The sequence below is a fragment of the Streptomyces sp. TOM-9 genome, assembly GCF_056858595.1.
In genome coordinates this window covers 7,007,531-7,122,873 of sequence record NZ_JBXEQB010000001.1, presented here as the reverse complement: position 1 = coordinate 7,122,873, position 115,343 = coordinate 7,007,531, and the positions used below count along the sequence as shown (strand labels likewise).

Annotated in this window: 98 protein-coding genes (2 of these 98 running past the window's edge); 54 read left to right on the top strand and 44 right to left on the bottom strand. The window is 73.5% G+C overall.

Features of this window, described 5'->3' with window-relative positions; translation table 11 throughout:
* The 8 genes from AC1VWI_RS33030 to AC1VWI_RS32995 all read left to right on the top strand — a co-directional run.
* Positions 1 to 175 carry the 3' end of a phosphoadenylyl-sulfate reductase gene (locus AC1VWI_RS33030; protein WP_499514659.1) on the top strand. It extends 533 nt beyond the left edge of the window, so only the last 175 of its 708 coding nucleotides appear in the window; the start codon falls outside the window, past its left edge; the stop codon is at positions 173 to 175.
* 32 nt (positions 176 to 207) lie between these two features.
* On the top strand, positions 208 to 753 hold the full coding sequence (gene cysC / locus AC1VWI_RS33025; RefSeq protein WP_499514658.1) for an adenylyl-sulfate kinase: 546 nt from the start codon (positions 208 to 210) through the stop codon (positions 751 to 753).
* Entirely contained in the window at positions 750 to 1,685 is a 936-nt protein-coding gene (gene cysD, locus AC1VWI_RS33020; RefSeq protein WP_499514657.1) for a sulfate adenylyltransferase subunit CysD, read from the top strand. The genes cysC and cysD overlap by 4 nt, the downstream gene beginning before the upstream one ends.
* 2 nt (positions 1,686 to 1,687) lie before the next feature.
* The gene (locus tag AC1VWI_RS33015) at positions 1,688 to 3,037 is read left to right on the top strand and encodes a sulfate adenylyltransferase subunit 1 (RefSeq protein WP_499514656.1); all 1,350 of its coding nucleotides are present in this window, start codon (positions 1,688 to 1,690) and stop codon (positions 3,035 to 3,037) included.
* 224 nt (positions 3,038 to 3,261) lie between these two features.
* Positions 3,262 to 4,389, top strand: coding sequence for an ABC transporter substrate-binding protein (locus AC1VWI_RS33010; RefSeq protein WP_499514655.1), 1,128 nt, complete (start codon positions 3,262 to 3,264; stop codon positions 4,387 to 4,389).
* Positions 4,390 to 4,441: 52 nt separating this feature from the next.
* Positions 4,442 to 5,236 (top strand): ABC transporter ATP-binding protein, encoded by a 795-nt coding sequence (locus AC1VWI_RS33005; RefSeq protein ID WP_499514654.1) that lies wholly within the window; start codon positions 4,442 to 4,444, stop codon positions 5,234 to 5,236.
* Positions 5,223 to 6,116 (top strand): ABC transporter permease, encoded by an 894-nt coding sequence (locus AC1VWI_RS33000; RefSeq protein ID WP_499514653.1) that lies wholly within the window; start codon positions 5,223 to 5,225, stop codon positions 6,114 to 6,116. The genes AC1VWI_RS33005 and AC1VWI_RS33000 overlap by 14 nt, the downstream gene beginning before the upstream one ends.
* 2 nt (positions 6,117 to 6,118) lie before the next feature.
* Complete coding sequence (locus AC1VWI_RS32995) at positions 6,119 to 6,874, top strand: sirohydrochlorin chelatase (RefSeq protein ID WP_499514652.1); 756 nt, start codon at positions 6,119 to 6,121, stop codon at positions 6,872 to 6,874.
* 9 nt (positions 6,875 to 6,883) lie between these two features.
* On the opposite strand, the gene AC1VWI_RS32990 is transcribed toward AC1VWI_RS32995, so the two are convergent.
* Positions 6,884 to 7,735: an LLM class flavin-dependent oxidoreductase gene (locus AC1VWI_RS32990; protein WP_499514651.1), complete on the bottom strand. Its 852-nt coding sequence runs from the start codon at positions 7,733 to 7,735 to the stop codon at positions 6,884 to 6,886.
* 181 nt (positions 7,736 to 7,916) lie between these two features.
* Positions 7,917 to 9,392 (bottom strand): glycosyltransferase family 39 protein, encoded by a 1,476-nt coding sequence (locus AC1VWI_RS32985; RefSeq protein ID WP_499514650.1) that lies wholly within the window; start codon positions 9,390 to 9,392, stop codon positions 7,917 to 7,919.
* Between the two features lie 111 nt (positions 9,393 to 9,503).
* Between AC1VWI_RS32985 and lepB the strand changes: the two genes are divergently transcribed.
* Positions 9,504 to 10,175: a signal peptidase I gene (lepB, locus tag AC1VWI_RS32980; protein WP_499514649.1), complete on the top strand. Its 672-nt coding sequence runs from the start codon at positions 9,504 to 9,506 to the stop codon at positions 10,173 to 10,175.
* Here the strand turns inward: lepB and AC1VWI_RS32975 are convergent.
* Positions 10,172 to 10,963: a class I SAM-dependent methyltransferase gene (locus AC1VWI_RS32975; RefSeq protein ID WP_499514648.1), complete on the bottom strand. Its 792-nt coding sequence runs from the start codon at positions 10,961 to 10,963 to the stop codon at positions 10,172 to 10,174. The genes lepB and AC1VWI_RS32975 overlap by 4 nt on opposite strands.
* A gap of 18 nt (positions 10,964 to 10,981) precedes the next feature.
* Positions 10,982 to 11,596: a winged helix-turn-helix transcriptional regulator gene (locus AC1VWI_RS32970; protein WP_499516973.1), complete on the bottom strand. Its 615-nt coding sequence runs from the start codon at positions 11,594 to 11,596 to the stop codon at positions 10,982 to 10,984.
* 104 nt (positions 11,597 to 11,700) lie between these two features.
* On the opposite strand from AC1VWI_RS32970, the gene AC1VWI_RS32965 reads away from it, so the two are divergent.
* Complete coding sequence (locus tag AC1VWI_RS32965; RefSeq protein ID WP_499514647.1) at positions 11,701 to 12,912, top strand: pyridoxal phosphate-dependent aminotransferase; 1,212 nt, start codon at positions 11,701 to 11,703, stop codon at positions 12,910 to 12,912.
* 426 nt (positions 12,913 to 13,338) lie between these two features.
* Complete coding sequence (locus AC1VWI_RS32960; RefSeq protein WP_499516972.1) at positions 13,339 to 15,561, top strand: MMPL family transporter; 2,223 nt, start codon at positions 13,339 to 13,341, stop codon at positions 15,559 to 15,561.
* Between the two features lie 78 nt (positions 15,562 to 15,639).
* On the opposite strand, the gene AC1VWI_RS32955 is transcribed toward AC1VWI_RS32960, so the two are convergent.
* The 8 genes from AC1VWI_RS32955 to AC1VWI_RS32920 form a co-directional block, all read right to left on the bottom strand.
* Entirely contained in the window at positions 15,640 to 16,188 is a 549-nt protein-coding gene (locus tag AC1VWI_RS32955; protein WP_499514646.1) for a hypothetical protein, read from the bottom strand.
* 334 nt (positions 16,189 to 16,522) lie between these two features.
* A complete protein-coding gene (locus AC1VWI_RS32950; protein WP_499514645.1) occupies positions 16,523 to 17,926 on the bottom strand; it encodes a carboxylesterase/lipase family protein in 1,404 nt (467 codons plus the stop codon).
* Between the two features lie 118 nt (positions 17,927 to 18,044).
* The gene (locus AC1VWI_RS32945; RefSeq protein WP_499514644.1) at positions 18,045 to 18,788 is read right to left on the bottom strand and encodes a VC0807 family protein; all 744 of its coding nucleotides are present in this window, start codon (positions 18,786 to 18,788) and stop codon (positions 18,045 to 18,047) included.
* Positions 18,789 to 18,928: 140 nt separating this feature from the next.
* On the bottom strand, positions 18,929 to 19,297 hold the full coding sequence (locus AC1VWI_RS32940) for a tetratricopeptide repeat protein (RefSeq protein ID WP_499514643.1): 369 nt from the start codon (positions 19,295 to 19,297) through the stop codon (positions 18,929 to 18,931).
* Positions 19,294 to 20,283, bottom strand: a complete 990-nt coding sequence (locus AC1VWI_RS32935; RefSeq protein ID WP_499514642.1) for a pirin family protein — start codon at positions 20,281 to 20,283, stop codon at positions 19,294 to 19,296. The genes AC1VWI_RS32940 and AC1VWI_RS32935 overlap by 4 nt, the downstream gene beginning before the upstream one ends.
* A gap of 130 nt (positions 20,284 to 20,413) precedes the next feature.
* Entirely contained in the window at positions 20,414 to 20,737 is a 324-nt protein-coding gene (locus AC1VWI_RS32930; protein ID WP_499514641.1) for a GNAT family N-acetyltransferase, read from the bottom strand.
* Between the two features lie 8 nt (positions 20,738 to 20,745).
* Positions 20,746 to 21,378: an FMN reductase gene (locus tag AC1VWI_RS32925; protein WP_499514640.1), complete on the bottom strand. Its 633-nt coding sequence runs from the start codon at positions 21,376 to 21,378 to the stop codon at positions 20,746 to 20,748.
* A complete protein-coding gene (locus AC1VWI_RS32920; RefSeq protein ID WP_499514639.1) occupies positions 21,375 to 22,487 on the bottom strand; it encodes an LLM class flavin-dependent oxidoreductase in 1,113 nt (370 codons plus the stop codon). Before AC1VWI_RS32920 ends, AC1VWI_RS32925 begins: the two co-directional genes overlap by 4 nt.
* 533 nt (positions 22,488 to 23,020) lie before the next feature.
* Here AC1VWI_RS32920 and AC1VWI_RS32915 point away from each other — a divergent pair.
* The 7 genes from AC1VWI_RS32915 (at position 23,021) to AC1VWI_RS32885 (ending at position 34,342) form a co-directional block, all read left to right on the top strand.
* Positions 23,021 to 24,256 (top strand): cytochrome P450, encoded by a 1,236-nt coding sequence (locus tag AC1VWI_RS32915; protein WP_499514638.1) that lies wholly within the window; start codon positions 23,021 to 23,023, stop codon positions 24,254 to 24,256.
* 16 nt (positions 24,257 to 24,272) lie between these two features.
* The gene (locus AC1VWI_RS32910) at positions 24,273 to 25,514 is read left to right on the top strand and encodes an aminotransferase class I/II-fold pyridoxal phosphate-dependent enzyme (RefSeq protein ID WP_499514637.1); all 1,242 of its coding nucleotides are present in this window, start codon (positions 24,273 to 24,275) and stop codon (positions 25,512 to 25,514) included.
* Positions 25,511 to 26,659, top strand: a complete 1,149-nt coding sequence (locus tag AC1VWI_RS32905; RefSeq protein WP_499514636.1) for a GNAT family N-acetyltransferase — start codon at positions 25,511 to 25,513, stop codon at positions 26,657 to 26,659. Before AC1VWI_RS32910 ends, AC1VWI_RS32905 begins: the two co-directional genes overlap by 4 nt.
* Positions 26,656 to 27,567 carry an NAD-dependent epimerase/dehydratase family protein gene (locus AC1VWI_RS32900; protein WP_499514635.1) on the top strand — a complete coding sequence of 304 codons (912 nt, stop codon included), beginning with the start codon at positions 26,656 to 26,658 and terminating at the stop codon, positions 27,565 to 27,567. The genes AC1VWI_RS32905 and AC1VWI_RS32900 overlap by 4 nt, the downstream gene beginning before the upstream one ends.
* A gap of 53 nt (positions 27,568 to 27,620) precedes the next feature.
* Positions 27,621 to 28,913, top strand: a complete 1,293-nt coding sequence (locus AC1VWI_RS32895) for a condensation domain-containing protein (RefSeq protein WP_499514634.1) — start codon at positions 27,621 to 27,623, stop codon at positions 28,911 to 28,913.
* 45 nt (positions 28,914 to 28,958) lie between these two features.
* Complete coding sequence (locus AC1VWI_RS32890) at positions 28,959 to 30,035, top strand: carboxylate-amine ligase (RefSeq protein ID WP_499514633.1); 1,077 nt, start codon at positions 28,959 to 28,961, stop codon at positions 30,033 to 30,035.
* 602 nt (positions 30,036 to 30,637) lie between these two features.
* On the top strand, positions 30,638 to 34,342 hold the full coding sequence (locus AC1VWI_RS32885; RefSeq protein WP_499514632.1) for a CHAT domain-containing protein: 3,705 nt from the start codon (positions 30,638 to 30,640) through the stop codon (positions 34,340 to 34,342).
* A 16-nt stretch (positions 34,343 to 34,358) separates the two neighbouring features.
* On the opposite strand, the gene AC1VWI_RS32880 is transcribed toward AC1VWI_RS32885, so the two are convergent.
* The 3 genes from AC1VWI_RS32880 to AC1VWI_RS32870 form a co-directional block, all read right to left on the bottom strand.
* On the bottom strand, positions 34,359 to 34,658 hold the full coding sequence (locus tag AC1VWI_RS32880) for a YciI family protein (protein WP_499514631.1): 300 nt from the start codon (positions 34,656 to 34,658) through the stop codon (positions 34,359 to 34,361).
* Positions 34,659 to 34,724: 66 nt separating this feature from the next.
* On the bottom strand, positions 34,725 to 35,624 hold the full coding sequence (locus AC1VWI_RS32875) for a hypothetical protein (RefSeq protein ID WP_499514630.1): 900 nt from the start codon (positions 35,622 to 35,624) through the stop codon (positions 34,725 to 34,727).
* 165 nt (positions 35,625 to 35,789) lie between these two features.
* Positions 35,790 to 36,146 (bottom strand): hypothetical protein, encoded by a 357-nt coding sequence (locus tag AC1VWI_RS32870; protein WP_499514629.1) that lies wholly within the window; start codon positions 36,144 to 36,146, stop codon positions 35,790 to 35,792.
* Positions 36,147 to 36,179: 33 nt separating this feature from the next.
* Here AC1VWI_RS32870 and AC1VWI_RS32865 point away from each other — a divergent pair, with 33 nt between their 5' ends.
* Both AC1VWI_RS32865 and AC1VWI_RS32860 read left to right on the top strand, forming a co-directional pair.
* Positions 36,180 to 37,040 (top strand): phosphotransferase enzyme family protein, encoded by an 861-nt coding sequence (locus tag AC1VWI_RS32865; RefSeq protein WP_499514628.1) that lies wholly within the window; start codon positions 36,180 to 36,182, stop codon positions 37,038 to 37,040.
* Between the two features lie 66 nt (positions 37,041 to 37,106).
* Positions 37,107 to 38,738, top strand: coding sequence for a PQQ-binding-like beta-propeller repeat protein (locus AC1VWI_RS32860; RefSeq protein WP_499514627.1), 1,632 nt, complete (start codon positions 37,107 to 37,109; stop codon positions 38,736 to 38,738).
* Here the strand turns inward: AC1VWI_RS32860 and AC1VWI_RS32855 are convergent.
* The 4 genes from AC1VWI_RS32855 to AC1VWI_RS32840 form a co-directional block, all read right to left on the bottom strand.
* Positions 38,719 to 39,432 carry a 3'-5' exonuclease gene (locus AC1VWI_RS32855; protein ID WP_499514626.1) on the bottom strand — a complete coding sequence of 238 codons (714 nt, stop codon included), beginning with the start codon at positions 39,430 to 39,432 and terminating at the stop codon, positions 38,719 to 38,721. The two genes, AC1VWI_RS32860 and AC1VWI_RS32855, sit on opposite strands and share 20 nt — an antisense overlap.
* 222 nt (positions 39,433 to 39,654) lie before the next feature.
* On the bottom strand, positions 39,655 to 40,902 hold the full coding sequence (locus AC1VWI_RS32850) for an SAV2148 family HEPN domain-containing protein (RefSeq protein ID WP_499514625.1): 1,248 nt from the start codon (positions 40,900 to 40,902) through the stop codon (positions 39,655 to 39,657).
* Between the two features lie 124 nt (positions 40,903 to 41,026).
* Positions 41,027 to 42,319, bottom strand: a complete 1,293-nt coding sequence (locus tag AC1VWI_RS32845; protein WP_499514624.1) for a copper amine oxidase — start codon at positions 42,317 to 42,319, stop codon at positions 41,027 to 41,029.
* Between the two features lie 19 nt (positions 42,320 to 42,338).
* On the bottom strand, positions 42,339 to 43,070 hold the full coding sequence (locus tag AC1VWI_RS32840; protein ID WP_499514623.1) for a Tat pathway signal sequence domain protein: 732 nt from the start codon (positions 43,068 to 43,070) through the stop codon (positions 42,339 to 42,341).
* Between the two features lie 343 nt (positions 43,071 to 43,413).
* Here AC1VWI_RS32840 and glgX point away from each other — a divergent pair, with 343 nt between their 5' ends.
* The 5 genes from glgX (at position 43,414) to AC1VWI_RS32815 (ending at position 49,969) form a co-directional block, all read left to right on the top strand.
* Complete coding sequence (gene glgX, locus AC1VWI_RS32835) at positions 43,414 to 45,534, top strand: glycogen debranching protein GlgX (RefSeq protein WP_499514622.1); 2,121 nt, start codon at positions 43,414 to 43,416, stop codon at positions 45,532 to 45,534.
* A 51-nt stretch (positions 45,535 to 45,585) separates the two neighbouring features.
* Positions 45,586 to 47,982, top strand: coding sequence for a malto-oligosyltrehalose synthase (gene treY / locus AC1VWI_RS32830; RefSeq protein ID WP_499514621.1), 2,397 nt, complete (start codon positions 45,586 to 45,588; stop codon positions 47,980 to 47,982).
* A 117-nt stretch (positions 47,983 to 48,099) separates the two neighbouring features.
* Complete coding sequence (locus AC1VWI_RS32825) at positions 48,100 to 48,822, top strand: hypothetical protein (protein WP_499514620.1); 723 nt, start codon at positions 48,100 to 48,102, stop codon at positions 48,820 to 48,822.
* Between the two features lie 83 nt (positions 48,823 to 48,905).
* Entirely contained in the window at positions 48,906 to 49,388 is a 483-nt protein-coding gene (locus AC1VWI_RS32820; RefSeq protein WP_499514619.1) for a VOC family protein, read from the top strand.
* A gap of 44 nt (positions 49,389 to 49,432) precedes the next feature.
* Positions 49,433 to 49,969: a hypothetical protein gene (locus tag AC1VWI_RS32815; protein ID WP_499514618.1), complete on the top strand. Its 537-nt coding sequence runs from the start codon at positions 49,433 to 49,435 to the stop codon at positions 49,967 to 49,969.
* Between the two features lie 44 nt (positions 49,970 to 50,013).
* On the opposite strand, the gene AC1VWI_RS32810 is transcribed toward AC1VWI_RS32815, so the two are convergent.
* Entirely contained in the window at positions 50,014 to 50,568 is a 555-nt protein-coding gene (locus AC1VWI_RS32810) for an FHA domain-containing protein (RefSeq protein WP_499514617.1), read from the bottom strand.
* A 238-nt stretch (positions 50,569 to 50,806) separates the two neighbouring features.
* Between AC1VWI_RS32810 and AC1VWI_RS32805 the strand changes: the two genes are divergently transcribed.
* Genes AC1VWI_RS32805 through AC1VWI_RS32795 form a run of 3 tightly spaced genes read left to right on the top strand, consistent with a single transcriptional unit; the run spans position 50,807 to position 53,652 of the window.
* Positions 50,807 to 51,715: a GNAT family N-acetyltransferase gene (locus AC1VWI_RS32805; RefSeq protein WP_499514616.1), complete on the top strand. Its 909-nt coding sequence runs from the start codon at positions 50,807 to 50,809 to the stop codon at positions 51,713 to 51,715.
* Between the two features lie 28 nt (positions 51,716 to 51,743).
* The gene (gene treZ, locus AC1VWI_RS32800) at positions 51,744 to 53,501 is read left to right on the top strand and encodes a malto-oligosyltrehalose trehalohydrolase (RefSeq protein WP_499514615.1); all 1,758 of its coding nucleotides are present in this window, start codon (positions 51,744 to 51,746) and stop codon (positions 53,499 to 53,501) included.
* Between the two features lie 13 nt (positions 53,502 to 53,514).
* Complete coding sequence (locus AC1VWI_RS32795) at positions 53,515 to 53,652, top strand: hypothetical protein (protein ID WP_431967014.1); 138 nt, start codon at positions 53,515 to 53,517, stop codon at positions 53,650 to 53,652.
* Between the two features lie 19 nt (positions 53,653 to 53,671).
* Here AC1VWI_RS32795 and AC1VWI_RS32790 read toward each other — a convergent pair whose 3' ends face one another.
* Positions 53,672 to 54,550: a PPK2 family polyphosphate kinase gene (locus AC1VWI_RS32790; RefSeq protein ID WP_499514614.1), complete on the bottom strand. Its 879-nt coding sequence runs from the start codon at positions 54,548 to 54,550 to the stop codon at positions 53,672 to 53,674.
* Positions 54,551 to 54,697: 147 nt separating this feature from the next.
* Entirely contained in the window at positions 54,698 to 55,801 is a 1,104-nt protein-coding gene (zapE, locus tag AC1VWI_RS32785) for a cell division protein ZapE (RefSeq protein ID WP_499514613.1), read from the bottom strand.
* A gap of 86 nt (positions 55,802 to 55,887) precedes the next feature.
* Here zapE and AC1VWI_RS32780 point away from each other — a divergent pair, with 86 nt between their 5' ends.
* The 6 genes from AC1VWI_RS32780 (at position 55,888) to AC1VWI_RS32755 (ending at position 62,023) form a co-directional block, all read left to right on the top strand.
* Positions 55,888 to 56,664, top strand: coding sequence for a pyrimidine reductase family protein (locus tag AC1VWI_RS32780; RefSeq protein ID WP_499514612.1), 777 nt, complete (start codon positions 55,888 to 55,890; stop codon positions 56,662 to 56,664).
* A 196-nt stretch (positions 56,665 to 56,860) separates the two neighbouring features.
* Positions 56,861 to 57,334 (top strand): indole-3-glycerol phosphate synthase, encoded by a 474-nt coding sequence (locus AC1VWI_RS32775; RefSeq protein ID WP_499514611.1) that lies wholly within the window; start codon positions 56,861 to 56,863, stop codon positions 57,332 to 57,334.
* A gap of 79 nt (positions 57,335 to 57,413) precedes the next feature.
* On the top strand, positions 57,414 to 58,805 hold the full coding sequence (gene murC / locus AC1VWI_RS32770) for a UDP-N-acetylmuramate--L-alanine ligase (protein WP_499514610.1): 1,392 nt from the start codon (positions 57,414 to 57,416) through the stop codon (positions 58,803 to 58,805).
* 14 nt (positions 58,806 to 58,819) lie between these two features.
* Positions 58,820 to 59,227, top strand: a complete 408-nt coding sequence (msrB, locus tag AC1VWI_RS32765; RefSeq protein WP_499514609.1) for a peptide-methionine (R)-S-oxide reductase MsrB — start codon at positions 58,820 to 58,822, stop codon at positions 59,225 to 59,227.
* Between the two features lie 98 nt (positions 59,228 to 59,325).
* Entirely contained in the window at positions 59,326 to 61,395 is a 2,070-nt protein-coding gene (locus AC1VWI_RS32760) for a spermidine synthase (RefSeq protein WP_499514608.1), read from the top strand.
* Positions 61,396 to 61,399: 4 nt separating this feature from the next.
* Positions 61,400 to 62,023 (top strand): LysE family translocator, encoded by a 624-nt coding sequence (locus tag AC1VWI_RS32755; RefSeq protein ID WP_499514607.1) that lies wholly within the window; start codon positions 61,400 to 61,402, stop codon positions 62,021 to 62,023.
* A 19-nt stretch (positions 62,024 to 62,042) separates the two neighbouring features.
* Here AC1VWI_RS32755 and AC1VWI_RS32750 read toward each other — a convergent pair whose 3' ends face one another.
* From AC1VWI_RS32750 to AC1VWI_RS32740, 3 genes are read right to left on the bottom strand one after another with little or no spacing between them, the layout of a single operon-like run.
* On the bottom strand, positions 62,043 to 62,714 hold the full coding sequence (locus tag AC1VWI_RS32750) for an ABC transporter (RefSeq protein ID WP_499514606.1): 672 nt from the start codon (positions 62,712 to 62,714) through the stop codon (positions 62,043 to 62,045).
* Entirely contained in the window at positions 62,711 to 63,547 is an 837-nt protein-coding gene (locus tag AC1VWI_RS32745) for an ABC transporter ATP-binding protein (protein WP_499514605.1), read from the bottom strand. The genes AC1VWI_RS32750 and AC1VWI_RS32745 overlap by 4 nt, the downstream gene beginning before the upstream one ends.
* Before the next feature lies 1 nt (position 63,548).
* Positions 63,549 to 64,223: an AIM24 family protein gene (locus AC1VWI_RS32740; protein WP_499514604.1), complete on the bottom strand. Its 675-nt coding sequence runs from the start codon at positions 64,221 to 64,223 to the stop codon at positions 63,549 to 63,551.
* On the opposite strand from AC1VWI_RS32740, the gene AC1VWI_RS32735 reads away from it, so the two are divergent.
* The 5 genes from AC1VWI_RS32735 (at position 64,165) to AC1VWI_RS32715 (ending at position 69,328) form a co-directional block, all read left to right on the top strand.
* Positions 64,165 to 64,971 carry an aminoacyl-tRNA hydrolase gene (locus tag AC1VWI_RS32735; RefSeq protein WP_499514603.1) on the top strand — a complete coding sequence of 269 codons (807 nt, stop codon included), beginning with the start codon at positions 64,165 to 64,167 and terminating at the stop codon, positions 64,969 to 64,971. The two genes, AC1VWI_RS32740 and AC1VWI_RS32735, sit on opposite strands and share 59 nt — an antisense overlap.
* A 92-nt stretch (positions 64,972 to 65,063) precedes the next feature.
* Positions 65,064 to 66,419 carry an MbnB/TglH/ChrH family RiPP precursor modification enzyme gene (locus AC1VWI_RS32730; protein WP_499514602.1) on the top strand — a complete coding sequence of 452 codons (1,356 nt, stop codon included), beginning with the start codon at positions 65,064 to 65,066 and terminating at the stop codon, positions 66,417 to 66,419.
* Between the two features lie 161 nt (positions 66,420 to 66,580).
* Positions 66,581 to 67,318 (top strand): DUF4142 domain-containing protein, encoded by a 738-nt coding sequence (locus tag AC1VWI_RS32725; RefSeq protein WP_499514601.1) that lies wholly within the window; start codon positions 66,581 to 66,583, stop codon positions 67,316 to 67,318.
* 14 nt (positions 67,319 to 67,332) lie between these two features.
* Positions 67,333 to 68,505, top strand: coding sequence for a DUF1996 domain-containing protein (locus AC1VWI_RS32720; RefSeq protein WP_499514600.1), 1,173 nt, complete (start codon positions 67,333 to 67,335; stop codon positions 68,503 to 68,505).
* A 73-nt stretch (positions 68,506 to 68,578) separates the two neighbouring features.
* The gene (locus AC1VWI_RS32715) at positions 68,579 to 69,328 is read left to right on the top strand and encodes a TIGR04222 domain-containing membrane protein (protein ID WP_499514599.1); all 750 of its coding nucleotides are present in this window, start codon (positions 68,579 to 68,581) and stop codon (positions 69,326 to 69,328) included.
* A gap of 531 nt (positions 69,329 to 69,859) precedes the next feature.
* On the opposite strand, the gene hemQ is transcribed toward AC1VWI_RS32715, so the two are convergent.
* Together hemQ and hemG are read right to left on the bottom strand one after the other, a co-directional pair.
* Positions 69,860 to 70,591, bottom strand: coding sequence for a hydrogen peroxide-dependent heme synthase (gene hemQ, locus AC1VWI_RS32710; RefSeq protein WP_499514598.1), 732 nt, complete (start codon positions 70,589 to 70,591; stop codon positions 69,860 to 69,862).
* Positions 70,592 to 70,595: 4 nt separating this feature from the next.
* Positions 70,596 to 72,041 carry a protoporphyrinogen oxidase gene (gene hemG / locus AC1VWI_RS32705; protein WP_499514597.1) on the bottom strand — a complete coding sequence of 482 codons (1,446 nt, stop codon included), beginning with the start codon at positions 72,039 to 72,041 and terminating at the stop codon, positions 70,596 to 70,598.
* A 126-nt stretch (positions 72,042 to 72,167) separates the two neighbouring features.
* On the opposite strand from hemG, the gene AC1VWI_RS32700 reads away from it, so the two are divergent.
* A complete protein-coding gene (locus AC1VWI_RS32700; RefSeq protein WP_499514596.1) occupies positions 72,168 to 73,193 on the top strand; it encodes a DUF4349 domain-containing protein in 1,026 nt (341 codons plus the stop codon).
* A 46-nt stretch (positions 73,194 to 73,239) separates the two neighbouring features.
* Here the strand turns inward: AC1VWI_RS32700 and hemE are convergent, their stop codons facing one another.
* On the bottom strand, positions 73,240 to 74,283 hold the full coding sequence (gene hemE, locus AC1VWI_RS32695; RefSeq protein ID WP_499514595.1) for a uroporphyrinogen decarboxylase: 1,044 nt from the start codon (positions 74,281 to 74,283) through the stop codon (positions 73,240 to 73,242).
* 89 nt (positions 74,284 to 74,372) lie between these two features.
* On the opposite strand from hemE, the gene AC1VWI_RS32690 reads away from it, so the two are divergent.
* The 5 genes from AC1VWI_RS32690 to AC1VWI_RS32670 all read left to right on the top strand — a co-directional run bounded on the left by AC1VWI_RS32690 (position 74,373) and on the right by AC1VWI_RS32670 (position 81,371).
* Entirely contained in the window at positions 74,373 to 75,023 is a 651-nt protein-coding gene (locus AC1VWI_RS32690; RefSeq protein ID WP_499514594.1) for a DUF3000 domain-containing protein, read from the top strand.
* 215 nt (positions 75,024 to 75,238) lie between these two features.
* Positions 75,239 to 75,901, top strand: a complete 663-nt coding sequence (locus AC1VWI_RS32685) for a response regulator transcription factor (protein ID WP_018563211.1) — start codon at positions 75,239 to 75,241, stop codon at positions 75,899 to 75,901.
* Positions 75,902 to 75,980: 79 nt separating this feature from the next.
* Positions 75,981 to 77,222 (top strand): HRDC domain-containing protein, encoded by a 1,242-nt coding sequence (locus tag AC1VWI_RS32680; RefSeq protein WP_499514593.1) that lies wholly within the window; start codon positions 75,981 to 75,983, stop codon positions 77,220 to 77,222.
* A gap of 793 nt (positions 77,223 to 78,015) precedes the next feature.
* On the top strand, positions 78,016 to 79,236 hold the full coding sequence (locus tag AC1VWI_RS32675; protein ID WP_499514592.1) for a thiolase family protein: 1,221 nt from the start codon (positions 78,016 to 78,018) through the stop codon (positions 79,234 to 79,236).
* A complete protein-coding gene (locus AC1VWI_RS32670) occupies positions 79,233 to 81,371 on the top strand; it encodes a 3-hydroxyacyl-CoA dehydrogenase NAD-binding domain-containing protein (protein WP_499514591.1) in 2,139 nt (712 codons plus the stop codon). The genes AC1VWI_RS32675 and AC1VWI_RS32670 overlap by 4 nt, the downstream gene beginning before the upstream one ends.
* Positions 81,372 to 81,435: 64 nt before the next feature.
* On the opposite strand, the gene AC1VWI_RS32665 is transcribed toward AC1VWI_RS32670, so the two are convergent.
* The 3 genes from AC1VWI_RS32665 to AC1VWI_RS32655 form a co-directional block, all read right to left on the bottom strand.
* Positions 81,436 to 82,392 (bottom strand): SPFH domain-containing protein, encoded by a 957-nt coding sequence (locus tag AC1VWI_RS32665; RefSeq protein WP_499514590.1) that lies wholly within the window; start codon positions 82,390 to 82,392, stop codon positions 81,436 to 81,438.
* A complete protein-coding gene (locus AC1VWI_RS32660; protein ID WP_499514589.1) occupies positions 82,389 to 83,669 on the bottom strand; it encodes a peptidoglycan-binding protein in 1,281 nt (426 codons plus the stop codon). The genes AC1VWI_RS32665 and AC1VWI_RS32660 overlap by 4 nt, the downstream gene beginning before the upstream one ends.
* An 89-nt stretch (positions 83,670 to 83,758) precedes the next feature.
* Positions 83,759 to 84,496 (bottom strand): DsbA family protein, encoded by a 738-nt coding sequence (locus tag AC1VWI_RS32655; protein ID WP_499514588.1) that lies wholly within the window; start codon positions 84,494 to 84,496, stop codon positions 83,759 to 83,761.
* Positions 84,497 to 84,625: 129 nt separating this feature from the next.
* Here AC1VWI_RS32655 and AC1VWI_RS32650 point away from each other — a divergent pair, with 129 nt between their 5' ends.
* Complete coding sequence (locus AC1VWI_RS32650; RefSeq protein ID WP_499514587.1) at positions 84,626 to 85,033, top strand: NTP pyrophosphohydrolase; 408 nt, start codon at positions 84,626 to 84,628, stop codon at positions 85,031 to 85,033.
* On the opposite strand, the gene AC1VWI_RS32645 is transcribed toward AC1VWI_RS32650, so the two are convergent.
* The 12 genes from AC1VWI_RS32645 to AC1VWI_RS32590 form a co-directional block, all read right to left on the bottom strand.
* Entirely contained in the window at positions 85,034 to 86,572 is a 1,539-nt protein-coding gene (locus AC1VWI_RS32645; protein WP_499514586.1) for a glycosyltransferase family 39 protein, read from the bottom strand. It abuts the gene before it with no gap.
* 37 nt (positions 86,573 to 86,609) lie between these two features.
* A complete protein-coding gene (locus tag AC1VWI_RS32640; RefSeq protein ID WP_499514585.1) occupies positions 86,610 to 88,121 on the bottom strand; it encodes an amino acid permease in 1,512 nt (503 codons plus the stop codon).
* 147 nt (positions 88,122 to 88,268) lie between these two features.
* Positions 88,269 to 90,197 (bottom strand): 1-deoxy-D-xylulose-5-phosphate synthase, encoded by a 1,929-nt coding sequence (gene dxs, locus AC1VWI_RS32635; protein ID WP_499514584.1) that lies wholly within the window; start codon positions 90,195 to 90,197, stop codon positions 88,269 to 88,271.
* Positions 90,198 to 90,333: 136 nt separating this feature from the next.
* The gene (locus tag AC1VWI_RS32630) at positions 90,334 to 91,635 is read right to left on the bottom strand and encodes a sugar ABC transporter permease (protein ID WP_499514583.1); all 1,302 of its coding nucleotides are present in this window, start codon (positions 91,633 to 91,635) and stop codon (positions 90,334 to 90,336) included.
* On the bottom strand, positions 91,632 to 92,420 hold the full coding sequence (locus tag AC1VWI_RS32625) for an ATP-binding cassette domain-containing protein (protein WP_499514582.1): 789 nt from the start codon (positions 92,418 to 92,420) through the stop codon (positions 91,632 to 91,634). Before AC1VWI_RS32625 ends, AC1VWI_RS32630 begins: the two co-directional genes overlap by 4 nt.
* A gap of 187 nt (positions 92,421 to 92,607) precedes the next feature.
* Entirely contained in the window at positions 92,608 to 93,711 is a 1,104-nt protein-coding gene (locus AC1VWI_RS32620) for a sugar ABC transporter substrate-binding protein (protein ID WP_499514581.1), read from the bottom strand.
* A 146-nt stretch (positions 93,712 to 93,857) separates the two neighbouring features.
* Positions 93,858 to 95,054, bottom strand: coding sequence for an ROK family transcriptional regulator (locus tag AC1VWI_RS32615; RefSeq protein ID WP_499514580.1), 1,197 nt, complete (start codon positions 95,052 to 95,054; stop codon positions 93,858 to 93,860).
* A gap of 227 nt (positions 95,055 to 95,281) precedes the next feature.
* Positions 95,282 to 96,217 (bottom strand): carbohydrate ABC transporter permease, encoded by a 936-nt coding sequence (locus tag AC1VWI_RS32610; protein WP_499514579.1) that lies wholly within the window; start codon positions 96,215 to 96,217, stop codon positions 95,282 to 95,284.
* Positions 96,218 to 96,233: 16 nt separating this feature from the next.
* A complete protein-coding gene (locus AC1VWI_RS32605) occupies positions 96,234 to 97,166 on the bottom strand; it encodes a carbohydrate ABC transporter permease (protein WP_499514578.1) in 933 nt (310 codons plus the stop codon).
* Positions 97,167 to 97,271: 105 nt separating this feature from the next.
* Positions 97,272 to 98,663 (bottom strand): N-acetylglucosamine/diacetylchitobiose ABC transporter substrate-binding protein, encoded by a 1,392-nt coding sequence (gene ngcE, locus AC1VWI_RS32600; RefSeq protein WP_499514577.1) that lies wholly within the window; start codon positions 98,661 to 98,663, stop codon positions 97,272 to 97,274.
* Positions 98,664 to 98,929: 266 nt separating this feature from the next.
* Positions 98,930 to 101,644: an aconitate hydratase AcnA gene (gene acnA / locus AC1VWI_RS32595; protein ID WP_499514576.1), complete on the bottom strand. Its 2,715-nt coding sequence runs from the start codon at positions 101,642 to 101,644 to the stop codon at positions 98,930 to 98,932.
* Between the two features lie 266 nt (positions 101,645 to 101,910).
* On the bottom strand, positions 101,911 to 102,738 hold the full coding sequence (locus AC1VWI_RS32590; RefSeq protein WP_499514575.1) for an isocitrate lyase/PEP mutase family protein: 828 nt from the start codon (positions 102,736 to 102,738) through the stop codon (positions 101,911 to 101,913).
* 133 nt (positions 102,739 to 102,871) lie between these two features.
* On the opposite strand from AC1VWI_RS32590, the gene AC1VWI_RS32585 reads away from it, so the two are divergent.
* The 8 genes from AC1VWI_RS32585 to AC1VWI_RS32550 all read left to right on the top strand — a co-directional run bounded on the left by AC1VWI_RS32585 (position 102,872) and on the right by AC1VWI_RS32550 (position 114,094).
* Entirely contained in the window at positions 102,872 to 104,362 is a 1,491-nt protein-coding gene (locus tag AC1VWI_RS32585) for an AlkA N-terminal domain-containing protein (RefSeq protein WP_499514574.1), read from the top strand.
* A gap of 3 nt (positions 104,363 to 104,365) precedes the next feature.
* Positions 104,366 to 104,872 carry a methylated-DNA--[protein]-cysteine S-methyltransferase gene (locus tag AC1VWI_RS32580; RefSeq protein WP_499514573.1) on the top strand — a complete coding sequence of 169 codons (507 nt, stop codon included), beginning with the start codon at positions 104,366 to 104,368 and terminating at the stop codon, positions 104,870 to 104,872.
* A gap of 14 nt (positions 104,873 to 104,886) precedes the next feature.
* Entirely contained in the window at positions 104,887 to 106,416 is a 1,530-nt protein-coding gene (locus AC1VWI_RS32575; RefSeq protein WP_499514572.1) for a helix-turn-helix domain-containing protein, read from the top strand.
* A gap of 123 nt (positions 106,417 to 106,539) precedes the next feature.
* Positions 106,540 to 107,562, top strand: coding sequence for a hypothetical protein (locus AC1VWI_RS32570; RefSeq protein WP_499514571.1), 1,023 nt, complete (start codon positions 106,540 to 106,542; stop codon positions 107,560 to 107,562).
* A gap of 50 nt (positions 107,563 to 107,612) precedes the next feature.
* Positions 107,613 to 109,457, top strand: coding sequence for an HSP90 family protein (locus AC1VWI_RS32565; RefSeq protein ID WP_499514570.1), 1,845 nt, complete (start codon positions 107,613 to 107,615; stop codon positions 109,455 to 109,457).
* Positions 109,457 to 112,351 carry a hypothetical protein gene (locus tag AC1VWI_RS32560; protein WP_499514569.1) on the top strand — a complete coding sequence of 965 codons (2,895 nt, stop codon included), beginning with the start codon at positions 109,457 to 109,459 and terminating at the stop codon, positions 112,349 to 112,351. The genes AC1VWI_RS32565 and AC1VWI_RS32560 overlap by 1 nt, the downstream gene beginning before the upstream one ends.
* 145 nt (positions 112,352 to 112,496) lie before the next feature.
* A complete protein-coding gene (locus tag AC1VWI_RS32555) occupies positions 112,497 to 112,850 on the top strand; it encodes a YciI family protein (protein WP_499514568.1) in 354 nt (117 codons plus the stop codon).
* A gap of 8 nt (positions 112,851 to 112,858) precedes the next feature.
* Positions 112,859 to 114,094, top strand: a complete 1,236-nt coding sequence (locus AC1VWI_RS32550; protein WP_499514567.1) for an RNA polymerase sigma factor — start codon at positions 112,859 to 112,861, stop codon at positions 114,092 to 114,094.
* 862 nt (positions 114,095 to 114,956) lie between these two features.
* On the opposite strand, the gene AC1VWI_RS32545 is transcribed toward AC1VWI_RS32550, so the two are convergent.
* Positions 114,957 to 115,343, bottom strand: partial view of a RidA family protein gene (locus AC1VWI_RS32545; RefSeq protein ID WP_499514566.1) — the 3' portion only. It continues 12 nt past the right edge of the window; the window shows 387 of its 399 coding nt (coding positions 13–399); its start codon lies off the right edge, out of view; it ends in the stop codon at positions 114,957 to 114,959.

Below are 115,343 nucleotides of genomic sequence, written 5' to 3'. Positions count from 1 at the left end.
GGACGACGTGGACTCCTACGTCACGGAGCACGGGGTGCTCACCAACCCGCTGCTCACGGACGGCTACGCCTCGGTCGGCTGCGCCCCCTGCACCCGCCGGGTGCTGGAGGGCGAGGACGCCCGGGCCGGCCGCTGGGCGGGACGGGCCAAGACCGAGTGCGGGCTGCACGGCTGATGACGACGGAACGGACTTCCCGGGAGGGGCGGATGGGCGTGACGGGCACAGGGGCCACGGTGTGGCTCACGGGTCTGCCGAGCGCGGGCAAGACCACGATCGCCCAGGCGCTGGCCGGGCGGCTGCGCGGCGACGGGCACCGGGTGGAGGTCCTGGACGGCGACGAGATCCGCGAGTTCCTCTCCGCGGGCCTCGGCTTCGGCCGCGAGGACCGGCACACCAATGTGCAGCGGATCGGTTTCGTCGCCGAACTCCTGGCCGCCAACGGGGTCAAGGTGCTGGTCCCGGTCATCGCGCCGTACGCCGACAGCCGGGAGGCCGTCCGCAAGCGCCACGAGGCGCGGGGCACGACGTACCTGGAGGTGCACGTCGCCACCCCGGTGGAGGTCTGCACCGTGCGTGACGTGAAGGGCCTGTACGCCAAGCAGGCCGCGGGCGAGATATCCGGGCTGACCGGCGTCGACAACCCGTACGAGGCACCCGAGACCCCCGATCTGCGGATCGAGACCCAGGACCACACCGTCGAGGACTCGGCGGCGCTGCTGACGGCGCTGCTCGTGGAGAGGGGACTGGCGTGACCACGGTAGTCGCAGTCGACGAGAGCACGGGCAATCCCTTCGCGCTGTCGCACCTGGACGCGCTGGAGTCGGAGGCGGTGCACATCTTCCGTGAGGTGGCGGGGGAGTTCGAGCGGCCGGTGATCCTCTTCTCCGGCGGCAAGGACTCCATCGTCATGCTCCACCTGGCGCTGAAGGCCTTCGCCCCCGCGGCGGTCCCCTTCTCGCTGCTGCACGTCGACACGGGCCACAACTTCCCCGAGGTGCTGGAGTACCGGGACCGCACCGTGGCGGAGCACTCCCTGCGGCTGCACGTCGCCTCGGTGCAGGACTACATCGACGACGGCCGGCTGCGCGAGCGCCCCGACGGCACCCGCAACCCGCTGCAGACGGTGCCGCTGACCGAGGCCATCCAGGAGTCGCGCTTCGACGCCGTCTTCGGCGGCGGCCGCCGTGACGAGGAGAAGGCCCGCGCCAAGGAGCGGGTGTTCTCGCTGCGCGACGAGTTCTCCCAGTGGGACCCGCGCCGCCAGCGGCCCGAGCTGTGGCAGCTCTACAACGGCCGGCACGCCCCCGGCGAGCACGTGCGCGTCTTCCCGCTGTCCAACTGGACCGAGCTGGACGTGTGGCAGTACATCGCCCGCGAGGGCATCGAGCTGCCGGAGATCTACTACGCCCACGAGCGCGAGGTGTTCCGGCGCAGCGGCATGTGGCTGACCGCGGGCGACTGGGGCGGGCCGAAGGACGGCGAGTCGGTGGAGACCCGGCTGATCCGCTACCGCACGGTGGGCGACATGTCCTGCACCGGCGCGGTGGACTCCGACGCCGCCACCATCGACGCCGTCATCGCCGAGATCGCCGCGTCCCGGCTCACCGAGCGGGGCGCCACCCGGGCGGACGACAAGCTCTCCGAGGCCGCGATGGAAGACCGCAAGCGCGAGGGGTACTTCTAGCCATGACCACCGGCACCACCGCCGAGCAGCTCTCGGCCACCTCCCTGCTGCGCTTCGCCACCGCGGGTTCCGTCGACGACGGCAAGTCCACGCTGGTCGGCCGGCTGCTGCACGACTCCAAGTCGGTGCTCGCCGACCAGCTGGAGGCCGTCGAGCTGGCCTCCGCCCGCCGCGGGCAGGAGGCGCCGGACCTGGCGCTGCTCACCGACGGCCTGCGCGCCGAGCGCGAGCAGGGCATCACCATCGACGTGGCGTACCGCTACTTCGCCACGCCGCGGCGGCGGTTCATCCTGGCGGACACGCCGGGGCACGTGCAGTACACGCGGAACATGGTGACCGGCGCCTCGACCGCCGAGCTGACCGTGATCCTGGTGGACGCCCGCAACGGCGTCGTGGAGCAGACCCGCCGGCACGCGGCGCTGGCGGCGCTGCTGCGGGTGCCGCACGTGGTGCTCGCGGTCAACAAGATGGACCTGGCCGACTGGTCGGAGCCGGTCTTCGCGGCCATCGCCGAGGAGTTCACCGCCTACGCGGCCTCCATCGGCGTCCCGGAGATCACCACGATCCCCATCTCGGCCCTGGTCGGCGACAACGTCGTGTCGCCCTCGGCGAACATGGACTGGTACGGCGGCCCGACGATCCTGGAGCACCTGGAGACCGTCCCCGTCGGCAGCGACCCCGGTGCGCACCCGGCGCGCTTCCCCGTGCAGTACGTCATCCGCCCGCAGACCGCGGAGCACCCCGACTACCGCGGCTACGCGGGGCAGATCGCCTCGGGCGTGCTGCGCGTCGGCGACCCCGTGACGGTCCTGCCGTCCGGGCTGACCAGCACGATCAGCGGCATCGACGCGCTCGGCACCCCGGTCGACGTGGCGTGGGCGCCGCAGTCGGTGACGCTGCTGCTCGGCGACGACCTGGACATCTCGCGCGGCGACCTGATCGCGCCGTCCGACGCCGCCCCGGCGACCACCCAGGACGTCGAGGCGACCGTGTGCCACCTGCACGAGCGGCCGCTGAAGGTGGGCGCGCGCGTGCTGCTCAAGCACAGCACGCGCACGGTGAAGGCGGTCGTGAAGCGGCTGCCGTACCGGATCGACCTGACCCGGGGGCTGGAGCACGAGGACGAGCCGGGCGAGCTGCGCGTCAACGACATCGGCACGGTGGTGCTGCGCACCTCGGAGCCGCTGCCGCTGGACGCGTACGCCGACTCCCGGCTCACCGGCTCCTTCCTGCTGATCGACCCGGCGGACGGCACCACGCTGACCGCCGGCATGGCGGGCGAGGCCTTCGCCGCCCGCACCGCCACGGCCGCGGGCGACGCGGCCGGTGACGACGAGGGGTGGGATTTCTGATGGCGTTCGACGACGCCTTCGCCGGATTCGCCAAGGAGGGCGGTCGCGTCGGCAGCGGCTGTCTGGGCAGCGGCACAGGCGGTGTCACGCGATGTGCGCGCTGACCCCGTCCGAGCACCGCACCCGCGCCGCGTACGCGGCACCGCACCACCGACCACCAGACAGCCACCACCCCGGCGCGCCGTAGAGAGCGCGAGCCGGGGCCATCGAGAGGACCGCCTCCCGTGACTGCCGATCGCACCACCGCCCCGAGAACGTCCGCCCGTCGCCGCCTCATAGCCGGCGCCGCCCTTCTGCCGCTGCTGGCCCTGGCCGCCTGCGGCTACGGCTCCGACAAGAAGGACGACACCACCAACGCGGCCGCGAGCAGCGGCACCAGCAAGAAGCTGTCCGCCTCGACGGTGAAGATCGGCTACTTCGCGAACCTCACCCACGCCACCCCGCTGGTGGGCCTGAAGGAGGGCTTCTTCGCCGACGAGCTGGGCTCGGGCACCACGATCAAGGAGTCGGTGTTCAACGCCGGGCCCGCCGAGATCGAGGCCCTCAACGCCGGTTCCATCGACATCGGCTGGATCGGCCCCTCCCCCGCGGTCAACGGCTGGACGAAGTCCGGCGGCAAGAGCCTGAAGATCATCTCCGGTTCGGCCTCCGGCGGCGTCAAGCTGGTCGTCAACCCGGACAAGATCAAGACCCTCAAGGACGTCAAGGGCAAGAAGATCGCCACCCCGCAGCTCGGCAACACCCAGGACGTGGCGTTCCTCAACTGGATCGCCGAGCAGGGCTGGAAGGTCGACGCGACCAGCGGCAAGGGCGACGTGTCCGTGGTCCGCACGGACAACAAGGTCACCCCCGACGCCTACAAGACCGGCTCCATCGACGGTGCCTGGGTGCCCGAGCCCACCGCGTCCAAGCTGGTCGCCGAGGGCGCGAAGGTGCTCCTGGACGAGCGCGACCTGTGGCCGGACAAGAAGTTCGTCATCACGAACGTGATCGTCTCCCAGGCGTTCCTCAAGGACCACCCGGACGTCGTCGAGGCCGTCCTGCGCGGCTCGGTGAAGACCAACGCCTGGATCAGCGCCAACCCCGACAAGGCCAAGGCCGACGCCAACGCGCAGTTGGAGAAGCTGTCCGGCAAGCCGCTGCCCGCCGACGTCATCGACCCGGCCTGGGAGAGCATCCAGGTCATCGACGACCCGCTGGCGTCCACGCTGCAGACCGAGGCCGACCACGCCGTCACGGCCGGACTGCTGGAGAAGCCCTCGCTCAAGGGCATCTACGACCTGACGATCCTCAACAAGATCCTCAAGGGCGAGGGCAAGACCGGGATCGACGACGCCGGTCTCGGCGGCTGAGGCCCGGCAGCACCGATGACGACCGCAGCCCCAGCCCTCAGGAGGTGACGCCATGGCCACCGCACTCACCAAGCAGCCCGCCGTGACGGTCGACGCGGCCCCGTACGCCGCACGGCTCGAGCACGTCTCGAAGTCCTTCGGCCGTCCCGGCGCGGAGACGCACGTGCTGGACGACATCAGCATCGACGTCGCACCGGGCGAGTTCGTCTGCCTCCTGGGGGCCTCGGGCTGCGGCAAGTCCACGCTGCTCAACCTGGTCGCGGGACTCGACGGGCCGTCCGCCGGGGGCATCGAGACTCCCGGCGGCCGCCCGGCCCTGATGTTCCAGGAGCACGCCCTGTTCCCGTGGCTCACCGCGGGCAGGAACATCGAACTCGCCCTGCGCATGCGCGGCGTGCCGCGCGCCGAGCGGCGCCCGGAGGCCGAGCGGCTGCTGGAGCTCGTCCGCCTGAAGGGCGCGTACGGCAAGCGGGTGCACGAACTGTCCGGCGGCATGCGGCAGCGCGTCGCGCTGGCCCGGGCGCTGGCGCAGGACAGCCAGCTGCTGCTGATGGACGAGCCGTTCGCGGCGCTCGACGCCATCACCCGCGACGTCCTGCACGAGGAGCTCACCCGCATCTGGGCCGAGACCCGCCTGTCGGTGCTCTTCGTGACCCACAACGTCCGTGAGGCGGTGCGGCTCGCGCAGCGGGTCGTGCTGCTCTCCTCGCGGCCGGGACGGATCGCCCGGGAGTGGACGGTCGGCATCCCGCAGCCGCGCCGCATCGAGGACTCGGCGGTCGCCGAGCTCTCCGTGGAGATCACCGAACACCTCCGGGGGGAGATCCGGCGCCATGGCCAGCACTGAGACGAAGGCGGACGTCAGGCCCGGCGGCGACCTCGCGGGACTGGAGGCCGGGCTCGACGCCCTGGAGACCCGGTCCGCGACCCGCGTGCCGCTGGCCCGCGTGCTGCTGCAGAAGGCCGTTCCCCCGCTCGTCGCCATCGCGCTGGTGCTGGTGGTGTGGCAGCTCGCGTACCACTTCGAGCTCAAGCCGCACTACCAGCTGCCCAGTCCGGCGGAGGTCGGGCGCGCCCTGCAGGACAAGTGGCTCGACGGCACCCTGCTCGGCTACGTCTGGACGAGCCTGTCGCGCGGCGCGCTGGGCTTCGTGGCCTCCGTCGCGATCGGAACGCCGCTCGGCCTGCTCGTGGCGCGGGTCCGGGTGGTGCGGGCCGCGATCGGGCCGATCCTGTCGGGCCTGCAGTCCCTGCCGTCGGTGGCGTGGGTGCCCGCGTCGATCATCTGGTTCGGGCTGTCGGACGCCACGATCTACTGCGTGGTGCTGCTGGGCGCGGTGCCCTCGATCGCCAATGGCCTGGTCGCGGGCGTCGACCAGATCCCGCCGCTGTTCCTGCGGGCCGGCCGCACCATCGGCGCCACCGGCATCCACGCGGTGCGGCACGTGCTGCTGCCGGCCGCCCTGCCGGGTTACCTCGCCGGCCTCAAGCAGGGCTGGGCCTTCTCCTGGCGCTCCCTGATGGCCGCCGAGCTCATCGCCACCTCCCCCGACCTCGGCGTGGGCCTGGGCCAGCTGCTGGAGCAGGGGCGTGAACTGTCCGACATGCCGAGCGTGCTGGCGGCGATCCTGCTGATCCTGATCGTCGGCATCGGCATCGAACTGCTGGTGTTCGCGCCGCTGGAGCGTTCGGTGCTGCGCAGCCGCGGCCTGTTCGCACGGGGCTGACCATGACCGCGCACCCCGTCCTCCTCGTCATCGCCCACGGCAGCCGCGACCCGCGGCACGCCGCGACGGTCCACGCGCTGACCGAGCGGGTCCGGGCGGCCCGTCCCGGGCTGCGCGTGGAGACGGCCTTCCTCGACCACTGCGCGCCCGGCGTGCCGCAGGTCCTGGACCGGCTGGCCGCGGAGGGCGTGCGCGAGGTGGTGGCGCTGCCGCTGCTGCTCACCCGGGCCTTCCACGCCAAGGCCGACATCCCGGCGGTGCTGCGCGAGGCCGCGGCACGGCACGCCCGGATGCGCGTGCGCCGGGCCGACGTGCTCGGCCCCTCACCGCTGCTGCTCGCCGCGCTGGAGCGGCGGCTGCGCGAGGCCGGGCTCGGCCCCGGCGACCGCCCCTCGACCGGGATCGTCCTGGCGTCGGCGGGCTCCTCGGACCCGGAGGCGATCGCAGTGATCGCAGAAATCGCGCGGGAGTGGCGGCGTACCGGTTGGTGCGCCGTGCGGCCTGCGTTCGCCTCCGCATCCCTTCCCACCACGGACGAGGCGGTGCGCGCACTGCGCGCCGAGGGCATTCGGCACGTCGCCGTCGCGCCGTACGTCATCGCGCCGGGCTTCCTGCCCGACCGCATCGCCCGTGGCGCGGTGACCTCCGGGGCGGACGTCCTCGCCGACGTCCTCGGCGACGCCCCGGAGGTCGCCCGGCTGCTGCTGCGCCGCTTCGACGAGGCGCTGAAGCCGCGCCTGTCGCTCGCACTGGCCTGAGGCGCGGCGTCAGGAAACGACGTCCGCCAGGCGTTCGACCTGGCCGGGGTCCGACGACCAGCAGTAGAGCATCACTTCGTCGGCGCCGATGCCGGCGTACCCGGCGACCGCGTCGCGGATCTGCTCCGCAGTGGCCAGCAGGCCCTCCGCCACGCGGTCGGCGAAGTCGGTGAAGGCGTAGTAGGCGCGGATGTTGCCGCGGGCGGCGGTGACCACCGCGTCCGGACCGAGCGCGACGTTGGCCTGGGCGACCAGGCGGGGCCGGCCGGGCCGTGCGTGCCGTTCCCAGCTCCGTTCCGCCTCCCGGAAGAGCCGGTCCATCGCCTTGGGCGGCAGCCCGGCGCCGAGGAAGCCGTCGCCATGGCGGCCGACCCGGTCGACCGCCGCCGGGGCGAAGCCGCCGAAGAGCACCTCGGGCCCGCCCGGCGTCGCGGGGGCGGGGCCGATCGGCCCGGCCCCGTCGCCGTACGGGTCACCCGCCCAGAGGCGGCGCAGCACGGTCATCTGCTCGTCGAGCAGGCGGCCGCGGCGGTGGAAGTCGGCTCCCGCCGCGCGGAAGTCGTCCTCGCGGGCGCCCACGCCGATGCCGAGCGTGAAGCGGCCTGCGGACAGCCGGTCCAGCGTTGCGGCCTGCTTGGCCAGGACGGCGCCGTCGCGGAACGGGGTGATGAGCACCTCGGTCTGCAGCCGGATCCGGCGGGTCGCCCCGGCGAGCACGGCGAGGGTCACCAGCGGTTCGGGGTTGTCGTACACGAGACGGTCGAGCAGGCCGAGGGTGCTGAACGGACCGTCGTCGGCACTGCGGGCCCAGGTCGTCAGCACGGCGGGGTCGTCGACGGGAAGGCCGAGGCCGATCTTCATGGGGAACTCCTCCGGAAGGGCAGGGACAAGTGGTGCCGCCCCTCCGTGACCGCACGACCGACCGTGCGGGCCGCTCCCGTTCTGCGGCGTCCTTCAGGGAGCGTGTTTTTTCGTCGAGTGCTGCCACCGTAACCCGGGCGCCCCCCGCCCCGCCCCTTCATTCCTCCCGTGTCGGACCGGCCTAGTAGTAGTGGCGCAGCGACGGCCACAGCCGTGACCACGGTTCGTCCGGGCCGGTGCACAGGACGATCGCGGCGTGCTGCTCCTCGTTGTCGACGTGCTGCCCGTTGTCGACGCGGCCGACCTGGCGGCAGCCGGTGAAGTGGCGTTCGACGCCGTCGGCGTCCTCCTGACGCACCAGCAGCACCGGGCCGGTGGCGGAGTCCGGTGGCGGGCCCCAGTCGGCGAAGCTCATGTGGGCGGAGTAGGGCGCTGGCAGGCCCCGGGCGGGGCCGTAATGGGCGAGGGCGCCGGCCTCGCCGTAGTTCTGCGCGAGGACGACGGCACGGGAGCGGTCGGCGGCGGGCAGGTCCGACCAGGCGTCGGCGACGGCGTCGGCGAGCTGCGGCCAGCCGATCTGCTCGCCCTGCTCCTTGTTGACGGCGTTCACGACGGCCGCACCGCGCGGCGGGAGCACCGGCAGCGAGATCAGGGCGCTGATGGCCGCCGTCACCGCGACGGCCGGCCACATGGCGCGCGGCCGGGAGACGTACGTGACGCAGCCCGCGGCGAGCAGCACGAGCAGCAACGGCAGGCAGTAGTACGGCTTGCCGCCGGAAGCGACGACCAGGACGGCGAGCAGGACGTAGGCCGGGGCGAAGGCACGGGCCCAGCGCAGCTCGGGATCGCGCCACAGCCGCAGCCCGCCCGCGATCCACACCGGCACGAACACCGGTGAGAGGAAGAGGATCTGCTGGGGCACGAACAGGACGCGGTTCTCGGCGCCGTCGTCCGCGCTGATGCCGCCCGCGACGGTCAGCTGGGGCCAGCCGTGCGCCGCCTGCCACCACAGGCCGGGCAGGGCCACCGCGAGCGCCACGGCCGCTCCGGCGACCGGCCACCAACCGCGCAGCACGTGCCTGGGGCCGGTGGCGAGCAGCGCCGCCAGGAGGGCGACGGCCAGCAGGGCGACCAGGTACTTGTTCTCCAGGCCGACGCCCAGCGCCGCACCCACCGCGAGCCACAGCCGGCCGTCCCCGGTGCGCAGCAGCCTCAGCAGGATCCAGCAGACGACCACCCACGCGAGCACGTCGAAGGTGGCGGTGGAGACCAGGTGGCCGACGGCGAGGACGAAGCCGGAGACCGCCGTGCACACCGCCGCGAGCACCTGCGCCGAACGCCCGCCGCCCAGTTCCCCGGCGACGAGGGCGACGACCACGACCGTCGCGGCGCAGGCGAGGGTGGCCACCACCCGCAGCCCGGCGGGCGTCTCGCCGAAGACCGCGGTGGACAGGCGGGCGGCGAGCGGGGTCAGCGGGGGCTGGTCGACGTAACCCCAGGCGGGGTGGTCGCCGGCGACGAGGAAGTACAACTCGTCGCGGTGGAAGCCGTAACGGCCGGACAGCGCGGTCAGCACGGTGGCGACCGCGGCCGCCACCGCCACAACGGGCGCCGCGGCGAAGGACGCCACCTGCGCGCGGACGTGCGTAGCGGACATCCCCCACCCCCCGGTGCTCCCGGACGACGGTACCGGGGCGGTGCCCGGGGGGCCACGGTTCCGGCCGGACGGCGGTCGTCTAGTGTGCCGTGCACGGATTCGGGAGGGGCCATGGCAGAGGCGGCAGGAAGACGACGGCGCATCGCGGCGTGGGTGCTCGGACCGGTGGGGCTGGTGCTCGCGGTCGGTGCGGTGGTGACGGCCCGGACCGGCTACACGACGGGCACCGTCTCGAGCGCGGCCATGGAGCCGACCTACTCCCCCGGTGAGCGGCTCCTGTTCGAGCGGGTGGGCGGGGACGAGGTCCGGCGCGGCGACGTCGTGCTGATCGACGGGCAGAACCGATACGGCGGGCTGGTGCTGGAACGCGTGATCGGCACGGGCGGGGACCGCGTCGCGGAGCGGAGCGGCGGGCCGGTGACGGTGAACGGCAAGGCGCTGTCCGAGCCGTACGTGAAGGACGGGGATCCGTCGGGCGGCGCGCCCGCGTTCGACGTCACGGTGCCCGCGGGGCGGCTCTTCCTGCTCGGCGACCATCGCGCGGACTCCAGGGACTCCCGCTGGTTCCTCCGTGAGCAGTCGGGCACCCTCCCCGCCGCAGGGGTGCGGGCCCGGGTTCTGGAGGACCGCGGCAGCGCGCTGCTGCCGGCCCTGGCGGCGCTGCTCGGCCTCACGCTGGCGATCACGGGCCTCGTCCTGGGGATCACCGCCCGGGTCGCCCGGCTCCGCGAACGGCGCCCGGCCGTGCCGCCGGTCTGGGGCGCCGCTCCGCCGGTGTCCTAGGCCCCGACGTCGAAGCGGTTCAGCCGGGAACCGCCGGCGCGCGAGGCGCGGTCGAGCAGTGCGCTCAGGACGCGGCGGCCCGGGGTGAGCCGGGCGCGGGCCTGCGGCGGGAGGTCCCACAGCGTGCGGGAGTCTCGCAACCGCAGGCCCCATGTGGCCAGTTCACGGGGGTCGTCACAGCTCCAGCCGACGTTGACGGCGCGCGGGCGGCGCGCCTCGGCGGAGCCGACGGTGTCCATCAGGAGGACCGATCCGGGGAACCGCTCGCGGATGACGTCCACGGCGGAACGGGCCCCGGCCTCGGTGAGGTAGATGAGCACGGCCTCGGAGACGAAGAGGTAGGGGCCGGGCGCCGCCGCGACGGCGGCCGCCCAGTCCGGTTCCGCGGCAGAACCGGCGACCATGCGGCGGCGCGCGTGCTCGGCGAAGAGCTCGCGGCGCAGCGCGATGACGTCCGGCAGGTCGACCTCGATCCAGGTGGCGGTGCCGTTGTCGACCCGCTCGTAACGGGTGTTCAGGCCGGCGCCGATCTCGACGACGGTGCCGGACGGGTGCTCGTCCAGGAACTCGCGCACCCAGCCGTCGAGGACGACGCCCCGGAAGACCGGGCCGAGCAGCCTCAGGCCGCCGCCGATGCGCGAGACGTCGTAGTCGAGGGCGCCGGCCAGTTCGACCGACCGCGGGTCGCTGGTCAGCGGCCGTCTGCGGCGCGTCTCGGCCGCCCTCGCGTGCAGCGGTATGAGCAGGGTCTCCTGCACCGGGCCGAGTTCGACGCGCCGACGTTCCATGCCCGCACCGTACAGCGGTCAGGCACCGCGCAGGGCGTCGGCGAGGGGCCCGTCGCCGGTGACCTCGGCGCCGCCGTCGCGCAGGGACTCCGCGATGCCGCGGGCGGCGCCCGCGGGCACGGCGAGCACCGCGTCGGGGCGCTTGGCGGGGCCGTCGGCGTACGAGGGGGTCTCACCGCCGAGTTCGATGTGGAAGGCGCCCTCGTCGAGGCGGACCTCGACCACTCCGGCGGGGACCCCGGGGAGCGCGGCGAGGTGCCGCATGAGGGGCACGGCCGCCCAGTGCGCGCGGACGGCGTCGGTGGGCCGGGGGTCCTGCAGTTCCGGCGCGCCCCATTCGGCGAGGGCGCCGAGCACGGGGAGCAGTTCACCTCCGCGCCGGGTGAGTTCGTAGACGTACGCGGCGCCGGGCGGCGCGAGGCGGCGGCGGGTGACCAGGCCGTCGCGCTCCATCTCCTTGAGCCGGGAGGCGAGGACGTCGGTGCTGACGCCGGGAAGGTCGGCGTGGAGGTCGGTGTACCGGCGGGGACCCGCCAGCAGCTCCCGGACGATCAGGAGCGTCCAGCGCTCCCCGACGGTGTCCAGGGCGCGGGCGACGGCGCAGTACTGGTCGTAACTTCGGCGCGGCATGATCCCCAGTGTAGACAAGTGGTTGGACTTTCCAAGCGCGTACTTGGTAAAACCAAGGAGAGCAGGGTACCGAGCAGGATCGCGGGACCGGGTCGGGAGGCCGTCGCATGGAGTACAAGCAGTCGGGCAAGCTGGCGGACGTCTGCTACGAGATCCGCGGGCCGGTGATCGAACACGCCAACGCGCTGGAGGAGGCCGGGCACAGCGTCCTGCGTCTCAACACGGGCAACCCTGCGCTGTTCGGCTTCGAGGCGCCCGAGGAGATCCTGCAGGACATCATCCGCACGCTCCCCACGTCGCACGGCTACAGCGACTCGCGCGGCATCCTGTCGGCCCGCCGTGCGGTGGCCCAGCACTACCAGGAGCGCGGGCTCGCCGACGTCGGCGTGGACGACGTCTTCCTCGGCAACGGGGTCTCCGAGCTGGTGCAGATGGCCGTCCAGGCCCTCGTCGACGACGGCGACGAGGTGCTGATCCCGGCCCCCGACTTCCCGCTGTGGACGGCCGTGACGAACCTGGCCGGCGGCAAGGCCGTGCACTACCTCTGCGACGAGCAGGCGGACTGGTTCCCCGACCTCGACGACATCGCCTCCAAGATCACCAGCCGTACGCGGGCGCTGGTCATCATCAACCCCAACAACCCCACGGGCGCGGTCTACCCGCGCGAACTGCTCGAGGGCATGCTCGACCTGGCGCGCCGGCACCACCTGGTCGTCTTCGCCGACGAGGTCTACGACAAGATCCTCTACGACGACTCCGTCCACCACTCGGCGGCCCAGCTCGCCCCCGACGTGCTGTGCCTGACCTTCAGCGGGCTGTCCAAGGCCTACCGCGTGGCGGGCTTCCGCTCCGGCTGGCTGGTCGTCACCGGGCCCCGGCAGCACGCCAAGAGCTACCTGGAGGGGCTGACGATGCTGGCCTCGATGCGGCTGTGCCCCAACGTCCCGGCCCAGCAGGCGATCCAGGCCGCGCTCGGCGGCCGGCAGAGCATCAAGGACCTGATCCTGCCCGGCGGACGGCTGCACGAGCAGCGCGACAAGGCCTGGGAGAAGCTGAACGAGATCCCCGGCGTCAGCTGCGTCAAGCCCAAGGGCGCGCTCTACGCCTTCCCCCGGCTGGACCCGAAGGTGCACCGGATCCACGACGACGAGAAGTTCGTGCTCGACCTGCTGCTCCGCGAGAAGATCCAGGTCGTCCAGGGCACCGGCTTCAGCTGGCCGCGCCCGGACCACTTCCGCATCCTGACCCTCCCCCGCGCCGACGACCTGGACGCCGCCATCAGCCGCATCGGCCGCTTCCTCGCGGGCTACCGGCAGTAGCCCGGGGCCGGGAGCCACGCCCCGGAAGGGGAGCGGGGGCGGGAAGTGGGTGCGCTGGGATTCCTTTTACAAAGGAGCGAAGAGAAGGAAGCGCCCCGCGGAGCCGCCCCCGCGTGCCGCTCACCCTAGCGGGGAGGCACGGGGCCGGCGCATCCCGTTTCCGTGCGGCCGGGCACCGCGACGGCGGTCGTTGTAGGGGGCAACACTCCCGTGGACGGGGGTTTTCCCCACTCCCTGGGGAGGAGAAACCCTCCGCCGGTTCACCTGTCAGCCGGATGGGGTGCCGTCCCGTGGGCCCATAGCGTCGAGGGCGAGGCGGTGGTGAGGTTCCACCGCCCGGTTTCGAGGGGGTTCGCAACCGTGGCAAGCGCACACGGCAGGGCACGTACCGCGGGGACGGTACGCGGGCAGGGCATCGCCGCCGCCATGGGCGGCTGGAGCGCCCGGCACCGCTGGACGGCGGTCGGGAGCTGGCTGCTCTTCGTCGTACTCGCGCTGGTCATCGGCTCGATGGCCGGGCGGGTCGACCTGACGGACCGGGAGGAGGTGCCCGGGGAGTTCGGGCAGGCGGTGGCCATCCTGGACGACGCCGGGCTGAACGACGGGCCGGCCGGTGAGATGGTGCTGGTCCAGGCGGCCGGGGGTTCCCTGAAGGCCACCGACCCGGCGTTCCGGGCCGTGGTCGGGGAGGTCGTCGCCGCGGTGAAGGACACCGGCGAGGTCGCCTCCGTCCAGTCGCCGTACGACGTCGGAGCGGTCTCCGAGGACGGCCGGTCCGCACTGGTGAGGTTCGACCTGCGCGGCGACCCGCAGACGGCGCCCGACCGGGTCGAGCCGGTCGTCGACGCCGTCCAGCGCGTCCAGGACCGGCACCGTGACCTGAAGGTCGAGCAGTTCGGCGAGGCCAGTTCGGAGAAGGTCTTCAACGACGCCTTCGGCAGCGACTTCCAGCGCGCCGAGTACTCGGCGCTGCCGGTCGCGCTCGGCATCCTGCTGATCGCCTTCGGCGCCCTGGTCGCGGCACTGCTGCCGGTGGCGCTGGCGATGACGGCCTTCCTCGCGACGACCGGACTGGTGGCCGTCGTCAGCCACGGGGTGCACATGAGCGACACCGCCAACTCCGTGATGCTGCTGGTCGGCCTGGCGGTCGGCGTCGACTACTGCCTGTTCTACCTGCGGCGTGAGCGCGAGGAGCGTGAGGCGGGACACGACGCGCAGACCGCGCTGCGGATCGCGGCGGCCACCAGCGGCCGGGCGGTGCTGGTCTCCGGCGTGACGGTGATCGTGGCGATGGCGGGCATGCTCTTCACCGGCATCGGCGACTTCAAGGCGATGGGCCTGGCCACGATGATGGTGGTGGCCGTGGCGATGTTCGGCTCGGTGACGGTGCTGCCCGCGCTGCTGTCCCTGCTGGGCGAGCGGGTCGAGAAGGGCCGGATCCCCTTCCTGCGCCGCCGGGGCAAGGGGGCGAGCGGGGAGTCCCGCATCTGGCGGGCGGTCCTCGCGGGCGTGCTGCGCCGCCCGGTGGTGGCGGCGGCGGTCGCCGGCGGAGCGCTGGTCGCGCTGGCCGTCCCGGCGGTCGGCCTGAACACCGCGAACCTGACGCTGAGCCAGGAACTGGGCGACGGCCTGCCGGTCGTGCGGGCGTACGAGGACATCAACCAGGCGTTCCCGGGCGGCCCGGAGCCGGCCCAGGTGGTCGTCAAGGCCGCGGACATCACCTCGCCCGAGGTCCGTCAGGCCATCGACGCCTTCTCCCGGGAGGCCGTGGCCAAGGGCGCCTCCCCCGGGCCGGTGGAGACGGAGCTCCACGAGAAGGCGGGCGTCGCCGTCCTCAAGGTGCCGCTGACGGGCGGCACGGACGAGGAGAGGGCCGAGGCCTCGCTGAAGGTCCTGCGCGACGAGGTGCGCCCGGGCACCCTGGGCGAGGTGGCCGGCGTCACGGCGCCGATCGGCGGCTCGACCGCGGCCTCGATGGACTTCACCGACAAGATCGGCGACGCGGTTCCCCCGGTCTTCGCCTTCGTCGTGGCCTTCGCCTTCCTGCTGATGCTGCTCTCCTTCCGGTCGCTGACCATCGCGGTCACCTCGATCGTGCTCAACCTGCTGTCGGTGGGCGCCGCCTACGGCATCCTCACCATCGTCTTCCAGCACGGCTGGGGCGCGGGCCTGGTGGGCGCCGAGGGCGTGGGCGCGATCGTGGCCTGGCTGCCGCTGTTCCTGTTCGTGATCCTCTTCGGGCTGAGCATGGACTACCACGTCTTCGTGGTCTCCCGGATCCGGGAAGCGCGGATGCGGGGGCTGACCACGCAGGGCGCGATCCGGCACGGCATCACGACGACGGCCGGTGTGGTGACCAGCGCCGCGGTCATCATGGTGGCGGTCTTCGCGATCTTCGGCACGCTGTCCATGCAGAGCATGAAGCAGATGGGCGTGGGCCTGGCCGCGGCGGTGCTCATCGACGCCACCGTCATCCGCGGTGTGCTGCTCCCCGCGGTGATGGCCCTGCTGGGCGAGCGCAACTGGTACCTGCCCAAGTGGCTCGGCTGGCTGCCGGACATGACCCATGACGAGGCCGGCGTCGAGCCCGCCCCGGTGCGGCCGGTGACCGCCCCGGCGCCTGCCGAGCCCTCCGGTGTGGGCCGCTGAACCGGCGGACGCCACGCGGACGCTCCGGCCCGGCCCCCGTCGCCACGGGGGCCGGGCCCCGGCGTTCCGCCACCCGGCTCAGGGCCCGCCGACGCCGAACATCCCCATCAGTGCCTCGACGATGGGCGTGCCCGTGCTCGCGGCCCCGGTGCCGAAGGCGGTCGCCGGCAGGTAGCCCACGGCGGCGTCCTGCGGCGACGGGGAGCTCTCCTCGGGGCGCCAGGCCGCCGACAGTTCGTCCTCGCCGCTCACGAACGCGGCCACCTGCTGCCCGTCGCACCCCAGCACACTGCTGTGGGAGCTGACGGGTTCGAAACGGTAGGCCCGGCCCGGAAGCTCGGCACGGACGCCGAACGAGGAGCGGGTCAGCCGCCCCGGCCCGAGGTGCAGCCCGGCCGCGTCGCCGCCGACCGTCATGGTCAGCCGTCCCGCGTCGCGGGTGCCCAGCGGGGCCTGGGCGTGGTCCCGTGCCTCCCCTTCGCGGACGATCGTCGCGGTCGGCAGCCCCGGGCCCTCCACCCGGGCCAGGGCCACATCCTCGCCCGGGAGGGTGACGGTCAGCGAGCCGAACAACTCGTCCTGCACCGTGCGCCGAGGCGCCGGGCCGACGGCCGGAGCCTCGCCCATGTTCCTCACCGTCCCGTCGCAGGCGGCGTGACCGGGCGGCCACTCCCCCACCGTAGGCCCGCGCAAGGCCGCCCGGCGGGGTCGGGCTCAGCGCTCGGCGCCGGGGCGCGGGGTTATGGCCCCGCGCCCCGGGCCGTCCACCGCGCGCGCGGCCGGGGCCGTGGACGCGCCCGCGGAGCCAGGGGTCCGGAACGGGTCGAGGGCGGGTGCCGGACCGCGCGCCGTGAGGGGCGCGGTCCGGTCGGGATCCGAGAAGAGGTCTCGCTCATCGCCTGAAGTCGACATGCCTGCAGCGTATCCCGTGTTCGAATATTTGTGCGATCCCCCGGAAGAGTTAACGCTCCGGCCGCCCGAACCGCCTCACCGAGGCGGCCGTCCCCGGCTCGTACGGCCGCCACGGCCCGCGCCCCTCCCCGCCGTCCCCGTCCCTGCCCCCGTCCTCCCCGCCGTCCGGGCGGCCGGTCGCCACGAACGCGGCGAGCGCCCCGCCGAAGGCCCGGGCGAGGGCGCGGTCGGTCTCGTCCACCGGGCCCAGCATCGGAGCGTCCGCGTACGCCGCGAAATCGCCGAAGAGGAAGGGGAGTTCAGCGCAGTGCGTGGCGCCCAGGGTGCCGTCGTCGCCGGGCGGGCGCCGCGTGAAGCGGTAGGCGTACGCGGGCCGGCCCCTCTCGGCGCAGCGGGCCGCGATCGCGGTGACCCCGGCCCCGAAGACCCGATCGGTCCCGGCCGCGTCGGGGAAGCCGGCGGGCGAGGCGGCACGGAAGGCCGTCATCTCGTCCTGCGTGCTGCCCAGCAGGACGTCCGTGCCGTCCAGGCCGCCCGCGGCCACCGCCGCCATCGGGGCGCAGGGCAGGCCCGCCCCGCCGAGCACCGGGTACATCGGCGGGGCGACGTCGCCGGGCCGAGCGCGCTCGGCCGACAGCCGCCCGTACGCCGACACGAGCCGCTCCGCGGGCAGTTCCCGCAGTTCCGGCAGGTGCGTGACGCCCAGGAGCCGCAGATAGGCGGCGGTGACCTCGGCCGCCCCGGCGGGCTCCTGCGGTGCGAGCCCCCACGGCCCGCTCTCGGCGAGCACGCGCCGGACGAGTCCGTGCGTGCCCGGGTCGACGGCGAGGCAGAGCGCGCAGTACGCGCCGGCCGACTGCCCTCCCACCGTGACCAGCGCGGGGTCACCGCCGAAGGACGCGATGTTGTCGCGCACCCAGCGCAGCACCGCCGCCTGGTCCCGGCTGCCGAGGTTGTCCGCGCCGAGTTCCGGCAGGTACAGCCAGCCCAGAGGGCCGACGCGGTAGTTGGCGGTGACGACGACGATGCCGCCGAGGGCGGCGAGCCGCGTGCCGTCATACCAGTCCCAGCCGCCCGAGCCGGTGGTGAAGCCGCCGCCGTGGAACCACACCAGCACCGCCCGGGGATCGGCACCGGCCTCGAGCGCCCCCTCGGGCGTCCACACGTTGAGGGTGAGGCAGCCGTCCTCGTCCCCGTGCGGCTCGCGCGGACCCATGACGACCGCCAGCCGGGACGGCGCCTGCGGCACCTCGGGGCCGGCGTGGGCCGCGTCGCGCACGCCGGCCCAGCCGGGGTGCGGTGCGGGCGGGGCGAACCTCAACGCGTCCACCGGCGACGCCGCGTAGGGGATCCCGCGGAAGGCCGCCACGCCGCCCTCCCCGGTCACCCCGCGCACGGAGCCCCGCTCCGTGACCACCACCGGCCGCCGCTGTCCTTCGGTCTCACTGTCCATGGCAGCCGGTCTACCGGCAACGACCCGCCGCCGGCCACGACCTGCCCGGCCGACGCGGCGGCAAGTGCCCCCGATGCCGCCCGGACCGCCGGGCGTGCGCGACGCGCGGCGATTACCGTCAGGCCCCGGGTACGCCGGGCGCCCCTGCGGCCTCGCCGGCCCCGGCCCGGACGGCTGCCTCCTCCTCCGCCGCCGCCTCCGCCGCCGCCTCCGCGGCCTGCCGTTCCCGCTCCTTGCCGCGGGCGGCGGCGCGCCGGCCGTAGAGGATCGTCCACGCGATCAGGACACCGGTGACGGCGTACGCCATCACCGAGTTGACCGTCACCATGGTGGCGGTCGACAGCTTGTACGAAAGGCCGATCCTGGCGAGTGCCTCGAGGATGTAACCGACCCCCCAGGCGACGGTCATGGTGCGGATGACGTGGCGGAAGCCCTCGTACTGCCACAGGCCGTCGAACCGCTCGGCGTCCTCCTTGGTGCCGTTGGTGCCGAACTTGCGCCCGAAGTAGAACATCAGCGGCCGCGGCGCGAGCAGGCTGGCCAGGCAGACCACCCCGAACAGGCCGGTGACCGCGGAGTCCTTGACCAGCAGCAGGCGCGTGGAGTGCGGGCCCACGACGGTGACGACCACGGTGATCACCAGGAACACGAGGGTGATGACGGCGAACTCGTCCACCTTGCGGCGCCAGGCGAGCGTGATGGCCGTGTCGAGCACCGGCCACACACCGGAGACGAGCAGGGCGGAGAACTCGCTCCAGCCGGCGTCGGTGAGCCGGCCGTAGGTGAGGATGGGCAGGACGATGTTGAAGGTGATGGTGAGCGCCCAGCCGAGCGCGGACGACGTGCCGGAACGTGCGGACACGGCTTTCCCCCCGTAGTAGTTGCCGAAGCCGCAGGGGAACATACGCCCGGCGCCGCCGCCCCGGCCAGGCTCTTTGCCCAGGCTTTAGGGCGGCGGCACCGCGTGTGCCACCGGGCCCCGGTCCGGGGCCCGGCACCGGCTCAGCCCTCCGGGGGCAGCTCCCCGGCGAAGGCCGCGGCGAGCCGCAGCCAGGGCGCGGCCTCGGCCTCGCGCCCCTGCCGCTGGAGGGTCCGGCCCAGCATCAGGTGCGCGTAGTGCTCGACCGGGTCGCGCTCGACGACCACGCGCAACTGCTCCTCGGCACGGCCGAGCTGGGCGGAGTGGTAGTAGGCGCGGGCGAGCAGGAGGCGCGGGGCGACCTGCTCGGGCACCTCGTCGACGACGGCCGTGAGCAGCCGGGCCGCCTCGGTGTACTCCTTGGCCTCGAAGTAGAGCCCGGCGCGCGCCCAGCGCTCCGCCGTGGTCTCCTCGTAGGCGGCGTAGGACCCGTGGTCGGTGGTGGTGTTCACGCGAGCTCCTCTCCGGGTGCGGTGTGCGGCATGCGGCCGGCCGGCTCCCGTCCGAACCGGCCCCGCTCGAAGTCCTCGACGGCCTGCATGACCTCGGCCTTGGTGTTCATGACGAACGGGCCGAAGTGCGCGACCGGTTCGCGGATCGGGCGGCCGCCCAGGATCAGGACGTCCAGGGCGGGGGTGCGGCTGTCGGGGTGGTCGGTGGCCTCCAGGGTCAGGGTGTCGCCGCTGCCGAACACGGCCAGCTGGTGAGCGTCCAGCGGGCGCCGTTCGGCTCCGGCGGTACCGCGCCCGGACAGCACGTAGGCCAGGGCGTTGAAGTCCGGCCGCCAGGGCAGGACCAGGCGCGCGCCGGGGCTGACGGTGGCGTGGACCAGCGTGATCGGGGTGAAGGTGCTCCCCGGTCCCGCGTGGCCCGCGACCTCGCCGGCGATGACGCGGACCAGCGCGCCGCCGTCGGGCGAGGACAGCAGCGCCGCCTCCGGGCCCTCGATGCTCTGGTAGCGGGGCGCGTTCCACTTGTCCGCCCGCGGCAGGTTCACCCACAGCTGGACGCCGTGGAACAGCCCGCCGGAGACGACCAGTTCCTCCGGCGGCGCCTCGATGTGGAGGATGCCGCTGCCGGCCGTCATCCACTGCGTGGCGCCGTCGGTGATCGTGCCTCCGCCGCCGTGCGAGTCCTGGTGCTCCATGCGGCCGTCGATCATGTACGTGACGGTCTCGAAGCCGCGGTGCGGGTGCCACGACGTGCCCTTGGGCTCGCCCGGCGCGTACTCGACCTCACCCATCTGGTCCATGTGGATGAAGGGGTCGAGCTCCCGCGTCGGCACACCCGCGAAGGCGCGGTACACCGGGAAGCCCTCACCCTCGAAGCCCTGCGGGGCGGCGGTCACCCTGCGCACCGGGCGCTGCTCGGCGGTCAGCGGGTCGGGCCCGGCGACACGGGGCAGCAGCAGGGTGTTCTCCACGGTCACGGCAGGCATGACGCCCTCCTCGGCAGTCTCGGCGGGCCCGGTCCGGGCTCCGCACGGTCGGTTTAACATTCAACCAACCGGATCCATTCCGGCCCGCCCGCCGTCCGCCGTGGAGGGCCCCCGCGGACCCCGGCCGGCCTCACAAGCCGAAGCGCGGGCGCTCACCCTCCGGCACCAGGTCCACGTACTCGGGGTGCTTGCCGATCCACGCGCGGATGAACGGGCAGAAGGGCAGCACCGCCAGCTTCCGCTCGCGGGCCGCGTCCAGCGCGGCCCGGGCGAGGGCGCCGCCGAGCCCGCGACCGCCGAAACGGGGGTCCACCTCGGTGTGGATGAACGCTATCTGGTCCCGGTACAGGTGGTACTCGGCGAAGCCGGCCACCTCCTCGGCACCGCCCTCCTCCGCCGCGTCGAAGATCTCGAAACGGGACCTGCCGGGGTTGTCGGCGACGCGCAGTGCCATCGTCTCTCCTACTCGGGCCGCAGGGCGGCCAGTTGCTGTGCGAACGGAACGACCGTATCGGCCGCGGTCACCGGGGCCGGGGGCCGCGTCACCAGCAGCGCCGCCAGCTCGCCCGCGGCGCGGACGATACGGGTCGGCAGGGTGTCGGTGAGCGCGTCGCCGCTGCCGCCCCAGTCCTCCGAGGCCGCGTACACGGCGGTCGGGACGACCACGGCGCGCAGGTAGGCGAAGAGCGGCCGCAGGGCGTGCTCCAGCGCGAGCGAGTGCCGGGCCGTACCGCCGGTGGCGGCGATCAGCACGGGCTTGCCTGCCAGCGCGTCGTTGTCGATCACGTCGAAGAACGACTTGAACAGCCCGCTGTACGAGGCCGAGAAGACCGGCGTCACCGCGATCAGGCCGTCCGCCTCCGTGACGGCGGCGACGGCGTCCGCCAGGGCGCGACCGGGGAAGCCGGTGACCATGTTGTGGGCGATGTCCACGGCCAGGTCGCGCAGTTCGACCACCCGCACGTCGACCGTACGGCCGCCGTCCGCGACGGCCCGCCGTACGGCCTCGGCGAGCCGGTCGCCGAGCAGCCGCGTGGACGACGGCGTGCTCAGGCCGGCCGATACGACCACGAGCTTGAGGGGTGCGGCGGTCACTTCGCGGCCTCCTTCTCCTTCTCCTCCAGCGCCTGCGCGTCACGGCGGGCCACCAGCGAGGCGTGCGTCGGGGCCTCCGGCACGTCCGCGGGGCGGCCCTTGGCGAACTCCTCGCGCAGCACCGGCACGACCTCCTCGCCGAGCATGTCGAGCTGCTCCAGCACGGTCTTCAGCGGCAGTCCCGCGTGGTCCATCAGGAACAGCTGGCGCTGGTAGTCGCCCGCGTACTCGCGGAAGCCCAGCGTCCGCTCGATGACCTGCTGCGGCGAACCGACGGTCAGCGGGGTCTGCTCGGTGAAGTCCTCCAGCGACGGGCCGTGCCCGTACACCGGCGCGTTGTCGAAGTACGGCCGGAACTCGCGGACGGCGTCCTGCGAGTTCTTCCGCATGAACACCTGGCCGCCGAGGCCGACGATGGCCTGCTCCGGGGTGCCGTGGCCGTAGTGCGCGTAGCGCGCGCGGTACAGCTCGACCATCCGCTTGGTGTGGTCGGCCGGCCAGAAGATGTTGTTGTGGAAGAAGCCGTCGCCGTAGTACGCGGCCTGCTCCGCGATCTCCGGCGAGCGAATGGAGCCGTGCCAGACGAAGGGGGCCACGTCGTCCAGCGGGCGGGGCGTGGAGGTGAAGCCCTGCAGCGGGCTGCGGAAGCGGCCGGCCCAGTCGACGACGTCCTCGCGCCACAGCTTGTGCAGGAGCGCGTAGTTCTCGACCGCCAGCGGGATGCCCTGCCGGATGTCCTGCCCGAACCAGGGGTAGACCGGTCCGGTGTTGCCGCGGCCCATCATCAGGTCGACGCGGCCGTCGGCCAGGTGCTGCAGCATCGCGAAGTCCTCGGCGATCTTCACCGGGTCGTTCGTGGTGATCAGCGTGGTCGAGGTGGAGAGGATCAGCCTCTCCGTGCGGGCGGCTATCCAGCCGAGCATGGTCGTCGGGGACGAGGGCACGAACGGCGGGTTGTGGTGCTCACCGGTCGCGAAGACGTCGAGGCCCACCTCCTCGGCCTTGAGCGCGATCGCCGTCATGGCCTTGATCCGCTCGTGCTCGGTCGGCGCCCTGCCGGTCGTGGGGTCCATGGTCACGTCACCCACAGTGAAGATCCCGAACTGCACCGGCTTCACCCTCCTCCGTCGTCTCACGATATGTTGTTGATTATTCAACCACCCCCTCCAACGAGATGCCCCATCGGGCTATTCCTCCCACGACGCCACCCCGGACGGCGGTGCGACGGCTGGCGGTGCGACGGGCGGCGGTGACCAGCGCGGCAGACGCACTGGGGCGCGGCAGTCCCCGACCGCAGGGCAAGGGGTTCGCGAGCCGTCGGCACAGCCTGACGGATGCGAGCGGGCCCGTCGGGCGGAAACCGCGGGCACCAGCCACACGGTCCGCCCGGCTCACCGCGCCTGTGGCACCTGCGGGGGGCGCGGGGCGGTTGGGACACGGACGGTCGACCGTAGCGGACCGCGCGGGGGAAAGGCGAATTACGTTCACGGGTGGGTGAAAAGTGCCTATGTGACTGGATCGGAACACCTCCGGCAGAGCACTCTCGGGGGCGCCAGCCCGGTGTACGCCGCCCCGTGCGCCCTGCGACGCTCCCCCTCCTGCCTCCGAGCCGAAGTCCGTTTCCTGACACATGAGCCACGTGATGCTGTCCCCGAAGCCCACCGCCCTTGACGCGCGTTCCGCGGCGGGCCTCGTCCGGCAGTGGCGCAGAGCCGTGGAGCCGCAGGCGCTCGCCGCGGCGTACGACGCACTCGCCGCGGCAGGGCCGCTCGTGCCGACGCCGTGGGGCGCGCTCCTGGTCACGGGGTACGAGGAGTGCCGGCAGGTGCTGACCGGGCGGGGATGGCTCACCCTCGGGGCCCGGTGGCGCGACGCCCACCGCCCCGGGTGGCGGGAGAGCGCGAGCACGGTCGGGCTGTGCGAGACGCCCCTGCAGCAGGATCCGCCGGAGCACACCGCGCGCCGGCGTCCGCTCAACGCGGTGCTGGCCCCGCGGGTCGTGCGGGAGGCGGCGGAGCGGCTCGTGGAGCCGCTCACCGACCGCCACGTACGGGAGTTCGCCGCGGCCGTGCGCCGTGACGGCGCCGCCGACGTCGTCGCCCGGGTCTGCCGGCCGCTGCCCACCGCGGTCCTGGCGGAGATGGCCGGGCTGCCGGAGTGGATCGACCGGGGGTGGCTCGCCGCCGAGAGCGCCGCCATGGTGCGCGTGGAGGAGCTCGCCGCGCCCCCCAGCGTCGTACGGCGGGCGGACGCCGCCGCGCTGTCCCTGCTCGACGCGTACGACCGCGCGCTGGCCGAGCGCCGCAGGCACCCCACGGGGGACCTGCTGTCCCGGTGGGCCGCCGAGGACCCGGCGGGGGCCCGCTATCTCCTGCTGACGCTGTTCTCCGCGGGGGTGCCCACCACGGCCGCCCTGCTGGCCGGCACGGCGCTGACGCTGATCACCGACCCCGCGTCTGCCGAAAGGATCCGCCAGGAACCGGGGTTCGCCGGGCCGCTCACGGACGAGCTGCTGCGCTGGGACCCGCCGGGACGCGTGGTGACCCGCGTGGCGGACGCGGACACCGAGCTGGGCGGCCGCCCGGTGCCCGCCGGACGGGTCGTCCACGCGCTCATCGGCGCGGCGCACCGCGACCCGGCGCGCTTCCCCGCGCCGCACGTCTTCGACCCGGACCGGCCGGCGCAGCGGCTGCTCGCCTTCGGCGGCGGCCTGCACTACTGCCTCGGGTCCCATCTGGCCCGCGTGCAGGCGCTCGCGTTCGCCCGGGCCTTCGCCCGCGAGCTGCCCGGCGCCCGGGCCGCCGCCCCGCCCGTGCGGCACGCCGGGCCGAGCATGGCCGACATCGCCCGGCTCACCATCCACTCGCCCCTCACCTAAGGGAGACCGAAGGCAAGTGACCGAAATCCAGGACGCCACCGACGCGTTCCGCAAGGACCTGTCGTCGTCGACCTTCGTGCGGGCCATGGTGGAGACGGGCGTCCGGCCCTTCTACCGCTCCCTGCACATGACGGGCGACGGGGAGGCCGTCGTCGAGGGGCGGGACGTCGTCATGGCGGGCTGCAACGACTACCTGGGCCTGTCCACGGACCCCCGGGTGACGGCGGCCGCGGCCGAGGCGCTGACCCGCTACGGCGCCTCCTGCTCCGGTGCGCGCACCCTCAACGGCACCCTCCCCCTCCACGGCGAACTAGAGGAGCGGATCGCGGACTTCCTGGGCACCGAGGCGGCCGCCGTGGTCACCACCGGCTTCCAGGCGAACCTCGCCGTGGCCGCCCTGCTCGGCCGCGGCGACATCGCCTTCAGCGACATGTCCAACCACGCCTCGCTGGTCGACGGCATCCGGCTCGGCGCGGCCCGCCGCGTCCTGTACCCGCACTCGGACACCGTGCGGCTGGACACGCTCCTGGAGCAGGCCACGGCCGCGGAACCGGCCGCGGGCAAGGTCGTCGTCACCGACGGGATGTTCTCCATGGACGGCGACCTGTGCCGGCTCCCCGCGCTGACGGAGCTCGCCGCCCGGCACGGCGCCCGCCTCGTCGTGGACGGCGCCCACGACATCGGGCTGCTCGGCCCTGCCGGGCGCGGTGTCGCGGACCACTTCGGCCTCATGGACCGGGTCGACCTGTTCACCGGGACCCTGTCCAAGTGCTTCGGCTCCACCGGGGGGTTCCTCGCCGGTCCCGCGCACGTCATCGACTACCTGCGCTACAGCGCCCGCTCCATCCTCTTCTCCGCGTCGATGCCGCCGGCCGCCCTCGCCGCCGGGATCGCCGCGCTCGGCATCGCCGCGGCCGAGCCCTGGCGGCGCCGGCGCGTGCTCGCCCTCGCGGAGGCGCTGCGGGCGGGGCTGCGCGCGCTCGGCTACGACACGGGCGACTCGGTCACCCCGGTCGTGCCCGTCCTCATCGGGGACGCGACCGTGTGCGCCCGCATGTGGCAGGCCCTGCTCGACGAGGGCGTGTTCACCAACGCGGTCGGTGCCCCCGCCGTCCCCGAGGGCCGCTGCGTGATCCGGGTGACCGTGCAGGCCACGCACTCCGACGCCCACCTGGAGGCGATCCTGGGCGCCTTCGCGGCCGCCGGCCGCCGGATCGGCCTCGTCCCGGAGCTGCCCGCCCAGGCGGTGGCCCGGTGAACGCCGTCACCGTCACCCCCGTCGAGGACCGCGCCGCCACGACGGCCTTCATCAGGCTGCCGTACGCGCTCTACCGCGACGAACCGCACTGGGTCGCGCCGCTGGAGCGCGAGGTGCGCGCCTTCCTCGACCCGCGCCGCAACCCCTTCTTCGAGACGGCCGAGGCGCGGCTCTTCCTCGCCCGCAGGGGGCGCCGGACCGTCGGCCGGATCGCGGCCGTCACCGACCCCCGCTTCCACGAGCGGCACGACTACAAGTGCGGTCACTTCGGGCTCTTCGAGTGCGCCGACGACCTGGAGGCCGCCGGGGCCCTGTTCGACGCGGCGGCCGACTGGCTGGCCGGGCGCGGGCTGACCCGGATGCTGGGCCCGCTCAGCTTCTCCGTCAACGACGAGTGCGGGCTGCTCGTGGACGGCTTCGACGGGCCGCCGAGCGTGGGCATCCCGTACAACCCGCCGTACTACGCGGACCTGCTGACCGGCTGCGGCTTCGGCAAGGCCAAGGACCTGCTGTCCTGGCTGGTGCCGATGCCCCCGGACGGCGAGCCGCCCGCCGCGATCGCCCGGGTCGCCGCGCGCACCCTGGCCGACCCGGCCGTGCGGGTGCGGCCGCTCGACCGGGACCGCTACGAGGCCGACATGGCCGTCATCAAGGACATCTACAACGACGCCTGGGCCGAGAACTACGCCTCCGTGCCGCTGACCGACGCCGAGTTCCTGCACATGGCCGCCCAGTTGAAGTCGGTCGTCCATCCGGAGCTGGTGCGGATCGCCGAGGTGGACGGCGAGCCGGCCGCCTTCACGCTGTGGGTGCCGGACGTGAACCAGGCGCTGCGCACCGCGCGGGGCAGGCTCACCACCTGGGGGCTGCCGGTCGGCATGCTGCGGATCAGCCGCGCCATGGGGCGCATCACCCGTGTCAGGGGCGGCACCTCGGGCGTGCGCAAGGAGCACCGCAGCCGCGGGCTGGTGGCGGTGCTGCTCGCCGACGCGCAGCGCGCCGCGTTCCGGCTCGGCTACACCGAGACCGACCTGTCCTGGATCCTGGAGGACAACCGCGGCTCCAACCGGCACGCGCAGGCCATGGGCGGGGTGCACTTCAGGACGCACCGGCTGTACGAGCGCGACGGTGGGGGCCTGCGGTGAGGTACCTCGTGACCGGTGCCACCGGCTTCATCGGCGGCCACCTCGTACGCCACCTCACCGCCCGCGGCCACGAGGTGACCGCGCTGGTGCGCGGCGGCCGCGACGTGCCCGGCGCCCGCAGCGTGCCCGGTGACCTGGCCACCGGGGAGGGGCTGGCCGTCGCACTGCGGGGCGTGGACCGGGTCGTCCACCTGGCGGGGGTCACCAAGGCCGGGGACCCCCGCGCCTACGCCGCCGTCAACGCCGCCGGCACACGGCGGCTGTGCGAGGCCGCCGCGGCGGCCGCCGTGCCGCCGCGCCTGGTGTACTGCTCGTCGCTGGCCGCCTCCGGGCCCGGCCGGCGGCGGCACGAGGACGCGCCGCCGGAGCCGGTCTCCGCGTACGGGCGCAGCAAGCTCGGCGGCGAGTGGGCGGTGCGGGACGCGGCGGACCGGCTGCCGGCCGTCGTGGTCCGGCCGCCGATCGTCTACGGCCCGGGCGACCCGGAGTTCCTGCCGCGGCTGGTGGCGGCGGTGCGTACCGGCCTGCTGCCCGCGGTCGGCCGGCCCGGGCCGCGGCACTACTCGCTGATCCACGTCGACGACCTGTGCAGGGCGCTGATCACCGCCGCCGACCCCGGCACGACGGACGTGGGCACGTACCACGTCTGCGACGGCACCGAGCACCGCTGGGAGGACATCGGCGCCGCCGTGGCGGCCGCGCTCGGGCGCCGGGCGCCGCGGGTGGTGCACATCCCCGGGCCGCTGGCGATGGCCGCGGCACGGCTGTTCGGCAGCTCGTCGGCGCTCAACCCCGACAAGGTCGCCGAGGCGCTGCATCCCGCGTGGACCTGCGCCCCCGGCGGCCGCCTCCCGTACCGGCCCGCCGTCACGCTGCCCGAGGGGCTGCGCGGCGCCCTGAAGCGCTGACCGCCCCGCCAGGAACCCCACCAGGAACCCCGCCAGGAAGGGGGAGCACCCCCATGCGCCGCCGACTGTCCCCGTACGAACGCGTCATCTGGGCCGCGGGCGAGCGGCTCCCGGTCAACATCGCCGCCGTGGCCCGGGTCGAGGGCCGCACCACGCCCGGGCGCGTGCGCGCGGCCGTGGCGTCCGTGCGGCGCCGCCACCCCCTGCTCGGCGTCCGCATCGCCGACCCGGGGCCGTGGCAGGGGCGGCTCACCACGACCGGGGTGGCGGACCCGGGGGTGCGGGTGGTCCCGGACGCCGGTGCGGGCGCCTGGTCCCGCGTGGTGGAGCAGGAGCTCCAGCGGCCCTTCGACACCCGTACGGGTCCCCTCGCCCGCTTCGTGCTCGTCGACGCGGGCGAGGCCTTCGACCTCGTCACCGTCTACCACCACCTGGTGGCCGACGCCGTCTCCGCGGGCGTCGTCATGCGCGACCTGCTGACCCACCTCGGGGGGCCGGATCCGGCGGGCGCCCCCCTGCCCGGCCCGGCGCGGCCGCCCGGCGCACACCGGGCGGACGCGTCGGGCGCGTCGGGCGCGTCGGGCGCGGGCCCGGTGCCGGTGCTGGCGGCACCCGCGGACGAGCTGATCCCCGGCCCCCGCGCCCACCCCGGGGACCTGCTGAAGACCGCCCGCGCGCTGGGCGGGCACGTACGGCCGCCGTACCCCTCGGACGGGCGGCTCGCCTACCACGCGTGGTCGCTGGAGCGCGAGGAGACGGAGCTGCTGCTCAAGCGGTGCCGGGCGCAGGGCGCGACGCTGCAGGCCGCCCTGTGCGCGGCCTTCGCGCGGGCCGCCGCGCCCGGCCGCCCGGCGCGGATCGCGGTGGCGGCGGACCTGCGCCGGGTGCTCGAACCGTCGCCCGGTGAGGCCATGGGCCTGTACGCGGCGAGCTTCGTCGTCCCCGTGGACGGCGGCACCGACGACCTGTGGGCGGCCGCGCGCGCCGCGCGGGCCGGGATCCACGCCCGGCTCACCCCGGAGGAGCTGCGCCCGCTCGTGCGCGTGTTCCGGCTGACCTCGTTCCTGCCGCACCGCGCCGTCGGCGCCCTCCTGCAGCGCGGCGAGACGCGCGGCCCCCGGTTCGACGTGTCGGTGAGCAACACGCGGCTGGACCTTCCCGGGACGTACGGGCCGCTGCGGCTGGCCGCCGTCCACGGGGCCGCGCACACCAGCCTGTCCGGGGCGCCGCTGGTGATCGTGGTGGGGCTGGGCGGGCGGCTGTTCCTCAGCGTGACGTCCACGGCGGGCGAGGAGGCCGCCGACCTGTGCCGGCGCGCCATGGACCACCTCCTGTCCGCCGGATGAGGCCCACTGACGGATAGCGGCGGGCTCAGCGGGTATCGGAAGGACGTGGCACGCACCGTGGGAGTGGAAGAAGAGCTTCTCCTGGTGGACGCGCGGTCCGGGGAACCGCGCGCGGTGGCCGACGCGGTGCTGGACGGCGGCCCCTGGCCCCGGGAACTGGTGGCCGAGCTGCAGCAACAGCAGCTCGAACTGAACAGCTCCCCCTGCGTCTCCCTGGACCAGCTCCGGGAGGAGCTGCGCGCCTGGCGCCGCCGGGCGGCCGGGCTCGCCCGCTCGGAGGGCGTCGCGGTGGCGGCGCTGGGGACCTCCCCGATGGCGGTGCCGCCCCGGCTCACCCCCAGGGGCCGCTACCGCAGGATGGCCCAGTCCTTCGGCCTCACCGCGCAGGAGACCCTGACCTGCGGCTGTCACGTCCACGTGGGGGTGGAGTCGGACGAGGAGGGCGTGGCCGTCGTCGACCGCATCCGCCCCTGGCTGCCGCCGTTGCTGGCGCTCAGCTCCAACTCGCCGCTCTGGCAGGGCGCCGACACGGGGTACGCGAGCTACCGCTACCAGGTCTTCGGCCGCTGGCCCACCGCCGGGCCGACCCGCGGCTTCGGCTCCGCCGAGGGGTACCGCGCCGCGGTGTCGCGGCTGCTGGCCACGGGGATCCTGATCGACCAGGGCATGCTCTACTTCGACGCCCGGCTGTCGGCGAAGTTCCCCACGGTGGAGGTGCGCGTCTGCGACGTGTGCCCGGAGTACCAGGACGCGGTGGTGCTGGCCGCGCTGGTGCGCGGCCTGGTCGAGACCGCCGCCCGCGACTGGGCCGACGGGTGCCCCGTGCCCGCCGACGACGTGGCCCTGCTCCGGCTCGCCTCGTGGCGGGCCAGCCGCTCCGGCCTGGACGGCGCCCTGCTCGATCCGCGTACCTTCCGTCCGGCGAGCGCGCACGACGTCGTCGAGTCCCTGGTCGCCCACGTCGAGGGCGCGCTGAAGGACGCGGGCGACCTGTACACCGTCCGGGCCGGCGTGGACCGCCTGACCTCCCAGGGCTCCGGCGCCCGCCGGCAGCGCCAGGTGTACGCGCACGGCGGCGCCGCCGCGGTCCTGCGGGACGCGGTGCGCCGCACCGCGGCGTGACGGGGCCCCGCGCGGCCCTCGCGTCAAGGCGGAGCCACGTGCACTCCGCCCTGCTGCGGTGCGCCCCGACTCGCGGTACCGGGCGTCCGGGCACTCGGGCGTGGTGGGCGTCTCCCAGGACTCCGGGTTGCGAGGGCGCCTCGGGGTTCCCGCGAAGTCCGGCACCGGGCCTCGGGCACCGCGGCTCGCGCGGAGGCCGCGTCCCCCGTGCCGCGGCATGACCGGGCCGGACGGACCCCGCCATCGCCGTCCGACGCCGCGCCGCCGTCACCAGGCCGAACGCCCGGCCCCACCATCGGCTTCGCCGCGGAACGGCACGAGTCGGCGTCACCCGCCCCCGGCCGGATGCCTCGTGCAGGGGAACGACCCCGCAGGGCAGCGACCACTGCTGCGGGTTGCCCCGGTGCGGTGGGGCCCGACCGGCCGCCACCCTCACCACACGCCGCCATCGGCACGCGGTCCTGCCGCGACGCCGTCGGCGCGGACGCCCGGGCCGCGAGAGCCGTCCCGCGGCCGGCGGCGCCGCATCGCGCAGTGAGCAGTCGGTCACAGACGGCGCGCTATCCTGCCGCGACGCCGGCAACGGGGATCGGGGGCGGCTGATGACGGACGCGCGGGCGGCCGTGGACCGCATGCTGAGGCGCTTCGCGCTGGCGGAGCCGCCGGGCACCGGCCGCCTCGTCGACGGCGCCGGACCGGCGCCCGGGAGCCTGCTGCGGGCGGCGGAGGACCTGTTGCGGGAGTCCTGGCGGAGCGAGGACGGCCGCGCCCCGGCCGCCGCCGCCCTCGCGCTGATCGTGCTGGGCCTGGACACGGCGCCCCGCGACCATCCGCTGCGCGCCCGGCTCGTCCTGCACCTGCAACTGGCCGACCGCACCCTGGCGCACCTGCACGGCGACTTCCGCACCGCGCCCGAGGTCCGCCACCACCTGGGGGCGCAGACCCAGCACCGCTCGCAGGGCGACCTCGTGTCCGTCGCCGCCCGCTACCCGTCCGGACCCGCCCAGCAGCCGTTCCGGCCCGCGGACCCCATGGAGGGCGGGGCGGCGGCGCTGCTGGCGACGCTTCCTGCGGACGACCTGTGCCGTCCCGGGCTGCTCGCCCGGCTCGCGCACTCCGCGCTGATCCGCTACGAGTGCGGGGCCACGGAGGAGTTGCCCGCGCTGTGGGCGCGTGCCCGGGAGGCCTTCGCCGCGGTCACCCCCGGGCACGTCGACGCCCCGGACGCGGGCCGGGTGGCGGTGCTCGCCGGGATCGCCTGGGTCCGGGCCCACCCGCGGGACCGGGAGGCGGTGGACGTCGCCGTGCGGGGCGGGCGGCTGGCGCTGGCCGCGGCGAGCGGGCGCACCTTGGGCGGGCTCCGGGACCGGCACGAGATGCGCAGCGTCCACTTCGCGCTGGCGGCGGCACTGATGTGCACGCTGCCCTGGGCGCCGGCCCGCGCGACGATCGACGAGGCGATGGGCCTCCTGGAGGCCTACCGGGCCGAGGGCCTGCCGGACGACAACGGGACCTACGAGGTGAACCTGGCCTCCCTGCTCGCCGCCCGCGCGGTCGTCGACTGGGAGGCCGCGGACGCCGCCGAGGCCGAGCGGATACTGCGCGCGCTCGTGGCGCGCCTGCCACCGGGCCATCCGCTGCTGCCGCACGTCGCCGCGAAGGCTGCCGCGGTGGGCGAACTCCGCGGCAGGATGCGGCTCGTACCGCGGGCCCTCGGCTCGGTGGCGACCCGGTTCCTGCCGATGATGGTGCGGTTCGCGCCCGCGCTGCCGCCGGTGCAGCTGCGGTCGGCCCTGCCGCCGGACGGCTTCCGCACCGCCCCCGTCACCCCCGCCCCGGAGCCCGGGCCCGGACCGGAACCGGAACCGGACACGGGCACGGGCGACGGCGAGGGCGAGGACGAGGACGAGGGCGAGGGCGAGGACGATGGAGCAGCCGACGACCTGTACGCGCGCTTCACCTCCGCCTTCCCCGTCCCGCCCGACATGCGGCCCCTGCTGGACGCCCTGGCCAAGGGCCCCGGCACGCCCCAGGGCATGGATCCCGCCTTCGTCGCCGACGCCGAGCGGCGGTTGCGCGAGGCGCTGGAGCGGACGGAGGCCGGCAGCACCGAACGCGCGTGGACGGCGAGCCTGTTGATGGCGGTCATCGGGATGCGCTACATGGCCGACCAGGACGCCGCCGTGATCGAGGAGGCGGCCGCGCTCGGTGACCGCGTCCTGGCCGAGCTCCCCCACGGCTCCGGGGAGCACGCCCGCCTGGTCCTCGCCTCGGCGCCGTGGCAGCACATGCGGGCGGTGCTCGCCATGGACACCGGCGCCCTGCGGGCCTGCTGCCGGGAGCTGCGCACGGCGCTCGACCTGCTGCCCGGGGAAGCGCCCGAGCGCGCCGCCGGGGAGGTCGAGTACGCCAACGCGCTCACCAACCTCGCCGGGCTCACCCAGGACCCCGTCCTGGCCGCCGAGGCGCGCCGCAGGATCGCCGACGCCTCAGGGCGCGTGGAACGGACCCCGGGCCTGACGGACCTGCTGGGCGGGATGGTGACCTCGTACGGCCACTGGGCGGACTACACCGATGCCACGGTCCGCGGGGACCAGCGGGCGGCGCGGGCGGCCGAGGTCGCGTTCGTGGCGTCGCCCGCGGGCGAGATGCCGGCGCTGCGGTTCGAAGTGGCGCGCATCGCGATGGCCGACGCCCTGGAGCACCACGACTGGGCGGCCGCGGCCGACGCGGCGGCACGGGCCCTGGAGACCCTGCCGTCGCTGGCCTCGCGGGCCCTGGCGCGGGATGACCGCCGGGCGACCGTCGGCGGGGCGCTGCTCGGCCGCCGCTACCCCATGGCGCACCTGGGGGTGGACGGCGCCGACCCGTCGGGGGCGGGCCGGCCCGATCCCCTGACCGGTACGAGCCTCGGCCGCACCGGCTGCGCCGCGGCGCTCGCCGCCGGGCGCCCCGCGCAGGCGCTGGCGCTGCTGGAGCGGGGCCGGGCCGTCCTGATGGGCCAGGACCTGGAGGCCCGCGCCGATCTGACCGCCCTGTCCGCGGCGCACCCCTTGCTGGCCCGGGAGTTCGCCGGGCTCGGGGGACGCCTGCGGCGGGCCGAGGCGGGCGAGGACTTCATGGAGCGGCACGTGCCGGCCGCCGAGTGGGAGGCGCTGCTGATGCGCGTCCGCGGCAAGCCGGGCTTCGAGCGGTTCCTGATGCCGCCCACGGAACGGGAGATGCGCGCCGTGGCGGCGCAGGGACCGGTCGTCGCGGTCAACGTGGACCGGCTCCGGTGCGACGCTCTCGTCGTCACGCAGGAGCGCATCTTCTCCGTGCCGCTGCGCGAGCTGACGGAGGGGCAGCTGGCCCTGCGGGCCCAGGAGTTCCTCGGCGCGGTGAGCCTGCCGCGGACCGCGCCCGACGAGGAGCACGACCGCGCCCGCGAACTCGTCCTGGACACCCTCGCCTGGCTCTGGCGCACGGTGGCCGAGCCGGTGCTCACCGCCCTCGGCCTCACCCGGCCGCTCCCCGCGGACGCCCCCGCGTCGGCCGCGCCCCGGCTGTGGTGGTCGGCCTCGGGGCCGCTGGCGTACCTGCCGCTGCACGCAGCCGGACTGCAGCGGCGGCACCAACTGCACGACGGGCGCACCGTCCTGGACCGGGTGGCGTCCTCCTACACCCCCACCCTGCGCGCCCTGCGGCACGCCCGGCAGGTCTCCTCCGGCCGCACCGGCGGACGGCTGCTCGCCGTCGGCCGGCCCACCGGCACGGCGGGCTCGGCGGGCGCCTCTGCCCGTGAGGTCGCCGCGATCGCGGACGCGCTGGGCGGCGTGCGCGCCGTCGAGGGCGAGGCGGCCACGCCGGAACGGGTCCTGTCGGCCCTGCGCACGGCCCGCTGGGTGCACTTCGCCTGCCACGGCGTCAGCGACCCGCAGGACCCGTCCGCCAGTCACCTGCTCCTGCACGGCGGGCCGCTCAGCGCCGCGGACGTCTCCCGGCAGGAACTGCTCTACGCCGAGCTGGCGGTGCTGCTCGCCTGCCACACCGCGCACACCGGGCAGCTGCCGGACGAGGCCGTCCACCTCGCCTCCGCCTTCCAGACCGCCGGCTACCCCCAGGTCGTCGGCGCCCTGTGGGAGGCCGACGACGCGGTCTGCGCGCTCCTGGCCGCCCGCCTGTACGCCGCGATCCGCGGCCCGGCACCCGGCGCCGTCGCCCCCGCGGACGCGGGCCGCGCCCTCAACCACGCCATCCGCGCCCTGCGCACCCGCTACGCCCGCTCCCCGGCGGTTTGGGCGCCCTTCGTCCACATCGGCCGCTGAGCCACGCGACGGGACGTCAGGCGCCGCCCAGCAGACCGGCCAGGTCCGGGTGCACGCGGGCCGGGTCGACGGTGGAGACGGTGTACGCGGCGACCCCCGAGATCACCAGGGGGTCCTCCGCCGCGATCCGCTCGATCGTCCGGCGGTCCGTGCCCCGGGCGAGGATCATGCCGCCCTCGGACGAGGGCACCGTCTGCCCGGAGAGCAGGAAGGTGCCGGCGCGGTGGTGGCGTTCCAGGAACGCGACGTGGGCGGCGACGAAAGGCCCGGCGTCCGCTTCCGATCCGGTGTACGTCAGGAACAGCAGGTGCAGCATGCTCGTCCGGTCTCGTGGCGGGGCCGGGCGGGCCGCCACATCATGGCGGTGCCCGCTCCCGCGGGGTCATCTACGGCGGCGCAGCAGCAGGTCGAGCTCCCGCCAGGTCGCCGGGGCGACGGGTCCCGGCGGGACGGGGATCCCCACCGCGCGGGCGACGGAGCGCAGACGCAGGTCCACGACGGCGTCGGCGAGGTCCGCCAGGGCGAAGAGCCGTTCGCGGCCGAGCCACCAGGCGGCGGACACGAGCACGACGCCGACGACGAGTGCGGGCCACCACGCGGTGACGCAGGCCAGCGCCGCGTACAGCAGGCCCCACCCGCACAGCCGGGTGGACGCCTCGAAGGCACCGGCCGCCGTGCGGATCTCCCCGCGGTCGGCCTCCGTGGCCGCCAGCCACAGGCGCGGCCAGACCGCCGTGAAGGGCACCGCGTAGTACGCGCCGACGCGGTGCTCCAGGGCGTGCATCCGGTCGCCCATGCGGGTGGGACGGGCCGGGGGCAGGGGCGCGATCCGGTCGCGGCGTGCCTCGGCCGCACGGGCGGCGGCCAGTTCGGCCTCGTCGCCGTCGCGTTCGTGGTTCCGCAGGTGGGCCGCGACGTCCGCGTCGGCGCGTTCGCGGCGGGCGCGGCGCCGGCGCACGAGCCATTCCCCCGATCCTCCCGGCCAGGGCCCGAGCCACAGCACCTGGACGGCGCGGGCCAGCAGTTGCACCACCAGGCCCGGTACGACGGCGAGCAGGAGCGCGGCGACCAGGGCCAGGAAAAGCGCGGCGCCGCCGTGGGCGTCGGTCCAGTCCGCGTAGCGCTCGACCTCGCGCAGCAGGCGGCCCGCGTCGAACGGCCGTCGTCCGCCGAGCACATGGGCGGCCCAGGCGGTGCCGAGGAAGAGCGATCCGGGCAACGCGAGCAGGGACACCCAGCGCTCGGCGAGCTTCCCGCCGATCTCGTCCAGCAGACCCGCCACCGCGCTAGTACCCGCCTTCCGCGCCGCTGCGGCCCCGCGCCGCCCGGCGGGCGCATCCGCCGCGTCGCCCACCCGGACCGGCCACCCGCGCCGGACGCTCCCTCCACCGTGGGGCTGCACGCACCGGACGCTCCTCCTTCACCCGCAGGGACCGGGACGACGGGCCTAGTACCAGACGGGCCGCAGTTCGGCGTCGAACATCGCGCAGCGCGGGGCGGTGACGGACGCCGTCGGGTCCTCGCTGCGGGCGCAGACGCCGCGCGGGCAGCGGTGGCGCAGGAGGCCGCCGCCCCCGCCGGTCATGCCGGGCACCTGGGCGTAACCACCCGCGACTTTGCGGGAGTCGAAGACCCGCACGCCGAGCCGGAGTCCGAGGTCGGTGACCACCTCCATGTCGCCGGCGCCCTGCCGTACGGTCTCGGCGACGGCCTCGAGTTCGGCCGCGTCGGCCGGGTCGCCGCTCGCGGCGCGCCGCAGCCGCGGCAGCGTCTCGCAGAAGGCCATGACGTCGTCCTCGGTCACCGGCCCAGCCTACTGATCTGCGATCATTGCCGTATGGCGTTCACCGAAGAGCTCGCCCGGGCCGTGCTCGCGGCGGACCGGCAGGACGGCGCGAAGCTGATCGCGCTCGGCGAGAACGCGGTGTTCGAACTCGCGGACGGCGTGACCGTCGCGAAGGTTGGCCGCGGTCCCGAACTGCTGGACCGGGCCGCCCGCGAGGTGCGCACGGCGTCCTGGCTGGCCGCCCACGGCGTTCCCGCGGTACGGGCGGCGGCGCCGCAGGCCCGGCTGGTCGAGGGGCACCCGGTCACGTACTGGGAGCGGCTGCCGGACACCGTACGGCCCGCGGGACCCGCCGACCTCGCCGCGCTGCTGCGGCTCGTGCACGCCCTGCCCGAGCCGGACTTCGCCCTGCCGCGCCGTGACCTGCTGGACGGGGTGGAGCGGTGGCTGCGGCTGGCCGGGCCGGCGGTGGACCCCGCGGACGCGGCGTACCTGCGCGAGCGCCGGGACGGTTTCGCCGCCGCGGCGGCCGCGCTGACCCCGCACCTGCCCGCGGGGCCGATCCACGGCGACGCGCTGCCGCGCAACGTGCACGTCGGCCCGGACGGTCCGGTCCTGGTGGACCTGGAGACCTTCTCCGCCGACCTGCGCGAGCACGACCTGGTCGTCATGGCGCTCAGCCGGGACCGCTACGGCCTGGGTCCGGACGCCTACGACGCCTTCACGGCCGCCTACGGCTGGGACGTGCGCGAGTGGGACGGCTGCGCGGTGCTGCGCGGGGCGCGGGAGACGGCGAGCTGTGCCTGGGTGGCGCAGCACGCGCCGGGCAACCCGGCGGCGCTCGCGGAGTTCCGCCGGCGGGTGGCCTCGTTGCGGGACGGCGATCCGGCCGTGCGCTGGTACCCCTTCTGACCCTTCCTGCCTCGCCGTCCGGCTCGGGCTGCGAGGATGGGCACCCCTCCGGCCTGGGCGGTGTCCGTGTCAGATTCCCCGATCGTCCGTCGTGTCCTCGCCGACCGTCCCTTCGCCGAGGTCGGTGAACCGCGCGTCGCCGTCGCGGACGAGCGGCTGGGGCGCCTGGTCGTGGGCGGCGACATGGGGTGGATCGCCTGGCCGCAGTCGGGGCGGGCGGGGACCGACCGCTGGCCCCGGTACCGCGTCGGCGTCTACGACGCGCGGGACCTGCGCTGCCGGCACGTGTACGACTGCCCGTGGCCGGTGAACTCCGTCGCCTTCCATCCGCTCCTCCCGCTGGTGGCCGTGGGCGTGGGCCGCTACGACGGCAGCTGGGACTTCGAGGGCCAGCTGCTGCTGATGGACCTGGAGTCGGGCGACGTGCGGCCGGTCCTGGACGGCGGCCGCGAGGTGACCTCCGTCCGGTGGCTGGACGGGCGGCGTCTGCGGCTGGTCGTCACCCCCGAGGACAAGGACCACGAGTACGCCTTCAGCCACGGCTTCGAGTCCGTCCTGGAACGCGAGGACTGGCGGGCGGTGCCCGCCGCCTCCGTCGGGTACCGCGAGGTGATGGGCCCCCGGGTGCCGTACGCGTACCCCGAGGGCGGCGACGCCCGCGACCTGCTGACGGAGCGCGGCACCGCCCTGGGGACGGCGTGGGCGCCGCGCCGTCAGGTGCGGGCCGTCGAGGTGCTCGCCGACGGCCGGATGCTGGCGACGGCCGAGGGCGCGCTGCTGGAGTGCCGGCTGCCGTCGGGGGAACTCCAGTGGTCGGTGCCCGACCCGGACGGCGGGCAGCAGATCCACGTGGCCGCCGACCAGCGGTCGGCCTGGGTCAACGTCCGGCACACCCTGCGCCCGTCGGGGCAGGGGTGGCAGCGGTCCGGCACGCTGGTGCAGCGGGTGTCCCTGACGGACGGGCGGTTGCTGGAGGCCTTCGAGCCCGGTCACGCGGTGACGTTCACCGGCAGCCGTGACGGCCGGCTCGCCGTCCGGCAGGGAGGGCCGGATCAGTGGGGCGGCGCGACCCGGTTGCTGGCCCCCGACGGCACCGAGGCGGCGCGCTTCACGCTGACGGCGAGCGACTTCCGTCTGCGGCGCGGCGCCGAACTGCTCTTCGTGCGGGACCTCCACGGCGTGCCGCGGCACCGGGCCTGGGTCGGCGCGCTCGACGGCGGGGCAGCGGACGCCGAGCCGGAGCTGCGCAGGCTCTTCCCCCTCGACTGGGAACCCGGGCGCGGCTGCCACCTCTTCCCCGGACCGGCCGTCCGGCTGGACGGCGACGCGCTGGTCCAGGCCGCCGTGGTCCGAGACGCGGGCAAGGCCCCGGCACGGAACGCCTTCGTGGTGCGGCGCCGGCTCCCCGACGGCATGCCGGAGTGGGTGTTCGCCGCCGACGAGCCGGTCACGGCCCTGGACGCCGACGAGGACACCGTCTACGCCGCGCACCGGTCCGGTGAGGTCGTGGCGCTCGACGCACGCACCGGCAGCCCGCGCCTACGGCACCGGCTGCGCGTCGACGGTCAGGTGGTCGTGCCCCTGTCCCTCGCGGCGGCCGGTGCCGGCAGGTTCCTCGTCGGGACCGTGGACGGGCGGATCCTCGACTGCGCCCTGCTCGCGCCGGCGGGTCCCCGGGTCACCTCGGCCGGGGGATGACCGGCCAGGCCTGCTCGACGACGGCCGCCGGGTCGGCGGTGCGCCGCAGGTACGCCTGGAGGGAGGCCGACTGCTCGGCCGCCGCCCGGACCTGAAGGGCGTGCAGGTCCGCCAGCGGCATCAGGCCGACGGGCTCGTGCCGCTCCCCCATGCGGCGCACCACGCGGGCCGCGGCCACCGCGTCGGCCCGCGCGTCGTGGGCGCCCTCCAGTTGCACGCCGTAGTGGGCGCACAGCGCCTGCAGCGCCCGCCTGCCCTTGCGGTACTTGTCGACGTGCTTGTCGATGACCAGCGGGTCGATGACCGGCGAGGGCACGCTGCCCAGCCGTTCGCTGACGGACGCGACGCCGTGCCGCCGGCACTCGCGGTCCAGCAAGGACAGGTCGTAGCGCGCGTTCATCACCACCAGTGGTGTGCCCGAGCTCAGCACCTCGGCCACGGTGCGGGCGATCTCCTCGACCGCCGCACCGGCCGGGGCGCCGTGCGCGCGGGCGTGGGCGGTCGAGATGCCGTGGATCGCGGAGGCCTGCTCGGGTATGGCCACGCCCGGATCGAGCAGCCAGGTCCACTCCCGCGAGACGGCCCCGTCGGCCTCCAGCCGTACGACGGCGGCGGTGACGATGTGGTCGGTCTCGACGTCGGTGCCGGTGGTCTCCAGGTCGAACGCGACCAGCGCGTCGCTGATCCAGCTCATCGCGCGCCCCCTGTGACCGTGGCGCTCACCGCGCCGCGCGGGCGCTCGCCCGCGGTCCTCCCCCGTCCGGAGCCGGCCCGCCATGCCCGGCGTCGTCCCATGCCCATGTGGCGTACGTCCTTCCCGCAGTTCCCCCGTGTTCGGCTCCATCATCCCGCGCACCACTGACACTCCTGCGGCCGGGCTGCGGGGGAGGTCCGGCCGCGGCGGTCCGCCGGGCCGTCAGGAGACCGGACGGGAGTCGGCCCAGACGCCCTCGAACTCCTCGCGGTAGATCTCGAACAGCCCGTGCTCGGCCTCGGGGGCCTCGCCGGCCCTGATCTGCACGAGTTCCCGCGGCCCGCCGCGCAGGATGAGGACCGGCGCCTCCATGCCGCGGGCCTTGCGCAGGTAGGGCTGGACGACCGCGATGCCGTCCGAGGTGTCGCCGTCCACGAGGTAGGCGGTGAAGCGCGGGGTCTCGTCGAAGACCCGGATCTCGAACGCGGCGGTGTCCCGCAGCCGGGCCCGCACCCGCCGCATGTGCATGATGTTCATCTCCACGGAGCGGCTGAGCTCGCCGCGGCCGAGGCCGAGTTCGCGCTCACGGCGGCGGACGGCGCTGCTCGCCGGGTTGAGGAAGAGCAGCCGCACCCGGCAGCCGGACTCCGCCAGCCGCACCAGCCGCTTGCCCGAGTAGTTCTGCACGAGCAGGTTGAGGCCGATGCCCACGGCGTCGAGGCGTCGGGCGCCCCCGAACAGGTCCTCGGCGGGCAGCTGGCGCTGCAGCCGCACCCGGTCGGGGTAGACGCCGACGACGTCGGCGTAGCGGTCGGCGACGAGCTCTTCGACGGCGTCCACGGGCAGCCGCTCGGCGGAGGGGTAGCCGGGTCCGGAGCCGAGCATGTCCAGCAGCCGGGCGGCGGCCCGCTCGGCCTGGTCCAGCACGGTGCGGGACAGGGCACGGTTGCGGGAGACGACGTGCCGGGCCACCTCCAGCTCGTCCAGGGCGAGTTCGAGTTCCCGGCGGTCGTCCAGGTACGGCTCGAAGCACGGCCAGTGCTGGACGACGAGTTCCCGCAGCTGCGGCAGCGTCAGGAAGCTGAGGATGTTGTCGTCGGCCGGGTCGAGCAGGAACCCCTTGCGGCGGCTGACCTCGCGCACGGCGGCGGCCCGCTGCACCCACTCGTGGCCGGCCGGTCCGGCGGCCGCGACCACCCACTCGTCGCCGTGCACGGGTTCGTAGATCGGGCGCAGCACGGCGTTGACGACGGCGCGCAGGCGCTGTTCGACGAGGTTGAGCCACACGTAGGCCCGTCCGGCGCGCCGGGCGCGGGTACGCACCTCGGACCACTCGTCGGCGCCCCAGTCCAGTTCCGCTCCGATCTCCAACGGCAGTGCCAGGGAGGTGGTGCCGGTGGTTCCCTCGCCGATGCCGCCGCCCGGGTCCCCCTGATCACCACCACCGGGGAGCACCAGACCTCCCGACATCACGACTGCACCCGCCTTCCCGCCCCCGTCCACGATCAAGGAAGGGTACTGCGGGGCGGGAGGCGGTGCAGCCGTAACGACGCTACTTCACCACATGCTTACCGGGTCCGGCGCGGCGGGACGCTCAGTGTCCCTGCCCGTTGTGGCCCGAGAGCTCGTCCGGTGTGAGCGGGCTCATGGCCGTCACGTCGCGCGGCGCGAGCTGGAACCCCTGCCAGTGGATCGGCATGGGGCTCTGGTCCTCGTCGCGCGGGATGTGGTGGAACCCGACGTTGACCCACACGACCGGGTGCTTGAGGGCCTCCCCGTCCGCCCACTTGTCCACCGAGGTCCCCCGCCCGTTGCAGGCCGGGTCGCTGTTCCCGCTGGCCAGCTGCTCGCAGGCGCGGTACTGGGTGAAGTACACGTCCTTCGAGGTGTAGGCGTGGGCGTCGTAGTGGTCGGAGTGCTGCTGGACCAGCTCCCAGGAACGCGGGTGCCGGTCGGCGTTCTTGCCGGCCGTGGAGACCACGCGCCACCAGCGGCGCAGCGCGGAGGAGGCGGCCAGCTCCTTGGTGACCGGGGTCCTGGTGGTCTTCAGGACGGCGGAGCCGGAGCCCTGGCCGGCCTTCTTGGTGCCGAACTGCTCGACCTTGGCCTGCGTGGAGCCGTCCAGGCCGAAGTTCAGCCGCCAGAAGACCGAGTGGTAGTGGCTGGTGGAGTGGTCGTGGTCGCCGTTGCCGATGGGCCAGCCGGTGCCCTCTCCGCTGTAGTCGCCGGGCGACAGGTCGCCGGTGGCGCCCATCTTGGCGGTGATGGTGCCGTCGTCGGAGAAGTTCCACTGGGTGACGTACTCGTACCAGCCGAGCTGGGAGACGGAGAAGACCACCAGGTCGCTGCCCTGCTTGGTGTACTTCGTGGAGTTGCCCTGGTCGTCGTACACGTCGCTGCGGTAGGCGTAGCCGTGCGGGGCGGTGGTGGTGCACAGCGCCTTGACGTTCCGCTGCTGCTGCGGGACGTAGGCGGAGCTGATCGTCCCGCCGGGGCACTCCTCGGGGCCGATGTCGACCGCGGTGTTGCCGAAGCCGATGTCGGACAGGTCGTTGTACTCGGTCAGCCCCGAGTCGTACGGGACGTTGACCTGCGCGAGCGTGGCCGAGGTCAGCACCTTGAGCGGCTGCGGTTCCTTCTCCGGCTTGTACGCGATCTTCTCCAGGACCAGGCCCTTGGTTCCACTGATGCGCCAGCACATGCTCCAGCCGGTGCCGTTCGGCAGGGTCTTGGTGATGGCGGTGGCGGTGCCGCAGTCCACCGCGGCCGCGGTGCCGGCCCGGGGGGCCGCGCCGGCCTGGCCGGCCGTGGAGCCCGCGAAGAGCGCGGGCAGGAGCAGGAGCGCCGAGGCCGTACCGATGGCCCGGCGCACGTTGGTGGTGCGCATGGTTGCTGGGTCTCCGCTCTTAGTGGATTCGGCCGACGGTGCGATCGCTGAGGTCGACGACCAGATCGGTCGTATCGATCCACGGCCCGTCCTTCACCTGCGTGAACAGCCGTACGCACCGGTGCTCGCCGCATTTGGCCAAACCGGCCGGGGCGGACTGCTCGGCGGTGTTGAACGAGATGCCGCGCAGCCGCAGCTGGTCGGGCGAGGTGAGCTCCCGGCCCTTGGTGGCGGCCGTGAAGTCGGCGCGGAGGCCCTTGCCGAGGGCGTCCCGGATGAGCAGTTCCGCGGCCTCCCGGGTCTCGTCGTTCGAGGGCGGCGGCTGCATGCCGGTGGCGGTGTCGGTGTGCTCGACGGTGCCGGCGGTGAGGTTGACGGTCTTCTTCACGAGCCGGTCGTGCCCGTAGTCGTAGAAGAGCACCTCGACCCGGCGGGCCTGGTCCGCGGACGCCTGCGTGGTGTCGGCCGGTTCGGCGAGGTCGGTGTCGAGGTACTCCGGTCCACGCTCCCCGTCCACGTCCTGCGCGCTGCGCAGCGCGTCGCGCTGCAGGGCTATGGACTTCGCCCGGTCGACCTCGGCCTTGGTCAGAGGCCCGCGACCGGTCTGCCGTCCGCCCTGGGGCGCGTCGTCCTCGATCACCCCAGCGCTGCCCGCGTCCTGCTGCCCCGGCGCTCCCGACGCGGCGGCGGGGCCGCCCGTCGTGGAGTGGTCGTCGCCGGCGGCGTCACGCGGCAGGGTGACGGCGATCATCACCGTGGTGGCGGCGACGGCGACGCCACCACCCCACAGGGCGCGCCTGAGACCGCGCCCGACCCCTCCCTTTCGTGGTAAGGAGCGGCTTTCCCCCTGATCTGTCACTTAGATCTCCCCTGTGTCGTACTGTCACCCTTATCGACGGGACTTCGACGGCACAGGTTGCCCCGGGACGGTGGATTCTTGCGGCAGGCAGGGGAATTGGGACACCCGTAACGGGGAAGATCTTGGCGATTCCACGCCCGGAGGGGCCCAATTGCGTGACGATGCCCTTTTCGGCACCGAAGTGGCCGGGGTGCGGCCTACCGGCGCCCGGCGGACAAGTGGAAGAGTCGACGACATGCAGGTCTGGCCGGGTCAGGCATATCCCCTCGGCGCCACGTACGACGGCGCCGGCACCAACTTCGCGGTCTTCTCGGAGACCGCGGAACGGATCGAGCTGTGTCTGCTGCACGACGACGGCTCGGAGACCGCCGTCGAGCTGCGGGAGGCGGACGCCTTCGTCCGCCACGCGTACGTCCCGGGCATCATGCCCGGTCAGCGCTACGGCTTCCGGGTCCACGGCCCCCACGAGCCGACCCGTGGCCACCGCTGCAACTCCGCGAAGCTGCTGCTGGACCCGTACGCGAAGGCGATAAGCGGGACGATCGACTGGGACGAGGCGGTGTACGGCTACCGCTTCGGGGAGCCCGAGTCCCGCAACGACCTGGACTCGGCGCCCCACACCATGACCTCGGTGGTGGTGAACCCGTACTTCGACTGGGCCGAGGACCGCAGCCCCCGCATCGACTACCACCGCACGGTCATCTACGAGGCGCACGTCAAGGGCCTGACGATGCTCCACCCGGAGCTCCCGGAGGAGATCCGCGGCACCTACGCCGCGCTCGCCCACCCCGCGGTGATCTCGCACCTGACGGAGCTGGGCGTCACGACGCTGGAGCTGATGCCGGTCCACCAGTTCGTCCACGACCACCGGCTGGTGGATGCGGGGATGCGCAACTACTGGGGCTACAACACGATCGGCTTCTTCGCCCCGCACAACGCCTACGCCTCGATGGGCGACCGCGGCCAGCAGGTGCTGGAGTTCAAGACGGCGGTGCGCGAGCTGCACCGGGCGGGCATCGAGGTGATCCTCGACGTGGTCTACAACCACACGGCCGAGGGCAGCCACCTGGGGCCGACGCTGTGCTTCCGGGGCATCGACAACGCCTCGTACTACCGGCTGGCCGACGACCCGCGCTACTACACGGACACCACCGGCACCGGGAACTCGCTGCTGATGCGCAGCCCCCACGTGCTGCAGATGATCATGGATTCGCTGCGCTACTGGGTCACCGAGATGCACGTCGACGGCTTCCGCTTCGACCTCGCGGCGACCCTGGCCCGGCAGTTCCACGAGGTGGACCGGCTGTCCTCGTTCTTCGACCTCGTGCAGCAGGACCCGGTGGTCAGCCAGGTGAAGCTGATCGCCGAGCCCTGGGACGTCGGCGAGGGCGGCTACCAGGTGGGCAACTTCCCGCCGCTGTGGACGGAGTGGAACGGCAAGTTCCGCGACACGGTGCGCGACCTGTGGCGCGGCGAACCGGCCACGCTGGCCGAGTTCGGCTCCCGGCTGACCGGTTCCTCCGACCTCTACCAGGACGACGGCCGCCGGCCGCTCGCCTCCATCAACTTCGTGACCTGCCACGACGGCTTCACCCTGCGCGACCTGGTGTCGTACAACGACAAGCACAACGAGGCCAACGGCGAGAACAACCGGGACGGCGAGAGCCACAACCGCTCGTGGAACTGCGGCGCCGAGGGCGAGACCGAGGACGAGGACGTCCTCGCCCTGCGCGAGCGCCAGATGCGCAACTTCATCGCGACCCTGTTGCTCTCCCAGGGCGTGCCGATGCTCGCCCACGGCGACGAGTTCGGCCGCACCCAGCAGGGCAACAACAACGCCTACTGCCAGGACAACGAGCTGGCCTGGGTGCCGTGGCCCAAGGAAGGCGAGGCGGACACCGAGCGGCTGCACGACTTCACCCGCCAGATGGTGTGGCTCCGGCGCGACCACCCCGTCTTCCGCCGCCGCCGCTTCTTCCACGGGCGGCCGGTCGAGGGCACGCACGACGAACTCTCGGACATCGCCTGGTTCACCCCTGAGGGTGAGGAGATGGCCCAGGACGACTGGCAGGAGGCCCAGGCCAACGCTCTGGTGGTCTTCCTCAACGGCAGCGCGATCTCCGAGCCCGGCGACCGCGGGGAGCGGATCTGCGACGACTCCTTCCTGCTGATGTTCAACGCCTGGTACGAACCGCTGGACTTCGTGGTCCCGGTGAACCACGGCAAGGAGTGGCAGGTGGTCGTGGACACCCAGCGGCCGGAGGGCGTGCCCCCCGGCTCGGGGCGCAAGGTGACCCAGGGGGACCGGCTGCGGCTGGCCGACCGCAGCATGATGGTCCTGCAGCGCCCGGCGTAACCGTCCGCCCGATGTGATGGGCGTACCGGTCGGCGGGGTAGTCAGTCCTCCATGACAGAAAGCGCCGCGATCCCGCCGACCGCTGTCGTCCCCTCCGTGCCGAGCGCCACCTACCGGCTCCAGCTCCAGCCCGACTTCCCGTTCGCCGCGGCCGAGGCCGTCGTCCCCCATCTGGCGGCGCTCGGCGTCTCCCACCTGCACCTCTCCCCCGTGCTGCAGGCCGTGCCCGGCTCCACGCACGGCTACGACGTCGTCGACCACACCCGGGTGCGCGAGGAGCTCGGCGGCGAGAAGGGGCTGCGCGCGCTGGCGCGCACCGCCCGGGCGCACGGCCTCGGGCTCGTCCTGGACGTGGTGCCCAACCACATGGCCGTGCCGGCGCCGGAGCATCTGGCCCGGCCGCTGTGGGAGGTGCTGCGGGACGGGCCGCGGTCCCCGTACGCGCGCTGGTTCGACGTCGACTGGGCGGCGCAGGGCGACCGGCTGCTGCTGCCGGTGCTGGGCGGCCCGCTGGAGGAGGTGCTGCCCGACCTGCGCGTCGAGCGCGACCGCGCCACCGGGGAGCGGGTGCTGCGCTACCACGACCACGCCTTCCCGCTGCGCCCCGGCACCGAGGAGCTGCCGCTGCGCGCGCTGGTCGACGCCCAGTGGTACCGGCTCGCCTGGTGGCGGCAGGCCCGCACCGAGCTGAACTACCGGCGTTTCTTCACCATCTCCGAGCTCATCGCGGTCCGCGTCGAGGACGACGAGGTCTTCGCGGCCACCCACGCCACCTTGCTGCGCCTGCTGGACGAGGGTGTCGCCGACGGCCTGCGCGTCGACCACCCGGACGGCCTCGCCGACCCCGCCGGCTACCTGCGGCGGCTGGCGGACGCCTCCGGCGGCCGCTGGACGGTCGTGGAGAAGATCCTCACCGGCGACGAACGGCTGCCGGCCGGCTGGGCCTGCTCCGGCACGACCGGCTACGACGCCCTGGACCGCCTCGACGGGCTGTTCACCGACCCGGCGGGCGTCGAGGAGATCACCCGCTTCTACCGCGGGTTCACCGCCGCCCCCGCCGACGCGGGCGGCGAGTGGCAACCGACCGTACGGGCCGCCGCCGAACGCATCGTCACGCACGACCTGGCCGCGGAGGTGGGCCGGCTGACCCGCTCCGCGGTCCGGGCCACCGGGCTGGAGCCCGCCGCACTGCGCGAGGCGATCGAGGCGACGCTCGTCCGGCTGCCGCGCTACCGCCCGTACGTCGTCCCCGGCGAGCCCGCGGACGCGGAGGACACCGCCCTGCTGGAGGCCGCGGCCGGTGCCGCCGGGCACCCGGCGGCCGGGACGGTGTGCGACCTGGCCCTGGGCCGGCACCCGGGCGGCGGGGAGGCCGCCGCGGACTTCGTGGTGCGCTTCGCCCAGGTCTCCTCGGCGCTGCGCGCCAAGTCCGCCGAGGACACCGCCTTCTACCGCTACCACCCCCTGCTCAGCCTCAACGAGGTCGGCCGCGAGCCGGACCGTCCCGCCACCTCGCCCGAGGACTTCCACGCCTTCTGCGAGCGGCTGCGGCGCGACTGGCCGCTGACCGGGACGGTGCGCTCCACCCACGACACCAAGCGCAGCGCCGACGTCCGCGCCCGGCTCGCCGCGCTGAGCGAGCTGCCCGGCGAGTGGGCCGGCTGGCTGGGCGAGGTCTCGGCGGACCTGCGGGAGTACCTGGAGCACCGCGGGGTCCCGCTCCCGGCGCGTCATGCGGAGTACCAGGCCTGGCAGTACGCGGCGGTCTTCTGCGACCCCGGTGCCGCGGAGCCGGTGACCGCCACCATGCTCAAGTCGGAGCGCGAGGCGGGCCTGCGCACGTCGTGGACCGACCAGCGTCCGGAGTACGAGCAGGAGCTGACGGGCTTCGTCCGTGAACTGGTCGGCGGACCGGCCGCCTTCGCCACCGGGCGCATCGACCGCGCCCTGCGCGGGCCCGAACGCGTCAACGTCCTCGGCGCGCACCTGGCGCACCTGACGATGCCGGGCGTGCCCGACGTCTACCAGGGCGACGAGGAACGGCAGTTGCTGCTCGTCGACCCCGCCAACCGCCGCCCGTACGACCCGGGCACCGCGGAGGGCGACCCGAGCGAGAAGCGGCGGGTGACCGAGTTCGCGCTGCGCCTGCGCCGGGCCCGCCCGCAGTGGTTCACCGGCCCGGAAGCCTCGTACGAGCCGCTGTACGCGCGCGGCCCGGCCGGGGAGCACTGCGTGGCCTTCGTCCGCGGCGGGCGGGCACTCACGGTCGTCACCCGGCTGTCCCGGCGGCTCGCGGACGCCGGGGGCTGGCGCGGCACGGAGCTGGTGCTGCCGGAGGGGGTCTGGACGGAGGTGCTGACGGGCCGTCCGTTCCAGGCCGTGGTGCCGCTGGCGGAGCTGCTGGACCGGCTGCCGGTGGGCCTGCTGGTGCGTGACGTCGACGAGTGAGGTCCCGGTGGGCGGGAGATTTCCGGTACGGACGGATACGGAGCACGAAAGCCGGTAATGTCCCGCCCATTGAGCGCCGTCGGGACACCCCCCGGCGGCGCGGGGGGAGGGACGTCCATGCGGAGGTGTGTGCCGGCGCTCGCCGCCGTGCTGCTGGCGGGCGGCTGCGGCGGCGGGTCCGCCCCCGTCCGCACGACTGCCGAGGAACCACCGTCGACGGGATCCTCCGCGACCGCTCCGGACAGCACCCCGCCCGTCCCGGAGAGCACCGCTCCTTCGCCGTCCGCCGTGGAGCCGTCCGAGGCGGTGGTCACCGAGGACGGCACGCCGGCCGGCGCCCCCTCCGACGGCGCCGGTCCGTCCGGCGACCCGGACGGGGCGCCGGCGGGCGGCCCCCGGACGACGAGCTGCGGCGCCCTGCCGGGCAGCGGCACCTTCACCGACCCGCTGCAGCTCGGCGTCCTCGACGGTCCCGTGGTCGCCGAGGGCTGCGCGCCGCTGACCCCGGGCGCGCCCTTCAACGTCCGGTACTTCTCGTTCACCCTGCCCACCGCACCCGGCGCGGACGCGCACGCCGGACCGTCGTTCACCCTCACCCAGGACGCGCTGGGACCGGTGTACCCGGCCGTCGTCCTGCCCGGCGGGTGGGTCCTCAAGCACAGCCTGGGGTCCGGCTACTGGACGGGGACGGAGCCCTGGTTCACGGGCCGGTACCAGCCGATCGCCGACCTGGCGCCGGGCACCTACATCCTGCGCACGGAGAAGCTCGACTCGCCCCTGCACTCGCTGACCACGCCGGCCTACGACGTCGTCGTCGACCCCGGCGGCACGGCCGGCTAACCACTGACGGACCGTCAACCACCGTGCGGCACGCCGTTGCTGCCCCCGTGTCGCACGCTCGGGCGCACTGTACGGTATGCGGCATGTATACCGATATTCCCTTCATCCCGCGTCTCGCCGGGGTGCACCACGTCACGCTGCCCGTCGGCGATCCGGCCCGGTCGGAGGCGTGGTACGAACGGGTGCTGGGCCACCACCGGATCGCGGAGTTCACGGAGGGCGGCGCCTTCGCCGGCATCGCCATGGCCCACCCCGGCGGCGGACCCGTGCTGTGCCTGCGCCACGACCCCGCCCTCGCCGCCGCCTCCGCGGGCTTCGCGTGGTTCTCGCTGGGCGTCCCCGACCTCCCCGCACTGGAAGCGCTGGCCGCCCGTCTGGACGCGCTCGGCGAGCCGCGCGGCGCCGTCGTCCGCACCGCCCGCGGCTGGCTCCTCGCGCAGCTGCGCGACCCGGACGGCCACGAGTTGCGCTTCGCGACCGCCGACGAGGAGCCGCCGCCGTGCCGCGGGCAGGTCCTGCGCCTCGCGGGCGGCCGCGCGCCGGTACTCCGGTCCCGCACCGCCTGAGCGACGCGGACCGCACTGTCGGACCCCGCTGTTAACGTCCTGCCATGGACGCCTCGGAAGCCCTGCTCATCCGCATCGAGAACGACCCGGTCGCGGCACAGCACCTCGCCTGGCCCGGTGACTTCGACATCACCCGCCGCGACCCGGTCGAGGACGTGCGCCTGCCCTCGGGCCTGGTGATGCGCCCCATAGCCGGCGACGGCGCCGGCGGCACGTTCTTCCTCTGCGGTGAGCCCGGCGACGCCGAGCGGCCCGTGGTGTACGCGGACTCCGAGGGGCAGGCGGCGCTGATCGGCGCGGACCTGGCGGAAGCGGTCGAGCTGATCGTGTCCTGCCCGATGTGGTGGCGGGACGTGGACTCGGGACTCCCCCTGGAGGAGCTGGAGGCCGAGGTGCGCGAGGACCACCCGGACCTGGACCGGCAGCGCGAAGAGGTGGCTGCGGCCCTCGGGCTGACGCTCCCTCCGGTCGAGGAGGTCGTCGCCCGGCTGCAGGCGACGGCTGCGCGCACGGCGCCGGACTTCCTGCCGTACGTGGACGACGACGATCACGAGCCGTACGAGCCGCTGTTCCGGCCCTGAGGCCCTGAGGCCCTGAGGCCCTGAGGCCGGGCGCCGGCGCGGCCTCAGGCGGTGGTGAGGCGGAAGCTCATCGCGCCGAAGGTCACCTGGTCCCCGGGGCGGACGGCCGCGGCACCCATGACGCGGTGGCCGTTGACCCAGGTGCCGTTCATCGAACCGAGGTCGCGCAGGACCCACAGCCCGCCCTCGTGGCTGAGCTCGGCGTGGAAACGGGACGTCGAGGAGTGGCTGAGCCGGAAGGTGCACGACAGGTCCCGGCCGATCCGCACCGGGAAGGGGCCGGGGGCGGGCAGCAGCAGCGGCGGCAGCTGCTGGACGGCCCAGGCCTGCCGCATGCGGGCGCGGAAGGCCGACGTCTTGGTGACGGCGCGGACGATCGAACCGGTCAGCCGGGCCCAACGGCCCTGTGCGGGCGGCAGGTCGGCGACGAGGGCGGCCAACTCGTCGGAGTGGCGCGCCTTGAGCGCGAGTCCCATGCGGCGCACGAAGGTGTCGTGCGACAGCCGCCCGTCGACGGCCCCCTCACGGAGTACCTCGATGGCGCGCTCGCGTTCGGCGTCCGTGGGACGCGCCGGGTGCGTCGGGAACTCATAGCTCACCTGCGTGATTGTCGGGCCGCGGAGGCCGGGGTGTCCAGAAGGTGCGGCCCGTGCGGCCCCGCCGTTAATTGCGTGGACGCCGCGGAGGCCGGATGGCTACGGTGGGCGCACGCCCTTGACCGAGGAAGGAGGCGGAAGCCATGTGCCTGTTCACCGTTCCGCGCTCCCGCCCCGTTGTCCGCAGGGCGTACTCCGTCTGACCGGGAGCGCTCCGCTCTTCCGTGAGGACTTCTCCTTCATGACCGATCTGGTCTTCCGCCCGCTCGTCGCGGGCGAATCGCATCTCTTCCACTCCCTGACCCCCGAGGACCACGGCCTGGTCGGCCGGTCCCTGATGGGCCACTCCTACGCCATGACCGACGAGGGCGGCGAGTACCGCCCCGACTGGACCTGGGTGGCCCTGCGCGACGGCGTCGTGGTCGCCCGCGCGGCCTGGTGGGCGGCTCCGGCCGACGACAAGCCGATAGCGCTCGACTGGTTCGACTTCACCGACGCCGACGCGGCCGTGCGGCTGTTGCGGACGGCGCCGCTCAAGGCCGAGTACGAGCTGGTGCTGCCCCCCGGCTGGCGGGAGCGGCGCGAGGTCCGCGAGGCCGCCCAGTCCCGCATCGACGCGGCGATCGTCTCCGGCATGGAGCTGCTCGTCGAACGCTACCGCTACGTCTGGACCCCCGAGTGCGGGCTGCCCGAGCGCACCGGACGGCTCGAGTACCGGCCGGAGCCGGACGACGGCGTGATCCTGGACGTACTGAGGCGCATCGGGGTCGGCAGCCTCGACGCGCACACCCGCCGCATGGTGCGGCTGCACGGCCCGGACGCCGCCGCCCGCGAGGAGCTGGAGTTCCTCAACTGGCTGCAGTCGCCCCGCGAGTGGTGGCGCCTGGCGTACACCCCGCAGGGCGAGCTCGCCGGCATCCACGTGCCGGGGCGCAACCCGGGCGCGTTCTGCGTCGGCTTCATCGGTGTCCTGCCGGAGCAGCGCGGCCACGGCTACGCCTACGACCTGCTGGTCGAGTGCACGAACGACCTGGCCGGACACGGCGCCGAGCGGATCGCCGCCGCCACCGACCAGGGCAACGCGCCGATGGCGGCGCACTTCGCCAAGGCGGGTTATCCGGTCGCCGGGGAGCGCGTCAACCTGGTGTGACCCCCGGACGGCGGGCAGCATGGTGCCCATGCGCTTCGACGTGTGGGCACCGGACGCCGGTGAGGTGGAGGTACGGGTCGACGGCCGGGCTCACGACATGGAGCGCGACCCCGGACGCCAGGGCTGGTGGTACGCGGACGTGCCCGCCGGGCACGGCACCCGCTACGCCTTCGCGCTGGACGGGGGCCCGCCGCGGCCCGACCCCCGCTCCCGGCGGCAGCCGGACGGGCCGGAGGGCCCGAGCGCGGTCGTCGACCACGACCGCTTCGCCTGGGCCCACGAGTGGGCGGGCCGCCCGCTGCCCGGCGCGGTCCTCTACGAGCTGCACGTCGGCACCTTCACCACCGCCGGCACCTTCGACGCGGCGGTCGAACACCTGCCGTACCTGGCCGGGTTGGGGATCACCCACATCGAGTTGATGCCGCTCTGCCCGTTCCCCGGCACGCACGGCTGGGGGTACGAGGGCGTGTCGCTGTGGGCCGTGCACGAGCCCTACGGCGGCCCCGACGGGCTCAAGCGCTTCGTGGACGCCGCGCACGGCCACGGGCTCGGGGTGGTGCTGGACGTCGTCCACAACCACCTCGGCCCGTCGGGCAACCACCTGCCCGCCTTCGGCCCGTACTTCACCGACCGCCACCACACCCCGTGGGGCGACGCCGTCAACCTCGACGCCCCCGGCTCCGACGAGGTGCGCGACTTCCTGGTCGGCAGCGCGCTGTCCTGGCTGCGCGACTACCGCCTCGACGGGCTGCGGCTCGACGCCGTCCACGCCCTGGTCGACACCCGCGCGGTGCACCTGCTCGAGGAGCTCTCCACCGCCGTCGACGCCCTGTCGGCCGCGGCCGGCCGCCCGCTCTTCCTGATCGCCGAGTCCGACCGCAACGACCCGCGCACCACCGACCCGCGCGAGGCCGGCGGCCTGGGTGTGCACGCCCAGTGGAACGACGACTTCCACCACGCCCTGCACACCGCCGTCACCGGCGAGGCCCAGGCGTACTACGCGGACTTCGCCGTCTCCCCGGTGACCGCCGTGGCCAAGGCACTGCGCCGGGTCTTCTTCCACGACGGCACCCACTCGAGCTTCCGCGGCCGTGCCCACGGCCGCCCCGTCGACCTGACGACCACCCCGGGCCACCGTTTCCTCGCCTACACCCAGACCCACGACCAGATCGGCAACCGCGCCACCGGTGACCGCCTCGGCGCGAGCGTCCCTGCGGGGCTGCTCGCCGCGGCCGCCGCGCTCGTCCTCACCTCCCCGTACACGCCGATGCTCTTCATGGGCGAGGAGTGGGGCGCCCGCACGCCCTGGCAGTTCTTCACCGACCACGACGACCCCGAGCTCGCCGCCGCCATCACCCGGGGCCGCCGCCGCGAGTTCGCCGAGCACGGCTGGAAGGCCGAGGACATCCCCGACCCCCAGGACCCGGCGACCCGGCTGCGCTCCTGCCTGGACTGGTCGGAACCCGCCCGGGAGCCGCACGCGGAACTGCTGGCCTGGTACCGGCGGCTCATCGCGCTGCGCCACGCCGAGCCCGAGCTGACCGACCCGGCCCTGGACGCCGTCCACGTCACCGTGGGCGGGCACACCCTGCGGCTGGACCGCGGACGCTTCCGGATCGCCGTCAACTTCTCCCCCGAGGAGGCGCTGGTCCCCCTCCACCACCCCGGCCGCGCCGACCCGCCCGGCTACGTCCCGGTCGCCGCCTGGCGTCCCGGACCACCGCCCGCCGACACCGGCTGCCTCCACCTGCCCGGCCACTCGGTCGCGGTGCTCCGTGAGCGCTGATTACCCTGATCGGGTGACGACCGACGACGAGCCCCGCGCGATCTGCGTCCACTGCGGCGACCCGACCGAGTACCCCGACTCGCAGCCGGGCGCGACCCTCTGCCCGGTCTGCGCCTGGCACGAGGCCCAGCGCACGGCCTGCAGCGGCTGAGCCCTGCGGCCCGGTGGGGTCAGTCCTCCAGCAGCAGCTTGCGGGCGACCCCGACGTCGAAGGACGCGGGCGGGCACACCGGGTCTATCAGGTCCAGGTGCTCCATCAGCAGCCGCCCGACGGCCCAGTTCCGGTACCACTTGCGGTCGGCGGGGACGACGTACCAGGGCGCGGCCTCCGTGGAGCAGCGGCCGAGCACGTCCTCGTACGCCTCCTGGTAGGAGGGCCACATCGCCCGGTCCTCCAGGTCGCCGGGGTCGAACTTCCAGTGCTTGCAGGGGTTGTCCAGCCGGTCCAGCAGGCGGGTGCGCTGCTCGTCGCGGCTGATGTGCAGGAAGACCTTGACGACGCTGACGCCGTCGTCGGCGAGCGAGGCCTCGAAGGAGTTGATGGTCTCGCAGCGCTCCTCCCACACCGAGCGGGGCGCCCGGCCCCTGACCCGCGGCACGAGGACGTCCTCGTAGTGGGAGCGGTCGAAGACCCCTATCCGCCCGCGACCGGGCAGGGCCCGCTCGACGCGCCACAGGAAGTGGTGGGCCTGTTCCTCGGCCGTCGGGGCCTTGAAGGCGGTGATGCGGCACCCCGCGGGGTCGAGCAGGCTCGCGAGGTGCCGCACCGCGCCGCCCTTGCCCGAGGTGTCCACGCCCTGGAGCACGACGAGGACCGAACGCGGGTCGCCCGCCGTGCTCTGCGCGAAGAGCCGCTCCTGCAGCGCCGTGATCCGGTCCCGCGCGTACGGCACGCACGCCAGCGCCTCGGCCTTGCCCGCCGGGCCGCCCGGCGTGGCGCGCGGGTCGTACGACCGCAGCCGTACGGGGCCGCCGCCCGACGGGACCCGCAGCTTCGCGCGCAGCCCGGGCCTGGTTCCGGATGCGGTGTCCGGGCTCCTCTTCGTCACCGCGCCTCCCTCCGGGGGACCCTCCCCGCTCCCCGCGGGCTCCGGTCCGGTGATCCGATGGTGCGCCGGATCCCCCGGCGCCGCCAACGCGGCCGGGGGCCACGGGTGTCACGGCCCGGGCGCCGCGCGCACCGCCGAGAGCGGGGCTCAGGCGTCCGGGGTGGCGAGCCGCTCGGCGTCGCGGGCGAGGGCGGTGAGGCGGGAGATGGCCCGGAAGTACTTCTTGCGGTAGCCGCCGGCGAGCATCTCCTCGCTGAAGATGCCGTCGAAGGGCCGGCCGGAGGCCATGACGGGGACCTCGCGGTCGTAGAGCCGGTCGGCCAGGACGACCAGGCGCAGCGCGGTGGCCTGGTCCTCCACGGGGTGGACGCCGCGCAGGAAGACCGCCTCGACGCCGTCGCAGAGCGCGCCGTAGCGGCTGGGGTGGACCCGGGCGAGGTGGGCGAGGAGGGCGCCGAAGTCGTCCAGGGAGGCGCCCGGGGTGCGGCCCGCGGCAGCGGTGACCTGCTCGTCGGCGTACGGCGCGGGGGCCTGCGGGAGGCCGCGGTGGCGGTAGTCCTCGCCGTCGATGCGCAGCGACCGGAAGCGGGCGGACAGGCCCTGGATCTCGCGCATGAAGTCGGCGGCCGCGAACCGGCCCTCGCCGAGCTTGCCGGGCAGGGTGTTGGAGGTCGCGGCCAGCTTCACCCCGGCGTCGGCCAGCTTGCCCAGCAGGGTCGAGACGAGCACGGTGTCGCCGGGGTCGTCGAGTTCGAACTCGTCGATGCAGACCACCCGGTGCCCGCTGAGCGCCTGCACGGCCTGCTGGAAGCCGAGGGCGCCGACGAGGTTGGTCAGCTCCACGAAGGTGCCGAAGGCCTTCTGCTCGCGCGGCGCGGGCGTGGCGTGCCAGAGCGAGGCGAGCAGGTGGGTCTTGCCCACGCCGTAGCCGCCGTCGAGGTAGACCCCGCCGGGGCCGGCCGGGGCGGCGGGTGCGACCTGACGCCGGAACCAGCGCTTGCGCCCGCCGTCGGCGGGGGCGCCCAGCCCCTGCGCGAAGGCCCGCAGCGTGCCGACGGCCTCGGCCTGGCTCGGCTGCTTCGGATCCGGGAGGTAGGTGTCGAACCGTACGGAGTCGAAGCGCGGCGGCGGCACCATCTCGGCCACCAGCCGGTCCGCCGGGACGTGCGGCTCGCGTCCGCTCAGCGAGACGGGCGGCGTCCCGCCGGGTATCGGGCTGGATTCTTGCGCGGCGGCGAAGGACGAGGACACAGCACTCCAGCCTAGTGCCTCGCCGGTGGTCCCCCCGCCGCCGTGTGGCCGACCCCACTGCGTGGGGGGCGTGGAAGACTGCAGCCATGCGCCGCCTCTTCCCCGCCGCCGCGACCGCTGCCGCAGCGGCACCCGCCGAGACCCTGGACACGCCGGAGGCGCTGGCCGACGCCTACGCGTACCCGGAACCGTCGGGCGGGGCGCCCTGGCTGCGGGCGAACATGGTGTCGTCGCTGGACGGCGCGGCCCGGCACGACGGGCGCTCCCAGCCGCTGTCCTCGGACGCCGACATGCGGGTGTTCGGGGTGCTGCGGGCCCTGGCCGACGTGGTGGTCGTCGGCGCGGAGACGGTGCGGCAGGAAGGCTACCGCCCGGCCCGCGCCCGGGAGGCCTTCGCGGACCGCAGGGCCGCGGCGGGACAGGGCCCGGCCGCCGCGATCGCCGTGGTGAGCGCCCGGCTCGACCTGGACTTCTCGCTGCCCCTGTTCACCGAGCCGCTGGTGCCGACCCTCCTGCTGACCGGCGAGGACGCCCCGGCCGACCGGGTCGCGGCGGCCGGGAAGGCGGGGGCACGGGTCGTCCGGGCCGGCTCGGGCACGGGCGTGGAGCCGGCGCGCGTGGTGCGCGAGCTGGCCGCGCTGGGGCTGCGCCGGATGCTGACCGAGGGCGGGCCGCGGCTGCTCGCCCAGTTCGCCGCGGCCGGGGTGGTCGACGAGCTGTGCCTGACGATCGCCCCGCTGCTGACCGCCGGTGACGCCATGCGCATCATGAACGGACCCGGCATCACCGACCCCGTCCGCTACACCCCGGTGTCGATCCTGGAGGAGGACGGCTTCCTGTTCACCCGCTACGTACGCGGCTGACCGGCCCCCCGGTGCGACCGGGACCGGCCACCGGCCGCCCGCGCCACCGGCCTCACCCGGATGGCGCCGATCGCCCGCCCCGCACTCGTCCGCGTGCCAGGCCCGGGAACGGATGTCCCCGCGTGCCCCGCGCCCGGACGGGGCAGGATGGTTTCCGTGGCGGGCCCGACGGCCCGCGAGAGAGAAGGACGCGTCCGTGTTCACGACCGTACTCATGATCGAGCAGCCGCTCGTCCCCGCCGATGTGGAACTGGTCACCACGCTCCACGGTGACGAGCCCGTCTCCTTCGTCGTCCTGATGCAGCCACGCGGCGACCAGGACCGGCTGCTGCGGGCCATCGACGACGTCGCCCTCGGCGAACTCGACAAGGCCGTCCACGAGCGCGAGCGCCCGGAGGGCGACAAGGCCCTGATGCCCGCCGAGCGCGCGCTGAGCCACAGCCTGACCGCCCTGCGCGAGGCGGGCTGCGAGGCGGTGGGCGAGGTGGTCGAGCGGCACCCCATCGAGCTGATGAAGTCGGTGGTCGAGCAGACCCACGCCGACGAGGTGATCGTGCTGACCGCCCCGCACCTGGTGGAGGAGTTCTTCCACCGCGACTGGACCTCCCGGGCCCGGCACAAGGTCGGCGTGCCGGTGCTGAAGCTGTTCGCCCACAACGCGGAGGACTGAGCGGACGCCGTGTCCCCGACTGGTGGAAGAATCGGGGACGGCCGACGACCGACCTCGTGAGTTCCAGGGAGCACCTCGCATGAGCCCCACCCTTCCCCCCGGTATGGACCGACCGCACTTCATCGGGATCGGCGGGGCCGGGATGTCGGGCATCGCGAAGATCCTGACCCAACGCGGCGCCGCCGTCGCGGGCAGCGACGCGAAGGACTCCGACACGGCCGGGGCGCTGCGCGCGCTGGGCGCGACCGTCCACATCGGTCACTCGGCCGCGCACCTCGCGCAGGACGCGACCTGCGTGGTCGTCTCCAGCGCCATCCGTGAGGACAACCCGGAGCTGGTGGCGGCCCGCGGGCGCGGCATCCCGGTGGTGCACCGCTCGGACGCGCTGGCGGCGCTGATGGGGGGCTCGCGCCCGATCGCGGTGGCCGGTACGCACGGCAAGACGACCACCACCTCCATGCTCGCGGTGAGCCTGTCCGCGCTGGGCCTGGACCCGTCGTACGCCATCGGCGGCGACCTGGACGCCCCGGGCTCCAACGCCCACCACGGCACCGGCGAGATCTTCGTGGCGGAGGCGGACGAAAGCGACCGCAGCTTCCAGAAGTACGACCCCGAGGTGGCGATCGTGCTCAACGTGGAGCTCGACCACCACGCGAACTACGCGTCGATGGACGAGATCCACGAGTCGTTCGAGGTCTTCGTCGGCAAGATCGTCCCCGGTGGCACCCTGGTCGTCGGCGAGCACTCCGGCGCGCGGGAGCTGGCCGCCCGGGTGGCGGGCCGCGAGGGGCTGACCATCGTGCGCGTCGGCGAGGACGAGCAGGCCGACGTGCGGATCCTGCGGATCACCCCGCACGGGATGTCCAGCGAGGTCACCGTCCGCCTGGACGGCGAGGAGCACACCTTCACCGTCTCCGTGCCCGGCCGCCACTACGCCCACAACGCGGTCGCCGCCCTGGCCGCGGGCGTCGCGCTGGGCGTCCCGGCGGAGGGCCTGGCCAAGGCGCTCGGCACCTACACCGGGGTGAAGCGCCGGCTGCAGCTGAAGGGCACCGCCGCGGGCGTCCAGGTCATCGACTCCTACGCGCACCACCCGACCGAGATGACCGCGGACCTGCAGGCCCTGCGCGAGGCGGCGGACGACCGGCGCATCCTCGTGGTCTTCCAGCCGCACCTGTTCAGCCGCACCCAGGAGCTGGGCCGCGAGATGGGCCAGGCGCTCGCGCTCGCCGACGCCTCCGTGGTGCTGGACATCTACCCGGCCCGCGAGGACCCGATCCCCGGCATCACCAGCGACCTGATCATCGCCGCGGCCGTCGCGGCGGGCGCCGACGTCACCGCGGAACACGACAAGGAAGCGGTCCCCGAGGTCGTCGCCGGAATGGCCAAGCCCGGTGACCTTGTTCTCACCATGGGCGCGGGCGACGTGACCGATCTCGGTCCGCGCATCCTCGCGCGCCTGGAGAACTGAGGAGAGGGAGGACCATGGCGTACGAAGTCGACAAGTCCGAGGAGCAGTGGCGTCAGGAGCTGACGCCGCAGGAGTACGCGGTCCTGCGCCAGGCGGGCACGGAGCGTCCCTTCGTGGGTGAGTACACCGACACCAAGACCCGCGGCGTCTACTCGTGCCGCGCCTGCGGCGCCGAACTGTTCACCTCGGACACCAAGTTCGAGTCGCACTGCGGCTGGCCGTCCTTCTACGACCCGAAGGACAGCAAGGCCGTCGAGCTGATCGAGGACCGCTCGATGGGCATGGTCCGCACCGAGGTCCGCTGCACCCGCTGCGGCTCGCACCTGGGCCACGTCTTCGAGGGCGAGGGCTACGACACCCCGACGGACCAGCGGTACTGCATCAACTCGATCTCGCTGCGGCTGGCCCCCGTGGAGGACTGATCACGAAATCCGACGGCTAGGCCCCTCGCGTGGGGCGGACGCGCCACGCGGGGCGCGTCCGTCGACTCCCCGCCCACCGGGTGGCAACGTGGCCCGGCATGGAACACCACGTACGGGCCAGGTTGCTGCTGGCCAGCGCCACCATGCTCTTCGTCGAACTGGCGCTGATCCGGTGGGCGGGCGCGAACGTCGTCCATCTGAGCTACTTCTCCAACTTCATCCTGCTCGGCTCGTTCCTGGGGATCGGGCTGGGCTTCCTGATCGCGGCGGAAAGCGGCCGGTGGCTCAAGCGGTGGGCGCCGCTGCCGCTGGCCGTGCTCGTGGTGCTGGTGCGGGAGTTCCCGGTCCAGGTGCGGCAGAGCAGCGGCGACGTCATCTACTTCACGGCGGTGAAGACCACCGGGCTGCCGCAGTGGGTGACGCTGCCGGTGCTCTTCCTGCTGGTGGCGTTCGCGATGATGGCGATCGGCAAGATCACCGCCGATCTGTTCCGGCAACTGCCGTCGCTGGAGGCGTACCGGTGGGACCTGCTCGGCTCGCTGACCGGTTCCGTGGCCTTCGCGGGGGTGTCCTGGCTGCGCGCGCCCTCGCTGGTGTGGGGGCTGATCGCCGCTGCGGCGCTGCTGGTCCTCGGGGGCCGGCGCAACACGCTGCGGTACGCGCTGCCGCTGGCGGCGATGGTCCTGGCGTTGCTCTTCGAGTCGCTGGCGCCGGGGGTGTCCTGGTCGCCGTACTACAAGATCGAGCTGACCCGCCCGGAGCCGGGCACCAGTTCCCGGACGTACAAGATCGCCGCCAACGGCGTGCCGCACCAGAGCATCGCGCCGCTGAAGGTGCTGCAGCAGCCCAACTCGCCGTACGAGCAGGCCTACCGGGAGACCCCGGACAATCCGCACCGCAAGGTGCTGGTGATCGGCGCGGGCAACGGCAACGACGTCGCCGTCGCGCTGGCCAACGGCGCGCAGTACGTGGACGCCGTCGAGATCGACCCGCGGCTGCAGGAGATCGGGGCGCAGCTGCACCCCGCGCGGCCGTACGAGAACCCGCGGGTGCACGTCCACATCAACGACGGGCGGGCCTTCCTGGAGCGGACGAAGACGAAGTACGACCTCGTCGTGCTGGCGCTGCCCGACTCGCTGACGCTGGTGTCGGGCGCGAGCAACCTGCGGCTGGAGAGCTACCTCTTCACCAAGCAGGCCTTCGAGTCGGCACGTGACCACCTCGCCCCCGGCGGCGCGTTCGCGATGTACAACTACTACCGGCAGAACTGGCTGATCGACCGCTTCGCCGGCAGCCTGGACCAGGTCTTCGGGCACGCTCCGTGCATGACGGAGTACAGCAAGCGCGCCGCGGTCCTCGTGGCCGGGCTGACGCCGGCCGACCAGACCTGCGGGACGGTCTGGCGGGCCGGCGGGGCGGTGCCGCCGCCCGCGGACGACGACCACCCCTTCCCCTACCTCCTGCACCGCACGGTGCCGAGCCTCTACCTCGGGGCCCTCGGCCTGATCCTGCTGGTCACCGTGATCTCGGTGCGGCTGGCCGGGGTGCGGCTGCGCGGGACGCTGCGCTACGCCGACATGTTCCTGATGGGCGCGGCCTTCCTGCTGCTGGAGACGAAGAACGTCATCGGCTTCGCCCTGTACTTCGGCACCACCTGGCTGGTGAACGCGCTGGTCTTCATCGGGGTGCTGCTGGCGGTGCTGGCCGCCGTCGAAGTGCGGCGGCGCATGCGCCGGCTCAACCAGACGGCACTGCAGATCCTGCTCTTCGTCACGCTCGCCGTCGGCTGGCTGGTCCCGGCGCAGTCCGTGCTGTCGCTGCCCTTCGCGGCACGGCTGGCGGCGGCCGTCGCGCTCGCCTTCGCGCCGATCTTCTGCGCCAACCTGATCTTCTCCGACCGCCTCGCCCAGGCACCGGACCCGACCGCCGCCTTCGGCGCCAACCTCCTGGGCGCGCTGACCGGCGGCACCCTGGAGTACCTGGCGCTGCTCACCGGCTACCGCGCGCTGCTGATCCTGGTGGCCGTGCTGTACGCCGGGGCCTGCGTCGCGATGCGGCTGTCCGGCGGCGGTGGCCCCGCCGGCGGCGACGGCGCGGGGCAGGGCCGGCAGGACGCCACGGCGCACGGAAACCGGCTGGTGCGCGAGGGTCCCGCTGCAGCACCATGACGGGATGCTGAGCGTCCTGCTGCCCTTCCTCGGTGCCTGCACCCTGATCGCCGCGGCCCCCGGGCCGAGCACCGTGCTGATCATCAGGCACTCCCTGCGCAGCCGCCGGGCCGGCTTCGCGACCGTCCTCGGCAACGAGACCGGTGTGTTCGTCTGGGGGCTGTGCGCCGCCTTCGGCCTCACCGCGCTCCTCGCGGCCTCACAGCTCGCCTACGACGTCGTGCGGATCGTCGGCGCCGCCGTCCTGATCTGGTTCGGCGTCCAGGCGTTGCGTGCCGCCCGCCGCGGCCCCGACCCCGAGCGGGCCGCGGCGGGTGAGGACGTGACGGTGACGCCGTGGGCGGCCTACCGCGCCGGGCTCGGCATGAACCTGGCCAATCCCAAGGCGGCGGTCTTCGCGATGTCGTTCCTGCCGCAGTTCGTGCCCACCGGCGCGCCCCAGCTCCCCACGATGGTGGGGCTCGCGGCGCTCTGGGCGGTCTACGAGGTCGGCTACTACGGGGCGTACGTCTGGTTCGTCGACCGCCTGAGGGCGGTGTTCAGCCGCGCCGCGGTGCGGCGCCGCCTGGAGGCGGTGTCCGGCGGCGTGCTGGTCGCGCTGGGCGTCCGGATGGCCCTGGAGGGCTGAGCGGCCGCGCCCCTGCCCCTCACCCGCGGCGTGCGCTGAGGGTCGCCGCGAGCAGGCCGGCGCCCGCGGCGGCGAGCGCCGCGAACAGGAGGGGCACCAGCGGGAACGGGACCGCGCCGGTACGGGAACCGGTGACGAGCCCGGTGACCGCCGCGTTGGCGGGCGATCCGGCGGCGACGAGGACCAGGACCGCGGTGAGGGCGGTGACGGGCACCGCCCATCCGGGGCGGAGCAGCACCGGGGGGTTGGTGAGGGCGCCGACGGCGGTGCCGAGCAGCGCGGTCACCAGGGCGGCCAGGAGACCGGCCACGGCCGCCGGGACCACCGGGATGGCCTTCAGGTGGTCCGTGGTGTGGGGGTCGGCAATGCCGAGCACCACGGCGGTGCCCGCGGTGCCCAGCACCACCGAGCACAGCAGCGCCGCCAGGACGCCCGCCGTGTGGGCGCGCCCCGGCCCGGTGGCGGCCGCCACGCAGGCGCGGGCGGCCGGCGGCTCGGCCGTCACGCTGACCCGCACCAGCCAGGCCGCGGCCGGCAGCAGCGCGGCGGCGCTCCAGCCGAGCGAGTCCAGCAGCGGCTGCGGCCCCCCGGCCAGCCCGATCCCCATGACGGTGACGTGGAGCAGGAGCGGCGGCAGCCAGCGGAAGGACCGCAGGAGCAGGGTGGTCCGGTAGCGCAGCAGTGCGGTCATGAGGACTCCGTGGGCGGCTCCGCGGGCGGCTCCGCGGGGTGGACCGCGCGGATGTGCCAGGGCGGCGTGGCGGTGAGCAGCCGCCGCAGGACGGCGTCGGACCCCGCGGCCGGGACGGTCACCCGGAGCGTGCCGGGCGCGGCGGGCTCGTACGCGAGCCCGGCCGGCGGCTCCCCGGTACCGGTGGCCTCGATGACGACGCGCGGCCCGGCGGCGGCGTCCAGGGGCACCGGCACGAGCCGGGCGTCCTCGACGCGGTGGACCTCCGTGGTGTCGCCGGCCAGCCGGCCCGGGTCGTGGTCGACGAAGACGACCGTGCCGCCGGCGGCGCTGCGGGCGCGCACGGCGTCGTCCAGGACGGTGCGCGCGTCCCGGTCGAGCCCCGTCCACGCCTCGTCGAGGACGAGGAGGTCCGGCTCGGCCACCAGCGCCTGGGCCACCGCGACCTTCTGGCAGGTGCCCTTGGACAGCTCGGCGAGCGGGGTCCGGGCGGACCCGGCGATGCCGAAGCACTCCAGCCACTGCTCGGCCCGCCGGGCGGCGGTGCGGCTGCCGAGCCCGTGCACCCGCCCCAGGTGCACGAGGTAGCCGTGCGCGTCGAAGGGCAGTGCCGGCGGGAACCGCTCGGGCACGTACGCGGTGCGCGGGCGCCCGCTGACCCGGCCCGTGGTGGGGCGGTCGATGCCTGCGAGGATCCGCAGGACCGTGGACTTGCCGCTGCCGTTCGCCCCCTCGACGCGCAGCACCCGTCCCCCGGGCACGTCGAGGTCGACGCCGCGCAGCACCCAGGGCCCGCGCGCCCCGTACCGGCGGCCGACCGCCTCCAGCCGCACGTCAGTTGGACGGCTGGTGGGGCTGGGACTCGCTCGGCCGGACGACGACGAAGCCCTCCCCCTGCAGCATCAGCTGCACCGCCTCGCCGGAGCCGCCGCGCAGCATCGAGCCGAAGCTCTGCGAGCGGTGCAGGGAGGTCTGCAGCTGGGCGCTCCAGCCGACGACCGCGTCGGTGTCGACGTACACCGGGGCCTGCGGGGTGACCGGGATGACGATCGGGTTGCCCTCGCACATCACGCCGAGGCGGCCGTGCCCGGTGAAGACGCTGTTGAACAGGCCGCCGCCGGCCATGCCCGCGCCCTTCACGACCTTTATCTCGTAGGAGAGGGTCGAGTCGAAGACCAGCACGTTGCGGCCGTTGATGGTGAGGCTGTCGCCGGGGTCGAGGTCGATGACGAAGCAGTTGGCCGCCTCGTGGGCGAACCAGGCCTCGCCCTGGCCGCGCACCGACATCAGCGGCAGGCCCTCACCGGTGAAGGCGCGCTTGAGGAACTTGCCGACGCCCTGCCCCTTCACCTCGAACTGCAGGTTTCCGCGGAAGGCGATCATCGAGCCCTGGCGCGCCAGGCACTCGCCGTTCACCGCGTACTTGATCGACTTGGCGTTCTGGAGGGTCATGCCGGGCTCGGTGGCCGGCTGCGCCGTGTTCTCGGTCGCGAAGAGGTCGCTGTGCACCCCGGCATCCTGGCCCGGAGGGATCGGCTCCGACAAGCTCCTGCGGGGCGGGTGGCAGACTGTCGAGGTGACAACCGATCCTCGCGACGCCGCTCCCCAGTTCGTCCTCCCCCTGGTCGTCCGCATCGAGCGGACCGCCCCGCCGGCGCGGACCGACGCGCTGGAGACGGCCGCCCGTGCCGTGCTCCTGCTGCGCTCCGACGAGCGCGCCACCGCCGCGGACGGGGAGTGGGCCGGGGCGGTACGGGGCTGGGAGGACGCCCGCATCCGCAAGGTCGTACGGCGGGCGCGCGGCGCCGAATGGCAGCGGGCCGAGGCGCTGCCCGGCATCACGGTCACCGGCAAGTCCGCCGAGGTCCGCGTCTTCCCGCCGGTGCCGCTGGACGGCTGGCCCAAGGACCTGGCGCGGCTGCAGGTGTCCGGGACGGAACTGGAGGACCCGGAGCCGCCCGCCGGGCCGGAGACCGGGACGCCGGTGCTCTGGCTCAACCCCGGGGTGCAGATGTCGGCCGGCAAGGCCATGGCGCAGGCCGGGCACGGCGCCCAGCTCGCCTGGCTCGCCCTGCCCCCGGCCGAGCGCGCGCAGTGGCGCGAGGCCGGTTTCCCGCTGGCCGTGCGCACGGCGCCGCAGGCCGGCTGGGAGGCGCTCACCGCCTCCGGGCTGCCCGTGGTGCGGGACGCCGGGTTCACCGAGATCGCCCCGGGGTCGTGCACCGTCGTGGCGGACCACCCGGCGCTGCGCCGCTGAGGCCCAAGCTCAAATCAAGCTCTGAAACCCGCCCCCGCGGGGTTCACCCGCCCTGCGCGGGGCCAGAACCCCGGCAGGAGGAAGGGGGGCGCATGGAGCACTCGTATCTGGGCACGGGCATCGGCTGGCGGCCGGAGATCGCGGCGGCGGTCGAGGCGCTGGCGGAGGCCGGCCGTGTCGACTGGGTCGAGGCGGTCGCCGAGAACGTCTGCCCGGGTCATCTCCCCGACTCCCTGCTGCGGCTGCGCGAGCGCGGTGTCACGGTCGTCCCGCACGGTGTCTCGCTCGGCCTCGGGGGCGCCGAGCGGCCCGGCGCGGAACGGCTGGCCGCGCTCGCGCAGCGCGCGCAGGTGCTGGGCGCCCCGCTGGTCACCGAGCACATCGCCTTCGTGCGCGGCGGCGGGGAGCTGACGGGCTCGGCGCACCTGGAGGCGGGGCACCTGCTGCCCGTGCCGCGGACCCGGGACGCGCTGGGCGTCCTGTGCGAGAACGTGCGCATCGCGCAGGACGCGCTGCCCGTGCCGCTCGCGCTGGAGAACATCGCGGCGCTGGTGGCCTGGCCGGACGAGGAGATGAGCGAGGGGGCCTTCCTCGCCGAGCTCGTCGAGCGGACCGGGGTACGCCTGCTGATCGACGTCGCCAACCTGCACACCAACCACGTCAACCGCGGCGAGGACCCCCTCGCCGCACTCGACGCGCTGCCGGTGCACGCCATCGCCTACGTCCACGTGGCGGGCGGTGTCGAGAAGGACGGCGTATGGCACGACAGCCACGCGCACCCCGTCCCCGAGGCCGTCCTGGACGTGCTGGCGGCGCTGTACGAGCGGGCCTGCCCGCCCGGCGTGCTGCTGGAGCGCGACGACGACTTCCCCGGCGGCGGCGAACTGGCCCGCGAACTGGCCGCGATACGCCGCGTGGTGGACGCGGGCACGGGCGGGCGGACGGACGTGCCGCCGGCCGTGCCCGCCGGGGTCGCCGCGGCGCCCGGGGCGGCCCGTCAGCGCCTCGCGCTGCGCCAGACCGCGCTGTTGTCGGCGCTCGTGGCCGGGACTCCGGTGCCGGAGGGCTTCGACCGGACCCGGATCGGTGTGCAGAGCCGCGCGCTGGCCGCCAAACGCGCCGGCATCGTCGCCAAGGTGGCGCCGGAGCTGCCGGAGATCCTGGGGGCCGCGTACCGGCCGCAGTTCCTGCGCTACGCCGCGCGGCGGCCGCTCGACGGGGGCTACCGCCGCGACGCCATGGCCTTCGCGGCGTACGTCCTCGACGGGGACGACCCGCACGACCCCGCGGTCACCAGGCGGCTGGCCGCGTGGTGGCGCGAACGCTCGGGCCCGGCACCGCTCCCGGCCTGGCGGCAGCGTCTGCGCGGAAGGGTTTTCCCGGCGCCGCGACAGCCCTCACACCTATTCATACGTATGCGGGACACGCTCCGTTCAAAGCTGCCATAATCTTTTTCCAAGGGCCTCCGACCTGCGACGGGAATGGCGACGGGGCCCATCGGGCGCGAAAAGGCAACAACGTACCAAGGACCGGGTCCGGATTCCTGGAATTCGCGAATACGTGACTGTTCCTCGCCTTGGACGCTTCAAACGCACTAACGTGCGGTCCCATGCGATCCACCCGTTACGCCACCGGACTCAGCCTCGTGGTCGGGGCTCTCGTGGTCACCCTCGCCGCGCTGGCCTACCCCGTCATGTCCGGGCTGAACAGCCCCGCCGTGACCGCGGCCGGCGCCCAGACCGTGTCCACGCAGTACGGTCCGCTCACCCAGCTGGACCGCACCTTCGTCACCAAGGTCCGGCTGGCCGGCCTGTGGGAGTTCCCCGCCGGGCAGATGGCCCTGCAGAAGGGGACGACGCCCGCGGTCAAGCGCGCGGGGCAGCACCTGATCGACGGGCACACGAACCTCGATTCGACGTGCCGCACGATCGCGCCCCAATTGGGCATCACCCTGCCCAACCAGCCCACAGCACAGCAAATGGGCTTCCTGGCCACCTTCTCCGCCGCGAACGGCCAGGATTTTGACCAGAAATTCGCCAATATCGTGAGGCTTGCCCACGGCCAGGTGTTCTCGGTCATCGCCCAGGTACGCGCCACCACACGCAATTCGCTGGTACGGGAACTGGCCGACCAGGCGAACGCGACGGTGCTCGACCACATCACCGTCCTGGAGAAGACCGGACTGGTCAACTTCGACCAGATCGCCGTGGACACGACCGCCAGCCCCACCAACCCCGGTGCGGCCGTCCCGGTCTCCCCTGCTCCCGGTGAGCCGACCTTCATCGTCACCCCGTCCCCGACGTACTCACTTCCCCCAGCGGCTTCGTCCCCCCAGCCGTCGCAGTAGAAATGAGCGATCCGATGCCCACACGACAACACATGAACCACCGGCGCAGGTTGAGCACCAAGCAACTCGTGCTGATAGCCGTGCTGGCACTGCTCGGCTCCGGCGGCACCTTCGCCCTGGTCACCGGTTCGGCCTCGGCCCACTGGCGGTCCAACTCCGGTCACTCGGGCGGCTGGCAGAGCCCCAGCCCGGGGAACAGCACCAAGGCGGACAACGGGGGCCAGAACAACGGCGGGCAGAACAACGGCGGCCAGAACGGCTCCGCGGCCCCGTCCGTGTCCGCCTCGGCCTCCGCGTCCGCGCCCGCCGGCGGCGGCTCGCAGACCAACGGCCCCTCCCCCGAGGACTTCGCCGACATCCGCTCGGTCCAGCCCAACGTCCAGCGGGCGGCGAACCAGCGGGGCGCCTCGCGCGGCACGTTCACGGCGCGCTGCGGCCGCAACGAGAACAAGCACCACAACCCCGACAACTTCATCGTGGCCCCCGGCGTCGCCAACGGCGCGCACCACGTCCACGACTACGTCGGCAACCTGAGCACCGACGGCTTCTCGACCAACGAGTCCCTGGCCGCGGCCGGCACCACCTGCGCCCGCGGGGACAAGTCGGCGTACTTCTGGCCGGTGCTGCGCACCCGCTCCGCCAACGACGCGCCGGACGCCGACGGCAACACCGGCACCATCCTGCAGGCCACCTCGGTGCAGCTGCTCTTCGGGGGCAACCCGAGGGCCAAGGTGGTGGCGATGCCGTCCACGCTGCGGATCATCATGGGTGACGCCAAGTCCTTCACCAACGGCGTCGCCAACGCCAAGGCGTCGTGGAGCTGCACCGGCTTCGAGAACCGCCAGCTCACCGACAAGTACCCGCTGTGCCCGCAGGGCAGCCGGGTGGTCCGCACGCTGAACTTCCCCAGCTGCTGGGACGGGACCAACGTCGACAGCGCCAACCACCGCACGCACATCGTCTTCCCCGACGGTGCCGGGCAGTGCCAGGCCGGCTTCAAGGCCGTGCCCCAGCTGAAGATGCGGCTCACCTACAAGGTCCCGCAGGGCCCGAACTACGCGCTCGACAGCTTCCCCGAGCAGCTGCACAAGCCGGTCACGGACCACGCGGACTTCGCCAACTTCATGCCGGCGCGCCTGATGAACCAGGTCGTCAGCTGCATCAACGGCAACCGCAACTGCGGCTGACCCGGTAGCCCGCGCCGCCCCCGATTCGGGAAACCGCGGGCGGACCCCCACGGGGGTCGGCTACAACTCCCCCATGTGGATGCTCTTCCTCCTCGTGGCCTGGGCCGCGGCGATCGCCTCCTGCACACGCCTGTGCAGGGCGGCGGTCGCCGCGGCCGATCTGCCTGACGGGACCGCCGCACCGGCCGCCGACCACGCGCTCGGGCTCTACGAGATGGCCTTCCTGTCCGGCGGACCGCGCCGGGTCACCGAACTGGCGATGGTCACGATGGGGCGCGAACGGCGTCTGCTGCTCGCCAGGACCGGCTGGGCGACCGTCGTCGACCCGGACGGCCGGGACGCCATCGAGCGCTCCCTGATCGCCGCCACCGGCCCCGAGGGTCAGGCCCCCGTCCCCGCGATACGCGCGGCGCACGCGACCTCCGACGGGGTCCGCGCCTTGGCCCAGGGCCTCGCCGACGCGGGGCTCGCGGTGCCTCCCGCGGCCCGGGAGTCGATCTCCACCGGCATCCGCGAGGTCCGCGCGGCCTCCGCCCTCATCCTGGCCATGCTGGCCGCCGCGACGACCCTCAGCCCCGCCGGCCGGTCCCTGCTGCCGTGGTTCGCGCTCCCGCTGCTGGTCACCCTGGGCTGCCTGGCCATCGCGCGCTTCGAGATCCACCCCTACACCCACTGGGCCGCCCCCGCGGGCCGCGAGCTGCTGCGCGCCGTCGACGTCCCCGACGGCCCGGCCCCCGACGACCGCCGGCAGTTCCTCACCGCCGTCGCCGTCCGGGGCCCCTCCGCCCTCCCCGACCCCGCCCTCCGCGCCGCCCTGAGCTGACGCACCACGCGGGGCCGGGCCTCAGGCCGGACCCGCCACCAGATCCGCCACCGACTTACGACGGCCCGTGGCCCCTCCCCCACAGCCGCCCTCGCACCGCTCGGCCCCAAGGGGCCTCCCGGGCTTCGACCGGCCCGCCGGACTCCGCCCGGCACCCGCCACCTCGGAAAGCCCCCGCGCGGAGCCGGACCTCAGGCCAGACCCGCCACCAGATCCGCCACCGACTTACGACGGCCCGTGGCCCCTCCCCCACAGCCGCCCTCGCACCGCTCGGCCCCAAGGGGCCTCCCGGGCTTCGACCGGCCCGCCGGACTCCGCCCGGCACCCGCCACCTCGGAAAGCCCCCGCGCGGAGCCGGACCTCAGGCCAGACCCGCCACCAGATCCGCCACCGACTTACGACGGCCCGTGGCCCCTCCCCCACAGCCGCCCTCGCACCGCTCGGCCCCAAGGGGCCTCCCGGGCTTCGACCGGCCCGCCGGACTCCGCCCGGCACCCGCCACCCCGGAAAGCCCCCGCGCGGAGCCGGACCTCAGGCCAGACCCGCCACCAGATCCGCCACCGACTTACGACGGCCCGTGTAGAACGGCACCTCCTCGCGGACGTGCATACGTGCCTCCGAGGCCCGCAGATGACGCATCAGGTCCACGATGCGGTGCAGCTCGTCCGCCTCGAAGGCCAGGATCCACTCGTAGTCGCCCAGCGAGAACGACGCCACCGTGTTCGCCCGCACGTCCGGGTAGCCCCGCGCCATCTTGCCGTGGTCGGCCAGCATGCGGCGGCGGTCCTCGTCGGGGAGGAGGTACCAGTCGTAGGAGCGGACGAAGGGGTAGACGGAGACGTAGTCGCGGGCCGTCTCGTCGGCGAGGAAGGCGGGGATGTGGCTCTTGTTGAACTCCGCCGGGCGGTGCAGGGCCATGTTCGACCAGACGGGCTCCAGCAGGCGCCCCAGCATGGTGCGGCGGAAGCGGTTGTACGCGTCCTGGAGGGCGTCGGCGGTCTCGGAGTGCCACCAGATCATGACGTCCGCGTCGGCGCGCAGCCCGGACAGGTCGTACGTGCCGCGGACCGTGACGTCCTTCTCGGCGAGCTGCTCGAAGAGCTCCTCCACCTCCTCCGCGTAGCGGGTGCGGTCGTCGGGCAGGACGTCGCGCAGCCGGAACACCGACCAGAGGGTGTAGCGGATGACCTCGTTGAGGTCCTTGGCCTTCTTGCCGGCGTTGGGGGCCTTGGCGGGGGCGGCGGATGCAGTGGAGTCGGTCATGGGGCTATTGTCCCGCGTCCGGTTCCGCCGCCCGCCGCAGGGTGCCCAGGACCTGCGTGGCCGCGCCGCGCGCGCTCGCGACGCAGGCCGGGATGCCGACGCCCTCGTAGAGGGCGCCGCACACCTCGAGGCCGGGCAGTTTCGCGACGTGCTCGCGCAGCCTCGCGACCCGGGCCAGGTGGCCGACCGGGTACTGCGGCAGGCCGCCGTCCCAGCGGGTGACCCGGGCCGCGACGGGGGCCGCGGTGAGCCCGACGGCCTCGCCGAGGTCCTCGCGGGAGAGGCGGACGAGGTCGGTGTCGTCCCACGCCAGGTCGGCCTCCTGGCCGTGCCGGCCGATCGAGGTGCGCAGGACGTAGACGTCCGGGTCGGCGGCGCCGCTCCAGTGCCACTTCTGGGCGGAGAACGTGGACGCCTTGATGGTGCGCCCGTCCACCGGCGGGACGAGGAAGCCGCTGCCGGGCAGCGCGTGGGTGATCTCGCGGCGCCGGAAGGCCATGGTGACCAGGGCGACACTGGCGTACTCCACCGTCGAGAGCTCGGCGGCGGCGCCCGGTGACTCGGCGGCCAGCAGCTTGGCGGCGGCCGGGGCCGGCACGGCGAGCACGACCGCGTCCGCGGACAGCGTCTCGCGGGTGCCGTCGTGGTCGAAGGCGACCTCCCAGCCGCCCGGGGTGCGGCGCAGCGTCCGCACCGGGGCGTCGGTCTCGATGCGGGCACCGGCGGCCCGGCAGGCCGCGGCGACGGCGACGGGGAGCCGCCCGACGCCTCCGCGGATACCGGCGAAGACGGGGCCGTCCTGCCGCGCGGCTGCGGCCTTGCGCTGGCTCTCGCGGACGGCCTCGATCAGCGAGCGGCCGCCGCGCGCGCCCTCGTACAGCTGCGGGATGGCGGCGCGCAGCGAGATCTCGTACGCGTTGCCCGCGTACACCCCGCCGAGCAGCGGTTCGACGAGCCGGTCGACGACCTCGTGGCCCAGCCGGGCGGCGACGTAGGCGCCCACCGCCACGTCCTCGCCCACCTTGGTGCGGGGCAGGACGTGGTCGAGCGGTAGCCGCGCGAGGCCGGCCGCCGAGAGCACCCCGGACGCGGCGAGTGCGCCGAGGTCGCCGGGGACGCCCATGACGCCGCCCTTGGGCATGGGGCGTAGCCGGCCGCGCGTCCACAGGCCCGCGTTCGTCGTGGCGGGCGCCTCCAGGTCGTCGCCGAGGCCGACGGCGCGGGCCAGGTCGACCGCCTCGGGACGGCGCGCCAGGATGGACTCGGCGCCCAGGTCGACCGGGACGCCCGCGATCTCGTCCGCGTACAGCTTCCCGCCCAGGCGCCCGGAGGACTCCAGCACGGTCACCCGTGCCACGCCGTCCTCCAGCAGGAAATGCGCCGCGGCGAGTCCGGAGACCCCGCCGCCCACGACCACCACATGCCCGGCCCGGGGCTGCGTATTGCTCATGGCTCCACTGTCTCAGACGCCGGAACGAGCCCTAACCGTGACCTCTTCGGGATCACGGACCCGAAACCCGCCCCGCGCCCCTCGCGTCGAATCGGCAACAGACGCAACGACCCGGGGGGACGCCCTGTGAGCACGTCAACCACCACCGCCCGCAGACCACTTGCCGCCGTCCTCGGCGCCCTGGCACTGGCCGCCGCCCTCACGCTCACCGGCTGCGGCGCCGACAACAGCGCCGACAGCAGTTCCAGCGAGGCGGGTGGCAAGGCGGGCGCCGCCGCACCCGACCTGGCCGAGCGGCCCGGCGCGCAGACCGCGGCCACCGGGGCGGACGGCGACGCGAAGAACGCCACCGGCAAGGGCTCCGGAACCGGGGCGGGACGGACCCCGACCCTGGCGCAGTCGTACATCGTGCGCACGGCGACGCTGACGGTCGAGGCCAAGAACGTCTCCGGCGCGGTGGCCAAGGCGCGCACGCTCGTGGAGGGCACGGGCGGCTACGTCGGCAACGAGAGCACCAGCCTGGACGACGACGGCCGCGAGTACTCCACCATCACGCTCCGCGTGCCGCCGGAGGGCTACGACCGGGTGCTGAACGACCTGTCGGAGCTGGGCACGCTGCGCAACCGCAAGGTGAACGCCCAGGACGTCACCGGCCAGGTCGTGGACGTCGAGAGCCGGCTCAAGACCCAGCGGGCGAGCGTGGCGCGGGTGCGGGAGCTGATGGACCGGGCGACGAGGCTCAGCGACATCGTCTCCCTGGAGAGCGAACTCAGCTCCCGCCAGGCCGACCTGGAGGCGCTCGAGGCCCAGCAGGCCTCGCTCAAGGAGCGGACCGGGATGGCGACGATCACGCTGGAGGTGCAGGAGCCGGCCGTCAAGGAGGCGCCGGAGAAGGAGGACGACGGCTTCTGGGCCACCGTGGGCAGCGCCTTCGGCAGTGGCTGGCACGCCTTCTACCTGACCCTGCGGGCCCTCCTGGTCGCCCTCGCCGTGCTGGCCCCGTTCGCGGCCCTGGCCCTCCTCGGCTACCTGGGCTTCCGCCTGCTGCGTCGGGTGCTGCCCGCCCGGCGTCCCGTCGCCGCGCCCCCGCAGCCGGTGACCGTGCCCGCGCCGATCGGTGCGGGCGACGGCGGGGCACAGCCGCGGGAGTAGCGGCGGACCCGGTGTCCCCGCGCCGGGCGGCGCGGGGACACCATCGTCAGCGGGCCGTCTCGGTGTGGACGAAGTCCACGAGACGCGTCAGGGCGTCGGGGTCCGTGGTGGGCAGGACGCCGTGGCCCAGGTTGAAGATGTGGCCCGGGGCGGCTCCGGCCGAGTACAGGACCTCGCGGGTCTTCTTCTCCACCGCCTCGCGCGGGGCGAAGAGCACCGCGGGGTCGAGGTTGCCCTGGAGCGCCTTGCCGGGGCCGACCCTGCGGGCGGCCTCGTCCAGCGGGACGCGCCAGTCCACGCCGACCACGTCCGCGCCGGCCTCCCCCATGAGCCCGAGCAGCTCGCCGGTGCCGACGCCGAAGTGGATGCGGGGCACGCCGTAGTCCGCGACGGCCCGGAAGACCTTGACGGAGGCGGGCATGACGTAGCGCCGGTAGTCCTCGGGGGCGAGCGCGCCGACCCAGGAGTCGAAGAGCTGCACCGCGCTGGCGCCGGCCTCGATCTGCACCTTCAGGAAGGCCGAGGTGATGTCCGCGAGGCGGTCAAGGAGCTCCGCCCACAGCTCGGGCTCGCCGTACATCAGGGCCTTGGTGCGCTCGTGGTTGCGCGACGGACCGCCCTCGACGAGGTAGCTCGCCAGGGTGAAGGGCGCGCCCGCGAAGCCGATCAGCGGCGTCGTGCCGAGTTCACCCGTGAGCATGCCGATCGCTTCGGTGACGTACTTGACGTCGTCCGGGTCGAGCGGTCGCAGGCGCTGCAGGTCCTCCCGCGTGCGGATGGGCTGCTCGACGACCGGGCCGACGCCCGGCTTGATGTCGAGGTCGAGCCCGATGGCCTTGAGCGGCACCACGATGTCGCTGAAGTAGATCGCCGCGTCGACCTTGTGCCGCCGCACGGGCTGCAGCGTGATCTCGGTGACGAGGTCGGGCCGCATGCACGACTCGAGCATGGGGATGCCCTCGCGCAGCTTGAGGTACTCGGGGAGGGAGCGCCCGGCCTGGCGCATGAACCACACGGGGGTGTGCGGCACGGGCCGGCGCCGGCACGCCAGGATGAAGGGGGAAGCAGCGGTCTGCTGGTGCGCACTCACCCCCGAATCTTCGCATGCGCCAAGTGGGCGACCCGCCCGACCGGGTGTCCTCCCTCACTGCGGGCCCCCTTCGGCCTACGCTTCCGGGCATGGCAGCGGCTCATGGGCACCTCTCGGACGGGGACGACGCCCCCCTCCCGTTCCAGCACGCGGTCGACGCACTGCTGCGCGCCCGGGTACGGCACGAGGTGGAGCTCGATCCGGTGCCCCCGCCCAAGCGCCTGGCACCGCACGCGTACGCCCTGGAAGCGGCGGTCGTCGTCGACGACGAGGAGATCGGGGACGGGCGCCTGGTGCTGCTCTACGACCCCGACGGGCAGGAGGGCTGGCACGGCGCCTTCCGGCTGGTCACCCTCGTCCGGGCGGAGCTGGAGCCGGAGATCGCGGCGGACCCGCTGCTGCCCGAGGTGAGCTGGTCGTGGCTGACCGGTGCCCTGGAGGGCCGTGGCGCGGCCTTCACCGCGGCGGGCGGCACGGTCTCGCGCAGCTCCTCGCACCACTTCGGCGCCCTGGCCGGGCGGGAGGACTCCACCCGCATCGAGATCCGGGCCTCGTGGACGCCGCTCGCCGTGAACGGCGGCGTACCGGACATGGCCACCCACCTGGCGGCCTGGTGCGACCTGGTGTGCACCTGCGCGGGACTGCCGCCGGCGCCCTCTGACCCCTCCTGCCCCCCGCCGGGGGGCGGCCCCTCGGTGGTGCCGCTGCCGAAGCGGCGCGGTCCGCAGCAGACGCGCTGAGGGCCGCCGCGCCCGGGCTGACCATTCGCTTTACCGCCGTCAACAAGGTCTGACACCCGGTGACCGCGATCTTCACACCTTCGATCGACCCTGGTCGACAGCGCGTCCGAATTGCCGGAATTGTTACTAAACAAGTCGTGATCATTCTCTAAAGCCGGGCGAAGTTGCTGCCGAAGGAACCTGTGACCCTTCCCGCCAATGTCCCAGGAGGCCCGGTGTCGGTTCTTCTCGAGCACCCCACAAGCCTGGTCGCCTACCGCCCCAACAAGCCGACGGCGATGGTGGTGGTCGCCGATCCCCGCGTACGTTCCACCGTCACGCGCCACTTGTGGGCGCTCGGAGTACGCGACGTGATCGAGGCGTCCTCCATCGCCGAGGCCAGGCCCCGGGTGGGCACCCCCCGAGACATCTGCGTCGCCGACGTACACCTCCCCGACGGCTCCGGGCTGACCCTGCTCGCCGAGACCCGGGCGGCGGGCTGGCCCAACGGCCTGGCCCTGTCCGCCGCCGACGACATCGGTGCCGTGCGCAACGCCCTCGCGGGCGGTGTGAAGGGCTACGTCGTCACCGGCACCCGCACCAACCTCGGCATCCCGGGCCGCCCCGGCGCCGTACCCCTCGGCCCGGCCGGCCAGCGGCTGCAGCGCCGCCCACCGGGCGCCCCGGGCCACGGCGGCGGCTACCGCGAGCTGTCCGGCCGCGAGGTGGAGGTGCTGCGGCTGGTCGCGGAGGGCCAGTCGAACAAGGCGATCGGCGTCTCCATGGGGCTGTCGGCGCTGACCGTGAAGAGCCACCTGGCCCGGATCGCCCGCAAGCTGGGCACCGGTGACCGCGCGGGCATGGTCGCGGTAGCGCTGCGTACCGGCATCATCCACTGATCGAAGTCATATCCCGCGTGCGCCCGCCGACGGAACGTTCCGTCGGCGGGCGCCTGCTGTACACAGATACTCTTGACTGGTGACCGACGCCCGAGAGACCGCAACAGAAGCACCCCCGGCGCCGGTCCCGCTGCTGGACCCGCGCGAGGGAATCCCGCCGGTGACCGCCAGCCCGGAGGCCTTCGCCGACATCGTCGCGGCTTTCGCCGCGGGCTCCGGACCTGTCGCCGTCGACGCCGAGCGCGCATCCGGCTACCGCTACGGGCAGCGGGCCTATCTGGTCCAGTTGCGCCGCACCGGGGCAGGGACCGCGCTGATCGACCCCGTCGCCTGTCCGGACCTGTCGGCGCTGAGCGCCGCGCTCGACGGCACGGAATGGGTGCTGCACGCCGCCACGCAGGACCTGCCGTGCCTCGACGAGGCGGGCATGCGGCCCGCCCGGCTGTTCGACACCGAGCTGGCCGGCCGCCTGGCCGGGTTCGCCCGGGTCGGGCTCGGCGCGATGGTGGAGAACGTCCTCGGGTACGCCCTGGAGAAGGGCCACTCCGCCGTCGACTGGTCGACCCGGCCGCTCCCCGAGCCGTGGCTGCGGTACGCCGCCCTCGACGTCGAGCTCCTGGTCGACCTGCGCGACGCGCTGGAGGAGGAACTGCGCGCCCAGGGCAAGCTGGAGTGGGCGCTGCAGGAGTTCGCGGCCATCGCTGCGGCCCCGCCGCCCCCGCCCCGCGTCGACCCCTGGCGCCGCACCTCCGGCATGCACAAGGTGCGCCGGCGCCGCCAGATGGCGGTCGTACGCGAACTGTGGAACCTCCGGGACCGGCTGGCCCGCGAACGGGACGTCTCCCCCGGCCGCGTCCTCACCGACGCCGCGATCGTCACCGCGTCGCTGGAGGCCACCCCCAACGCGCACGCCCTGGCCGCGCTCCCCGGGTTCGGGCACCGCATGGGGCGGCGCCAGCTGGAGCAGTGGCAGGCCGCGATCGACCACGCCCGCAGCATCCCCGAGCGCGACCTCCCGCAGCCCGGCCCCGCCTACACCGGCCCCCCGCCCCCGCGCGCCTGGGCCGACAAGGACCCGGCCGCCGCGGCCCGGCTCTCCGCGGCGCGGGCGGCGGTCTCGGCACTGGCGGAGCAGCTGAACCTCCCCCAGGAGAACCTCATCACCCCGGACACCGTCCGCCGCCTGTGCTGGGCGCCCCCGCGGGACCGCAGCCCCGAGTCCGTGTCGGCCTTCCTCCAGGACGCCGGCGCGCGCCCCTGGCAGGTCGAGCTCACCACGCCCATCCTCACGGCGGCGCTCGCGGCAACGCCGGTGGTGTGACCCGGGGGGTGCCCCTTGCGGCCCGTCGTCGTGTGCGGGTTGTTCGCGCCTGCGGGCGGCTGCGCCGGGCTGCCCGGGTGATTGCGTGCGGGTTGTTTGCGCCTGCGGCGGGCGGTTCTCCCGCCCTCCCGCCCGATTGCCCGGCGCGGTTGGTGCGGGCCTGCGCGCGTGTGTGGGTGGGCCGGGGTCGGGGCCTCCGGGGCTGGGCATTCTGGACCGCATATTTATGTGCATGGCGGGCGGTCCAGGTCCTTGCCGTCTGTGCCGCACAACAAATACACGTCAGCGTCCAGAACGCCCACCCCTACGACCCCGCCCCCTCCGCCGGTGCCGCGACTGACGGCCGGTGGGGTTCAGAAGGCGGTCCGGGGGTGCCGCAGGTGCCTTTCTGACCCCCACCGGCCGTCAGTCGCCCCAACACACCGGAGGGGGTGTGGCGGGGTGCGCCCATGGGGGTCCCCCCGGCCGAAGGCTGGGGGAGACGAGCGGCGAACCCGGCGCCGGATGATGTCGGGGTAAACCGCGAGCGTTGAGGACGTGCGCCGGCGCGGCCCCGACCCCACACGTACACAGCGCGGGCCCGAACTGACCGCGCCGGGCAATCGGGAGGGCGGGTGGGGGAGAAACCCAACCGCAACCACGACGCACCCGCGCGCGGGAACCCCGGGGGGAGACCGAACGTGTGACCCCGCACACCCGCACTGTGCACATCGGTTACCCACGAGTAGCATGTACGGCGGAGCCGCCGTCTTCTGCCCGCGGCAAGCGAACCCGCATCTTGAGGAGAGCCAACGTGCCTCGTACCGCTAGGGACGTCGTCTTCGTCGACGGCGTCCGCACCCCGTTCGGCAAGGCGGGCCCGAAGGGCATCTACCACGAGACCCGTGCCGACGACCTGGTCATCAAGTCCATCAGGGAGCTGCTGCGGCGCAACCCCGCGCTCTCCCCGGAGCTCATCGACGAGGTCGCCATCGCCGCGACCACCCAGATCGGCGACCAGGGCCTGACCCTGGGCCGTACGGCCGCGATCCTGGCGGGGCTGCCCAAGTCGGTGCCCGGGTTCTCCATCGACCGCATGTGCGCGGGCGCGATGACCGCGGTCACCAGCGTCGCCGGCGGCGTCGCCTTCGGGGCGTACGACGTGGCGGTCGCGGGCGGCGTGGAGCACATGGGCCGGCACCCGATGGGCGAGGGCGTGGACCCCAACCCGCGCTTCGTGTCGGAGAAGCTGGTCGACGACTCCGCCCTGTTCATGGGCATGACGGCGGAGAACCTGCACGACCGCTTCCCGCACCTGACCAGGCAGCGCGCCGACGAGTACGCGGTGCGCAGCCAGGAGAAGGCGGCGAAGGCGTACGCGAACGGCAAGATCCAGCAGGACCTGGTGCCGATCTCGGTGCGCCGCACCTCCCCCGAGGGCGGCGAGACCGGCTGGGGCCTGGCGACGACGGACGAGCCGATGCGCCCGGGTACCACGCTGGAGAACCTGGCGGGCCTGAAGACCCCGTTCCGCGCCCACGGCAACGTGACGGCGGGCAACTCGGCGGGTCTGAACGACGGTGCCACCGCCTCCCTGATCGCCGCCGAGGACGTCGCCCGGGAGCTGCAGCTCCCGGTGAAGATGCGTCTGGTCTCCTACGCCTTCGTGGGCGTCGAGCCCGAGGTGATGGGCATCGGCCCGGTCCCGGCGACGGAGAAGGCACTCGCCAAGGCGGGCCTTTCGATCTCCGACATCGGCCTGTTCGAGGTCAACGAGGCGTTCGCCGTGCAGGTGCTGTCGTTCCTCGACCACTACGGCATCGCCGACGACGACGCACGCGTCAACCAGTACGGCGGCGCCATCGCGTTCGGCCACCCGCTCGCTTCCTCCGGCGTCCGTCTGATGACGCAGCTGGCCCGCCAGTTCGAGGAGCAGCCGCACGTCCGCTACGGCCTGACCACCATGTGCGTCGGCTTCGGCATGGGCGGCACCGTGATCTGGGAGAACCCGCACTTCGACGGAGGCAGCAAGTGACCACCACCGCCGAGCTCCTCAAGGGAGCGGCCGAGCTGTTCCCGGACGAGGTCGTGACGCAGGCGCAGGTGCGCCACCTCGACCTCCCCCAGGGCGCCGGGCGTTTCGCGCTCATCACCCTGGACAACGGCCTGGACCACACCAAGCCGACCACCTTCGGACCGCAGTCGCTGGCGAACCTGAGCGCCGCCCTCGACCAGGTCGAGAAGGAGGCCGCGGACGGCGGGATCGTCGGTGTGGGCATCACCGGCAAGCCGTTCATCTTCGCGGTCGGCGCCGACCTCAAGGGCGTCGAGCTGCTGAAGCGGCGTGAGGACGCGCTGGCGATCGGCAAGGGCGGCCACGACGTCTTCCGCCGTCTGCAGTCCCTCGCGGTCCCGACCTTCGCGTACTACAACGGCGCGGCCATGGGCGGCGGCGTCGAGGTCGGCCTGCACTGCGGCTACCGCACCGTCTCCTCGGCCATCCCGGCGTTCTCCCTCCCCGAGGTCTTCCTGGGCCTGGTCCCGGGCTGGGGCGGCTGCGCGCTGCTGCCGAACCTCATCGGCGCCGAGCGCGCGGTGAGCGTCATCATCGAGAACTCGCTCAACCAGAACAAGCAGCTGAAGGGCGGTCAGGTCTACGACCTGGGCATCGCCGACGCGCTGTTCGACGGCGCGGACTTCCTGGAGCAGTCGCTGTCCTGGACGGCCGCCGTCCTCAAGGGCGAGATCCAGATCGTCCGCCCCGAGGTGGACCGCGGCGCGGCGTGGGACGAGGCCGTCGCCAAGGGCCGCGCCTTCGCCGACTCCAAGGTGCACGGCGCCGCCCCGGCCGCGTACCGCGCGCTGGACATCATCGCCGCCGCCAAGGACGGTGACCTGTCCGCCGGTTTCGACGCCGAGGACGAGGCCCTCGCGGACCTCATCATGGGCGGCGAGCTGCGCTCCGGCATCTACGCCTTCAACCTGGTGCAGAAGCGCGGCAAGCGCCCGGCCGGTGCCCCCGACAAGAACCTGGCCCGCCCGGTCACCAAGGTGGGCGTCGTCGGCGCCGGTCTGATGGCCTCGCAGCTGGCGCTGCTCTTCGCGCGCCGCCTGGAGGTGCCGGTGGTCCTCACCGACATCGACCAGGAGCGCGTGGACAAGGGCGTCGGCTACGTCCACGGCGAGATCGACAAGCTGCTGCTCAAGGGCCGGGTCAACCAGGACAAGGCGAACCGCCTCAAGGGCCTGGTGTCCGGCTCCCTCGACAAGGCCGCCGCCTTCGGCGACGCGGACTTCGTCATCGAGGCGGTCTTCGAGGAGATCGGCGTCAAGCAGCAGGTGTTCGCCGAGGTCGAGGCGGTGGTGAAGCCGGGGACGATCCTGGCCACAAACACCTCCTCCCTCTCGGTCTCCGAGATGGCCTCGAAGCTGAAGCACCCCGAGCGGGTCGTCGGCTTCCACTTCTTCAACCCGGTCGCGGTGCTGCCGCTGCTGGAGATCGTGCGCGGCGAGCAGACCGACGACGCGTCGCTGGCCACCGCGTTCGCCGTGGCGAAGAAGCTGAAGAAGACCGCGGTGCTGACCAAGGACGCCCCGGCGTTCGTCGTCAACCGCATCCTCACCCGCTTCATGGGCGAGATCCAGAACGTCATCGACGAGGGCACCCCGGTGGAGACGGCGGAGAAGGCCATCGAGCCGCTCGGCCTGCCGATGTCCCCGCTGGTGCTGCTGGAGCTGGTCGGCCCGGCGATCGGTCTGCACGTCTCCGAGACGCTCAACCGCGCCTTCCCCGACCGCTTCACGGTCTCCCCGAACCTCGCGGCCGTCGTCAAGGCGGGCAAGCGCGGCTTCTACGTCTACTCCGCGGAGAACGGCTTCAAGCCGGAGCTGGACCCCGAGGTCGCCGCGCTCCTGGTGCAGGGCGACAGCGTCCTGACGCAGGAGCAGGTGCGCGCCCGCGTCCTGGACGCCGTCGCGCAGGAGATCGGGATCATGCTGGAGGAGGGCGTCGTCGCCGAGGCGCAGGACGTCGACCTGTGCCTGATCACCGGTGCCGGCTGGCCCTTCCACCTGGGCGGCATCACGCCGTACCTGGACCGTGAGGGCGTCTCGGAGCGGGTGAACGGCAAGCCGTTCCTGGCCCCGGGTGTGGCCTCCGTCCCGGCGTAACGCCGGCTGCGTACGCGGAAGGGGCCCCCGCCGGACGGCGGGGGCCCCTTCGCGTCGGTGTGCCTCAGGCGGTCTGCGCCGCGGCTTCGGGGACATGGGCCGTGCAGTAGGCGACCGTCAGGTCCCTTACGAGGGCCTTGCGTTCGTAGTCGTCGAGGTCGACCAGGCCGCGCTCGGTCAGGCCCCGTACCGTCTCGCCGACGGCCGTCAGCGCGGCGTCGAGGGCGGCGCGGCGGTGCCGGTCGTCCAGGGCGGCCAGTTGGGCGCGGCGCAGCGCGGTGGCCACGGCGGGGGCGTACTCGATGCGGACGGGCTGAGCGGAGAACACCTCGATGCCGACGGGCTTCAGGTCCTGGACGAGCATCCGGGTGAGGTCGTCCGTGAGGCGGTCGGTGTCGCGGAGCGTGGGGCCGGGGCCGCGGAAGTCGTCGGCGGGCAGCCGGGACACACCGCGGGCGACCGCGGCCTCCACCAGTGCGCGCAGGTAGCGGACGTGATCGTGGACGGTGAAGGCGGCCCGCGCGGTGTCGCGGACCCGCCACACCATCAGGACCGTGACCAGCAGCGGGGTTCCCTCGGCGTCGGTGGCCTCGATCGGGCTGCTGCGCCAGTGGTGCAGGCTGGTGTCGACGCGGCGGCGGACGAGCAGCGGGCTGATCCACAGCAGCCCGGTGCGGCGGACGGTGCCGCGGTAGGCGCCGTGCCGGGTGAGCAGCCAGACGGAGCCGGGGCGGCCCCTGACGAGGCCGAGCGCGGTCAGGGCGGTCACCGCGGCGAGGACGGCCACGGCGCCGCCGCGGACGGCGGGGGACGTCCCGGCGGGGCCCAGCAGGAGCGCGGCCGTCCCGCAGGCCGCCGCCAGGATGGTGAGCACGGCGACGCCGCCGGGCAGGCAGCGTCCCGGGCGTTCGGTGATGTCCGACAGCGGTGTCACGGCGGGCGGGCCGGGAACCGCGCCCTTGGTGGGGGACTGAGCGGGCACGGGGAACCCGGCGGGGCTCCCCTGGGGGGTGATCGTCATGAGAAGAGCCGCCTCCATGTCTCGGGGCCGGGATAGCCGTCGGCCTGGTTTCCGGACCAGCCCTGGGACCGCTGGAAGGCCTCCACCGCGCGCCGGTCGGCCTCGCCCCAGCGGGGGCCGGGCCCCTTCGCGTAGAACCGGCCGAAGCCCTTGGCGGCCAGCCGCCGTCCCAGCGCGAGCACGTGCGGGCCCGACTGGCCGGGCCGGAAGCCCCCGATGCCCGGGTAGGCCGGCTGGGCCAGGTGGGCCGTTCGGGCGGGGGGCGCCGTCGGGCGGCCGCCGATGTCGGCCCCGGCGCCCTCGGTCAGGTAACGCCACGTCAGGGGGCCGGGGAAGCCGTCGGCCTGGTCGCCCTTCCAGCCCTGGGCGCGCTGGAAGGCGCGGGTGGCCTCGCGGTCGGCGTCGCTCCAGCGGGGTCCCGGACCGTCGTGGTAGTACGCGCCCGCGCCCCGCTGCCGCAGCATCCGGCCGAGCCGGGTGACGTAGCCGTTGGAGGCGCCGGGGCCGAAGGACACGCTCCCCGGGTAGCCGGAGGCCAGGTCGCCGAGGTCGAGGTCGCCGTACAGGTCGTCGTAGAAGTCGTCGTAGCCCCCGTCGCTCAGGTACTTGTAGCGGTAGGGGACGTAGCGCTTGGAATGGTCCCAGTAGGCGTACGGGGTCGTGCGCACCCGGGCGCGCGGCCGGGTCTCCTCGTAGGCCACGTAGCGGTTGTGCGCGGCGTTCGCCCAGCCGCCGAAGATCGTGACGTGGGAGCCGTCGACGGGGTCGCGGGGGTTGTGGAAGAGCAGGATGTCGCCGGGTTCGAGATCACCGCGGCCGATCCGTTCCGCGAAGCGCGGCAGCGTGCCGGTCCATTGGCTGCTGCCCAGGCCCCAGGCCATGGAGACGAATCCGGAGCAGTCCTGCCGGTAGCCGTCCCGCCAGCGGCGGCGCATGTCGTACGGGACCCGGGCGTCGATCCAGCGCTGGGCCCGCTCCAGGATCTGGTCGCGGGTCAGCCGGAGCGGGGCCACGGCGCCGATCCGGTCGGGCTGCGCCTGTTCGGTCAGGCCCGTGGAAGCGGCCTGGCCGGCATCCTCCGCGGGGGCCGCCACGGCGGCGGGCGCCATGACGGCCGCGCCGGCCGTGGCCAGGAGGACCAGCGCGGCGGGAGCGGCGGCCGGTGGCGCGCACGGGGGCGTGGCGCGGGTCGCCGCCCGGATCAGCCGCCGCCGGGCGCAGTCCTCACAGACGCAGCCCGGCTGCGGCCCGACCTCGTCGAACACCGGTGTGGACATGCGCACCACCACTCCTCGCGATCGAGTGCCACATGCCCTTATTACCCGATTTCCACATAAATCTGATGTAATGACAGCGGGCGGTGTGGTCAGCCTGTCGCGGTGGTGCTGTTCACGACCTCGGCAACGGCCTTGTCGACCAGCTGCGTCAGCCCCTCGGGGGTGAGCCCGGACGCGCCGCCCGAAGGATCGGTGACGGTCTCGCCGTTCACCTGCACGACCGGCGCGGAGGTGAACCCGGCCGCGGCGAACTCCTCCTGGGAGCGCCGCACCCACCCGTCGTGGTCCCCGCCCTGGACGCACGGGACGAAGTGCGTCTCGTCCACGTCCCCGGCCTTCTTGGCCAGGCCCTTCAGGAAGGTGTCACTGGTGAACGGGTCGTCCGAGGCGTCGGCGGGCTGGGCGTCCCACACCTGCGCGACGAACTCCTGGAACCGGCCCACGTCCTGGGCGCACGCGGCCGCGTTGGCGGCGGCCAGGGAGCCGGTGCCACCGTCCGCGGTGTCGGTCGGCGTCACCAGGCGGTAGTCGATCTCCACCTGGCCGGTGGCGACCAGCTTCGCGAGGGTGTCCCCGTACTCGGCGGCGAAGGCCTTCGACTCCGGGCTGCGCAGGTCCTCGTACACGGTCAGCGTCACCGGCAGCTTCGTCGGCTTGACCGGCACCGCCAGCTGTTCCTCGCCCGAGGCACCGGCCGGTGCCTTGACCTCGTGCTGCTTCTCACTGCGCACATGCGCCCCGAGGACGGCCGAACCCCCGAACACCACGCCCAGGACGATCACCGTCCCGGCGTAGGACCGCCAGCGCTTGGACTTCGTCTGCTTCACCGGGACTTTCTACCACCGCGTACCAACACGCCCCGTGGGCGGGTACAGCCTCCGCCCGATGCACCTGCCCTGTCGGCCGGTCACCGGGCAGGACACCCGGCCCGGGGCCGGTTGTGACAGGGTGGGCCGGTGAACGGTGGGACAGCGCCCCTGGTCGTGGTCGACGCCGCCAACACCGTGGGGTCCGTCCCCGACGGGTGGTGGCGGGACCGGCACGGGGCGACGGAGCGCCTGCGCGACGCCCTCGCCGGGCTGGCGGGTACCGGGCTCCCGGAGCGGGCGGACGTGCCGGAATGGGCCCGGCGGGCACCGCTCGACGTCGTGCTCGTCGTGGAGGGCGCGGCCCGGGGGGTGGCACCCGTGCCGGGGGTACGGGTCGAGGCGGCGCCCGGCAGCGGTGACGACCTCATCGCCGAACTCGTCGCCGCCCGCCCGCCGGAACTGCCGTGCCTGGTCGTGACGGCCGACCGCGAGCTGCGGCGCCGGGTGACCGCCCACGGCGCGGCCGTCGCGGGGCCGCGGTCGGTGCGTGCCTGACTACCGGCCGGGCGGCCGGGCGTACAGCACCGCGCCGTCGGCGGTGGCGACGCGCTCGTAGCCGCCCCGGTCGAGCAGGCGGCGCAGACCGGGCACGTGCGCCGCGCCGTAGGGGGCGCCCCGCGAGTCGTCGACCACGACGGCCGGGGGCGCGGCGGAGAACTCCCGGCGGAAGGCCGCCCAGGCGCCCGGTACGGCGTACTCCTCGCCGACCCGGGCCCCGCCGCGGCCACCGCTGAAGTTGGTGAGGAATCCCGCGGTGAGGAACCGGCCCGCCGGGGCGCGCCCGGAGAGCCAGTACTGCTCCGGGTGCATGCCCCACACCAGGACGGTCCCGTCCGCGTCGGTGTGGGCGCGGATCGCGGCGGCGACGGCCTGGGCGTGGTCGAGTTCGGCGCGCGGCGCCGCGAAGCCCCAGCCGGTGAACACGGCCGCCGCCAGCACCGTCCAGACCGCGGCGGCCCTTCGGGCCGGACCGCGCGCGGGCAGCCGGCGCAGCGCGGCCACCCCGACGAGCGTGAGCGGGGGCAGCAGTTGCAGGTAGTAGTGACCGTAGAACTGGAAGCCCGCCACGACGGCGACGGCGGCCGCGCCGAGCCAGATCCACAGTTCGGCCCCCGAACCGGCCCTTCGGCGCACGGCGAGCCAGACGGCCGGCAGCACCAGTCCCGCCCCGGCCGCCGTGAGGATCGCGGCGTTGCCGAGCCCCCGCCCGGCCGCGAGCAGCCAGGCTCCCTCGGGCGAGATGTAGGCCCCGGAGCCGGTGACCGTCCAGAAGACGAAGCGCCCCGCACCGGTCGCCAGGGCCACGGCCACGACGGGCAGCGCCCACCCCGCCGTCAGCCGGGCCCACGCTCCGGCGGACACGGGGACGGACCCGGCCGCACTCCCCCGCCGGGCCCGCCACAGCATCCAGACCACCGGGAGCAGCACCACCGCGCCGGTCTGCTTGGTCAGCGCCGCCCCGGCCACCGCCACCCCGGCCGCGCCCCAGCGCCCGCGGTCGGCCGACAGCACGGCGGCCACCGTCCACGGCAGGGCGAAGACCTCGAAGGACGCCGCCTGCGTGTCCTCGGGCGCCAGCCCCACCGACAGCAGCAGGTAGCCGAACCCGGCGGCCGCGCCCCACCGGTCGCCCCAGCGGCGCCGGGCGAGGGCGACGAGCAGCGCCGCGGTCACCACGTGCGCGACGACGGCCGCCGCCCGCACGGGCCGGAGGGAGCCGTCGCCGAAGAGCGCGAACGCCCCCTCGTAGAGCCACGGCAGCAGCGGGGGCTTGCGGTCCACGACGGTGTCGTAGAGGACGCCTCCGGAGGCGAGCACGCGCGCCTGGGTCGCGAGGAACCCCTCGTCGGGGTTCCAGACGGGACGTACGAAGGAGGGCAGGTGGACCAGCGCCGCCACCAGCGTCAGCAGCGGGAGCAGCACGGGCCACGAGAACCGGGTGAACGGCGAGGGCGCCCGGGACGGGGCACCGTCCGCCCGCCGGTCCGGGAGCGCGGGCGCGGCGGAGCGGGCGGTCTCGGGGCGGGTCGGCACGCGCCCAACGTACCGGGCGCCCTCCGGGTGCGTCAGCTCACCTCGGCCGGGCCGGTGTGCGGACCCGGCTGTGCCGGTAGCCGTAGAGGAAGTAGACGAGGAAGCCGAGGGCCATCCAGATGGCGAACCGCAGCCAGGTCTCGGCGGGGAGGTTGAGCATCAGCCACAGCGTGGCGAGCACCGACACCGCGGGCAGCCACGGCACGAGCGGGGTGCGGAAGGCACGCGGCAGGTCGGGGCGGGTACGGCGCAGCACGACGACGCCGACGGCGACGACGATGAACGCGAAGAGGGTGCCGATGTTCACCAGCTCGGCCAGTTCCTCGATGGTCGTGAAGCCGGCGACGATCGCCACGATGCCGCCGAGCAGGATCGTCGAGCGGTAGGGCGTGCCCCGGGTGGGGTGCACCCGGGAGAAGAAGCGCGGCAGCAGCCCGTCGCGGCTCATCGCGAAGAAGACCCGGCTCTGCCCGAGCAGCAGGATCATGCAGACCGTCGTCAGGCCCACCACCGCGCCGAAGGCGATCAGCCCGGCCCAGAAGGGGTGGCCCACCGCCTTGAAGGCGTCGGCCAGCGGCGCGTCCACCGTCAGCCGGGTGTAGTGCTGCATGCCGGTGACGACGATGGAGACGGCGACGTAGAGCACGGTGCAGATGATCAGCGAGCCGAGGATGCCGCGCGGCACGTCCCGCTGCGGGTTCCTGGTCTCCTCGGCGGCGGTGGCGACGATGTCGAAGCCGATGTACGCGAAGAAGACCACGGCCGCCGCGGTGAAGATGCCCATGACGCCGAACTGGGACGGCGTGAAGCCCGAGATCAGCTGGATGAGCGGGGCCTTGATGCCGGCCTCCGCCCCCTCGGACGGCACGGCGGGCGGGACGAACGGGGTGTAGTTGTGGGCCTTGATGAAGAACGCGCCCACGATGATGACGATCAGCACCACGGTGACCTTGATGGCGACCACCACGGAGGTGACCCGGGCCGACAGCTTCATCCCGGCGACCAGGACGGCGGTGAGCACGGCCACCAGCAGGAAGGCCAGCAGGTCGAAGTGGAAGCCGCTCTGTTCGCCGCCGGACAGCACGGACGGCAGGTGCCAGCCCCAGTTGTCCATGATCGAGCGCAGGTAACCGGACCATCCGACGGCGACCACGGCGCAGCCCAGCGCCAGTTCCAGCACGAGGTCCCAGCCGATGATCCAGGCGGGCAGTTCGCCGAGGGTGGCGAAGGAGAAGGTGTACGCGGATCCGGCCACCGGCACGGTGGAGGCGAACTCCGCGTAGCACAGGGCGGCGAGCGCGCACACGACGCCCGCGGCGACGAAGGACAGCGCGACGGCCGGGCCCGCGTTCTCCTTCGCCACCTTGCCCGTCAGGACGAAGATGCCGGTGCCGATGACGACGCCGACACCGAAGACCGTGAGGTCGAGGGCGGACAGCGACTTCTTGAGCGCGTGCTCGGGCTCCTGGGTGTCCCGCAGGGAGTCCTCGACCGATTTGGTACGGAAGAAACCGCTCCGACCCTTCGCAGCCTTACCGCCCACGTCCACCGGCGCACCTCCACAGTTGTTCCTGCATCACAGCACCCGCAGATGCTTGTGACCGGATCTGGCGCGCCTACACATCAGCACAAGGGCCGGGCGATCACCCATTGGGGTGTCGCCCGGCCCGGTGGTGCGAAGGACGGGGAGCGGCCGTCAGTCGCCCGCGACCTGGGTCGCGGGCTCGTCGGCGTAGCGGTCCCCGAGCCGGCTGACCAGTCCGGTCACCTGGCGCGCGACGTCCGGGGCGGTCAGACCGATCTCGGCCATGACCTCCTTGCGGCTGGCGTGGTCCAGGAACTCCTGCGGGATGCCGAAGTCACGCAGCGGCACGTCCACGCCGGCGTCGCGCAGCGCCTGGGCGACGGCGGAGCCGACACCGCCGACGCGACCGTTGTCCTCGACGGTGACGACGACCCGGTGGCCGGCCGCGAGACCGGGCAGGGCCGCGTCGACGGGCACGACCCAGCGGGGGTCGACGACGGTGGTGGTGATGCCCTGGGCGTCGAGCAGGTCGGCGATCTCCAGGCACATCGGGGCGAGCGCGCCGACCGAGACCAGCAGCACGTCCGGCTTGGCGTCGTCGCCCTGGGGCTCGGCCTGACGCAGCACGTCCATGCCGCCGACCTTGCCGACGGCCTTGACCGCCGGGCCGACCGCGCCCTTGGAGTAGCGGACCACGGTCGGGGCGTCCGGTACCTCGACGGCCTCGCGGAGCTGGGCGCGCACCTGGTCGGCGTCGCGCGGGGCGGCGATCCGCACGCCCGGGACGACCTGCAGGATCGACATGTCCCACATGCCGTTGTGCGAGGCGCCGTCGGTGCCGGTGATGCCGGCGCGGTCCAGCACGAAGGTGACGCCGCAGTTGTGCAGCGCGACGTCCATCAGGACCTGGTCGAAGGCGCGGTTGAGGAAGGTCGCGTAGACGGCGACCACCGGGTGCAGCCCGCCGGTCGCCAGGCCCGCCGCGGACACCACCGCGTGCTGCTCGGCGATGCCGACGTCGTAGACGCGGTCGGGGAACGCCTTGGCGAACTTGTCCAGGCCCACGGGCTGGAGCATCGCGGCGGTGATGGCCACGATGTCCTTGCGCTCCCTGCCGAGCTTGACCATCTCCTCGCCGAAGACCGAGGTCCAGTCGGCGCCGGAGGCCGCGATCGGCAGGCCGGTGTCGGGGTGGATCTTGCCGACGGCGTGGAAGCGGTCGGCCTCGTCCTGCAGGGCGGGGGTGTAGCCGCGGCCCTTCTCCGTCAGGCAGTGGACGATGACCGGGCCGCCGAAGCGCTTGGCGCGCTGCAGCGCGGACTCCAGGGCGGCGACGTCGTGGCCGTCGATCGGGCCGACGTACTTCAGGCCCAGGTCCTCGAACATGCCCTGCGGGGCGATGAAGTCCTTGAAGCCCTTCTTGGCGCCGTGCAGGGTCTCGTACAGCGGCTGGCCGATGACCGGGGTGCGCTCCAGCAGTTCCTTGGTGCGGGTGAGGAAGCGCTCGTAGCCGTCGGTGGTGCGCAGCGTGGCCAGGTGGTTGGCGAGGCCGCCGATGGTCGGCGCGTAGGAGCGCTCGTTGTCGTTGACGACGATGACCAGCGGGCGGTCCTTGGCGGCGGCGATGTTGTTCAGCGCCTCCCAGGCCATGCCGCCGGTCAGCGCGCCGTCACCGATGACGGCGACGGTGTGGTCGCGCTTGCCCAGCTGCTCGTTGGCCTTGGCCAGGCCGTCGGCCCAGCCGAGCACCGTGGAGGCGTGGCTGTTCTCGATGACGTCGTGCTCGGACTCGGCACGCGAGGGGTAGCCGGACAGGCCCCCCTTGCTCTTGAGCTTGGAGAAGTCCTGACGGCCGGTGAGCAGCTTGTGGACGTAGGACTGGTGCCCGGTGTCCCACAGCACCTTGTCCTGCGGCGAGTCGAAGACACGGTGGAGCGCGATGGTCAGTTCGACGACACCCAGGTTCGGCCCCAGGTGCCCGCCCGTCTTGGAGACCTCGTCGACCAGGAAGGTACGGATCTCGCCTGCCAGCTCGACCAGCTGCTCCGGGCTGAGCCGGTCGAGGTCGCGCGGTCCCTTGATACGGGTCAGCAGAGCCACCCGTGCCTCCTTGTTGTCGCTTTCCGGTTTCCCGAGTGTATGTGTTCGCGTTTTCAGCTCCGCACACACCCGTGCCCGGCGCTGGGATGATCTTCCCTGCGCCGGGCACGTCACGCCACTGGTGCGGTGCGGAACCTCAGCCGCGACCCGCGGCCTTCTGGCTCTTGCGGGACACCGAGTCGATGACCACGGCGGCGAGCAGCACCGCGGCGGTGATCATGTACTGGAGCGCGGTGTTCATGTTGAGCAGGTCCAGGCCGGTCTGGATGGACTGGATGACCAGCATGCCGAGCAGCGCGGACCAAACGTTTCCGCGGCCGCCGAAGAGGCTGGTGCCACCGATGACCGCGGCCGCGATGGCCAGCATCAGGGTGTTGCCGCCGCCGGCGCCCAGGGTCGCCGTGAAGGTCTGCGCGGCGAAGAACAGACCGCCGAGCGCCGCGAAGCCGCCGGAGATGGCGAACACGGAGATCCGCACCAGGGCGACGTTGATGCCGGCGCGACGGGCGGCCTCGATGCCACCGCCGACCGCGAACACCTTGCGGCCGTACGAGGTACGCCGCAGCACGAAGTCCGTGATGACCAGGGCCGCCAGGAAGACGACCAGCGCGTTGGGCACGCCGCTCGCCTGGTTCAGGACGTACGCGGCGACGAAGGAGACGACCGCCAGGGCGCCCACGCGGAACGCGATCTCGCCGGTGGGCCGGAACGGGACGCCGGCCGCGCGACGCCGCCGCTGCTCGATCAGCGAGCCCGCCAGCATGGCCACGGTGCCGAGGCCGGCCAGCAGGTAGGCGCCGGAGATGTCCTGGTCCATGAAGAAGGAACGCTGGCCCAGGATGTGCAGCGGGCCGTCGTCCGGGATCGAGAGGCTTCCGCTGTCGCCGAGCAGCTGCAGCATCAGGCCGTTCCAGCCGAGGAAGCCGGCCAGGGTGACGACGAACGCGGGGACGCCGATCTTCGCGAAGAACCAGCCGTGCAGGGCACCGATGAGGATGCCGGTGACGATGGCCAGGATCATGGCCAGCCACGGGTTCATCCCGTGGTTCGTGACGAAGATGGCGAAGACGGCCGAGGCCAGACCGCTGACCGAGCCGACCGACAGGTCGATCTCACCGAGCAGCAGTACGAAGACCAGACCGATGGCGAGCATGCCCGTGGCGGCCAGGAAGAAGCCGATGTTGGCCAGGTTGCCGGCGCTCAGGAAGTTGCTCGACTGGGTCTGGAAGATGGTCCAGATGATGATCAGGCCGACGATGACCGGCAGCGAGCCGAGCTCACCGCCGCGCACCTTGCGCTTGAACTCGGTGAGGTAGCCCTTGAGGCCCTCTTCACGGACGAGCAGGCGCGGGTCGACCACGGGCACCGCCGCCGAGGACGCGTCCTCGACCGCCGCTGCCACCACTTCCTGCTTTACGGTCTTCGACGTGTCGCTCACTTTGCAGCCTCCGTGCGCCGCCCCTGACGGCGGGTCACGGCATTGTCCGTGGCACCGGTGATGGCGGAGATGATGTCTTCCTGGGACGTGCTCTTGACGTCGAAGACGCCGTTGTTGCGGCCGAGCCGCAGTACCGCCACCTTGTCGGCGACGGCCTTGACGTCGACCATGTTGTGGCTGATGAGGATGACGGCGAGGCCGCGCTCACGCAGCCGCTCGACCAGGTCGAGCACCTGGGCGGTCTGCTCCACGCCGAGGGCCGCGGTGGGCTCGTCGAGGATCACCAGCTTGGGGTCCCCGATCAGCGCACGGGCGATGGCGACGACCTGTCGCTGTCCACCCGAGAGGCTGGCGATCGGGATGCGGACGCTGGGGATGCGGATCGACAGCGTGCTGAGCAGCTCCCGGGACCGCTTCTCCATCATGACCTCGTCGATCACACCGGCGCGCTTGATCTCGCTGCCGAGGTAGAGGTTGGCGACGACGTCGAGGTTGTCGCACAGCGCGAGGTCCTGGTACACGGTGGCGACCCCCAAACCCTGGGCGTCGTGCGGCCGGTTGATGTTGACCGGCTTGCCTTCCCACTCGATGACGCCGTCATCGATGGGGTGCACACCGGCGATCGTCTTGACCAGGGTCGACTTCCCTGCGCCGTTGTCGCCTACGAGCGCGACGACTTCTCCGGCGTGAACCTCCAGGTCGACATCGGTGAGTGCCTGGACCGCACCGAATCGCTTGGAGACTCCGCGCAACGCCAGCACGGGCGTAGCGGACACGTGAACCATCTCCTTCGCCGCCTGACCGGCGGGGATGCCGCGCTTGGAGGGGCGCGGAGTTTTGTGCAAACTGCACAGCTTTACATGAACTGGAACGGACTGTCTGTCCGGCGCCCGCCCCGTCAGCGGGGTCTGTTGGACGGGGCGGGCACCGGACAGGTTCGCGTGGCGGCCCCCGGAGGGAGGGCCTGCCGTGTTACTGGAGGCCGGCGGCCTTGCAGGCCTCGGCGAACTCGGCCGTGCAGATCTCCTCGACGGACCACAGCTTGTCGGCGACGACCGTGTCCTTGACGTTGGCCTTGGTGACCGAGACCGGGGTCAGCAGCTGGGACGGGACCTTGTCACCGGAGCCGCTGGTCAGCGAGGTGGTGGCCAGCGAGTCGATGGCCTTGCCCTCGACCAGGTTCACCGCGAGCTGGGCGGCGGCGTCGGCCTCGGGCTTGAACGCCTTGTAGACCGTGCTGGACTGGCTGCCCGCGATGATCCGCTGGATGCCCGCGAGTTCGGCGTCCTGACCGGTCAGCGGGATGCCGCTGATGCCGGCGCCCTTGAGGGCGGTGGCGATACCGCCGGCCATGCCGTCGTTCGCGGCGTAGACGCCCGCGATCTTCTTGGCGCCGATCTGGGTGATGGCCGCCGTCACCTTCTGGTTGGCGACGGTGTCCTTCCACAGACCGCTCTGCTCGTAGGCGATCTTGACCTTGCCGTCGAGGACCTTGTGGGCACCGGCCTTGAACAGCGCGGCGTTCGGGTCGGCGTCGTCACCGTTGATCATGACGACGTTCGCCGAGGGCTTCGCCTTGTCGCCCAGCGCGTCGAGGAGCGCCTGGCCCTGCAGCTCGCCGACCTTCTCGTTGTCGAAGGAGACGTACGCGGAGACCGGGCCCTGGGCCAGACGGTCGTACGCGATGACCTTGATGCCCTTGTCGACGGCGGCCTGGACGGAGGACTTGATGGCAGCGGCGTCCTGGGCGCTGATCACGATCACCTTGACACCCTTGGTGATCATGGTGCTGACCTGCTGGGCCTGCTTGCCGGAGTCACCCGCGGCGTTCGCGTACTGAACGTCGCAGTCCGCGCACAGCTCCTTGACCTTGGCCTCGAACAGCGGCTTGTCGAACTTGTCGTAGCGCGCGGTGACGCTGTCGGGGAGCAGCAGACCGATGGTCTTGCTCTTGCTGCCGGCGCTGCTGCTGCCGCCGTCCGCCTTGTCGTCACCGGCCTTGCCGCACGCAGCAACGGAAAGGGCCATGGAGACGGCCGCGGTGCCGATCACGACGCGACGCATCATTGCGTTCATGTGGGGTTGCCTCCCTGACAGGGCCGCAAGAGACTGCGGCCGAGGTGAGCGTGAGTCAACTCGGCAACAGCCTTGACGTCAAGAAGTAAATACTTAACGAGATGGCAACGGTGCGTTTCGTTATCTAGATGAACGCAGAGTGATCTCTACGGCACAGCAACCGCTGCAGGAACGTTAGCATCCAAAAGGGACGAATCGCCCACCTCGCTGAGGGCCAGCGCCAGGGCGCCAAGGACTTCCGCACGGGCCCCGAGGCCCCCTGAGACCACCGAAAGCCTACGGGCCGCACTGGGGATCGCGTACCGCGCCACCGACTCCCTGATGGGCGCCAGGACCAGCTCCCCGGCCTCCGCGAGATCGCCGCCGAGCACCACCCGGCTCGGGTTCAAGAGGTTGGCGAGGCTGGCGACACCCATGCCGATGTGCCGGCCGACGTCGGCGATCACCCGGCGGCAGCCGGGGTCGCCCTCCCTGGCCAGCTGCACCATGCGCGCCAGGGTCAGGTCGGGGCCGTGGCTGCCGCGCAGCAGGTCCAGCACGTAACGGGCGGCGGTGAAGGTCTCCAGGCAGCCGCGGTTGCCGCAGCGACAGACCGGGCCGGACTCGTCCAGCGTGATGTGACCGATCTCGCCCGCGGTGCCGCCGGGGCCGCGGTAGATGCGGCCGTCGATCACCAGCCCGGCGCCGACGCCGCTGGCCACCTTGATGTACGCCAGGTCCTTCACGCCCCGGCCGCCGCCCCAGACCAACTCCCCGAGGGCACCGAGGTTCGCGTCGTTGTCCACCTGGACGGGCATGCGCAGCCGCTCGGCCAGTTCCTGGCGCGGGTTGATGCCGCCCCACCCCGGCAGGATGGCGGTGGACCCCAGCGCGCCGGTCTCCACGTCGATCGGGCCCGGGACGCCGAGGCCGACGCCGATCACCTTGTCGGCGTCGATGCCGCTCGACTCGATCAGCCGCGCGACGAGCTGCTCGGCCCGGTCGAAGCCCTCGGAGGCCGAGGCGTCCACGTCGATCGGCTCCGACTGCTCGGCCAGCACCTGGTGGGCCAGGTTGCCCACCGCGACGCGCAGGTGGGAGTGCCCGAAGTCGACGCCCACGACGACGCCCGCGTCGCCGGACAGCGCCACCGCGCGGGCCCGACGGCCTCCCGAGGAGGTGGGCGTGACCTGTACGGTCCCGTTGTCGCGCAATTCGCGGACGATGTTGGAGACCGTCGCCGCGGACAGCCCCGTCGTACGGGCGATCTCCGCCTGCGTCAGCGAACCCGCCAGCCGTACGGCCCGGACCACCCGCTCGAGGTTGGCCCGGTGCAGCGACGACTGGGACCCCGGAGTCTCCACGACCATTCCACTCCTGCCGAACCGGACGGGAGCCACGCCGATGAGACCCCGTCGTCTACAACATGTGAACTCTAAGCAAGCCTTTAGGCTCGCTTCCCGTCAAGGGGCAGAACCAGACCGCTGACGTAATGCCCGAAAAATCCAGAAGCGGCCCCGCATACGGCGGGACCGCTTCCGCTCCGGCGTCCGGGCGACCGGACAGCGGGCCACGGGGAGTGACCTTCCGGTTACTTCAAGGTGCCGGCCGTCAGACCCGCCTGCACCTGCCGCTGGAAGGAGAGGTAGACCACGAGCACCGGCAGCATCGCGATGGTCATGCCCGCGAAGAGCGCCGGGTAGTCACCGGAGTACCCCTGCTGCTGCGCCAGGTTCACCAGGCCCTGGGCCAGCATCGAGCGGTCCGGGTCGCTGCTGGACTGCTGCTGCTGCAGGGTCATCGGCAGGATGTACTGGTTCCACTGGCCCAGCACGTTGAAGATGCCCACGCTGATCAGGCCCGGCTTCGCCATCGGCAGCATCACCTGGAAGAAGGCCCGGGAGTGGGAACAGCCGTCGATCATGGCCGCCTCGTGCACCGCCGTGGGCAGGGTCCTGAAGAAGGAGTGCATGAAGAAGACGGTGAAGGGCAGCGAGTACGCGACGTAGACCAGGATCAGGCCCTGGTAGGTGTTGAGCATGCCCAGGTTGCTGACCATGAAGAACAACGGCACGAGGGCGAGGTACACCGGGAACATCGCGCCGCCGACGAACAGGTAGAAGATGATCCGGTTGCCGGGGAACTCGTAGCGCGCCAGCACGTACGCCGTCATCGACCCGAGCAGCATCGTCAGCGGCACCGAGAACACCAGCACGATCACCGTGTTCACGAAGAAGTCGCCGATGCCCTTCTCCCAGGCCCGGGAGAACGCGTCGAAGGACCAGTGCGAGGGCCAGGACCAGGCGCTCGCGCCGATCTCGGAATTGTTCTTGAAGGACCCGAGGATGATCCAGCCCAGGGGCAGGAGGATCAGCACGCCCCACAGGACCAGGAAACCGTGCGAGAAGACGTTGAGGGTCGCGCCGCCGTCGGCGAAGCGTTCGCGTTCCGTCTTCTTGCTGCCGATGGTGGTGGGCTGCCCCTTGAAGACCGGTACCGGAGTGGGCTGCTTGATGGGAGTGGCCATGGGATGCGCTCCCCGCTCAGTACTCGATGCGATCGCGGCGGGAGACCCGCAGCGCGATGGCGGAAAGGATCAGGGTGAGGAAGAGGATGACGACGCCCATCGCACAGGCGTAGCCGCTCTTTCCGAAGGTGAGGAAGTTGCGCATCAGGTAGGTCGCCATGACCTCACCGTGGTAGTCCGGGCCGCCGCCGAAGTTCGATCCCGGAGTGAGGACCGAGGCCAGGGCGAAGAAGTCCATCGCGGCGATGGCGAGGTACACCCAGGCCGTCTGCACGCTGTCCCACAGGAGCGGGAGGGTCACCTTGAAGAAGGTCTGCAGGCGGCCGGCGCCGTCCAGCAGGGCGGCCTCGTAGATGTCCTTGGGAACGGACTGCATGGCCGCGGAGAACAGCACCAGGTAGAAACCGACACCGGCCCAGATCTGCACGCCCAGCAGGCACCACATCACCAGGTTGGGACTGTTCAGCCATTCGATCGGGGCCTGTGGGTCCTCGAGGTGCAGTTTGATCAGGATGCCGTTCAGCAGGCCGCTTCCGTCACTTCGGTAGACCGCCTGGAAGAGCACGATGAGAATGGCGACGGAAAGCACCTGGGGGAAGAAGAAGATCACCTTGTAGAAGGCGGATCCGTGCACCCCGCGGACGCCCGTGGTACCGCCGCGGCCGCCCACGTTGAGCATGAAGGCGAAGAAGAGCGCCAGCAGGATCGTGATCACCGGAAGGAACACCAGAAGCAGCACGTTGTGCTGGAGCGCCTGCAGGAAGACGTGGTCCCCGAAGAGCGTCGTGTAATTCTCCAGACCGACGAAATGCATCTCCTGGGACTGCCCGGACCAGTCCGTCAGGGAATACCCGAACGTCTGCAGGTACGGCCAGATCACGAAGACGACGTAGAGCACGACCGGAATGAAGAGGAATCCCGCGATGAACGGGTACTTGCGGTATCGCATGGCGCTGCTCCTGCCATCGGGTAGACCGTCGCACCGGGGCCCCGAACGCCCCCTGGACCATCAGGGAGCACCGGGGCCCCGGTGCGCAAGGGCCGGTGGGAACGTTTAGCCCTTCTTGGCCTTCTCGGCCGCCGCCTTGACCCGCTTGAGCCAGTCGGCGGGCTTGATGCGCTTGGCCATCAGCTCGGCACTGGCGTTCTGCACGTCCGTGTCGAAGGCGCTCTGCGTGTTGGGGTAGTTGTAGTTGAAGACGTTGCTCCCGGCCGCGCTGAGCGCGGTGACGGTGGACTTGGTGCCCGGGCGCAGCTGGACGTCGGAACCGACGCCGTCCTTGAGCACGGTCAGCGAGTTGGCCGTCTGGGCGAACTGGCTCGACGCTTCCTTGGTGAGCATGATCCGCAGGAACTCCAGGCCGCCGGCCTGGTTCTTGGCCTTCTTCGGGACGATGAAGGGCTCACCGGCGCCGGCCCGGATCGCCTCGAAGGGCAGCTTGTCGCCGTCCAGGGAGGGGATCGGCAGGAAGGTCATCTCGAAGTCCGCGGGGGTGGCCTTCAGCTGCTCGTTCTCCAGCCACGAACCGCAGGGGATGAACGCCGCCTTGTACTCGTTCCAGGCGGTCTGCGACTCGATGTGGGTCATGCCGTTGGTGCCGGGGAGCAGGTAGCCCTTGTCGGCGATCTCGTAGACCGCCTCGACGGCCGCCTTGGCGGCGGGCTCGTCCCACACCGTCGGGTCGAGGCTGTCGATCCGCTTCACCAGGTCGGGACCGCCCTGCTTGGCGATGAGGTCCATGACCACGATGTTGATGTAGTAGGGGTACTTGCCCTGGTGGCAGAAGGGCGCCATGCCGGACTTCTTGATCTCCGCGCAGAGCGACATGAAGTCGGCCCAGGTCTTGGGCGCGGTCCAGCCCTTCTCCTTGAAGAGCTTGCCGGAGTACCACAGACCCCAGACGGTGTAGATGTAGGACAGCTGGTACATCTTGCCGTCGTCGAAGCTGCCCGTCTCGATGGTGCCGGGCTGCAGGACGTCCCTGACCTTCTTGCTCGGGTCGTCGATGTAGGGCGCGTCGAGGAGCGGGGTGAGGTCGGTGAGCTGGCCGCTCTTGTAGAGCACGTCCAGCTTGATCTGCTGCGCGCCGGAGTCGTCGACGACGTCCGGCGGGTTGCCGGCGTTGAAGCGGGGCTGGAGCTTGCCGGTGATCTCCTGGGTGCCCAGGTGGCTGATCTTCGCCCCGTCGAACTTCTTCCCGTAGAGCTTCTCGAACGCCTTGGCGTAGTCGTCGCCGTAGCCGCCCTTGAAGATCACGACGTCCAGAGGGGCGTCGTTGGCCACGCCGAAGGGGTTGTCCTTGGACTTCTCGCCCTTCTCGGTGGCCTTGTTGTTGCCGCTGCCGCTGGACGCACAGGCACTCAGCAGACCCGCGGCCGGAGCGGCCAACAGGCCCACCGCTGCAGCCCGCTTGATCAGATCGCGCCGGTTGACGTCGGATCTCATGCTCAAGTCCTCACCTTCTCCAGGACCCATGCGGTGCGGAGTTGAATCTGTGCACGGGCCACGCACCCGTTGTTCCCCCCGCGCAAGCCCGCGTTCAGCGGGCCTCCTGGACGCCGACAGGTATAGTCCACTTCCCGCGAGGTGGGCAAGGTCATGCGCGCTTTTGACGGACAGCTTTCCCTAGTTGAGACCTGCCGGTAACGCGAACGGGCCCGCACCCCCGGCAGGGGTGCGGGCCCGTTCGTCGGGTCCGGACGCGGTGATCCCTACTTGCGGATCAGGGAGCGCAGGACGTACTGCATGATGCCGCCGTTGCGGTAGTAGTCCGCCTCACCGGGGGTGTCGATGCGGACCACGGCGTCGAACTCGACGCCGGTGTCGGTCGTCACCTTGACGGTGCGCGGCGTGGTGCCGTCGTTGAGCTCGGTGATGCCGGTGAACGAGAAGGTCTCCTCACCGGTCAGGCCCAGCGAGGCCGCCGAGGCGCCCTCGGGGAACTGCAGCGGCAGGACGCCCATGCCGATCAGGTTCGAGCGGTGGATGCGCTCGTACGACTCGGCGATGACGGCCTTGACGCCCAGCAGCGCGGTGCCCTTCGCGGCCCAGTCGCGGGAGGAGCCGGAGCCGTACTCCTTGCCCGCCAGGACGACCAGCGGGATGCCGGCGGCCTGGTAGTTCTGGGAGGCGTCGTAGATGAACGACACCGGGCCGCCGTCGGCGGTGAAGTCGCGGGTGTAGCCGCCCTCGGTGCCCGGCGCGATCTGGTTGCGCAGGCGGATGTTGGCGAAGGTGCCGCGGATCATGACCTCGTGGTTGCCGCGGCGGGAGCCGTAGGAGTTGAAGTCACGACGCTCCACACCGTGATCGGTGAGGTACTTGCCGGCCGGGGTGTCGGCCTTGATCGCACCAGCCGGGGAGATGTGGTCGGTGGTGACCGAGTCGCCCAGCTTGGCCAGCACGCGGGCACCGGAGATGTCGGTGACCGGGTCCGGCTGGTCCTTCATGCCCTCGAAGTACGGGGGCTTGCGGACGTAGGTCGACTGCGGGTCCCACTCGAAGGTGTTGCCGGTCGGGATCGGCAGCGACTGCCACTGGGCGTCGCCGGCGAAGACGTCCTGGTAGGACGAGGCGAACATGTCCTGGCCGATCGCGGCGGCGACGACCTCGTTGACCTCCTGCTCGGACGGCCAGATGTCCTGCAGGTGGACCGGCTTGCCCTCGGTGTCGGTGCCGATGGCGTCCCGGGTGATGTCCACCTTCATGGAGCCGGCGATGGCGTACGCGACGACCAGCGGCGGGGACGCCAGGTAGTTCATCTTGACGTCCGGGTTGATCCGGCCCTCGAAGTTGCGGTTGCCCGACAGCACCGAGGTGACGGCCAGGTCGTGCTCGTTGACGGCCTTGGAGACCTCGTCCGGCAGCGGGCCGGAGTTGCCGATGCAGGTGGTGCAGCCGTACCCGACCAGGTTGAAGCCCATCTTGTCCAGGTACGGGGTGAGGCCGGCGCGGTCGTAGTAGTCCATGACGACCTTGGAGCCCGGGGCGAGCGTGGTCTTCACCCACGGCTTGCGGGTCAGGCCCTTCTCGACCGCCTTCTTGGCCACCAGGGCGGCGGCGACCATGACGTACGGGTTCGAGGTGTTGGTGCAGGAGGTGATCGCGGCGACGGTGACGGCGCCGTGGTCGATCTCGTACGTGGACCCGTCGGGAGCCGTCACCAGGGTCGGGCGGGTCGGGACGCCGTTGGTGGCGGCCGGGGAGTCGGAGGCCGGGAAGGACTCCTTCCCGGACTCGTCCGCGGTGTCGACGTAGTTGCGCACGTCGCTCTTGAACTGCTCGGCGGCGCTGGCGAGGACGATGCGGTCCTGCGGGCGCTTGGGGCCGGCGATGGAGGGTACGACCGTGGAGAGGTCCAGCTCCAGCTTCTCGGAGAAGTCCGGCTCGGCGGCCGGGTCCAGCCACAGGCCCTGCTCCTTGGCGTACGCCTCGACGAGCGCGAGCTGCTGCTCCGAACGGCCGGTCAGCTTCAGGTAGTTAATGGTCTCCGCATCGATCGGGAAGATCGCCGCGGTGGAGCCGAACTCCGGCGACATGTTGCCGATGGTGGCGCGGTTGGCGAGCGAGGTCGCGGAGACGCCCTCGCCGTAGAACTCGACGAACTTGCCGACGACACCGTGCTTGCGCAGCATCTCGGTGATGGTCAGCACGAGGTCGGTGGCGGTGGTGCCGGTGGGGAGCTCGCCGGTCAGCTTGAAGCCGACGACGCGCGGGATCAGCATGGAGACCGGCTGGCCGAGCATGGCGGCCTCGGCCTCGATGCCGCCGACGCCCCAGCCCAGCACGCCGAGGCCGTTGACCATGGTGGTGTGCGAGTCGGTGCCGACGAGGGTGTCGGGGTAGGCCTGGCCGTTCCGGACCATGACGGTGCGGGCCAGGTGCTCGATGTTCACCTGGTGGACGATGCCGGTGCCCGGCGGGACGACCTTGAACTCGTCGAACGCGGTCTGGCCCCAGCGCAGGAACTGGTAGCGCTCCTTGTTGCGGCCGTACTCCAGCTCCACGTTCTGCGCGAAGGAGTCCGGGGTGCCGAACTTGTCGGCGATGACCGAGTGGTCGATGACCAGCTCGGCCGGGGCCAGCGGGTTGATGCGGGACGGGTCGCCGCCCAGCTCCTTGACGGCCTCGCGCATGGTGGCGAGGTCCACCACGCAGGGCACGCCGGTGAAGTCCTGCATGATCACGCGGGCCGGCGTGAACTGGATCTCCTGGCTCGGCTGGGCCTGGGAGTCCCAGCCGCCGAGCGCACGGATGTGGTCGGCCGTGATGTTGGCGCCGTCCTCGGTGCGGAGCAGGTTCTCCAGCAGCACCTTCAGGCTGTAAGGGAGGCGCGCGGAGCCCTCGACCTTGTCCAGCCGGAAGATCTCGTACGACTCGTCGCCCACCTGCAGGGTGCTGCGGGCGTCGAAGCTGTTCGCCGACACGACAGTCTCCTTCGTAACTTTGCGCGTACCACCGCAATGCTGCCGCTTCGACCCCTGGCCGATCCGCTAAGGTAAGGCTAAGTAAGGCGAGCCTTACCTTTGGCGGCAGCGGTGCGCCTTGGCAGATATCTCGATGTCGAGATAACTCTAATACATCACCGCTGCCGGGTCATGCGCTGGGCCGCCCGTGTGCGGCATCACGCCCTTTCGCATGCCCCCCACGGGCCCGTCCCGCCCCGCCAGGGTGCCGCCGTGAGGCCCCGCGCTCAGGCCTGCGGGAGCATCAGTGCGTTCAGCTCGCCCCAGGGGATGCCGCCCGCGACGGCGGCGTACGTGCCGGTGGCGAGCAGCTCGCGGGCGGCGCGGTCGACGAGGGCGTAGGCGGCCTCGGCGACCGCGCTGCCGAGGCTGACGCGCGCGGCGCCGGCGGAGGCCAGTACGGACACCGGCGGCGCGCCGGGCCCGGCGAGGATGCCGACGGGGGCGTCGATGCCCTCGGCCAGGGCGGCGACGACGGCCGGGTCGGTCACGCCGGGCACGAAGATGCCGTCGGCGCCCGCCGCGAGGTAGCCGGCGGCGCGCTCCAAGGTCTCCCCCAGGTCGCCGGCGCCCCGCAGGAAGGTGTCGGTGCGGGCGTGGACGAACAACGGCACCCCGGCCTCGTCGGCGGCGCGGCGGGCGGCGGCGATGCGGGCGGCCTGTCCGTCGGCCGTGCGCAGCGGCGCGGGACCGCCGTCGTGGGAGTCCTCGATGTTGATCCCGACCGCGCCCGCGGCCAGCACCGCCCGCACCGTCTCCGCGACGCCCTCGGGGTCGGCCGCGTAGCCGCCCTCGACGTCGGCGCTGACGGGGACCGAGACGGCCGCGGCGACCCGCGCGGTCAGCTCCAGCGCGAGGCCGCGGTCGACGTGGTCGCCGTCCGCGGTGCCCATGGTCCAGGAGACCCCGGAACTGGTGGTGGCGACGGCGGCGGCCCCGGCGCGCTCGGCGACGCGGGCACTGGCGGCGTCCCAGGCGTTGGTCAGCAGCAGCGGGCGCCCGGGGACGTGGAGGGAACGGAAGAGTTCGGCCTTGGCCTTGAGTTCGCTGATCACGGACCGCAGTCCATCACCGGCCCGGCCCCGGGTCCGGCGGATTTCCGACACCTACGTCCCGCGCCGCCTCCCCGTACGTCCACGTCGGATTCTCGCTAGCCCCGGCCCGCGCGGGCCACGGATGCTGGGGGATGTGCATGAGGACTTCGAGCGCTGTGTGCGCGCCGTGCAGTCGAAGGACTCCCGTTTCGACGGGTGGTTCTTCACCGCGGTGCTGACCACCCGCATCTACTGCCGGCCCGGCTGCCCCGCGGTGCCGCCGAAGCCGCAGAACATGACCTTCTACCCGAGCGCGGCCGCCGCCCAGCAGGCCGGGTTCCGCGCCTGCAAGCGCTGCCGCCCCGACGCCGCCCCCGGTTCCCCGCGGTGGAACGAGCGGGCGGACCTGGTGGCCCGCGCCATGCGCCTGATCGCGGACGGGGTCGTCGACCGGGACGGCGTACCCGGGCTCGCGGCGCGCCTCGGCTACAGCACCCGGCAGGTGGAGCGGCAGCTGCGGGCCGAGCTCGGGGCCGGGCCGCTCGCCCTCGCCCGTGCGCAGCGGGCGCAGACGGCCCGCCTGCTGGTCGAGACCTCGGCGCTGCCCATGGCCGACGTCGCCTTCGCCGCCGGCTTCAGCAGCATCCGCACCTTCAACGACACCGTGCGCGAGGTCTTCGCGCTCACCCCGAGCGAGCTGCGGACGCGGGCGGCACGGGGGCGGCACCGCGCCCCCGCCGCCGACGTGGCGGGCTCGCTGGCGCTGCGGCTGCCCTTCCGGGCACCGCTGTGCCCCGGCAACCTCTTCGGGCACCTGGCCGCGACCGCCGTGCCGGGCGTGGAGGAGTGGCGGGAGGGTGCGTACCGCCGCACACTGCGGCTGCCCCACGGCCACGGGATCGTGGCCCTGCGGCCCGAGCCCGACCACGTCGCCTGCCGGCTCTCCCTCACCGACTGGCGGGACCTGTCGCACGCGATCAGCCGCTGCCGGTGGCTGCTCGACCTGGACGCCGACCCGGTCGCCGTCGACGGGCTGCTCCGGGAGGACCCGCTGCTCGCCCCGTACGTGGACAAGGACCCCGGGCGCCGGGTGCCGCGCACCGTGGACGGGCCCGAGTTCGCGGTGCGCGTGGTGCTCGGGCAGCAGGTGTCGACCGCCGCGGCGCGCACGCTGGCCGGCAGGCTGGTGACGGCGCACGGCGAGCCCGTCGCCGACCCCGGCGGCGGGCTGACCCACCTGTTCCCCTCGCCGTGGGCGCTGACGGCCCTGGACCCGGGGTCCCTGGCGATGCCGGGCACCCGGCGGGCCACGCTGACCTCCCTGGTCGCCGCGCTCACCGAGGGGGGCCTGGACCTGGACGTCGGCAGCGACTGGGAGAAGGCCCGGCGGCAGCTCGCCGCGCTGCCGGGCTTCGGCCCCTGGTCGGTCGAGGTCGTCGCGATGCGGGCGCTCGGCGACCCGGACGCCTTCCCCGCCACCGATTTGGGCGTACGGCTTGCCGCGGGAAAACTGGGCCTCCCCACGACCCCCGCGGCCCTCGTCCGGCGGGCCGCGGCCTGGCGGCCGTGGCGCGCGTACGCCGTACAGCACCTGTGGGCCACCGGCGACCACCCCGTCAACGTCCTGCCCGCCGAACCGGCCTGAGGAATGATCATGTCCCTTCGCACACACGCCCTGATCGACAGCCCCGTCGGGCCGCTGACCCTGGTCGCGACCGACGGCGTCCTGTCCGGTCTCTACATGCCCGCGCAGCGTCACCGCCCGCCGGAGGAGTCCTTCGGCGCGCGCCGCGACCCGGTGACGTCGCCGTTCGCGCGGGCCGCCGAGCAGCTGCGGGCGTACTTCACGGGCGAGTTGACCGCCTTCGACCTGCCGCTTGACCTGCGCGGCACCCCCTTCCAGCAGCGCGTCTGGGCGGGTCTGCGGGCCATCCCGTACGGCACCGTGATGACGTACGGTCAGCTGGCGCAGGAACTCGGCAGCCCCGGCGCGTCGCGCGCCGTCGGGCTCGCCAACGGACGCAACCCGGTCGGCATCATCGTGCCCTGCCACCGTGTGGTCGGGGCCTCCGGCAGCCTCACCGGATACGGGGGCGGACTGGAGCGCAAGCGGTACCTGCTGGACCTGGAGCTCGGGTTGCCATCTCATATGTGAGATAGTCTTTCCGCATGGGAGACGACTACCTCGCACGCATCGGCAAGCTCATCCGTGACGCCCGCCAGCACCGGGGCTGGACCCAGTCCCAACTGGCGGAGGCGCTCGGGACCAGCCAGAGCGCGGTGAACCGTATTGAACGCGGCAACCAGAACATCAGCCTTGAGATGATCGCCCGAATCGGTGAAGCGCTCGACAGCGAGATCGTCTCCCTCGGCTATGCGGGTCCCATGCACCTGCGTGTCGTGGGCGGGCGCCGGCTCTCCGGCTCCATCGACGTCAAGACCAGCAAGAACGCGTGCGTGGCGCTGCTGTGCGCCACGCTGCTGAACTCCGGGCGGACCACCCTGCGCCGCGTCGCGCGGATCGAGGAGGTCTACCGCATCCTGGAGGTGCTGAACAGCATCGGCGTGCGGACCCGCTGGATCAACGACGGCAACGACCTGGAGATCGTCCCGCCCGCGCGGCTGGAGCTGGACGCCATGGACACCGACGCCGCCCGCCGCACCCGCAGCGTGATCATGTTCCTCGGCCCCCTGATGCACCGCACCGACCGCTTCCGCATCCCGTACGCGGGCGGCTGCGACCTCGGCACCCGTACCGTCCAGCCGCACATGACCGCCCTGCGGCACTTCGGGCTGGAGGTGACCGCCACCAGCGGGATGTACCACGCCCGGGTCGCCCCCTCGGTGGCCCCGCGGCGGCCGATCGTGCTGACCGAGCGCGGCGACACCGTGACCGAGAACGCGCTCCTGGCGGCCGCCCGGCACGACGGGGTGACCGTCATCCGCAACGCCAGCTCGAACTACATGGTCCAGGACCTGTGCTTCTTCCTGGAGGAGCTGGGCGTCCGGGTGGACGGCATCGGCACCACCACGCTGACCGTGCACGGTGTCACCGAGATCGACCGGGACGTGGACTACGCGCCCTCCGAGGACCCGGTGGAGGCCATGAGCCTGCTGGCCGCGGCCGTGGTCACCGAGTCCGAGCTGACCATCCGGCGGGTGCCGGTGGAGTTCCTGGAGATCGAGCTGGCGGTCCTGGAGGAGATGGGCCTGGACCACGAGCGCTCCGCCGAGTACCCCGCCGACAACGGCCGCACCCGGCTGATCGACCTCACCGTGCGCCCCTCCAAGCTGCGCTCCCCCATCGACAAGATCCACCCCATGCCCTTCCCGGGCCTCAACATCGACAACGTGCCCTTCTTCGCGGCCATCGCCGCCACGGCCCAGGGCTCGACCCTGATCCACGACTGGGTCTACGACAACCGCGCCATCTACCTCACCGAGCTGACCCGGCTCGGCGCCAACGTCAAGCTGCTGGACCCGCACCGGGTTCTGGTCGAGGGCCCGACCCGCTGGCGCACCGCCGAGATGATGTGCCCGCCGGCCCTGCGGCCCGCCGTGGTGACCCTGCTGGCGATGCTCGCCGCCGAGGGCACCTCGGTGCTGCGGAACGTGTACGTCATCAACCGCGGCTACGAGGAGCTGGCCGAGCGGCTCAACTCCATCGGGGCGCAGATCGAGACGTTCCGCGACATCTGACCCGTCCCGCCCCTCCTGACCGGCAAACCGGCTACTCCCCCGCAAGGTGGCCGTGATAGTCATGCTCCGGGCCGTGGATCATGGCCCATGGGGGAGGAACGGCCAGGCCAGGAGGGGGTCTTCATGGTGGCGGTCCGAGGTGGTACCGCGGGCGGGACGGTGGACGGCAACGCGCGGCGCAGTTCCGCGTTCTCACTGAGGCGGTGGGCGCCGCGCCCGTCGCCCCGGCTCGACCCGGCGCGGGGCAAACCCGCGCTCGCGGGCCTGCGCGCGGCCGCCGCCGCGGCGGACTGGCCCGCGATCCGGGAGCGGCTGTCGGCGGTGACCGACGACCGTGAGCGCAGCTGGCTCGTGGCGAACGTCGTGGACGTCGACGGCTGGGAGCGCTGGATGCCGGCCGTCGTGGCGGCCGAACCCGACTCCGGGCTCGCCCGGCTGGTCGCGGGCGCCCGCCAGGTGACCTGGGCCTGGGAGGCCCGGACCGGACTGCGCGCGCAGCACGTCTCGCGTGAGCAGTTCCAGGTGTTCCACGAGCGCCTCGAGGTGGCCGAGGACCTGCTGTACCGGGCCGCGGAACTCGAACCCGCATGGGCGTCCCCCTGGTACTTCCTGCAGATGAGCGGCCGGGGGCTGCAGGTCGGCCCGGACCTCGCACGGCTGCGCTTCGAGGCCACCGTACGGCGCTCCCCGCTGCACCTGGGGGCGCACCAGCAGCAGTTGCAGCAGGTGTGCCGCAAGTGGGGCGGTTCGCACGAGGAGATGCACGCCTTCGCCCGGGAGTCCATGCTCGCCGCCCCCGAGGGCAGCGACATGGGCGTGCTCGTCGCGGTCGCGCACCTCGAGCACTGGGGCGACCTGGACCGCGGCGACGACACGGCGTACATGCTCCGCCTGCAGGTCGAGAAGGAGCTGCACGAGGCCGCGGACCGCTCCTACCGGAACCCGGCGTACCAGGGCTCGATCGACCCGGTCGGGACGCTCAACACCTTCGCCATGGCCTTCGCGCTGGCCGGCGAGAAGAAGGCGGCGGCCGAGGCGTTCGCCGCCACCGGCGGAGTCGTCACCGAGTTCCCGTGGCAGTACCTCAACGGCAACGACCCGGTGGCGGCCTACCGCACCCTGCGGTCCCGCGCCGGACGTCCCTGACCGCCCCGCGCCCCGTTCCCCGTCCGCGCACCGCCCGGAAGGCCCCTTCGGTGTCCCAGTCCCCGTCAGCGCACACGTTCCAGGTCGACCTGCGCGGCCTGGTCGACCTGCTCTCCCACCACCTCTACTCCAGCCCCCGCGTCTACCTGCGGGAGCTGCTGCAGAACGCCGTCGACGCGATCACCGCCCGGCAGGCGGTCCAGCCGGGCGCACCGGCCAGGATCACCGTGCGGACCGGTGAGACGCTCAGCGTCACCGACACCGGTGTCGGGCTGAGCGAGGCCGACGTGCACACCTTCCTCGCCACCATCGGGCGCAGCTCCAAGCGCGCCGCCGACGGCGAGATCGAGGCCGCCCGCGGCGACTTCATCGGCCAGTTCGGCATCGGGCTGCTGGCCTGCTTCGTGGTGGCCGACGAGATCACCGTCGTCAGCCGCCCGGCGACCGCCCCCGGCGCCCCGGCCGTCGAATGGCGCGGCCGCTCCGACGGCAGCTACACCCTCCGCACGCTCCCCGCCGGCGCGCTCCCCGAGCCGGGCACGCGCGTGACGCTGACCCCGCGCGCGGACGCGGGCGAGTGGACGGAGCCCGGCCGGGTGGCGTCGCTGGCCCGGCACTACGGGAGCCTGCTGCGGCACGAGGTCACCGTCGTCGACCCGCGCGGCGAGACGACCCTGATCAACGAGACGCCGCCATGGGAGCGCCGCCACGGCTCCCCGCTGGCCCGCGCCGAGGCGCTGGCCGAGCACTGCCGCACGACGTTCGGCTTCACCCCGCTCGACACCATCGACCTCGACCTGCCCGTCGCCGGGCTGCGCGGCGTGGCCTACGTACTGCCGACCCCCGTCAACCCGTCGGAGCGGGCCGGGCACCGGGTGCACCTGAAGGGCATGCTGCTCTCGGACCGGGCCGCCGAACTCCTGCCGGAGTGGGCGTTCTTCGTCCGCTGCGTCGTGGACGTCACCAGCCTGCGCCCGACGGCCTCCCGCGAGGCGCTGTACGAGGACGAGACCCTGGCCGCCGTCCGCGACGCGCTGGGCGCCCGCATCCGCGACTGGCTGACCGGGCTCGCCGCCAGCGACCCGGCGCTCCTGCGGCGCTTCATCGACAGCCACCACCTCGCCGTCAAGGCGCTGGCCCGCTACGACGACGCACTGCTGCGGATGCTGCTGCCATGGCTGCCCTTCGAGACCACGGACGGCAACGTCACCCTGGAGGAGTTCGCCCGCGCCCACCCCACGGTGCTGGTCACCCGCAGCGTCGACGAGTTCCGGCAGGTCGCCCCGATCGCGGCGGCGGCCGGCCTCGGCGTCGTCAACGGCGGCTACACCTACGACCGGGACCTGGTGCACCGGCTGCCGGAGATCCGTCCCGGCACCACGGTCACCGACCTGGACCCGGCCACCATGACCGCGCACCTCGACCCGGTCGACTCGGCCGCCGAACTCGCCGCCGCCTCCTTCCTCGCGGTCGCCCGCGAGGTCGTCGGCCAGTACGACTGCGACGTCGTGCTGCGGGCCTTCCAGCCGGTCACGGCGCCCGCGCTGCTCCTGGACGACCGCGAGGCACGCCACGAGCGCACCCGGTCCGGCCTCGCGGAGAGCAGCGACGGGCTGTGGGCGGACATCCTCGGCTCGCTGCGCACGCAGGCCCCGCGGGCGCAGCTCGTCCTCAACCACCTCAACCCGCTGGTGCGCCGGGCCGCCACCGTCACCGAGCGCGGGCTGGCCCTCACCACGGCCGAGGCCCTGTACGGGCAGGCGCTGCTGCTCACCCGGCGGCCGCTGAAGTCCTCGGAGAGCGCGCTGCTCAACCGGGCCTTCATCGGTCTGCTCACCCACGCCATGCACGACCAGGACACCCCCGCGTCCGGGCCGGACGCCAAGGAGCACTGATGCTGGACACCCCCGAGGCCGTGTTCGAGGCGCTCCGCGAGAACAACGAGCGCCCCTACGGCACGCCCCGCACCGTGACCGCCGAGGAACTGGTCGAGGCGGCCGAGCAGTTCGAGGAGAAGGACGTCCTCGTGACGGCGCTGCTCGAACTCATGTCGGCGTACGAGTACGCCGCCGAGCACCGCAAGTCGCCGGTCGTCTTCGCCCGGATCCTCAAGCTGTGGGAGGAGGTGCCCGGCTCCTTCAGCGAGTGGGAGGGCCACCAGGTGCTGTGGCGCCACAAGTGGGTGACGACCTCGCTGCTCCAGGTGCCGGACGTCCCGCTGGCGACGGTCCACGGGTGGGTCGGCCAGATGGGAGAGCGCTACCGGGCGGCCGGTGAGGGCCTGCAGCCGGTGGCGGCCATGCGGCACCGGATCGCCGCCCACACCGGCGCGGACCGCGAGACGGCCTGGGACCTGTGGGTCACCCGGCGCCAGGAGCGGCTCAGCGACTGCCCGGCCTGCGAGACCCGGCACCAGGGACTGCACCACCTCGCGGCGGGCGACGACGAGCGGGCCCTGCGGACCTGGGAACCGGTCCTCGAGGGCGTCCAGACCTGCGAGGAGGAGCCCTGGGTCACCCAGGCCCACGCCCTGCTGCCGTTGCTGCGCCTCGGCCGCACCGACGAGGCCCGCTCCCACCATCTGACGGGCTACCGGCACGCCCGGGGCCGGATCGGCATGGCCGAGGAGACCGGACTGCACGTGGAGTTCTGCGCGCTGTCCGGCAACGAGGGCCGGGCGCTGGAGATCCTCGCCGAGAACCGCGCCCTCTTCGGCACCACCGGCGCGCCGCTGTCGCTGCTCGGTTTCCTCACCGGCGTCGAGGTCCTCACCCGGCGCCTGGTCGACGAGGGGCACGACGCGACCCCCGTCGCCGGACCGCTGGGGCGCACCTGGACCGCGCGGGAACTGCAGGACCACGTGAGCGAGCAGGGCGACACCCTGGCCGCGGCGTTCGACCGGCGCAACGGCACCGCCGCCGTCGGCGAGCGCCGCCGGGCACGCCTGACCCGGCGCCCGCCGCTCGCCGAGCCGCTGGCACTCGGTCTGCGCACCGCGGCCGTGCCGTCACCGGCGGCCCCGCCCATGGCCGTGGCCGCGCGGGAGGTGCCCGAAGACTTCGTCGAACTGGTGGAGAAGGCCCGCGAGATGGGGGACGCGGGCCGTCCCGGCGACGAGGAGCTGTGGCGCCGGATCGCCGAGCGCGCCGGCGCCGAGGGCCATGTGCACGACCCCCGGCTGGGCCCGGAGGAGCGGCTGCGGGCCGAACTGGCCGAGCACCGCGCCTTCGCGGCCATGGAGGACGAGGACCGGACGGCGGCCAGGGCCGCGCTCACCGAGGCACGGGAGCTGTTCGCCCTGGCCGGCATGCCCGAGCGCGTCCTGACCTCCCGCGCGCGGCTGGCGTCGGTGGGCGTGGAGCCCGGCCCGGAGGCCGTCGCGGGCCGGGCGGAGCTGGACGCGGTGCGGACCGAGGCCCGCGCACTGGTGGACGAGGGCTCCGCCGAGGTCCGGCGCGCCTACTGCGTCGTGCTGCAGTGCCGTGCCTACCTCGCCCACACCGAGGCGGCGGCCACGCTGCCGGACGTCCCCGCGGAACTGCGCGAGCGCTTCGAGGCGGCCGTGGCCGAGGCCCTGGCGGAGTCGGAGCGGCTCGGCATCCCGGAGCGCACGGTCAACACCCGGATGTCCGCCGCCGATCTCGCGGCACGCTCCGGGGACCTGGACGGGGCCGAACGGGAACTGCGGAGCGCGCTGCGGGTCGTGGAGGCGGCCGGAACCCCCTGGCGCGCCACCCGCCCGCGGGGCTTGCTCGGCCAGGTTCTGCTGCAGCAGCACCGCCCCGAGGAGGCCATGGAGCAGTTCCACGGCGCGCTCGCCACGGCCACCGCCCACAACGACACCGCGTTCCCGGTGGCGCGCACCCACGCGCTGCTCGGCCACGCCGCCGACCACGCAGGCGACCTGAACGCCGCCGTGCGCCACCTGTCCGACGCCGCGGCGCGACTGGACCGCGAGGACGACAACGCGGGCGCCGCCGAACTGCGGGTGGAGCTGGCGGACGTGCTCGCCCGCGCCGACCGCCAGGCGGACGCCGTCGCCGTGCTGGAGTCGCTGGTCGGCGACGAGGCCGCGGCCGGCATGGACGAACGCGCCCTGGCCCAGGCCCGGCTGCTGCTGGCGCGGGGCCTGCGGGAACTGGAGGAGCACCGCGCGAGCGCCGAGCAGTTCCTGCTGCTGGCCGACGCCGTCCAGGGGTGGGAGGAGCAGTTCACGCACACGCTCGCCGCCTGCGAGGCCGCCGTCGCCCTGCTGCAGGCCGGCAGCGAGGACGCGGCGCGCTCCGCGTACGACCGCGCCGTCGCCTCGCACGCGAAGGGGCCGAACCCGCACGCGGTCGCGGAGATGATGCGGGACTTCGCAGGCTCCGCCGTCTCGGCACAGGGCGCCGAGGGCCTGGAGACCGCCCTGGACCACCTGCGCCGGGCCGACGAGGTGCTGGCGGCCGTGCCCGCGGACGACGAGGACTTCGCCCTCTGGTACGAGAGCGGCGCCACGCACTACCAGCGCGGCCGGGCCTATGCCGGCGCCGAGCGCTTCCCCGAGGCGCTCGCCGAACTGGAGCGGGCGATCGCCGCCCACGGGGAGGGCGGGCCGCGGGGCGAGGCGCCGCGCGCCGAGGCCGTCCGGGTCGCCGCCCTCGTCGAGGCGAACGGCCTGGACCGGCCGGACGCGGCCCTGTCCCGTCTCGGTGCCGCGATCACCCGGTGCCGGGCGGCGGGGCTCGACCACGCGGCCGTGGTCCTGTCCCGGGTCAGGGACGAGGTGTCGTCGCACCGCCGGGGCTGACACCCGTGGTACGAACGAGGCGACCGCCCTCGGCGCCCGTCCCCCGGACATCCGCAGGGCGCGGGGTGTCGATCCGGGCGGTCGCCGTTCGTGTAGAGGGTGGAACGCCGGCGAAGGGCCGGCCCGGACCGCGAGGACGCCCGACATGAAGCACTACCTGCTCAGCGTGTACCAGCCCGAGGGGACCCCGCCGCCGCCCGAGTTCCTCGCCCGGGTCCTGGCCGACCTGGACGTCCTCAACCGGGAGATGAAGGAGGCCGGGGCCTGGGTCTTCGGCGCGGGGCTGAACGCCCCGGACACGGCCACCGTGCTGCGGCCGCGGGGCGAGGAGGTGCTCGTCACGGACGGGCCGTTCGCGGAGAGCAAGGAGTACCTCGGCGGCTTCACGATCATCAAGGCGGCCGACCTCGACGCCGCGCTCGCCTGGGGCCGCCGGCTGGCCCGGGTGACCACGCTGCCCATCGAGGTCCGGCCCTTCGCGCACGAGGTCGAGGACTGACGGCCGGCGTGCCGGAACCGGGCGCACCGGAGGTCGAGCGGGTCTTCCGCGAGGAGTACGGGCGCGCGGTGGCCGTCCTGGTCCGCCGGTTCGGCGACATCGACGTCGCCGAGGAGGCGGTCCAGGACGCCTTCACCACGGCCGTCCAGCGGTGGCCGCGGACCGGGCTGCCGCCGAGCCCCGCGGGGTGGATCATCACCACCGCCCGCAACCGCGCGATCGACCGGCTGCGCCGGGAGGCGGCCCGCGAGGACCGGCACGCCCGGGCCGCCCTGCTGCAGGACGCCCGGGACGTCCGGGAACCCGGCGAGGAGGGCCCCGTGCGGGACGAACGGCTCCGCCTGCTCTTCACCTGCTGCCACCCCGCGCTCGCCCCGGCCTCACGGGTGGCGCTGACGCTCCGGCTGCTGGGCGGGCTCACCACCGCCGAGATCGCCCGGGCCTTCCTCGTCCCCGAGACCACCATGGCCCAGCGCCTGGTCAGGGCGAAGGGCAAGATCCGTGACGCCCGGATCCCGTACCGCGTCCCGGACGAGGCCGACCTGCCCGAACGGCTCGGCGCCGTCCTCGCGGTGGTGTACCTGGTCTTCAACGAGGGGTACCTGCCCGGCTCCGGGGACCGCCTGGTCCGCGAGGACCTGTGCGCCGAGGCGATCCGCCTGGGCCGGCTGATGGCCGGGCTCATGCCCGACGAGCCCGAGGTGCTGGGGCTGCTCGCCCTGATGCTGCTGGTCCAGGCACGCCGCCCGGCCCGCACCGCCGCGGACGGCGGAGCGGTGCCGCTGGCCGAGCAGGACCGCGCCCTGTGGGACCGGGCGCTGGTCGCGGAGGGCCGGGCACTGGTCCGCCGCTGCCTCCGGCGCGGCCGGCCGGGGCCGTACCAGATCCAGGCGGCGATCAGCGCCGTGCACAGCGACGCCCCGGTCGCGGCCGCCACGGACTGGCGGCAGATCCTGGCGCTCTACGACCAGTTGACGACGCTCGCCCCGGGCCCCGTGGTCGCCCTCAACCGCGCCGTCGCCCTCGCCGAGGTCGAGGGTCCCGCCGCCGCGCTCGCCGCCGTCGACGGCCTCCCCCTGGAGGGCTACCCCGCCTTCCACGCCGTCCGCGCCGACCTCCTGCGCCGCCTGGGCCGTACGCCCGAGGCCGCGCAGGCCTACGGAGCAGCCGCCGCCCGCACCGAGAACGAGGCCGAACGGGACTTCCTGCGGCGCAGACGTGAGGCGCTCGACGGCCCGAAGTGACCGCCTTGCGGGGCCACCTCCGCCGCGACGGCGTGTGGCCCGGGCCTTCCGGGACCGGCGATACCGCGCACGGGCCCGGACGCGGGCCGAAGCGCGGCCCCCGGCACACCCGCACGGGAGCTAGGCCGTGTCGTCAAAGGAGCGCCGGCCGCCCGGAGGGCGGGCCCAGCGGCGTCTGGTGCGGTGCATCGCAAGGCGGAGAGTCGTCCTCGTAGTGGGCTACTCGGACGATTCGACAACGCAGCGAGGTGCCGTGCCAGGCGCCGCTGGGCAGGCGGGACTTTGACGACACGGCCTAGGCGGGGGCACGGCGTGCCCGCGATCCTTGCCCGGGCCCCATGGCGTACCAGCCGCAGCCGGCGGGGCGGCCCTGGCCCGCAACGCAGCGGGCAACCACCCGGCGGACGCGGGCGACGAGGGTCGGCCGCTTCCGTCGCAACGGCCCGGGCCCCACGACGTATTGGCTGCGGCTCCCCCGGCTCCCCGGCGCGCCCGGCGTCGGCCAGGAATCGCGCACCGCCACGGTCGGCGCTGGTCACCCACCGGCTGCGCCGCGGCCGCAAGCAGCACCTCCCCCGCCGCCAGTACGGAGCGGCTCCGGCCTGCGGCACAGCCCCCTGACCGTCCCGGCCGTCCTCCTGGGCAGCCGCCAGGCGGACACGCGCGTCATGGCGCGGCAACCGCCGTCGTGAAGGCCCGCGCCCCGCGACGCAGTGGCTGCGGCTCCCCGCGTGCGGCGCGCAGGATCCGAGCCACCGCCACGGCAGCGCGGCCGCGCACTGCCCTCGGCGATGCCGGCCGCAGGCGGCCGCCGCCGACGTACGGAGCCGGGCCCCCACCCCGGGTTCCTCCTGACCCCGGGTCAGGTGAGCACGGCGAGGCCGTCGAGTTCGACCATGGCCTCCTCGTCCCACAGGCGGGTGATGCCGATGACCGCCATCGCCGGGTAGTCCCGGCCGGCCAGGGCGCGCCAGATGCGGCCGAGTTCGGGCGCGTGGTCGCGGTAGGCGGCGACGTCGGTGGTGTGGACGGTGAGGCGGGCGAGGTCGGCGGGGGTGCCGCCGGCGGCCTGGAGGGCGGTGAGCAGGTTGATCAGTGCGTGCTCGAACTGGGCGGGGAGGGTGTCCCCGACGACCTTGCCCCCGGAGTCCAGGGCGGTCTGGCCCGCGAGGAGGACGAGGGTGCGGCCGGTGGCGGTGACGGCGTGGCTGAAGCCGGTGGGCGGGGAGAGCTCGGGCGGGTTGATCCG

Coding starts and splice junctions, on each gene's coding strand:
- AC1VWI_RS32880 (WP_499514631.1), bottom strand. CDS start 34,658: ATGCTGCACCTGCTGTTCCTGACGTACACCGGATCGGAAGCGGACGCC.
- AC1VWI_RS32575 (WP_499514572.1), top strand. CDS start 104,887: ATGGGAGACGACTACCTCGCACGCATCGGCAAGCTCATCCGTGACGCC.
- AC1VWI_RS32865 (WP_499514628.1), top strand. CDS start 36,180: ATGGCGTTCACCGAAGAGCTCGCCCGGGCCGTGCTCGCGGCGGACCGG.
- AC1VWI_RS32965 (WP_499514647.1), top strand. CDS start 11,701: ATGGAGTACAAGCAGTCGGGCAAGCTGGCGGACGTCTGCTACGAGATC.
- AC1VWI_RS32605 (WP_499514578.1), bottom strand. CDS start 97,166: ATGCGATACCGCAAGTACCCGTTCATCGCGGGATTCCTCTTCATTCCG.
- AC1VWI_RS32610 (WP_499514579.1), bottom strand. CDS start 96,217: ATGGCCACTCCCATCAAGCAGCCCACTCCGGTACCGGTCTTCAAGGGG.
- AC1VWI_RS32975 (WP_499514648.1), bottom strand. CDS start 10,963: ATGGAACGTCGGCGCGTCGAACTCGGCCCGGTGCAGGAGACCCTGCTC.
- AC1VWI_RS32620 (WP_499514581.1), bottom strand. CDS start 93,711: ATGAACGCAATGATGCGTCGCGTCGTGATCGGCACCGCGGCCGTCTCC.
- AC1VWI_RS32930 (WP_499514641.1), bottom strand. CDS start 20,737: ATGGCACTGCGCGTCGCCGACAACCCCGGCAGGTCCCGTTTCGAGATC.
- AC1VWI_RS32995 (WP_499514652.1), top strand. CDS start 6,119: ATGACCGCGCACCCCGTCCTCCTCGTCATCGCCCACGGCAGCCGCGAC.
- AC1VWI_RS32625 (WP_499514582.1), bottom strand. CDS start 92,420: ATGGTTCACGTGTCCGCTACGCCCGTGCTGGCGTTGCGCGGAGTCTCC.
- AC1VWI_RS32820 (WP_499514619.1), top strand. CDS start 48,906: ATGTATACCGATATTCCCTTCATCCCGCGTCTCGCCGGGGTGCACCAC.
- AC1VWI_RS32955 (WP_499514646.1), bottom strand. CDS start 16,188: ATGGGCGAGGCTCCGGCCGTCGGCCCGGCGCCTCGGCGCACGGTGCAG.
- cysC (WP_499514658.1), top strand. CDS start 208: ATGGGCGTGACGGGCACAGGGGCCACGGTGTGGCTCACGGGTCTGCCG.
- AC1VWI_RS32665 (WP_499514590.1), bottom strand. CDS start 82,392: ATGACGATCACCCCCCAGGGGAGCCCCGCCGGGTTCCCCGTGCCCGCT.
- AC1VWI_RS33000 (WP_499514653.1), top strand. CDS start 5,223: ATGGCCAGCACTGAGACGAAGGCGGACGTCAGGCCCGGCGGCGACCTC.
- treY (WP_499514621.1), top strand. CDS start 45,586: ATGACAGAAAGCGCCGCGATCCCGCCGACCGCTGTCGTCCCCTCCGTG.
- AC1VWI_RS32850 (WP_499514625.1), bottom strand. CDS start 40,902: ATGTCGGGAGGTCTGGTGCTCCCCGGTGGTGGTGATCAGGGGGACCCG.
- AC1VWI_RS32735 (WP_499514603.1), top strand. CDS start 64,165: ATGCCGGGCTCGGTGGCCGGCTGCGCCGTGTTCTCGGTCGCGAAGAGG.
- AC1VWI_RS32750 (WP_499514606.1), bottom strand. CDS start 62,714: ATGACCGCACTGCTGCGCTACCGGACCACCCTGCTCCTGCGGTCCTTC.
- AC1VWI_RS32855 (WP_499514626.1), bottom strand. CDS start 39,432: ATGAGCTGGATCAGCGACGCGCTGGTCGCGTTCGACCTGGAGACCACC.
- AC1VWI_RS32895 (WP_499514634.1), top strand. CDS start 27,621: ATGCGCCGCCGACTGTCCCCGTACGAACGCGTCATCTGGGCCGCGGGC.
- AC1VWI_RS32915 (WP_499514638.1), top strand. CDS start 23,021: ATGCTGTCCCCGAAGCCCACCGCCCTTGACGCGCGTTCCGCGGCGGGC.
- AC1VWI_RS32960 (WP_499516972.1), top strand. CDS start 13,339: ATGGGCGGCTGGAGCGCCCGGCACCGCTGGACGGCGGTCGGGAGCTGG.
- AC1VWI_RS32885 (WP_499514632.1), top strand. CDS start 30,638: ATGACGGACGCGCGGGCGGCCGTGGACCGCATGCTGAGGCGCTTCGCG.
- AC1VWI_RS32840 (WP_499514623.1), bottom strand. CDS start 43,070: ATGATCGCCGTCACCCTGCCGCGTGACGCCGCCGGCGACGACCACTCC.
- AC1VWI_RS33005 (WP_499514654.1), top strand. CDS start 4,442: ATGGCCACCGCACTCACCAAGCAGCCCGCCGTGACGGTCGACGCGGCC.
- glgX (WP_499514622.1), top strand. CDS start 43,414: ATGCAGGTCTGGCCGGGTCAGGCATATCCCCTCGGCGCCACGTACGAC.
- AC1VWI_RS32755 (WP_499514607.1), top strand. CDS start 61,400: ATGCTGAGCGTCCTGCTGCCCTTCCTCGGTGCCTGCACCCTGATCGCC.
- hemQ (WP_499514598.1), bottom strand. CDS start 70,591: ATGACCGACTCCACTGCATCCGCCGCCCCCGCCAAGGCCCCCAACGCC.
- treZ (WP_499514615.1), top strand. CDS start 51,744: ATGCGCTTCGACGTGTGGGCACCGGACGCCGGTGAGGTGGAGGTACGG.
- hemG (WP_499514597.1), bottom strand. CDS start 72,041: ATGAGCAATACGCAGCCCCGGGCCGGGCATGTGGTGGTCGTGGGCGGC.
- AC1VWI_RS32730 (WP_499514602.1), top strand. CDS start 65,064: ATGGAGCACTCGTATCTGGGCACGGGCATCGGCTGGCGGCCGGAGATC.
- AC1VWI_RS32780 (WP_499514612.1), top strand. CDS start 55,888: ATGCGCCGCCTCTTCCCCGCCGCCGCGACCGCTGCCGCAGCGGCACCC.
- AC1VWI_RS32715 (WP_499514599.1), top strand. CDS start 68,579: ATGTGGATGCTCTTCCTCCTCGTGGCCTGGGCCGCGGCGATCGCCTCC.
- AC1VWI_RS32660 (WP_499514589.1), bottom strand. CDS start 83,669: ATGTCCACACCGGTGTTCGACGAGGTCGGGCCGCAGCCGGGCTGCGTC.
- AC1VWI_RS32580 (WP_499514573.1), top strand. CDS start 104,366: ATGATCATGTCCCTTCGCACACACGCCCTGATCGACAGCCCCGTCGGG.
- AC1VWI_RS33015 (WP_499514656.1), top strand. CDS start 1,688: ATGACCACCGGCACCACCGCCGAGCAGCTCTCGGCCACCTCCCTGCTG.
- AC1VWI_RS32570 (WP_499514571.1), top strand. CDS start 106,540: ATGGTGGCGGTCCGAGGTGGTACCGCGGGCGGGACGGTGGACGGCAAC.
- murC (WP_499514610.1), top strand. CDS start 57,414: ATGAGCCCCACCCTTCCCCCCGGTATGGACCGACCGCACTTCATCGGG.
- AC1VWI_RS32560 (WP_499514569.1), top strand. CDS start 109,457: ATGCTGGACACCCCCGAGGCCGTGTTCGAGGCGCTCCGCGAGAACAAC.
- ngcE (WP_499514577.1), bottom strand. CDS start 98,663: ATGAGATCCGACGTCAACCGGCGCGATCTGATCAAGCGGGCTGCAGCG.
- AC1VWI_RS32725 (WP_499514601.1), top strand. CDS start 66,581: ATGCGATCCACCCGTTACGCCACCGGACTCAGCCTCGTGGTCGGGGCT.
- AC1VWI_RS32935 (WP_499514642.1), bottom strand. CDS start 20,283: ATGCCTGCCGTGACCGTGGAGAACACCCTGCTGCTGCCCCGTGTCGCC.
- AC1VWI_RS32825 (WP_499514620.1), top strand. CDS start 48,100: ATGCGGAGGTGTGTGCCGGCGCTCGCCGCCGTGCTGCTGGCGGGCGGC.
- AC1VWI_RS32690 (WP_499514594.1), top strand. CDS start 74,373: ATGGCAGCGGCTCATGGGCACCTCTCGGACGGGGACGACGCCCCCCTC.
- AC1VWI_RS32720 (WP_499514600.1), top strand. CDS start 67,333: ATGCCCACACGACAACACATGAACCACCGGCGCAGGTTGAGCACCAAG.
- msrB (WP_499514609.1), top strand. CDS start 58,820: ATGGCGTACGAAGTCGACAAGTCCGAGGAGCAGTGGCGTCAGGAGCTG.
- AC1VWI_RS32805 (WP_499514616.1), top strand. CDS start 50,807: ATGACCGATCTGGTCTTCCGCCCGCTCGTCGCGGGCGAATCGCATCTC.
- AC1VWI_RS32985 (WP_499514650.1), bottom strand. CDS start 9,392: ATGTCCGCTACGCACGTCCGCGCGCAGGTGGCGTCCTTCGCCGCGGCG.
- lepB (WP_499514649.1), top strand. CDS start 9,504: ATGGCAGAGGCGGCAGGAAGACGACGGCGCATCGCGGCGTGGGTGCTC.
- AC1VWI_RS32950 (WP_499514645.1), bottom strand. CDS start 17,926: ATGGACAGTGAGACCGAAGGACAGCGGCGGCCGGTGGTGGTCACGGAG.
- AC1VWI_RS32760 (WP_499514608.1), top strand. CDS start 59,326: ATGGAACACCACGTACGGGCCAGGTTGCTGCTGGCCAGCGCCACCATG.
- AC1VWI_RS32555 (WP_499514568.1), top strand. CDS start 112,497: ATGAAGCACTACCTGCTCAGCGTGTACCAGCCCGAGGGGACCCCGCCG.
- AC1VWI_RS32990 (WP_499514651.1), bottom strand. CDS start 7,735: ATGAAGATCGGCCTCGGCCTTCCCGTCGACGACCCCGCCGTGCTGACG.
- AC1VWI_RS32845 (WP_499514624.1), bottom strand. CDS start 42,319: ATGCGCACCACCAACGTGCGCCGGGCCATCGGTACGGCCTCGGCGCTC.
- AC1VWI_RS32815 (WP_499514618.1), top strand. CDS start 49,433: ATGGACGCCTCGGAAGCCCTGCTCATCCGCATCGAGAACGACCCGGTC.